Here is a 115,343-nt window from a genome sequence, read left to right on the forward strand (position 1 = left end):
GAATCTCACCTCAACTCTTCAAGGAAGCAACTGTGACTGTCTCCGCACATTCGCACCCGGAGGTCGACGCGGCTGTCGACGACTCCGAACTATCAACTGACTCCGCTGTGCCCCCAGCCCAGGGCGCGCTCTCGTCACGCGCGTGGTTCCCCGTTGCTGGCTCCATGGTCGCTGTGGCGTGGGGAGGCAATGAATTCACGCCCCTTCTCGTGATGTACCGCGAGACCTCCCACTTCTCTCAAGTGACCGTCAACGGCCTCCTCGCGGCATATGTTGTCGGCATTATTCCGGCGTTGCTCATCGGCGGGCCGCTCTCTGACCTTATTGGCCGCCGCCCGATGCTGCTTCCGGCCGCTCCGCTCTCTCTTGCTGGTTCTTTCCTTCTTTCTATCGCTCCCGAGGAACCTCTCATCATTGCCTTGGGCCGCGTTCTGTGCGGCATGGCGTTGGGCCTGGTCATGGCTGTGGGTTCAACGTGGATTACTGAGCTCATTACCCGTGCCGGTGGTGACCCGGCCTCCGGCGCACGCAAGGCATCACTGTGCTTGACCGCAGGTTTCCTCGTGGGCGCGGGCATCGCTTCTGTCTTGGCGCAGTGGGGTCCGTGGCCGACGCACACCGCATATATCCTCCATATGCTACTCACCGTTGTCACTGCTATCTGGATTCTTCACACACCGGAAACCCGCCAGCCCAGCCATGGCACCGTGAAGATGACCATCCTGGATCTCACCGTCCGCGAGATGCTCCAGATGCTCCACGTTCCGACGGCCGCTCACAAGCGTTTCGTGCGCGTCGTCATGCCTGTGGCTCCCTGGGTCTTCGGCTGCGCCGGTGCCGCTTATGCGCTGCTACCGCAATTGTTGTCCGACTCCGCCGGCAATGCCCCCATCGCATTCTCCGGTCTCATGACCGTCATCACCCTCGGCTGCGGCGTGGGCGTGCAAATGCTCGGCCGTATCGTGGATACCCACAAGTCTGCTCGTGCTTCCGCCATCGCCATGGCCGTTATCACCGTTGGAGCAATCTTCGCAGCGTTCGCCGCCCATACCTTGTCTTTGCCTCTGGGCATCACCGCAGCAGCCACGATGGGGGCTGGCTACGGTCTCGCACTCGTCGCGGGTCTCTCTGAAGTTCAGCGCATCGCGGGAGAACGGGAGCTTGCTGGCTTGACCGCCGTCTACTACTCCATCTCCTACACCGGCTTCTTCATCCCTATGGCCTTTAGTGCCTTGGCGCCGTACTTTGGGTTTACCAACCTCTTCATCATCGGTAGCGTCCTCGCTCTGCTGTGCCTCGTCAACGTCGTCATGGCGTGGCGCGCACACCTGCCAGGTGCTCGCCGTTAGCTCTGCGATTACCAGAAAAGCTCCACTCTCCCTACTGGGAGGTGGAGCTTTTCTCCTCGATATTTAGCGCATGGTCAGCTGCGCCCTGCTGTCCAAGCTCTAGGCCTTGGCCACGGTCGCGGTGACACCCTTGAGGACGTCATGCACCGTCTGGCCGCTATCGTTAGACAGAGTCTCCGTCGTCACGGTGAAGTCGACAGCGAGTACCTCCGCCGCGATGTGATCGCGGTGGCGGTTGGCCCACTCTTCCTTTTCTGCGGGAACGCAGAGGACCACCGTGATGCGGTCAGTCACCACGAAGTCCTCGGCCTTGCGAGCATCCTGGAGGCCGCGGATGACATCAGCAGCCCAGCCTTCGGCCTCGAGCTCTTCGGTGACCTCGGTATCCAGCACCACTAGGCCATCCACGCCGTCCACGCGCGCCGTAGACTCCGGGTTAGCCGCCTGCAGGCGCTCGGTGTACTCCTCTGGGCTCAGACGAATATCGCCGTCAACGACGACCTCGTCACCCTCGCGCTCGTAGTTACCAGCCTTGAGGTTTTTGATGGCACGCTGGACATCCTTACCCAAGCGCGGGCCCGCAACCTTGGCGTTGCACACCACGTCGAAGGTACCGACTTCGTCGACATCATCGGTAAGAACGACGTCTTTGACGTTGACCTCATCGCGGATGATGTCCTTGAAGTCCGCCAGGCGTGCCGAATCCGGCATCGCCACGGTCAGCTTCGGCAACGGCAAACGGTTGCGCAGCTTGTTGGACTTGCGCACCGACGACGCCGCCGAGGCCACCGCACGGGTAGCATCCATCGCTGCCACGAGGTCATGATCAGCCGGGTAATCCTCAGCCTTCGGGTAGGACGCCAAGTGCACGGAACGCTCACCGGTCAGGCCACGGTAGATGACCTCAGCAACGTGCGGCAGCAGCGGAGCCACCACGCGAGAGACGGTCTCCAGCACCGTGTAGAGGGTATTGAACGCCTCAACGTGAGTCTCCTCGCCTTCCCAGAAACGGTCACGAGAGCGGCGAACATACCAGTTAGTCAGCGCGTCCGCGAAGAGGCGAACCTCCTCAGTGGCCGAAGCGATGTCGGTATTCGCCAGCGCGTCATTCGTGTTCTTCACCAAGTCATGAGTCTTGGCCAAGATGTAGCGGTCCAGCACGTTGGTGGAGCTGACATCGAACTGCGCCTCCTGAGAAGCGTAGAGCTGTAGGAAGGTGTAGGCATTCCAGATCGGCAGGATGGCCTGGCGCACGCCCTCACGGATGCCTTGCTCGGTGACAATGAGGTTGCCACCGCGCAGGATCGGCGAGGACATGAGGAACCAGCGCATCGCATCCGAACCATCGCGGTCAAAGACCTCGTTGACGTTCGGGTAGTTGCCCTTGGACTTGGACATCTTCAGGCCGTCATTGCCTAAAACGATGCCGTGGGCCACAACCTTCTTGTAGGCCGGGCGGTCAAAGAGCGCGGTGGACAGCGCATGCATGACGTAGAACCAGCCGCGGGTCTGACCGGAGTACTCCACGATGAAGTCTGACGGCGAGTGGGTCTCAAACCACTCCTTGTTCTCAAACGGGTAGTGCTTCTGGGCAAACGGCATGGAACCAGACTCGAACCAGCAGTCCAACACGTCCGGCACGCGGCGCATCGTGGACTTGCCCGTCGGATCGTCCGGGTTCGGGCGAGTCAGCTCATCGATGTGTGGGCGGTGCAGACTGGTCGGGCGCACGCCGAAGTCACGCTCCAGCTCATCCAGGGAACCGTAGACATCCACGCGCGGGTACTCCGGATCATCGGAGATCCACGCCGGGATCGGAGCACCCCAGTAGCGGGTACGGGAGATGTTCCAATCACGAGCGCCTTCCAGCCACTTGCCGAACTGGCCATCGCGGATATGCTCCGGCAGCCACTCAATCTCGTTGTGGTTGAGCTCCACCATGCGGTCACGGAACTCGGTCACCTTGACAAACCATGCCGGCAGCGCCATGTAGATGAGCGGCTCGCCGGAGCGCCAGGAGTGCGGGTAGGAGTGCTCGATGGTCACGTGGCGTACCACACGGCCAGCGGCCTTGAGGTCCTTGATGATGGCCTTGTTAGCGTCGAAGACCAGCTGGCCCTCATACGGCGGTACCTGCGAGGTGAACTTTCCATCTTCATCCACCGGGATGACCAGGCCTACGCCGTACTTCTGGCAGGTGAGCATATCGTCCTCACCGAAGGCCGGAGCCTGGTGGACAACACCGGTGCCATCCTCGGTGGTGACGTAATCCGCGAGCAGTAACTGATACGCGTTCTCGACATCCGGGAAGAAATCGAAGATGGGCTGGTACTTAAAGCCCTCCAACTGCGCGCCCTTGAACGTCTTGAGGACCTCCGCCTCACCCAGCTCCTTCGCCAAAGTACCGGTGAGCGCTTCGGCCATGATGAAGGTGCGGCCAGCAAAGTCGCCCTCGGTGGCCTTAAACAGCACGTAGTCGACCTCCGGGTGGACCGCCAAAGCCAGGTTGGATGGCAGGGTCCAGGGGGTGGTGGTCCAGGCGAGGAAGGAGGCGTCGGCAAGCTCGGCGTGATCTGCCAACGTCTTCTCCGCAGCGCTTCCCTCGACCGCACCAGCCACTGGGAAAGTCACCGTCAGGGTCGGGTCCTGGCGCATCTTATAAGAATCATCCAGGCGTGTTTCCTGGTTGGACAGCGAGGTGTGCTCAGCCCAGGAATACGGCAGAACCCTAAAGCCCTGGTAGATCAGGCCCTTGTCATAGAGCTCCTTAAACGCCCACATGACAGACTCCATGTACTCCAAGTCCATGGTTTTGTAGCCGTTTTCAAAGTCCACCCAGCGAGCCTGGCGGTTAACATACTCTTCCCACTCATCGGTGTACTCCAGAACGGACTTGGCGCAGTATTCGTTGAACTTCTCTAGGCCCATGTCCTCGATCTGGGCCTTATCGGTGATTCCGAGCTGCTTTTCTGCCTCCAGCTCCGCCGGCAGGCCGTGGGTATCCCAGCCGAAGACGCGCGGGACGTGGTTGCCGGCCATGGTGCGGTAGCGCGGGACGATGTCTTTGACGTAACCGGTCAACAGGTGGCCATAGTGCGGCAGGCCATTGGCAAAGGGCGGGCCATCATAAAAGACGTACTCGGGGCAACCCTCTGTCTGCTCGAGGCTGGCTTTAAAAGTATCGTCGGCCGTCCAGTACTTCTGGACTTCCTGCTCCATGTCGGGGAAGCGGGAGGACCCAGCTGTCATATCGACTTTGGGATAAACGCTGCCGACGTTCGTAGGGTTGTTGCTCATCTGAAAATTCCTTCACTCGTTCGCTGTGACGGGGACGCGCCTTGCGGCTCGCGGTACCACCCCGCTTGGACGCCGAGGCGTCCCGCTTCGTTGTGTGAAGGAGATGACGGTCCCTACCCGCCCGGTTCTAATAATGCGGCGCTCGCGCGCCTCACGTTCTTCCGGAATGCTCCCCGGTGATAGCCGGCTCACTGCATGTAGCTCCAGAGTATAACCGAGGGGTCAAGTTTTCACAGCCACAGGTTCCCGAGATCCTGAAATAGAAACCCGTGTGTGCCCACGATGCTCAGGTGAAAAGGTTATTCACAGGAGCATTTTTTCTAGTGCGGGCTGATCACAGTGAGCCTTAGGCTTCAGAATCATGAACGCACTGCAGACTTTTCTTGACGCCCTGGCGCCCGGCATTGATGTCGTCGCCGGGTGCGAAGGCATGTCTGAAGCGGATCTCATTGCTGCCGGATCACCCGATAAAACGGCCAAGGAATTGGTGCGCTTGCACTCGAGCTTCTTTGGCACGACTGCAATGACTCGCATGCAACGCAACGCCGTAATTGCAGCCCGCCAGCGCGGCCATTCTCTGCCCACACTCAACGTCATTGACCGCTATGCACGCAAAGCTCGGACACTGGCCTTGGGGTGGCAGATGCGCCTAGAGCTGTGCCGCACGAGCGCTGATACGTTGGCGATGGAAGCTCTGGCCAAGAAGAAGCTCAAAGAGCTTTCGAAACCGCCGCAGCCCAAGGCAGGCGTCACGGTGTATCGCCGGCGAAACTCGCTGTGGACGATGGCGATTACAGCCCCTTCTCATGTCATCGCGGAGCTTAACGACGCCGTCGATGAGCACCGCCCCATCGAATCCATCCAGGAAGCCTTCTTCACAGGCGCGGCCCCACGCAAAGGACTGCAGACCAATATCCTTGTCCCCTTGGATGCGTTGACGCAGATTCTCAATGGTGATGGTGAGGAAGTTACGCTGCGTATGACCAATGGCGCGACAATGACGGGTGCGGAGTATGTCAACAAGGTGATCTCCGGTGAAATAGACCTTGACGGCACATTGGCGACGCTCTTTCACCCCGTCCGCGGACCTGTGAACCTCTATCGGCAGGAGCGGAGCGCTAGCATCAAACAGCGCATCATGGCTATGGCCGAGTTTCCGGTCTGTGCATGGAATGACTGTATGAAGCCCGCCGATGAGTGCCAAGTGCACCACATCATCGCGTGGAAGAACGGCGGCTATACCAATCCCGAGAACCTCGTGATGTTGTGTCCGTACCACAACGGAGTCAATCAAGATAACCCCAATGCTCCGCCAGGGCGTGGGCGGATGGCCCGGGTTGAAGGGACGGTAAAGCGCACCTTCGGTCCTCTCCCACCACCTTCGCCACGGCAGGCGGCCCCTAAAGCAATTGGACCGCCGGACAGCGGTGGCACCTAGATGTGGACCCAGGTAGCGGTGGCACCTAGATTCGGTCGGTGCCACTATCCGCGACAGTAGCCTTCCATCGCAGCAGCTCACCGCCTAGGAGCCCTCTACCTCAGGAACCCCTTGAGGCCGAGGGCTACTCGTCGTGCTTGCGGCGTATTTTCACCACTGTATCGACGATAAAGAGAATGATGCCGACGCCGGCAGAGATGAACAACAGGTACAGGGACCAGTCAGCGGCGGTGAGGATGTAGTTCACGAAAGCCAAGAAAGCCACGAACGCTAGAACCAATGCGCCAATGAGCATGTTCGCTCCCCTTCCACGAAAACTGGTCTTGTGTCTACCGGAGGCCCCGGTGGTCTACAGAAAAGAATAACGGCGTCCGGTGCCGGACGCCGTTAATTCAGTCATGAGCCAGAAATTAGTTGTTGGCCTTGCCAGCCTCACCGTTCGGAGCCGCGGTGCCGCGGGACTCCAGCTCCTCAAGCTGGGACTCGAGAAGCGTCTTGAGGCGGGTACGGTACTCGCGTTCAAAGGTGCGCAGCTCGGAGATACGGGCCTCGAGAGCAGTCTGCTGCTGCTTGACCGTGTTCATGACCTCGGTGTGCTTCTTCTCCGCGTCAGCCTGCAGGGCTGCTGCCTTCTCCTCAGCCTGGCGGATCTGAGCCTCAGCGCGGGAGGTGGCATCAGACTCAGTCTGCTTAGCCTTGGTCTCTGCGTCAGCGACGAGCTTCTTGGAACGATTGTCGGCATCCAGCAGCTGTGCGTCGTAACGCTTCTGGGCGTCAGCCAACTGAGCCTTGGAGTGAGAATCAGCCTCAGCAAGCTGCTTTTCTGCAGCCGTGCGGGCCTCGGCCAGCATGGACTCGGAGTCTGCCTTGGCCTCGTTGGTAAGGCGGTCCGCCATTTCCTGAGCCAAGCCCAGAACACGAGCGGCCTGCATGTGGGTCTCCGGAGTAGCCAGGCCATCCGCAGTCTTGGCAGCACCAGCGCCGGCAATGCCGGCGGCAGCGGTGGAGGCGCCGGAGTTCTTCTTGGCGGACTCCAGCTCCTTCTTGGTGTTCTCCAGCTCGCGCTTGGACGCTTCGAGCTCACGCTTCGCGGCGGCAGCTTCCTCACGGGCAGCCTTAAGCTCTGCGGAGTTATCCTGCTGCTGAGCAGCCGGAGCCTGGGAGGACTGCGCCTGAGCCTGAGCGGCCTTAGCCTGCTCTTGGGCCTTCTTGGTTTCTTCCTTGGCTTTGGCAACCTCGTTCTTCGAGTCAGCCAGCTTTGCCTCGTACTCAGCGCGCAGCTTGGACTCCACGTCCTTGCGCACGGCGGCCTCATCGACCTTGGTTGCAGCGGCACCGGCGCCAGCAGCGGCGCCGCCCTTGGACTGTGCCTTCAGGTCCTCAACCTGGGCCTGGAGGTCGTCGTTCTCATCCTGCAACTGAGCAAGAGCATCTTCGACGAGGTCGAGGAACTGATCGACCTCGTCCTCGTTGTAGCCACGCTTGCCAATAGGCGGCTTGCTGAAGGCGACGTTGTGTACATCAGCTGGTGACAGTGGCATTGACTTCTCTTCCCCTTACGAATCGGTCAAACCTCTAGTGGGTCCAGAGGCCGGGTACATATGCGGTTAATAATACGGATTGTGATAACTCATTGTATCCAAATCAACACATTATCTAACGCAGGCACGAGTCTCAACGTTAACAAAAGGGTTTAATACACCCGCAATTTAGACTGCGAGCCCGCCAGCACCAAAAAATACCCACACAATCAGTCGCGAGAGAATTGCCAAGAGCAGGAACAGTACGATAACCGAGACATCGAGAGCAATGCCGCCCAGCTGCAAGGGCGGGATAACCTTGCGCAGGGCCTTAACGGGCGGATCAGTAAGTACAAACAGCACTTCTGCCACCATCATGAACCACCGCGGCGGGTTGAATTGGCGCGAGAAGGACTGAATCATCTCGATGACGATGCGTGCGAGCAGAATCCACGAGTAGAGGCTCACAGCAAGAATGAGAATCGAACCTAAAGTATTCACATCGCCCGAGCCTATCTGAACCACCCCCGCAGGCGGTACTTCCCCGTCCGGCGGTTCGCAAGAAAACGCATGAAGCCGCCGTCTCCAGCCTCCTCCACAAGCCAACACGGGAGGGGCAGGATCGGCGGCCCTGAGGCGTCGAGTTTTAGCGCAAGTGCGCGGCGCGCTCCAGCTCAACGGTAGAGATGTCGGCGCCCTTCGGCACAATCGCGAAAACCTTGCGGCTGGTATCAACGCCCTTGGTGAGGTTCTTCATACGACCTTCCAGTGCGAAGCACAGGCCAGCAGCGAAGTCGACGAAGCGCTTGGCGGAGCCACGGTCGGCATCGGTGAGTTCAAAGACTACGGCGTCACCATCACGGAACGGGCCGCCAACCTTGGCGGCGTCATCGAAGGAGACGAGCGACAGGGCCACGATGGTCGGAACGAATTCTTCTTCCTGCTTGTCGTAGGACGGTGCTGCGTACGACGGAGCGTTGTAGGTGCGCTCGTCGGCGTAGTAGGCGTCGTCGGCGTCCATGTCCATCGGGCCCAGCCCGAAGAATTCCTTGGTCCTATCAATCAGTGACATTCTGGGTCTCCCTCTGACCTAGTTTTCTGTGAGATTAGTGTCTTTGAAATGCGCTTTTGCGATGCCACTTAAACTACTGGCCGCGGCCCCATAATTCCGGTTCCGACACGCACGATATCTGTTCCAGATTCAATTGCTTCCTGCAGGTCTGCACTCATTCCGGCAGAAAGCTTCAATGGGCGCCCGAGCTGCTTGGCCACGTCCCCCACAAGCCCCTTCACCCGGCTAAAAACCTCGCCCGGTTCACTCTCCAGAGGTGGGACAACCATAAAGCCCCGCAGCTCAAGATTGTCGAGCTCTTCAACGACGTCCACCAAGTCAGAAACCTGCTCGAGTGGGCAACCGCCACGGGCAGTATCGCCGTCGGCGGAGACCTGGATGAAAACTGGCAAGATACCGTCGCGTTGGCCTCGTTCTTGGGCTAAAGCCACGCCGCGGTCGAGGGCGCGGGCAAGCTTCTCAGAGTCGAGCGAATGCACGCTATGCGCCCAGCGCGCCACGTGGTTGGCCTTCTTGGTTTGAATCTGGCCGATCATGTGGAAGTGCATATGAGGCAGCGCTTCGGCCTTGGCGCGGGCTTCCTGTTCGCGGTTTTCGGCGACGTCGGTAATCCCCAGCTGTGCCAGCAGAGCAATGTCGTCTGCTGGGTGGAACTTGGTCACCGGCAACAGCTCGGGTGCTTCGCGCCCAGTTTCGTCGGCGAAACGTTGGATCTCAGCGCGGGTGCGCTCGAGTCCGGCGCGCAGTTCCTCGAGACGGTTCTGGTCAGTCATTGTTATCCCTCCAACCAAATCACGCCGGCTTGGCGTCCGGTGACGCCTTCACGGCGATAGGAAAAGAAATCTTGGTCTTCGATAGTGCACCGCGGATCGGACTCAATAGCGGTAATGCCCAGCTCCATGAGCTGACGCACGAGCCCGGCACGGACATCGACACCCCAGGTTCCCTTCGCGGTACGCGTTAACGACCCAGGAAGGTGTTTCTCAACATCCCTAGCCATCTCCTCGGGAACCTCATAGTTTCGACCTGAGGCGGCCGGCCCCATGAGAACCTGCATGGTCGACGGGGTTGCGCCGAGAACCATCATGGCGTTGACGGTGTTGCGGATGATGCCGTTGCGCGCGCCGAGGCGGCCTGCATGGACGGCGGCGATGACGCCAGCGGGAACGTCGACAAGCAGCACCGGCGTGCAATCGGCCACGAGCACGCCGAGGCCCAGACGTTTTTCGGTGGTGACCAGGGCATCAGTAGCCTCAACCGGCTCGGTCATACCGCGGCGCTCCGCACCTACCGTGGTGACGGTATTGGTATGTAACTGTTCCATCCACACGATGTCGTCGAGCCCTGTGGCGCGTAGAAGACGGGCGCGGTTAGCGGCCACGGCGGCGGGGTCATCGCCCACGTGATCACCTAAATTGAAAGAGTCATAGGGAGACGACGACGCCCCGCCAGCACGGCTGGTAAAGACCATGCGGACGGGGCGCTTCGATGGGTGTGCTTCCTCGTTTACTGGCATGCACTCCAGAGTAGCGGGCTGCGACTAGCGCATGAAGGAGGGCACGTCGAGATCGTCGTCGCCGTCATCATCGAAGCCACGGGGGCGGCGCTCGTCTGGGCGGGACAGGCGGTACTCGTCGCGATTCTCGCGCTCCTCACGGCGGAAGCGATCGGAGCTGGTGAACAGTCCGCTGGACGGAGCTGGCTCGGAGGGCTGCTCACGCTCGTAGGAGTGGCGCGGTGCGTACTCTTCACGCTCGCGGCGCTCGGTGCCCTGCGACTCAGCACGTGTGTACTCCTCACGTGGGGCTTCCGCGCTGGACGCGGCGGGGGATTCCGGTTGTGCCTCGGCACGGTTCTCAAAGAGGGAGCCTGGGCGAGCAGCCGGGGTGGCGTGCTGGCCCTGCGGTGCTGCCTGACCAGGCTGCACCGGCTGGGAGGTCATATTGGCCTGTGCATCAAAGCCGGTGGCGATGATGGTGACGCGGACTTCGTCGCCCAAGTTGTCATCGATGATGGTGCCGAAGATGATGTTGGCATCCTCGTCGGCACGCTCCTCCACCATGGAGGCAGCCGCGTTGACCTCGTGGAGGCCCAGATCGGAGCCGCCAGCGATGGAGAGTAGGACGCCCTTAGCGCCTTCCATCGTGGACTCCAGCAGCGGAGAGTTGATGGCCTGCTCGGCTGCGTTGAGCGCGCGGTTGTCGCCGCGGGCAAAACCGATCCCCATGAGCGCGGAGCCGGCATCGGACATGACGGAGCGCACGTCCGCAAAGTCGACGTTGATCATGCCCGGGATGGTGATGAGGTTGGTAATACCCTGAACACCGTTGTGCAGGACTTCATCGGCGGCGCGGAAGGCCTCAACGATGGACAATTCCTCGCCGCCCAGCTGCATGAGGCGGTCATTCGGAATAACGATGAGGGTATCGCAAACCTCGCGCAGCTCCTCGATACCGGCCATGGCCTGGCGGGTACGGCGAGCGCCTTCGAACTTAAACGGGCGGGTCACCACGCCGACGGTGAGCGCGCCCATCTTCTTCGCGATGGACGCCACGACGGGGGCCGCGCCGGTACCGGTTCCGCCGCCCTCGCCGGCCGTCACGAAGACCATGTCGGATCCTTGGAGCGCATCCTCGATTTCGGTCTTGTGGTCCTCAGCGGAGGTCTTGCCAACCTCTGGGTTGGCGCCAGCGCCGAGGCCGCGGGTGGCCTCGCGGCCGATGTCGAGCTTGGTGTCCGCGTCGGAGAAGATCAGCGCCTGAGAGTCAGTGTTGATGGCGACGAACTGAACACCTTTGAGGCCTTCTTCGATCATGCGGTTGACGGCGTTGACACCGCCGCCGCCGACGCCGACGACCTTGATGTCCGCGAGGTTGTTGCTAGATGAGATCATACGAGGGTCTCTTGCCTTTCAACTAAGGATTTTATGTAAACGAGGAGGCGCCTCTAAATACGAGAGGCGGTTACATCCATCTTTAACGACAAGAGGGTTATTTGGGCGCACATTTTGCCGCGTGTCGGTACCCTCAACCTCTACTTTAGGGTTGCTGACGTGCGGTTTTATTAACAGGCGTCCCACCCGCCCCACTGAGGACGCGCTTAGCGGCGAGTCACCAGGGAAGGGTTAGAAATATTCCAGGATTCGCCCTCCAACTGGAGCACATCCTCAAAGGCGATGGCCTTGTTGGCGTTGTCTTCGGCGGCTCCCCAGAAGATGGTTTTATCGTCATCCGTGACAAAGGTCAGCGAATAGGTGTCCTCGATATCGAGGGTCTTGACGCGCGTGCGTACATCGGCAGGAAGCGCGGATACCGCATCCACCGCCGCTTGCATCTCCGGCGAGCCCGATTCCGTACGCCCAGTCAACTGGATGGCTTCTTTAGGTGGGGTGTCCTCGACAAATTCCTTGCCTTTATCGTCCACCAGCACTGTGCGGCCCCCGTCCTCGACATAGGCCACGGCCTCATGTTCCACCACGCTGATATGCACAGTCGACGGGAAGGCGCGCGAGACCGTTGCCGATTCCACCCACGGCAGCGAAGCCACACCCTGAGCCGCCTCACGCGCATTGAGGCGCACCAGATTGGAGCCCGTTGCCACACCGCTCGCCTGCTCCGCGTCTTCGGCCGCCACGTGCTCATTGCCCTCAACTTCGAAGGAGGTCACCTTCATAATCGGAAACAGCCAGACGACGGCCGCAGCCACGAGCGCTACGAGGGCAACCGCGCCGACGGCAATCGCGCCCGATTTCTTAGACATCCTGGCCCTCGGCCTCACCTAGCTGTGCAGAATCCGCTGGTGGCTCTCCTTGTTCTAGCTGAGAGAGGATTTCCCCTGCCACATAGGTAATCGTTCCCGCACCGATGGTCAGCACGACATCACCTGGCTGGGCCAGAGAAATAACGTCGCCCGCAGCTTCGGAGAAATCCGGCTCAAAGATAACCGGCATGTCCTCCGGCATTTTATCCGTAATGATGCGGGAAGTAATGCCCTCAACTGGCTGCTCGCGGGCGCCGTAGATGTCGAGGACCACGGAGGCGTCGGCAAGCGCTAGTGCCTCTGCGAACTCCGCATCGAATTCCATGGTTCGGGAGTACAGGTGTGGCTGGAAACAGGCGATAACCCGCGCGCCCTCGCCTTCAGCATCGACCTTCGCGCGCGCAGCGGTGAGCACCGCGGACACCTCCGTCGGGTGGTGAGCATAATCGTCAAAGACGCGAATCCCTTTCGCGGAACCGCGGTACTCGAAACGGCGGCGCACACCGGTGAAATCGGTCAAACCCGCAGCAAGTTCTGCAGGATTTCCACCCGCCAGTGCACCGGCAAGGAGCGCCGCAGCAGAATTGAGCACCATGTGGTGGCCTGGGACGTGGAGGTCGTAGGTGAGGTCCTCCGGGGGGACGTCGGGAAGCGTGAGGTGCACTCGCACATGCGCGCCCTCCGCTGATACCGTCTCCTCCAATATCTCTACGCCATAGGGCAGCGAGGACTCGTTGTGCGCACCATATCCCAAGACCTGGATGCCGCGCTCGGCCGCGCGCTCGCCGGTTGCCACGGCCTGCGCATCTTCTAGGCACACCACGAGGCAGCCGCCATCTACGACGCGGTCAGCAAAATCGTCGAAGACCTTAAAGTAGCTTTCGCGGGTCTCAAAATAATCCAGGTGGTCCGGTTCGATGTTCGTCACCACCGCTACGGAAGGGCTATAGCGCAGCAGCGAAGCATCGGATTCGTCAGCCTCCGCGACAAACGCGTCACCGGTTCCTCCATGCGCATTTGTCCCCGCACGGTTGAGCTGGCCGCCAATGGCAAAGGACGGGTCCAGACCTGCCTGCTGCATCGCGCTCACCGTCATGGACGTGGTAGACGTCTTGCCGTGAGTTCCGGCCAAAAGCACCTGGCGGTGTCCCTCCATCAGCTCTGCTAGAAGGTCGGACCGGCGAATTACCGGGATTCCGGCTTCTCGTGCGGCAGCCAGCTCTGGGTTGTCCTGCGGAATCGCTGCGAAAGAGGTCACCACCACGGTGGGTTTTTCGCCCGCGAGCTCGAGGTTCTCGGCAGCGTGGCCGATGGCGATGTGAGCGCCCATCGTGCGCAGGACCTCCACCGCGGTGGACTTCTTCACATCCGAGCCCGTCACCACCGCGCCGCGGGTAGTAAGGATTCGGGCGAGGCCCGACATGCCCGAGCCGCCGATGCCCACGAGGTGAACGCGAGACAGGTCAATAGAAGCAGGAGTTGCAGTCATGGGGGATAATCCTTCGTTCGTGGTGAAGAGAACCTAGTTGCGAGCACTCGACGCGATGCGGTCAGCAATAACGGCAGCCACGTCACCAGCGGTGCTGGCATCCGCAGCGGTGCGCATGGTATCCAGCGTGGCGGGGTTGTCGAGGATTGCGCGCACCTCACGGATGAGGCGCTCGGGACTCAGTTCGGCATCGGGAATCTGGACAGCAGCACCCGCATCCACGAGCGCGCGGGAGTTCAGTGCTTGCTCGCCGTTTCCGTGCGGGAGGGGAACATAAATGGCGGGCAGACCAGCTGCGCTCACCTCCGCCACGGTCATGGCACCTGAGCGGCATACCATGAGATCCGCCACGGCGAGGGCGCCGGCCATGTCATCGATATAGGGCACGGGGGTGTAATTGTTGCGTTCTTCTGGCCTGTCGTTCTTTTTGCCATACGCGTGAAGAACTTGGAAGTCCTGCGTGAGATCGTCGATAGCACCGGCAAGGGCAGTATTGATGCTCGCCGCGCCCTGGGAACCACCCGTCACGACGATGGTGGGGCGCTCGTCACCTAGATTCCAGTTCTTACGCGCAGAAGTTGCCTTGGAACCATCTGGATCCTCTCCTAAGCCGGGACGTACCGGGATACCGAGGACCTCGCCTGCCATGCCGGAGCCTTCCTGCGCGTTAAAGCCGATTCCGCCCAGACGCACGCCCAGCTTGTTGGCCATGCCCGCCAACGCGTTAGTCTCCAGGACGAAGAAAGGAATGCCCAGCGACTTCGCCGCTAGGTACGCGGGGGCAGCAACGTAACCACCGGTACCGAAGACGGCGTCCGCAGCCACGTCTTGAAGGACCGCGCGGGTTTCCCGCACGGACTTTATGACGCGCCACGGCAGCTTGAACGCATCTGCATTGATCTTACGTGGCACCGGAACCGGTGTAATCATGCGCAAGTCCACGCCGCGCGCCGGAACAATATCTCCCTCCAGACCACGTGGGGTACCTAAAGCGGTCACTCGCGCACCGTGGCGCTGACGCAGCTCCTCCCCCACGGCAAGCGCTGGTTCGATATGTCCGGCAGTGCCGCCACCTGCGATGACGACGGAAATTGGCGTGGCATTCATGCCCTACAGGCTACCAGCGCAGCGCGTCCCTACCGGCGCTCGCCGCGCCGACGGTCCCCGGACGCCTCCTGGCGCGGAACACGGCGGCCGGTGACCGCGCGACCAAATCGTTCTTCGCGGCTGCGCTCCGTGTGACGCTGCGTCTGCGGGCGCTGACGGCGCTGGGCGCGTTCTCCACGACCGTCGCGCTCTCGGTCTGCGCGGTGCGCACCACCGCGACGCTCGTTGGGAGGAGTGGGCTCCGGAATCAGGAAAATACGGTCAAAGAGCGGGCGGCCAAAGTTCTGCATGGCGGAAACCTGCAGTGGCTCGTGGCGCGCAACGTTGCACAACAAGCCCATGGAGCCAATCGTAATAATCGCAGCAGTACCACCGGCAGAAATCATGGGCAGTTGAATACCCGTCACCGGCAGCACACCGATGACATAGCCGATGTTGATGAAGGCCTGGACCACCACGCCAACAGACAACGTCGCCGCGAGCAGAGACTGGAATTGGTTCTGCGCTCTTTTGGCAGTGCGCAGCCCGAAGTAGCCCAAAATGGCAAAGAGCCCGATGACCAAAGCGCCGCCCCACAGGCCGAGCTCCTCGCCAATGATGGCGAAGATGAAGTCATTCTTCGCTTCCGGCAGGTAGAACCACTTGGCGCGGGACTGGCCTAGGCCGACGCCCCAGAAGCCGCCGTCGGCGAGCGAGAGGAAGCCCTGGTACGCCTGGAAACCTGTACCTTGCGTGTCTTCGATGTTGCCGCGCAGGGCATCAAAGTAGGTGTGGAAGCGGTGGGAACGGAAGCCGCCCGCCAGGAAAACCGTAGCCATGCCGATGACGCCGAAGACACCGACGACCGTCGGCACACGCCAGTCCACACCAGCAAAGACGAGGGTAAAGACCACCACCAAGGCAAAGGACACACCCATGCCCAAGTCGCCCTGCGCCACGATGAGCACGAACATGATGCCGGAAATGATGGAGTACATCATGAACGGGTCAGTCAGGCGCATCGAGCGATGAGTCTTATCCGCCAAAGCGGACGCACCATACATCCCCACGGCCACACGTGCGAACTCGGAGGGTTGGAAGGCAACGCCGCCGGGCAGCATAATCCATGACTGCGAACCGACCTCGGCACGTCCTGTACCTACGCCGGGGATCAGAACCAGGATGAGCAGCACGATGGCCAGTCCCAGGAACCACGGCACCAGCGCTCGTAGCGTTCGCGGGGAGATCCGCAAACCAATCCAGAACACGATGAGACCAGCAGCCACGAGGATGCATTGGCGCAAAGCAGCCGACCAGGGGCTGTCACTTTCCGAAAGCGAGGTCGCCATCGACGAAGAAAAAGCCATGAGCACGCCGATACCGATGAGCGAGAAAATGGCGATGCGCAGCATCTGGTAATCCAGCCCGGGGTAGGCGCGCAGGCGCTCGCGGATATCGCGCGCGCGGTGGCCCAGCGTGCGGGGTGGCTTCTGGGTAGTGGTCACGGCGAATGCTCCTGGTTAGCGGGCGAGGCGGCGGGCGGCGGCGGCAAACATGTCGCCGCGCTGGCTCATTCCGGTGTACATATCCAACGATGCCGCAGCCGGTGCCAAAAGTACGGTATCGCCGGCGTCGGCGTGTTGCACCGCCGCTGCCACGGCCTCATCCATGGCAGCCTGGGGGTCGCGGCTTTCCACCAGCACGATGGGCACGTGTGGTGCGGCCTTGGTGAGGGCTTGGGCGAGCACGTGCTTATCGACGCCCACCAGAACCGCCGCCTTCATCCGGTCCGCGTGGGTGCGCAGCAGGTCACTCACGTCTGCGCCTTTGAGCTGACCGCCGGCGACCCACACCACAGAGTCGAGGCCGCGCATGGCGATTTCTGCCGCGTGCGGGTTGGTAGCTTTGGAATTGTCGATGTAGCTTACGCCTGCGTGCTCGTGCACGATTTCGCCGCGGTGCCCGGCAACGACGTACGACTGGAGTCCTTCCGTGATGGACGCCGGATGGGCCCCTGCCCGGGCAGCGACGGCCGCAGCTGCCGCGGCGTCGAGAACGCCAGCCAGACCCGCGGGTTGGAGAGTCGTCACATCATCGATGACGGTGACCGTGACTCCGGCGAGGTCGTTAATGAATAGCCCTCCGGCGCTCACACCGACTTGGCCTGGGGCAGGCTCGGTGTGGGTAAAACCGATGCGGGGCGACTCGGCGTGACCGTAGTGAGTGCTCACGTAGTCGTCATCCAGGCCGATCACGGCATGGTCACCGCCCAGGATTTTCGCTTTGTCCGCGGCATAGGCCTCAAAGGAGCCATGCCAGTCCAGGTGATCGTCAGCCAGGTTGAGAAGCGCACCCACCTCTGGGCGCAACTGGGAAGACCAGTGCAATTGGAAGGAGGACAGCTCTGCCACGAGGATGTCCACGCGGGGAGTTGCAGCAAGGGCATCGAAGGGAGACACACCGATGTTGCCTACTGCTTGGGACCGCAGGCCAGAGCGCTGCTCATCCGCAGCCATAATGGCCGCGAGCATGCCCGTGGTGGTGGTTTTACCGTTGGTTCCGGTGATAGCCAACCAGCGGCGAGGGGCGCCGAATACCTCGGCGCGGTCTAAACGGTAGGCCAGCTCGACATCGCCGATGACGTCAAGGCCACAGGACGCCGCGGCAGCGAGGAGTGGAGAATCGGGGCGCCAGCCTGGGGAGGTCACCACGAGGGAATAGTCCGCACAATCCACCGTGTCAGTGTCCACGGTAGCTACTCCCAATTCCGACTCGAGACGTGATCGAGAATCCGCATTACCGTCCGCGACGGTGATATCGACGCCGAGGCCAGCGAGTACTACGGCGCAGCCGCGACCAGATACACCTGCACCGGCGATGAGGACGCGGCCGTTGAGGAAATCAGGACGGGGGCTCATGCGCTTAAGCCAATGCCGCTGGCGGTGAGCCAGTCACCGTAGAAGATGGCCACACCAGCCATGGCAGCCATGGCTGCCAAGAGCCAGAAGCGAACCACCACTGCTGTCTCTGCCCAGCCGCCGTTTTCAAAGTGATGGTGGATTGGAGCCATGCGGAAAAAGCGCTTGCCGGTGGTGCGGAAGACAACAATCTGGATGACCACAGACACCGTCTCAATAACGAAGAGAGCACCGATGACAATCATCAGCAGCTCCGTGCGGCTGGCCACGGAAATACCAGCAACGAGGCCGCCCAGAGCCAAGGATCCGGTATCGCCCATGAAGATCTTGGCCGGTGCAGCGTTCCACCACAGGAAGCCCAAGCAGCCGCCAAGGCCGGCAGCGGCGAGGACCGCAAGGTCAAGCGGATCACGGACCTGGTAGCAGCCGGCGGTGAACTCGGAAGCACAGGAATAGCGGAACTGCCAGAAGGTCATGAGCGAATAGGAGCCCATCACAATGGCCGTCACACCCGCTGCAAGGCCGTCGAGGCCGTCAGTAAGATTCACCGCATTCGACCACGCCGCAATGAGGATGTACATGAAGACAAGGAACACGATGGTGCCCACAACTGCTCCCCCAACCGCGAGGTCGAAGGTCTTCAGGTCGCGGGTAAAGGACAGCTTGGTGGATCCTGGGGTGAGCCCTTCTTCATTAGGGAAGCGCAACACCAAGAAACCGAAAAGCAGGGCCAGCGCGAGTTGGCTGACAAGCTTGGCGGTCTTATTAAGGCCCAGGTTGCGCTTCTTAAACAGCTTGATGAAATCATCCGCAAAACCCACGGCACCCAGGCCCAAGGTAAGACCAAGGACGAGTACACCGGATGCGGTAAAGCCCACATGGCCGGTAAGCCTGCCGTAGAACCCCACAACGAGGTAAGCCACCAGGATGCCGGCCAGAATAGCGAGGCCGCCCATGGTAGGGGTTCCGCGTTTGCGCAGGTGCGATTTAGGTCCGTCCTCGCGGATTTCCTGCCCGCGGCCGGCGTCAGAGAAGTACCGGATAAGCAGCGGGGTGGTAAAGATCGCCACGAGGAAGCTGACCACACCAGCGATGATGATCTGAGTCACGTGCTTGAAGTCCTTTCTAGCGGCTAGCTGTGGTTCAGCTCTTCCGCGACCAACCAGAGCCGCTGGGCATTAGATGCCTTCACCAAGACCACGTCCTTGACAGTGCGGTTGGCCCAGTCTTCGACCCCTCTCGGGGCCGCGCGCAGGATACCCTCGACCGCTTTCGCTGCCGCAGCGGCATCGGCGCACACCATTGTATTTATACCCTGCTCGGCCGCAGCCTCCGTCATCGCCCGGCAGTTCGCGCTTTCTCCCACTGCGATGAGGTGACCAACGTGGTATTTCGCCAGAACCTCACCTAGTTGGCGGTGCGCTGCCTCAGCGTCACTGCCGAGCTCGCCCATCTCACCCAATACGGCGATGGCACGGGCATCTGGGCGCGCGGCGGCCGTATAGGCCAGAGCAGCGATGGCAGCACGCATGGAATCTGGGTTGGCGTTATAGGAATCATCAATGATGGTGACACCATCCCGGCGGGTACGCACGTCCATGCGGTGTTCCGAGGCGTTGCGATGCCCAGACAGCGCATTGGCCACTGTCTGCGCAGACAGCCCCAGCTCAATCGCCGCGGCCGCTGCCGCTAGCGCATTGGAGACTTGGTGGGAGCCGAACACTTGGAGCTTGACGTCCACTGGTTGGGCGCCGGGGCTATGCAGGGTGAAGGAAGGGCGGGCGACGTCGTCAAGCACAATGTCCGTGGCATAGTACTGCGCCGCCGGAGCACCACCACGGCGAGTCTCCGTGGAGTAGTACACCACCTTGGCGTTTGTGCGGGGTGCCATAGCGGCAACGAAGGGGTCATCGGCATTGAGAACGGCGACGCCGCCCTCGGCTGCGGTGGGCAATGCCTCGATAAGCTCGCCTTTGGCTTTCGCGATGTTGTCTCGAGAGCCGAACTCTCCCAGATGGGCAGAGCCAACGTTGAGAACCACGCCGATGCGCGGGGCGGTGATGTCGGTGAGGTGGCGAATGTGGCCAATTCCGCGAGCCGACATCTCGGCGACAAGGTACTGGGTATGCTCATCACAGCGCAATGCCGTGTAGGGCAAACCGATCTCATTATTGAAGGAACCTGGTGGTGCCACGGTCTCCCCTACCGAGCGAAAAATCGTGGCGATAAGGTCCTTGGTCGAGGTCTTGCCGGCAGAACCTGTCACGCCCACAATGTTGAGCTCGTACTGCGTCAAACGCTGGGTGACCGCCCGGGCCAAAGCGGACAGCGCGTGGACGACCGCCGCCGCGGAGCCGTCCTCATCGTTGGCATAGATATCCGCATTGGCCCCATCACCTTCGACGCGCCCACGAGGCTCCACAATGACGGCTGGAACGCCGACCGGGCGTGCTGCTAGGACAGCAACCGCGCCTTTCTCGATAGCAGTCGCGGCAAAGTCGTGTCCGTCGACGCGCGCACCCGGCAGCGCGACGAAAAGGCCACCCGGGGTAACTTTGCGGGAATCGAATTCGACGAAGCCGGTGACCTGGGCATCCGGATTCTCAACGTGATCGAGACGGCCGCCGGTGATCTGAGCGATCTCGCTGAGGCTTAAGGCGATCATGCGTCCTCCTTGGACTGAGAATCATCGTCGCTGTCACGGTACCCCGCTAAGTCCTGATTCGCGCTGTGACGAAGAACTTCGTCGAGGGCTCGCGACAATTCTTCGCGGTCGTCGAAGTGGTGCATCGTCTTACCAATGAGCTGGCCCACTTCGTGGCCTTTGCCTACGACGATGACGGCGTCACCGGGCCGTGCCCACGCAACGACTTCGTCGATAGCTGCGGCGCGGGAGTCTGCTTCGCGAATATCGCCATCGGGGTTCGCTTCACGGGCGCCTTTAATGACGGCCGCGCGGATAGTGGCGGGGTCTTCGGTGCGAGGGTTGTCGTCGGTTACAACGGTTAGGTCGGCACGTTTCGCGGCCGCGGCTCCCATCAGCGGGCGCTTGGAAGAATCGCGGTCACCGCCAGCACCGACGACGATGCCTATACGGCCAGGCGTTCCCTCCAGCTGTCCGCGCAGGGTATCGAGTACCGCGGCGATGGCGGCTGGTTTGTGTGCATAGTCCACGACTGCTACGAAGTCCTGGCCGCGGTCAATGCGTTCCATGCGTCCAGGCACGGCGACTTTTTCCACGCCATCGAGGAAGGTCTGCGGGTCGAGTCCAATGGCTGCGGCCATGCCCGTCGCCAGGGCGGCATTAGCGATATTAAATTCACCTGGCATAGGAAGACGGAAGTCATAGGTCGTACCGCTGGCGGCAATCGTCATTTCCACCTGCTGGGCACCAGTGGCCTCGGTGCTGAGTTGGCGTGCCGTGATATCAGCCTCGCCCTGTGTTGCAACGCGTGTAAGCGGTAGTGCTGCCGCACGTTTCGCCATGCGCTTGCCCCAGTCATCATCGACGCAGATGACGGCGCGTTCGGCGGCCTGGGGGCCGTCGAAAAGCGCGGCTTTGGCTTCGAAGTAGTCTTCCATCGTGGGATGGAAATCCAAGTGGTCCTGGCTCAGATTGCTAAAGCCACCGACGTCGAAGCGCGTGCCCCGAACACGCCCCAGCTCCAAGGCATGGGAAGAGACCTCCATGACCACGTGGGTCACGCCCTCAGACAGCATGCGGGCGAACAGCTCTTGAAGGGTCGGGGCCTCTGGGGTGGTCAAGGACGTCGGCACCGGCTCGCGATTGATGCGGGTACCAGTCGTTCCGATGAGGCCCACCGAATAGCCAGCGTGAAGGAGACCGGCCTCGAGGAGGTAACTCGTCGTGGTCTTACCCGACGTGCCCGTTACGCCGAGAACGGTGAGCTTTTCGGTGGGGTGTCCATAAATCTCCGCGGCTACGAGACCGAGGATGGCGCGAATATCCTCCACCACGAGGATGGGACGAGACTCCCCTACCTCTAAAAGAAGGGCCTGTCCGTCCTCATCAGTGAGAATGGCTGCCGCCGGGGTATCCGCGGCATAACGCGCACCATGCACGCGAGTACCAGGCAGCGCCGCGAAGAGCCCGCCCGGTGCCAGCGTGGCGGAGTTAAGGCCGCACGAGTCAACGGTGACCGAGGCGTCCCCGATCACGCGGCCGCCGGCAATGTCCGCTAGGTGCTCGAGGCTGATACTGCTTGTCACTGTGTCTCCTCTGTGTTGTTCTTCTTTTTCTATCGTTTACTGACTCAATAAGGTCTACTCGGCACGCAATGTCAGCGGCGGGGCCGGTGGTGACGGTGGAATGTTGTCGCGGTTGAGCAGCCATGCGGCGATGTCGCTGAAGACTGGTGCAGCCGACTGGCCGCCAGAACCATCGTCGTTCACGCCGGACTCTGGCTCGTCAAGCATGACGGCGACGACGAAACGGGGGTCGTCGGCAGGCGCGATGCCCGCAAACGTGATCCAGTACTTGGAATTGGAGTAGGCACCGGTCTCTTCATCTACCTTCTGTGCCGTACCTGTTTTACCGGACAGCTGGTATCCCTCAATCTTTGCGTTACCGGCGGTGCCGTTATTGATGCCCTGCTCATCGGATTGGAAAACAGCGCGGAACATATCCACCACGGTGCGTGCCGTTTCGGGGCTCACCACTTGTGTCTTTTCTGGCTCCTCAAGCTCTTCCTTAGTTCCATCTGGCCCGGTGATGGAATCAATAATGCGCGGTTCAATGCGCTCACCGTCATTGGCCAGGGTCTGGTAAATCGAAGCGAGCTGCAGCGAAGTCCACGCTTGTCCCTGGCCGATGGGCAAGTTGGCAAAAGTACCGCCGGACCACTGCGACAGCGCAGGAACGAGGCCAGGTGACTCGTTGGGCAGCTCAATGCCCGAGGTTTGGCCGAGACCAAACTTCTTGAGATAGTCGGCGTATTTTTCCTGTCCCAGGCGCTCGGCCAACATGAGAGTGCCCACATTCGACGACTTACCAAAGACACCCGTGGTCGTATACGGCTCGACGCCGTGTGGCCACGCATCGCTCACGGTCACGCCGGCCATATCAATAGAACCTGGCACTTGGTGGACCTCATCAGGATCGGTCAAACCTTCTTCAATCGTTGCCGCTGCGGTAATAATCTTGGCTACCGACCCCGGCTCGAAAGGATGGGAAATACTGAGGTTATCGAAGGTTTTATCCTTGTCCAGCTGCTTCTCAATGTCCTTGTTCGGATCGATAGTGTCCGTGTTCGCCATAGCGAGGACTTGTCCGGTGGCGGCATCAAGAACCACTGCTTCAGCACTCTTAGCCTTGGAATTTGCCTTCGCCTTCTCCAGCTTCTGCTGGACGTAGGTCTGCAGGTCAAGGTCCAGGGTCAAGGTAACGTTCTTGCCGTCGGTAGTCGGCACCTGGTCGCGGAGGGTGCCCGGGATAACCTGACCACTGGCGGAGACATCCTCGGTGGAGCTACCGTCAATACCAGTCAATGTCGTGTCTCCCGATGCTTCAAAGCCGAACTGGCCCTGCCCATCCATGGACACCTTGCCGATAACGTTTTCCGCGATCGATCCGTTGGGGTACTGGCGAATCTGCTGTTCATCGGCAGCAAGACCGTGGAACCGCTCCGAAATTTCCACTGCGACATCTGGGTCCACGTTACGAACGAGCACCTCGTACTGCGTATCAGCGCGGAGCTTGTCCATAATCTGGTCGGAGTCCACATCTCCAGCATCGATACCCGCGTCCTTGAGCATCGACGGGATACCCTCCGCCATCTCGGTGAGGCGGTCTTTGACTTTGTTATCGAGGAAAGACTCCTGGGCATCGGGTGCAAGGCCGGCGTACTCAGCGGTGTTGACGGCCTCGAGCTTTTCTTGCTGGCGCAATTCATCGCGCAGACGCGTTGGCGATACTGTCAGCGAACGCGCGCGCATGGTGTAAGCGAGGCGCTGTCCATCGCGGTCAAGAATCTCACCACGGCCAGCGGTGTCGATATAGACGCGGGTTCGCTGAGCGGCCGCCTTCGCTGCGAGGTCTGGCCCCCACACGATTTGTACCCAGGCAAGACGCCCCATCCACGCCAACATGACGACAAGCAGCAGTGAAGCGACAACATGCACACGGCGGCGCATCGTCTTCTGCTGGCTGACAGCCGGTTTTCCAGTCCGCGGATGCTTGTCTCGCGTCGCGGGGATAACCCTATCGGCCTCATATCGCTGCCGGGGCTGGTGCGCTGTGCCACGTGGTTGGGAAGCACGGGCCGTGGAAGGGCGCCTCGGGCGCCGACCACCGTTGTGTGGTGGAGTCACACGTCACCTTTCTTTCTGCAGCAGATGGGCCTGGTTTGCCGCCGCGAGCGGCGGGCCTACTTACCCCCGAATTGTGCCCTATGATCACCGCGTGCCCGCGCAGGCACGCGCGGGCAGGGGTCGGAATCTAACCGCGAGCTGCGTAGGGCGCCTGTGCCGGAATATCCGGAAGCTCCACGCCGCCTTCAGCCGGAGCAGATTCCTCCCCGTGGTCCTCATGCTCCGCAGACGCATCGCGCTCTGCATTGTCTCGGTGTGGCTGGCCAGTGTGGAGGTTCGGACGGACATTAAGGTTGTCAGACATATTGGCCGTTGCGTTGGGATCACTCGACGCTCGGCCCGGGCGAACTGGCTCGCCGTTGACGTCCACGACGGATTCCATCTCAGGAGTCGCTTCACGCTTCTCTTCAGGTTTTCCCTCGCCATTTACTTCAACGATGCCCGGCTGTACTGGGATTCCCAAGTTGGCTTCGTGCGCACGGCGGGCAACATCCGAGGCTGAACGAACATTCTCCAAATCCCGGTTGAGGGTCTCCAGCTGATTATCAAGCGTTGATTCATGTGCCGTGAGCTGTTGAATCTTGAATGTTTGCGAGGTCGACAGACCCGATAGCCACATCGCTCCTATCACACCAGTGATAAGCAACGTGATGGCGATGACTGACAGCCGTGCAAAGCGTCCATTGTTCTTGGGCTTCTGAACAACGCGGCGCCCGCGGTTGCTTACAACCTGCTTCGAGCCGAGACGGCCTCCACGCAGCCCCTCTCTCTTGCGGCGAGTAGGTACGGTGCCGCGGTGCGGGGAACGGCTGGGCAGCGGAGTCGTGCGGCGGCTGCGCTCAAGCAGCGCAGTTGACTGACCAGCGTAGTCGGATCCAGTGGTGAAATCGCGGCTTGCTCCCATGGTAGGGGTCCTCTCGTGGTGGCGGGAAAGGGCTGTGCGGTCTCGAAGCGTCATGATGTTCCTCCCGGGTCATGGAACGATGGGGTTCCATCCACTCGTTCCAAGGCGCGAACGCGTACTGACGCGGCCCGCGAGTTTTCAGCAATCTCTTCCTCGCTAGCCTTTTCCGCACCACGCGTCACAATGGAATAGTGGGCGGCAGTTCCAGGAAGATCCATCGGCAAACCTGCCGGAGTGGTGGAAGTGCTGAGCTCTTTGAAGGCCTGCTTCACAATGCGGTCCTCGAGGGACTGGTAGCTCATGAACACCGCACGCCCGCCGACGGAAAGCGCATCCGTAATGACGGGAATAACCTGCTCGATGGCCTCAAGTTCCCGGTTAACCTCCACGCGCAGCGCCTGAAAAGTACGTTTTGCCGGGTGGCCGCCGGTGCGGCGAGTGGCTGCCGGAATAACGTCATACAGTAACTCGACGAGACGGGCAGACGTGGTAAACGGTTCCTTATCCCGTTCTTTGAGCACTGCGGAGGCAATCTTGCCAGCAAAGCGCTCATCGCCATAAGTTTTCAGCACGCGAGCGAGGTCCCCGTGGCTGTAGGTATTGAGTACATCTGCAGCCGTTATCCCCTGGCTCGGGTCCATGCGCATATCCAGCGGCGCATCCGTTTTGTACGCAAAGCCACGGTCAACCTGGTCGAGCTGCATGGAGGACACGCCAAGATCAAACAGCGCCCCGGCAATGCCATGTTCCCGGGCGATGGCAAAGATTTCACCCTCACCGTTTGCAATGGCGCCACCAACCTCATCGAAACGGGCATTAACTCCAACGAAGCGCTCTGGGAAGGCAGAGAGACGCTGCGAAGCATTACTTAATGATTGCCCATCCCTATCCACGCCAATGATGCGCACGGAAGGGAACTTTTGGAGGAAGTACTCGCTGTGACCACCCGCCCCCAGAGTGCCATCCACGATGACGGCATTCTCTCCTGCGGCCTCAACTGCGGGTGCCAGCAACTGCGCCATGCGCTCACGCATGACGGGTACGTGACCGTGATTATCGTTCACGTCGTAGGTGATGGTCTCATCCTGTGCCACAGCCCGCTGTCCCCCTTCCTCAAGGCGCCTGAGTTCGCTGTCTGGTTTGTTCGATAAAGATTGAGTGCGTATAGGGCCCTGTCCGAGGAAGGCTTCTGATGTCGGGGAAGTACACCAGATCATCTTCCTCGGGCAGAGTCCGTACACGCACTCTCGTTGTCCCGGCCCTTACAAGAGGCCGGCAAGCACGTCGTCGGCATCTGCTGCCGAATAAGCGTCTTCAGTTTGCGCCTGGTACTCAGCCCACGCAGCTGCGTCCCAGATTTCGAGGAAATCAACTGAGCCAACAACTACGCATTCCTTGGTGAGGTTTGCGTATTCGCGATGACCCGCGGACAACGTGATACGCCCATGCCCGTCAGGACGTTGCTCGTCCGCACTCGCAGCCAAGTTACGGATAAACGCACGCGCGTCCGGGTTGGTACGTGACACAGCCGCCGCTTTCCTAGCTCGTGCCGCGAACTCCTCCCGCGGATACACCGCGAGCGAATGATCCTGCCCCTTGGTGACCATGAGGCCACCGGCCAGTTCTTCACGAAACTTCGCCGGAAGCGTGAGCCGCCCTTTGTCGTCGAGCTTGGGAGTGTAGGTACCGAGAAACATCCCGGGTCCACCTTCCTGTCACTCGAAAACTCCGGATTCCTCTCGCGACAGGAGATCAACTCTCCTCCGCTACGCCCCACTCTACCCCACTTTCCCCCACCTTCCACACCTTGAAGGCAAAGTACACGCGCGTGTCTCACTATAATCGCAGATAAATAGCCTGTTTTTCGGTGGGGGAAATTCCCCAAAACCCTCTTGACACGTCCCCCAGATAACCCCACCTAACACTTTAGAATCACATGTAACTTAAGTAGCTTTACCCACTCTTCCCCCTACAGCTCTCTCCTTTCCTGCAGAATCACCCACAAGTTAACCCCCAAGCACCCGCCAAACACGCGCTTCAGCACCCCCAGTATCACCCTGGTGGGGCAAAGTGGGGAATGTGGGGCAAAGTGGGGCACCCCAACAAAACACAAAAGCGCCGCACCACTCTGCATGCGATGACTAACGTCATCACCGCAAAGTAGTACGGCGCTAGAAAGCTAGTGAGAGCTCTTAACGCTCCTCAAAACGACGGCGGAAGTTATCTTCCAAACGATCGCCCATACCACCATGTCGTTTCTTCGACTGCTGGGGACGGGACGAAGAGGCAGTGGAAACAGACACCAAGGAGTCTCCAGAGTTTCCACGCAGCATCCAGACACCTGCACCAAACATCACAAGGAAGCCGAGAATGGAGAGTGCGATAAACCATAGCGACTGCTGCGCGAGAGCGATACCGCCCACCATCATGCACAGGCCGACGACAACGAGTGCCACTCCACGGAGGGTAATGGCACCGGATCCCCCGCCAAAGGAGGAATCACCAGTTACAGACGCACCAAAGTCGGGGTCATTGGCCAGCAGCGACTGCTCAATTTCACGCAGTGCTTGCTGTTCTTGCTCAGAAAGGGCCACAGCGTCCTCCGTAGTGAGATTCGGGTAAATGATGTCTTTTTAGGGAATGTCTACCTCTATAACGTCAAGAGTAGCGAGATAGTTCCCGCAAAGACAGTCCGTCTCCCTGCGCCCGGCTACTACGTCACCACGATCACAAAAATAACTGCCAACTGCAGCTAATCCCACTACGCAGCCAAGCCACCGAAACCGAGTTCAGATTCGGTCGCGTCGACATATCGCGCAGCCAGCGCCAAATACTCATAGACAGCATCCTCATGAGGAACTGGATCCATTCCCGACGCCACACGAGAACGCACCCGCGAGTACTCCTTAAACTCTGCCGCCCACTGAGCGTCCGCCGGACCTACGAGGGCAACCTGCTCCCATGCAGAAGTAGGCAGACGGCGACGCCGAGACACCGACGATGCTGCTACCCGCGCCCCGGCTGCACGCAGCGACGCACGATAAGCCATCTCTAGAGCGTCTTCAAAGCGACCCTGCGCGGCACTTGAGCGGGCATCCGCCAGCAAATCAAGGGCCTGAGTTAGAAAGCGATCGCGCCGGACACTTTGCATTGACTCTCGCCTACGCCCCCGCGCTGCCGCTGTTGCTGAAATTACCTGTGCCATGACCACTCCTCCTTGTTTGCCATAACCGCACCTACTGACTGTGTGCCCGAGACACTCACCTGTGACGTTTCCCTAAGCTTCTGCGAATCACTGTAGGACCGCCTCCGTACATCCACCCCTAACATTAGTTCACGTGTTCGACTCTTGCAACGGTTTAAGTAAATTATTCCTCGTTTTTCGAACGCTAACGCGACGACTCCAACCTTCATTTTTCGGTTCCACTTTCGCCGGCTGTACGGATCTGTTGTTATTAGAACTGTGAGTTATACGCTGCGCCGTTTGAGCCCCCAAGAGTTCGCGATTGCCCTTCCACAGTTGGTAGACATCTATATCGAGGCCATGGGCTACTCAGAGGCCATGCGTGACAACTCGATCGCGCGCTGGAAGTCAGACCTCATGCGGCCAGGTTTTTCCTGCGTGGTCGCCACCACCGAGTACGGAATCTCCGGCTTTGCCTACGGTTTCTTAGGCTCCCCTGATACGTGGTGGGATAGGCAGCTCCGCCGTGCATTGATGACTATTGGCGGCCCCAGCCCGGAACAGGAGGACATCCTCCATAACTATTTTGAGCTCGCAGAAATCCACGTCCGCCCAGCAGAACAGGGCCACGGGCTTGGCCGCAGCATTCTCGAAGCCCTCGCTTGGAATCTGCCGGCGCGCTACATCCTCTTATCCACGCCCGAGCATCCAGGCGAAGCCAACTCCGCCTTCCGCTTATATCGCCGCATGGGCTTTACAGATTTCCTGCGCCAGCTCTACTACCCTGCCGATTCACGGCCTTTCGCTATCCTGCAGTCCTCCGTACCGCTCACGCCCGTCGACACCACCCAACCTGGCGCTTAACCTGCTCGCCCCTGCCAGGTATCGTGACAAGTGTGACTGAACCGAAGATTCCTACCCTGGACGATATCCCCGCTGCCGTGCGCGCTGAGCTTGCCTTCTTCCTCGACGGACAGCGCGACTCCATCGCCGCTATTGGCCAGCCGGTAACCCACGCCATCTCCTACTTGGAATCCTTTGTTCTTAATGGTGGAAAACGCATCCGCCCGCTCTATGCCTGGGCCGGCTTCGTGGGCGCACATGGTCTGGAGGGATCGGAATCGCCGGAGGCAATGCTGCGCGCTGCCTCCTCACTCGAGTTCATTCAAGCGTGCGCGCTTATCCACGATGACATTGTGGATGCCTCCGATACCCGGCGCGGGAACCCCACCGTTCACCGAGGAGTCGCTGCCCGCCATCGCGAATTGGAATTGAATGGAGACGCAGATTTCTTCGGCCAATCTCTCGCCATCCTCATCGGCGATATGGCACTGGTCTGGGCAGAAGACATGCTCCAGGATTCAGGTCTGAGCCCTGAGGCACTTGCTCGCGTGCGCGAGCCTTGGCGCGGTATGCGCCGCGAGGTTATCGGGGGCCAGATGCTGGATATCTCACTCGAGGCTGAGGGCTCCGAGGATGCCTCCTTGGCGGATTCCGTGAACCGATTTAAGACGGCCGCCTACACCATCGAACGCCCACTCCACCTTGGTGCGGCTGTGGCAGGGGCATCGGAGGAGCTCATCGCTGCCTTCCGCGGCTACGGCCGCGATATTGGTATCGCCTTTCAGCTTCGTGATGACCTTCTCGGAGTTTTTGGTGACCCCGCTATTACCGGTAAACCTGCCGGTGACGATCTCCGCGAGGGCAAGCGCACCGTGTTGCTCTCCCTCGCGCTGCAGCGCACGGATGCCACTGACCCCGTCGCCGCGGCAGAGCTTCGTCGCCTCATTGGCCAAACCGAAGACCCCGATGAGATTTCGCGTATGGCTGAGATTATCGCTGAGTCGGGAGCGCCGGACGTCGTCGAGCAGCGCATCACCGAACTGACACAGTCGGGCCTGTCGCACTTGTACGACGCCCACGTCTCTCCAGATGTGACTGCAACGCTGGAGGATCTTGCCCGCAAATCCACCGCCCGCCGGATGTAGCATGGCTGCCCGCACATCCACGCGTATTGCCCTACGCATCCCCAACCCGCTTCCCTTGGGCATTGTCGCCAGCATCATTCTGGCGTTGGCGTCCTTCTCCGGCGGCGCTACCCGCAACCGGGGCGGCGTCTTGGAGGCGCTCAATATTGGCTTCCTTGCTTACGGACACGGCCGCAACATCGGCATGGTCCTGTATTGGATTGGCCTCTTCGGTCTTGTCGGCGCGTGGGTCCTGGCTGGGCGTCACGTCATTGCCCCGCAGCTCAAGGATCCAAAACCGGAGGGCGGTCTGCGCGACATCCAACGTATGTTGCTCAGCTGGATTGCTCCCTTGCTCATAGCCGCACCACTCGCGTCCCGGGATGTCTATTCCTATCTCATGCAGGGAGCCATGGTGCGTGACGGCTTCGATCCCTACACCGAAGGTGCCGCGGTCAACCCCGGGCCATTCCTCTTGGAAGTGTCCCACGACTGGCGCAACACCACCACGCCCTATGGGCCGCTGCATTTGTGGATGGGCAAGGGCGTCACACAGCTGGTTGGTGATCACGTTGCCGCCGGCATCATCGTCTACAAGATCGTTTCCGTCATCGGCTTCGCTGCCATCGCTTGGTCCATCCCGCGTCTAGCCCGCGCTATCGGCGGGGATCCCGCATTGGCGTTGTGGCTGGGTGTGGCCAACCCCGTCATGATTCTGCATCTGATCGGCGGCATGCACAACGAATCCGTCATGGTCGGCTTGGTCTCGCTTGGGCTTCTCGCGGCGGTCCACCACAAGTTTCATGCCAGCCTCCTGCTCGTGGGCATTGCAGTTTCGCTCAAAGCGACGGCCGTGTTCGCCGCGCCGTTCATCGTGTGGCTCATGGTTCACCACTGGGCACCGGAAGGGACGAAGGCGCTCAAACGAGTCGGTATTTTCCTTCTGTCCGGAATCATTGCCGTGGCTGAGGTCGCGTCAGCGGTTGCGGTGATCACGTGGGCGTCGGGAAGCTCGTGGGGCTGGCTCTCACAGATCAGCGGCAACTCCAAGGTGATCAACCCGTTGGCGGGGCCGACGCTGCTTGCCGACGTCCTCGTGCCCCTCATCCAATTCTTCTCACCCGAGACGACCTACAACGGCGTGCTCGGGGTATTGCGTTCTGCCGGCATGGTGCTCATGCTGCTCGGGCTCGTCCTCGTGTGGTGGTGGGGTCGCACCGGCGTGCGCCGCGCCATCGCCGCCACGGCTGCGGCCTACCAAGTGGCATTCGTCTTCAACTCCGTCACGCTGCCCTGGTACTACGCCTCAGTGTCGACGCTGATGGGCACGTTCCGCCCGCCGCTGCCCATCCTCAAGCTCGCTACGGGCGCCACCTTCTTCATCGGAGTTGCCTTTGCTGGTGACGGAAACCACCAGCTCTACAACTGGTTCTGGGTCATCGGCATGGTAGTCGTGGCATGGAGCGCCACGCAGTGGATCTTTGCTGGTGTTCCTGCAAGGTCGGCGTCTAAGACGCCGACGGTTAAAAGGCCGAGGCCTGCGCGCGCCGAATAACCTCGCGCGCGAGGTGACCATGCAGTCCATCAATGGGACGCCCCGGCAAAGAGTCATCCTCGGTAAACAGGTGCGCCAAGATTTCGTTATCGTGCCACCCGTTGTCCGAAAGCACAGTAATCACGCCCGAGACGTACTTGGAAATGGCGCCCTTTGAGTTAAAGAAGGACGCGGGGACTAGGCGGTTTCCCTCTGGGTCACGCCAAGCAATGAACTTGCGGGCATTGAGCAAGTCAAAGACGCGGGTGATAGGAAGATCCAACTTTTCAGCCACGTCTTTGAGCGTCAGCAGCTCCTCGCCGGCGAGCAACTCGACCAGTTCGGGATGGGAATTCTCTTCAGGTTTCGCAGAATTAGTCACAGACACAACTGTAGCGGGATCACACTTTGAGGAGAGGATCGACCATACTGGAATCCATGACAAGGCTGAACGTGGGCGACATTCTTGAGGGACGCTATCGTATCGACCAGCCGATCGCCCGCGGCGGCATGTCCACTGTGTACCGCTGCGTGGATATGCGTTTGGGCCGCGCCGTCGCCGCCAAGGTCATGGATGAGCGCTATCACGATGACCCCGTTTTCGTCACTCGTTTCGAGCGCGAGGCCCGCGCCATGGCGCAACTGAGCCACCCCAACCTCGTCGGGGTCCATGACTTCTCCGCGGACGGACTGCCTATTTATCTCATTATGGAGCTCATCACCGGCGGCACCTTACGCGAGCTTCTCGCGGAGCGTGGCCCCATGCCGCCGCATGCCGCCGCTGGTGTCATGCATTCGGTCTTGGCGGGACTCAGCGAAGTCCACGACGCCGGGCTCGTACACCGCGATATCAAGCCGGATAATGTGCTCATCACGAACACGCACCGCGTCAAAGTAGGTGACTTCGGTCTCGTGCGCTCAACGCGCGCGGATCACGATAGTTCCGGCCAGATTGTCGGCACCGTCAGCTACCTCTCCCCGGAGCAGGTCACCGGCGCGGAGATTTCACCGGCTTCCGACGTCTATTCGGCGGGAATTGTGCTCTTCGAGCTGCTCACAGGCACCGTTCCCTTCAGTGGTGAAACTCCGCTGGCCCATGCCACCGCCCGCGTTCACGCGGATGTCCCCGCGCCTTCCTCACGTATCGAAGGCGTGCCGATGCTTTTCGACGCCCTCGTGGCCACCGCCACCGCACGCCACCCTGGCGAGCGTTTCGCCGATGCAGGCGAGTTCCTCGATGCTTTGGACGATGTCTCCCGCGAGCTTCAGCTGCCGGCCTTTACAGTCCCCATCCCCCATAATTCGGCCGCTGCCCGCACCGCCGCGGTACCCACGGATTTTGCCGGCACTGGCAATACCCGAGTCTTCGAAGCAACCTCTGCGCTCAACACTCCGCGGTCTGACGCGCCCCAGCCAGTTGCACCAGACTTCGAGACACGCGTCGAACCGCCCGTGGCTCCCCCTCTGGCTGAGCCGCCGGTGCCGGTCGAGGAGTCCTACGCTCCTGCCGGTGCTGAAGAAGAACCCGAGGAACGCCCCTTGACCAACCGCAGCGCGGTCTCCCTTTTCGGGTTTCTTATCCTCGTTAGCCTCGCCACGCTCGCCGTTGCGGTGGCGGCGTGGTGGTTTGGCTCCGGAGAATACGGCACGTGGCCGATTCTCTGGAGACCGTACTAGCTTCTAGTTGCGCAGCATTTCCGCGATGAGGAAGGACAGCTCCAGCGATTGCTGGGTGTTCAAGCGCGGGTCCACGGCAGATTCGTAGCGGCCCGGCAGGTCTACGTCGGTGATATCCTCAGCGCCACCGAGGCACTCGGTCACGTCCTCACCGGTGAACTCGAGATGCACGCCGCCTGGGTGGGTCCCCAGCTCGCGGTGAACCTCGAAGAATCCCTGAACCTCATCGACAATTTTGTCGAAGTGGCGGGTCTTGTAGCCGTTGGACGCAGTGAAGGTGTTGCCGTGCATCGGGTCGGACTGCCAGACCACCTTGTGGCCGGATTCCTCCACTGCCTTGATAATCGGGGGCAGTACGGAGCGCACCTTGTCGTGGCCCATACGAGCAATCATGGTGAGGCGGCCCGGCTCACGGTTCGGGTCAAGCTTTTCCGCGTACTCCACTGCCTGCTCCGGAGTCACGCCAGGGCCCAGCTTGATGCCCACTGGATTGCCAATGATGGACGCAAACGCCACGTGGAAGTCCTCGATGCCGCGGGTACGCTCGCCGATCCACAACTGGTGAGCGGACAAATCATAGAGCTTGGTTTCCCCATTGAAATCTGTGCCGAGTCGCAGCATGGAGCGCTCGTAATCCTTCAGCAGGGCTTCGTGAGAGCAGTAAATCTCCGCCGAGCGCAGGGTTTCATCGGACACGCCACAAGCATTCATGAACGCCAGGCCGTTTTCAATCTCGTTGGCCAGAGCCTGGTAACGGGCACCCGCCGGCGAGTTCGCCACGAATTCGCGGTTCCATTCATGCAGGCGGTACAGGTCCGCGGTGCCGGAGTGCGTGAGGGAGCGAACCAGGTTCATTGCAGCCGACGAGTTTGCATAAGCACGAATCATGCGGGCGGGGTCGTGGCGGCGAGACTCCTCGTTGGCTTCAACGCCGTTGACGATGTCGCCGCGGTAGTTGTACAGGCCGTTCGCATCGAGATCAGAGGAACGCGGCTTCGCGTACTGGCCGGCAATTCGCCCCAGCTTCACTACCGGGGTAGACGCGCCATAGGTCAAGACCACAGCCATCTGCAGCAGGGTCTTGATGTTGCCGCGAATGTGCGGCTCAGTGTTGGATTCAAAAGTCTCTGCGCAATCGCCGCCCTGGAGGAGGAAGGCTTTGCCCAAGGCGACGTCGGCAAGCTTGCGCTTGAGCTCCTCAATTTCCGGGGCCACGACGATGGGCGGGACCGATTCCAGAATCTTGCGCACGTTATCTGCTTGCAGCTGGTCCCAGCTAGGCTGTTGCTTGGCCTCACGTGCAATAACGTCCTGGAACTTCTCGTTGATGCCCTCCGGCAGCGGCGGCAGATCAGGAAGCACTTCTTTGGGAATATCTACTGTCCAACTCACACCCAGTATTAAACCATCTCGCGCCTATAGTGCGTTAGTTAATCCCCCGATTGCCCCACCTTATAGATTCACGCGGTTGCCGCGGCTCAACGGCAGGTGTTGCTCGCAGGTGCGGAACTTGGCGAGGTTATGGCGGGCGTCGACAAGCGCATCGTGGTTCCCATTCGGCACGGGCGGCAGCGTGGGGCGGCCGGCAAACTCCCAATACTGCTTCAGCTCACGCGTGTAGCGCGGCAGCCCCTTGGGCAGCCCAGCCATGTCGCCCCAGAGCTGAGCCAAGACCACATGGTCGTAGGCGCCGACCCATGCCCACAGCTCAATGGGGCTGGAATGGCCGCCCATAAACTCGAGGAGTTCCTCACGGATAGTGGCGCGGGACTTCCACACCTCGTTGCCGGGACTCGGCAGTTTGTCTAGGACGTTCTCACGTACCCAGGCATTCGCCTTGGAGGGGTCGAAATCGGTGGACACGGCATAGTATTCGCTACCGTCTTCGCCCACGATGCCGATGGAGACCAACTCGATGGTCGATCCGTCCTCGATAAACTCGGTGTCGTAGAAGTAGCGCACGGTTTCGTATCCTAGCCTCTCTTCCATTCCCCATTGTCACCGGGGCCCATACTCAGCACCGATACTTCCCCTGCCGTAAACCTATCCGCTTTGTGCTGCGCTGCTCGTCGCCGCGGCATCTTGGTTCTCCAGCGGCTCGATGGGCTCTGCTTGGCGGCGACCCAACGCCGGCGGCTTCAGTGACCAGCCCAGCACCGGAATTTTGCCCAAGGCCCACAGCGCGAGCGAGGCCAGCCCCGCGTAGACCATGCACATACTCAGCCAGAACCACGTATTGTCCAACGGCCACTGCCCCGCCAGTGAGATTTCTCGTGGGTACAGCGCCATGGGGAAGCCATACAAGACAGTCAAACCAATTGGGTGTCCCAGATAGATCGGGAGCGTGTGTGCGCCGATGAATCTAAGCCCCATCGACACGGCCGGAATATAGGACACGGCCACCGCCACGGCGATACCCACGGGAACTTCACAGAACTGCTCCACCATGCGCACCAGAATGTGAAGATCATGGTCAGCCAACACCTCAGCGCCAGGAAACGGCCACGCCATCTCCATAGGTTCGGCACGCTGATCCCAGGCGCGACGGACAGAGAAACCAACGGCGTAGGCCACCATCATGCCCGAATAAGCCCACAACGTGCGCTGTTCCCAGCGTCCTTGAAATGGCGCCTCGAGGGCATCAGCAAAGGCCGTAATCACGTCACGAAAATACGCCGCTGCCACGAACACCGGCAGGAACATGACCGCCTTCGCAATGGAGTGAAACTCCGCTTGCCACGCCATGAAGAGGATCGGAAGAAAGCTCAATAGCAGACCCAGCCACCCCGGGAGCGTGCGCACGCACCACAAAAAGACATTGAAAAGAATGAGGGCATAGAGGAACCACGCCATGGAGTGGCCCACGAGAAGGCTGGCCACCATCTGGCTCGGATCAAAAATGGGATCCCCAAAGACCCAGTGATACTCCACGCGTTTTGTCTGCTGCTCAATGAGCATCCACACCACATAGGGCACAAAGAAAAACCACAGACGCCGCGTAACCAGTTCGGCAAAGCTAAAGCGAAAAACCTTCTGAGAAAAATAGCCACTGACAAGGAAGAACAAAGGCAGGCGCAGAGGATCTATCCACACGTTAAAGGCAGCCAGCCACGTATCTTGGGCCTCTGGTACGGCTAAAGTGACGTGGAGCAACACCACGCCAAGGATGGATAATCCTTTCGCTACATCAGGCCAGGCAAGGCGATGAGAGAGAGAAGAGCTCACAGATTACTGCGCCTCCGAACCGGGCTCGGCCCCTTCCGGGTAGCCGTGTCCAGCTTGCAGGGATGCTTTGACATCAGAGGCGTAAACATCCACATATGGCTGCCCGGTCAGCTCCGCCAGCTGCTTCATCACATAGTCCGTGAGAGCGCGGGCAGTGTCGTGATCTTCTGGATCAAGGCCGCGTTCTGCTGCCCACGCGGTGGGATCAATAGGCTCGCCCACGCGCATGCCGACGCGCACCGGACGCGGAATCCACGAGCCAATAGGGTTGGCTTTTCGGGTATTGATCATGGCAATCGGCAGCACCTTTTCCCCTGTGGTGAGCGCAATGCGGGCCATGCCGGTGCGCCCCTTGTAGATGCGGCCATCCGGCGAACGCGTGCCTTCGGGGTAAATGCCAAACAGATCGCCGCGCCCCATGATGCGCTGCGCGCTGGCCAACATGGCATCGCTAGCGTTCTTATCCACACGGTCAATCGGCACCTGGCCCACGGAGCTAAAGAACCACTTCTGCACTCGCCCCACCAGTCCAGGGGTGGTGAAGTATTCGCTCTTAGCCAGGAAGGTGATCTGCCGCGGGCACAACAGCGGAAAATAGAAAGAATCCATGACCGCTTGATGCGAAGACGCCAAGATAGCCGGGCCCGACTCTGGAATGCGTTCCATACCCTCAGACCATGGGCGGTTCCATACCCGCAAGGCAGGCCCAAAGAAGATGTGCTTAAAAGCCCAATACCACTTGTTTCGCATCGCTTATAGTCCTATCTCTGGTTGTGCCGGCCCCGCGGATGACTCCACGAAGGGCAAGTATACGGTGTTAACCTCGGCGCTCCTGACGGGCGAGATCTGCGACACCGATCATACCTGCCGCCGAGCCCAACTCGGCGGTCGCAACGCGCGCCACGGGGCGGTGACCGGCACCGACAATCTGTTGTGCCATGCGCTCACGGGCTACATCGAGGAACAAATCTGCGTCCTGCGAGACGCCTCCACCGATGATAATGAGCTCTGGATCGAGCACGTCCGCCACCATGGACAGACCCTGGCCGAGCCACTGCCCGAAGTCCTCCATGACGGCTGTGGCCAGCGGATCTCCTTGACGAGCCGCAGCCGTGATGTCTTCACCGGAGGGCTTGTTAGGAAGCGCGGTCTCATACTTCCCACGCAATTCTGCGAAGGTGTCCGGCAGCGCCGTGCCGGACGCGTAGCGCTCCAGGCAGCCGCGCTTGCCACAGGAGCATAAGCGTCCGCCGGGGTTGACAACAAGGTGCCCGAACTCGGGGGCAGTTCCGAAGGCACCGCGGTAAATGCGGCCCTCGGTAAACAACGTAGCTCCGATGCCAGTGCCCACGGCAAAGAAGACCCACTCCTTGGCACCGCGGCCGGCACCGAAACGCCACTCGCCCCATGCAGCCGAATTAGCATCGTGCTCCAAGCGAACCGGTACATCTACTCGTTTGCTCAACGTCTCGCGCACAGCGGCGTCACGCCACGGCAGGTGCGGAGCAAAACGCACCACTTCGCAGTCAGGATCCAGGAACCCGGCGAGGGCGAGTCCTACCGCAGTGATGTCATGTCGAGCTGAAAGTTCCTCTACGCACCGAACGATGTCATCTTCCAGCTGGCCAGCATCGGTGGCTGTGGGCACGCTTGTGGAATCTACAATCTCTCCAGCTGCATCGATGACTGCAGCACGAAGGTTGGTGCCGCCGATATCGAAACCAATGGTGAGGCCAGCGTCGTCGCCTTCGACAGAGGGAGAGTGTTCAAGCATGACTAGTAGGATATACCTCCGACTTAGCTCCGGTCACATTCAAGAACCTCGCGCAGACGCGCTCCCATAATTTCCCACGTCCAGTGCTCCTCCACGTGGCGGCGTCCGGAGGTTGCCATGTGGTGCCTCAGGGGGACGTCGCCAAGCAGCAGCTCCACCGCTTCCTCCACCTCCGCGAGGACCGACCCCCTGACGACAACGCCTGACTCTGGGGTGATGGTCTCTGGAGCGCCACCGGAATCCCCCGCGATGACCGGCAATCCCGCCGCCTGCGCCTCTAGATAAACAATCCCCAGCCCTTCGACATCGAGCCCTCCCCCACGGGTGCGGGCTGGCATGGCAAAAATATCGGCCGCATGCAGTGCCATGAGCAGCTCGTCGGTGTCCCGCGCCTCTTTAAGCACTGCATCAGGACAGTACTCCTGCGCAAGTACCCGCAGTGTGGACTCATAGCTTCCACGGCCGATAATAAGCAGCTGGGCATCCGGATACGCCTGCCGTACTCGCGGCATGGCGCGCAAAAGTTGATCTTGGCCTTTGCGGGGCACCCATCGTGAGATACACACGATGACCGGCCCCTCACCCAAACCAAAATGCTGGCGCGCTTCCGCCTTCTGCGCCTCCGTTGCGGGCACAAAGTCCTCGAGGCTCACCGCCGACGGCATATGTACCCACCGCGGGTGCGGGCCAAACGCCCGTGTCAGTCGACGGCGAGTGTACTCCGAAATATAGGTAACAACATCAGATGTGTCTCCAATCCGGCGCAGTGCTTGTCGGGCCCCAGGCAGCATGGACCAGCCCACCTCGTGACCGTGCGTCGTCGCCACGATGTGGCGCGCCCCAGCTTTCCGTGCCGCTGATGCCATCAGCGCAAGAGGCGCTGCTGCACCAAACCACACGGTCTCAATACCGTACTCACGGATGAGGCGCTGCATCTCACGGGCCGTAGCCGGGGTCGGCAGCATCACCTTACGCGGCCACCGCACCACCGTATAGTCCACCGACTTGTCATATTCAGCAGCGGCATCCACATCCTGTGTTGAGGCAAAAACGACGACGTCCTGCGGGGCGAGAGTGCGGAGGAAATCTCGCAGGTAGGACTGAATTCCCCCAATGGTAGGCGGGAAATCATTCGTGACCAGGAGCGTCCGTGCCATGCGCTAGTACCGGACAGCGCCCTGAACCGGCATCGAATTCAGCGGAACCACAGCAACCGGGACACCATACGTCGATGCATGAACGACCTGCCCGTCGCCGATATACATGCCCACGTGGGTAATGCCCGGGTAGTAGCCCACAATGTCACCAGGCTGCAGCTGATCCAGCGGCACCGGCGTGCCACCAGCGATCTGCGCCTGCGACGTGCGCGGAATACTCTTGCCCATTTGCTGGTAGCTCCACACCATCAGACCAGAGCAATCGAAAGTGTCCGGCCCTGCAGAACCCCAACCATACGGTGCGCCCAGACGCGTCATCGCGGCTTGCACGGCAGCAGAGCCGGAACCATCAGCGAGTGCAGCAAGGTCAATATCGGAGGAGCCGCCAAAGTGCTCAACCCATGCTTGACGTGCCTCAGGGCTTAAAGCATCAATTTTTTCTTCCAGCTCCTGTTGCTGCTCTTCGAGCTCCGATTGCTCATCCATGAGCGTCTCTCGCTGGCGCTCCAGTTCATCACGGCTACGGCGTGCCTCTTCAGCGGCATCGACTGCTTCCTGGTGGGCAGCATCAGCCGCTGCGGAAGCAGCCACCATAGCGTCTTCTTCACGCTTCGCTGCCTTTGACAAAGCGCCAAGGTACCCCATGCGTTCCACTGCACTAGCGACATCCTCAGCGTCGAGCGCCGCTGCGATTGGTGACGCCGCATCACGCCGATAGCGCTTTTGCGCCAACGCATCAATTCGCTTCTGTTGTTCGGCCAACGCTGCGGACGCCTCGTCAGCGTTGCGCTGAGCCCCGGCTGCCTGCTCATCGAGTTCGCCGATTCGCTTCTCGGTCTTCTCGATCTCATCCTCGAGGCCCTTGACCTCCTCCCCCTTGGCAGACACGCGCTGGGCGACGTCCGCCATACGCTCGATGAGTCCAGCGAGATCCTCCGGCGCGTCCTCCTGCCCGACCTCTTGAGCAACAACCGAAGGCGCGACAACGGTTGGTGGAACTGCCGCCACCGCACACGCAGTGATAACGGAAGCAAGACGGCGACGCGACATGGACACCCCAGAATCCTAAGAGAATGGCAATAGTTGACTGAAGTATAGCCTCAGTCAAGGGAAACTAAAATACTTCCGTTTAACAATAGCGGAACCCCTCCCCCACACTCATCTTCAACGCGACGAGAGTGGCGGAAGGGGTCAAAATTATCATCTGAGACGCCTCTTAGAAGCGAACAGCAGAGTGGATCGGCATGTAGTTCAGGGAACGCTCGCCCACCGGGGTGCCGGTGTTCAGCGCGTCAATGATGGTGCCGTGACCGGTGTAGATACCAACGTGGGATGCGCCGGAGTAGTAGACAATGATGTCACCCGGCTGCAGAGCATCCAGGGACACCTGGGTGCCGGCAGATGCCTGTGCCTGAGAGGTGCGCGGAATCTCCACGCCGGCCTGGCGGTAAGCCCAAGAGGTCAGACCAGAGCAGTCAAAAGCGCTCGGGCCGTTGGCGCCGTATACGTACGGGGAGCCAACTGCGGAACGAGCAGCCTCGAGGACCTTCTCGCCAACAGTCTTAGCCGGGGCAGGTGCCGGAGCCTCCTGGGCTACCGGTGCCTCAACGGAGGCAGCGTAGCCGGAGCCCTGGTTGGACTTCAAGGACGGGACGTACTTCTCAACGTTCGGAACCTGCTTGATGTTCGGAACGTTCTCCAAGCCAGCAACCTCGAAGCGAACGTCCGTGTTCGGGACGACGACCTCGGCGGCATTGGCGGCAGCAGGTACGGTAACGGCTGCGGTTGCTGCGACAGCAGCGGTGGTTGCAATACGACGGGTGTTCAGGTTGCCCTGACGACGGTGCTTAGCCACGAATTTAAACTCCAAATCTTCCAGCGCGCCTACCTTCGATGCTTGATGAGAGAACCTTGATCTCTCGGTACACAACGAAAGCTCTAACCCATGGGCGGGCCTAGCGTTCGATGGTGGCCCGTTCCTGTAGGACCACCTCCGCTCGGCCCCCGAATTTTAGGAGGGGCCAGACGCGGCGCATAAATCTTCAGTTCGTATTGAGCACCAGTGCTTGGTACACCGTGTCGGTAACTCAATGTCTCGAATAGGTTACGAAACCATCACAAGCGATGTCGAGTTAGAAACACGATTCGCACTCCGTTACCGTCCTGTTACCAAACGTCAACCCTAAAGAGACCAACGCACACTTTCAGGAACCAATAGCCAAGGAACACCGAATCTCACACACCCTCACCTGCAGCGACGCGACAACAATAGGTTCGCTGAAAACTGGACCATTACAAGCCCCTTCACATAGAGACGGTAAGAAAAATTTAGACTGTGAGCTTCGTCACCCCACTGTAGTGCGGAGTATCAGAAGCCCCATATAACCCTTTCAGCACAGGTTTCCCACGAGGAAAAGTGCTGTCTTCCAGCGGTTTTCCTGTCGCCCACGTCACCCCGCTCAGAGATCTGGCCCTCAAAAATTCAAGCCCGCACACTCACATCGCAAAGGTAATGCGCAGGTAAACAAAAGGTTACGCGGTTCTTCCAAGGAATTTACCTCTTTCCCACTGGCAGCACTCAAGCATAAACACGTCAAATGACGCCCTACGGACGCCTAGCAGCTCTGCACCATGGCCAGCCGCCACACCCAGGAAGGCACGGCGAGCTGGAAGGAGACGGCGCCAAACGCTGCGCGTCTCGAGAACGCAAAAGCCCGCTCCCCTCCTCTGATGAGGAAGGAAACGGGCTCGGTGAGCGTGTTTCAGAGGCAGGCGCTAAATGCGGCCGTTCTCTTCGTCGTCGCGACGGTTTGCCTCGTTGAGCTGACGGAACATCTCCGCCTCCTCAGCGTGGTTCTCCTCGCGGATTTCCTGTGCGCGGGACATGATGCCAGCGTCATCCGGGGAGAAGATGCCCTGGGTCTCGGCGTCAGCCAAACCAAGCTGGTTAAGCTGCTTCGGAACCTGAGCACCGGCGTACTCGAGCGGAATCGGGTGGCCGTGATCATCGACGGGTCCAAGCGGCTGGTGAACCTCGATGAAGGCACCATTCGGCAGCTGCTTGATAACACCAGTTTCGATACCGTGCTCCAGGACCTCACGGTCAGAGCGCTGCAGACCAACGCAAATACGGTAGGTCATGAAGTACGCAATCGGAGGCAGAACGATAAGACCGATACGGCCGACCCAGGTCATCGCGTTCAGCGAAATCTGGAAGAAGTTTGCCACGTGGTCGTTACCACCAGACAGCGTTACCAGCAGGAAGAAGACGATGGCAGCTGCACCGATAGCGGAGCGAACCGGAACGTCTCGTGGGCGCTGCAGAAGGTTGTGGTGGGCGTCGTCTCCAGTCAGCTTCTTCTCAATGAAGGGGTAGGCGAAGAGCAGGATAACCATAAGGCCACAGAGCAGCGCGACCCAGAATGCGGACGGGATGGTGTAGTTGCCGATGTAGAGCTCCCATGCCGGCATGACACGAGCAACACCGTCAGTCCACAGCATGTAGATATCCGGCTGGGAACCGGCGGAGACCTGGGACGGGTTGTACGGTCCAAGGTTCCAAATGGCGTTAATGGTCATAAGACCAGAGATGAGAGCAAGAACGCCAGCAACCATCATGCCCATACCAATTGCCTTGGTGGCAAAGACCGGCATAATGCGGACACCGACAACGTTGTTCTCAGCGCGACCCGGTCCAGGGAACTGGGTGTGCTTCTGGAACCAGACCATGATGAGGTGAGCTGCGATAAGGCCCAGGATGATGCCCGGGATAACCAGCACGTGCAGGATGTAGAAGCGGTCCAGCATCAGGTCGGACGGGAAGTCGCCGCCGAAGATGGCCCAGTGCAGCCAGGTGCCGATAATCGGCAGACCAAGGATGATGGCGGACATAATTCGCAGACCAACACCGGAGAGCAGGTCATCCGGGAGGGAGTAGCCGAGGAAGCCCTCGATCATGCCCAGCAGGATAAGTGCACAACCGATAATCCAGTTAGCCTCACGCGGGCGGCGGAACGCACCGGTGAAGAAGATGCGCAGCATGTGGGCAATCATGGACATCATGAACATGAGTGCTGCCCAGTGGTGCATCTGGCGGATGAAGAGACCACCACGCACCTCAAAGGAAATGTCCAGTGCGGTTGCGTAGGCGCGAGACATCTCGACGCCATTCAACGGGGTATATGCACCGTCGTAGATGACCTTCGTAATGGAAGGGTCAAAGAACAGTGCCAGGTAGATACCGGTCAGCAGCAGGATGATGAAGCTGTACAGCGCCATCTCACCAAGCATGAAGGACCAGTGAGTCGGAAAGACTTTGTTGAGCTGGGTACGCAGGACGCCGGCGGCTGAATAGCGCTCGTCCATGTTGTTGCCCATCTTGGCAAGTTTGTTACTCATTATGACTTACGCTCCCAGAATGCAGGTCCGACGGGCTCAACGAAGTTGCCCTTGGCAACCATGTAGCCTTCGTCGTCCACCTCGATCGGCAGCTGGGGCAGTGCACGGGCAGCCGGGCCGAAGACCGGCTTACCGTAGTGCAGTGCGTCGAACTGCGACTGGTGGCACGGGCAAAGAATGCGGTTGGTCTGTGCCTCGTACAGCGAGGTCGGGCAACCAATATGGGTACAGATCTTGGAGTAGGCGTAGTAATCGCCGTAGTGGAAGTCCTCTTGGCCCTTACGCTCGATGGCTTTCTTAGCGTCATCGTTGCGCAGGCGAATGAGCATCACAGCGTTGCGGTTTCCGTGAATGGAGTGCATGTGATTCTCGTAGACGTCCTTTTCCTCGGACCACTCAGCGCCATCGTTGACGTCCTCCGCTGCGAGCGGGAAGACGGTCTCCATGCCGCCAGCGGCAAGGTCCTCCGGACGAACACGCACTAGGCGTGCAAGGCCGCGGGTGGTGTAGTGCTCACCAGACTCGCCCACGTGCTTCTCAGCGATGGTACCGGTGTCACGAGCGAGGTAGAGCTTTACGCCCTTCTCATGCATGGTCCAACCGGAGGTCCACAGGGTGCCGTCGCCGGTGTAATCCAAGTCGTGGCGCTTCTTCCACGGGTTGTTGATAGCACCGCAAAGCGGAGCGATAACCGCCAGGCCGAAGAGGACGCCGGCGCCGCCGAGCAGACCCTTGATGGTCTTACGGCGACCCAGAGTCGACGTGTTCCACGAGTCATTCAGCAAAGCAGTGAGGGTACGGCGGTCAACCTCGTCGGAAGGACCGTCGTGACGACGCTGCACGGAAATCTCTTCCGGCAGAATCTTCTTCACGTACTGAACGATGGCGAAGCCAAGACCCAGAATGCACAGACCGGAGGTCAGACCGAGAAGCGGGGTGTACAGAGTGTGCCACCACAGGCCGTCCTCACCCAGCATCTTGTAGTTCCACGGCCAGAACAGGTAGACGCCGAGGAAGGCGATGCCCATCAGCACGGAGATAACGAGCCAGATGGTGATGCTGGTAGCGGCGCGCTTCTCAGCCGGGTCGCCGTCCACCGGGAAGCGCTCCTTACGGAACGCAACGGTGACGTCATCAAGCTCGGTACCGAGAGCGGCGAGCTCGTCGTTGCTCATAGCATCGAGCTCTTTACGAGAGTAATTCTTCTTTACGTTGCTCATGAGCGAGATCCAATCCACATAGCGGCAACGCACAGAAGGCTGATGCCGATAATCCACATTGCCAGGCCCTCAGCCACCGGACCGAGACCGCCAAGGTCCCAACCTGCCGGAGACGGGGTTTCCTTCGCAGACTTGAGGTAGGCGATGATGTCCTTCTTCTCATCTGCAGTCAGCTGACGGTCAGAGAACTTCGGCATGTTCTGCGGGCCGGTCAGCATTGCCTGGTAGATCTCCTGCTCATTAGCCGGTGCTAGCGGCGGAGCAAACTTACCGGAGGACAGCGCACCGCCCTGACCGGTGAAGTTGTGGCAAGACGCGCAGTTCATGCGGAAGAGCTCCGAGCCCTTGGCAACGTCCTCAGCCTGAATCTGACCGTTGTAGTTGGTACCGCGCAGGGACTCCTGGGCGATGGAGCCATCGTCGTTGTAGACAATGTCGGGGCCGCCACCGTTGGCAGCGACATAAGCCGCGAGAGCCAGAGTCTGCTGCTCGGTGTAGCGCGGGGTCTTACGCTCAGCCTGTGCGTCGTTGGACATCATCGGCATACGGCCGGAGTGCACCTGGAAGTACACAGAGCCGGCGCCGACACCGGCGAGGGAAGGACCGCGATCCTCGATGCCCTGAAGGTTCGCACCGTGGCAAGTAATACAAGCGACTTCGTAGATGTCCTTACCCTCTTGAACGAGAGCTTGGTCATCCTTGGCAGCGGTAGCCACCTGAGCGTCCGGAGTCAGGGCGGAAGCCAAGACACCGGCGCCGGTGAGACCGATGCTCAGAGCGAAGACGCCAGCAAGCGTGCGCTTCGCCTTACGGCGACGGCGGGTCTTCTTAGCCGCGGCAGTGGTCTCCTCCACTGCGGCGGGCTGCTGGATGTTATCCATCATTTTCCTTTAGATAACTCGTACATGGAAGTGAATGGCTGTAGGCCGGAAGGTCCGGCGCTTACGGCCTACTGAACTAGGTAGATGACTACGAAAACGCCAATCCACACAACGTCAACGAAGTGCCAGTAGTAAGACACTGCCATCGCTGCGGTTGCCTGTGCCGGCGTGAACTTGGAGCGGGCAATACGCGCCAAGATGATTCCGAAGGAAATCAGACCTGCAGTCACGTGGGCCGCGTGGAAACCGGTGAGGATGTAGAAGACCGAACCAAACACGGAGGACTGGACAGTCACACCTGCCATGATCAACTCTGTCCACTCGAATGCCATGATGCCCAAGAAGACAACACCCAACGCGAGGGTCACCGAGTACCAGAGTCGGAGCTTGTATACGTCACCCCTTTCTGCTGCGAACACGCCGAACTGAGAGGTCACGGAGGAGAGAACCAGAACAGTCGTGATGACAAAGCCCATCGGCACGTTGATGTGCGCGGTGTGCTCAGCCCAGTCACCCTCCTGGCCGTTCGCACGCGAGGTGAACCACATCGCGAACAGTCCAGCAAAGAACATCAATTCCTGAGACAGGAACACGATGGTGCCGACGCTGACCATGTTGGGTCGGTTCAGCGCGGCAACACGTGGTGCTGCCATACCTTGGTTAGAAACTACGCTCGTCACGCATAACAGTATGGCCGGTTGAGACGCATAAGTCATCTCAATTCCCCCCGATTTTTTGAGGCAACGAACTAGACCTTCCCAGCCTTCGCGCACCTGCCCCACATTTATTCGGTACATAAAGATGCGGGAACTTTGTGCCACGCTTTCCGACGTCCTATTGATGCAGGTAGCGCGACCCCTCGCCTATCGACCATCACACACGCCCCTCGAAATAGTGCAGTGCCAACTCGATTCGCAAGCACTTAGCGCGATTCCTTCAATGAGATAAATCACAAGGGCGAAAGCGGCATCAGTGCAGGTTTGCAACTTTCGGTTGACCCCCGAAGAAAATAGGCTTTTACGTGCTAAAAGTGGCATTGAGAAGGTGCAGTTCCACGAAAGACACTAGGCACATCTACCCCAATGGAGAAAATTTTACGGAACCGAGGGAACTTTCTTGCGCTTTATCCGACTCCGCGATCGACAAAGCCCCCGCCCGGTTGATATCGGGCGAGGGCTAGAGAAGTCGTGGCGCTTATCTGCGCGGCAGAAGAAACCTCTTAGTGCTTTTCCTTCGGCAGGCCGTACTGCAGGGACAAGCCGGTGACAGAGGCAACCAGCAGGACTGCGCCTAGGGCGATCAGCCACAGATACATGAAGATGATGCCAAGGCCGAGAACTGCAATAGAACCGGTCATGGCCAGCGGCCAGATGGAGTTCGGGGAGAAGAAGCCGAGAATACCGGCCTTATCCTCGGTCTCTGCCTCTTCCCAGTCTTCCGGAGCCAAGTCGACCCGGTTATCGGTGAAGTGCAGGTAGCCGCCGAGCATGAGGCACAGGAGCATGGCAAGGACCATGCCCACGATGCCGACCCACTCAGGGCCATAGAGGTAGCCGTCATCCTTGACGTAGTTCACACCGATGACGTAGACGATGAGCGACACGAAGAGGTAGGTCGCAATAGCGTAAAAGACCTTAGATGTTGCACGCATTGTGTATCAGTTCCTTTTCTTATGCCGCTTCGGCGGTGTCGACGAAGTTGTCGGCATCGCGGGTATCGCGCAGGGAGTTGAACGGTGCCGTGGTCACAGCGTAAGGCTCTTCACCGATGTGCTCAAGAGCTTCAGCGTTGGTAGCCTCCGGGTTCTCTTCGCGGAACTTGAGGTACTCATTGAAGTCAGCGCGGTCAACGACACGCAACTCGAAGTTCATCATGGCGTGGTAGGTACCACACATCTCGGCACAGCGGCCGACGAAAGCGCCCTTCTCCTCAATCTTCTCTACCTGGAAGCGACGCTCCTGAGCGTTAACCTCCGGGTGAGCGTAGACGTCACGCTTGAACAGGAATTCCGGAACCCAGAAGGAGTGGGAAACGTCACCGGATGCAAGACGGAACTCAATCGGGGTATCGACCGGGAGAACCAGGACCGGAACTTCCTCGGTGGAACCTACGGTCTCAATCTTGTTGAAATTGAGGTAGGAGATGTCACCGGTGGACTTGCCGTGAATCGGGTTCGGGTTCGGGGTGCCCTCCGGGTCGGTGGCGGATTCTTCCGCGAGCTTCTGACGCTCAGCGTCAGCACCGTCGTAGTTCTCGCCGTCTACCTTGTTCTCGGCGTAACCAAACTTCCAGTTCCACTGGTACGCAGTGACGTCAACGGTAACCTCTGGATTCTTATCCAGTGCGGTGACCTTCTGCTGAGCCTGAACGGTGAAGAAGAACAGGCCCATGATGATGAGAATCGGCATGATGGTCAGCGCCAGCTCGAGCGGCACGTTGTACTGCAGCTGCTTCGGGAACTCGCCCTTGCCAGCCTTTTCTGCCTTCTTCGCGTTCCAGCGGAAGATGGCGGTGAGGAAGAGACCCCACATGATGAAACCGACAATCCAGGCTGCAACCCAGACCCAGATCCAGAAGTTGTACATCGATTCAGCCTCAGGGGTAATACCCTTCGGCCAGCCGAAACCGAGGAGGTTCTCCACGGCGGTCGGCGCTGCGACATCACAACCCGCCAGAGCGAGGCCGCCCATGGCGATGACGCCTGCTAGACCAGCCTTGCGGGCGAGATTGCGTTCTTTACGCTGTCCCACGTGTGTTCTGCCTTTCTGTGCACACAAACTTCTCGAATACTCATAGAGCATTCCTACCCAATTAGGATAGAGCATCACGCTCGAGTTTCAGACCTTTTCACTGGCCTGATGAGGAGATGATTCCGCTCCATAAATAGTGAACGAACGGGATGTTACAGGCCCACCTGCACAAGATCACTCCCGCTCCCCCACCCTCCCCCTGCCCCTTATGACTCAATTCACAAGGTTTACTCTGCCCCATCATCCGAAAGTTCGCACCCTAACGGGGAGCGCGGCGCGGGGTTCGCAGATCCTCAACACACGGCCGTAAAGTGTGTCGCAGATGAACCTTCATATATAAGGAGAAACACGTTTATGTGCGGACTCTGCACGCTGCTTAGCGCCGATCGCAACGCCGCCGAGCATCTCGAAGCCCTCGAACAGTCCCTGCAGTGCATGCGCCACCGCGGCCCCGATGCCGCCGGCACCTGGCACGACGAGGATGCCGCTTTCGGCTTCAACCGCCTGTCCATCATCGACTTGGAGCACTCCGACCAGCCTTTGCGCTGGGGCCCAGAAGATAATCCTGAGCGCTACGCCCTGACTTTCAACGGCGAAATCTACAACTACGTCGAACTTCGTGAAGAGCTCACCGCCGCAGGTTATTCCTTTAATACCCAAGGCGATGGTGAGCCCATCGTCGTGGGGTACCACCACTGGGGCAAGGACGTTGTCGAGCATTTGCGCGGCATGTTCGGCTTCGTTATTTGGGATACCGAAACCCGCACCATGTTTGCTGCGCGCGACCAGTTCGGCATCAAGCCGCTCTATTACGCGACGACGAACAAGGGCACCGTATTTGCCTCCGAGATGAAGTGCATCCTGAGCATGGCAGATTCGTTGGGTCTAGACCTGAACCTTGATAAGCGCGCCATCGAGCACTACGTTGACTTGCAATACGTTCCAGAACCGGAGTCTCTGCATGCCAACATTCGCCGAGTAGAGTCCGGTTGCACCGTCACGCTACGCCCGGGCGAAGAAGTAGTGGCTGAGCGCTACTTCTCACCCCGCTTCCCCATCCAGCCTGTTAAACAGGGCGAGGAGCAGCAGTTCTTCGATAAGATTGTGCGGGCGTTGGAGGATAGCGTCGAGAAGCACATGCGTGCCGATGTGACCGTGGGCTCCTTCCTCTCTGGAGGCATTGACTCCACCGCCATCGCTGCTTTGGCCAAGCGCCACAACCCGGACTTGCTCACCTTCACCACGGGTTTCGAGCGTGAGGGCTATTCCGAGGTGGACGTCGCTGCCGAGTCCGCTGCCGCCATCGGCGTGGAGCACATCGTCAAGATCGTTTCCCCGGAGGAATACGCCGACGCGGTGCCAAAGATCATGTGGTATCTGGACAACCCGGTGGCAGATCCGTCTCTAGTCCCCCTCTACTTCGTGGCCCAGGAGGCCCGAAAGCACGTCAAGGTGGTGCTCTCGGGCGAGGGCGCCGATGAGCTTTTTGGCGGTTACACCATTTACAAGGAGCCGCTGTCCCTCGCACCGTTTGAGAAGATCCCCTCCCCTCTTCGACAAGGCCTGGGCAAGCTTTCGCAGGTGCTTCCCGACGGCATGAAGGGCAAGTCCCTACTCAACCGCGGCTCCATGACAATGGAGGAGCGCTACTACGGCAACGCGCGTTCCTTTAACTTTGAACAACTGCAGCGCGTTCTCCCTTGGGCCAAGCGCGAGTGGGACCACCGCGAGGTCACCGCACCGATTTATGCCCAGTCCCAGGACTTCGACCCGGTAGCCCGTATGCAGCACCTAGACCTTTTCACCTGGATGCGCGGCGATATCTTGATCAAGGCCGACAAGATGAACATGGCCAACTCCCTTGAGCTGCGCGTTCCTTTCTTGGACAAGGAGGTCTTCAAGGTAGCGGAGACAATTCCACACGACCTGAAGATTTCCCACGGCACCACCAAGTACGCGCTGCGCAAGGCCATGGAGCAGATTGTTCCGCCGCACGTACTACACCGCAAGAAGCTCGGCTTCCCCGTGCCCATGCGCCACTGGCTAGCTGGCGACGAGCTCTACGGCTGGGCACAGGATCAGATTACGCAGTCCCAGACCGAGGACATCTTCAATAAGAAGGAGGTCCTCGAGATGCTCAAGGAGCACCGCGATGGCATCTCCGATCACTCCCGCCGCCTGTGGACCGTGCTGTCCTTCATGATCTGGCACGGCATCTTTGTGGAGGATCGCATCGATCCCCAGATTGAACAGCGCGATTACCCAGTGAAGCTCTAAAACACAGGAAAGCCCTCGCCACTGAATAAACTGGCGAGGGCTTTGCTGATCCCTACAGCATTGATGTCTACTAAGAATCAGTTGAAGGAATCACCACAGGCACAGGAGCCTCCGGCGTTCGGGTTATCAATGGTGAACCCCTGAGCCTCAATGGTGTCAGAGAAGTCGATCTTGGCACCGGTGAGGTATGGGATGGACATCTTGTCCACGACGAGATTGACGCCACCGATGGTGTCGACCTTGTCGCCATCGAGGGTACGGTCATCGAAATACAGCTGGTAACGCAGGCCAGCGCAACCGCCCGGCTGGACGGCGATGCGCAGGGACAGGTCGTCACGGCCTTCCTGCTCAAGCAGGGACTTTGCCTTGGCGGCAGCGGCGTCGGTCAGGATAACTCCGGTTGCAGACGCGGGAGCAGTCATGGTTTCTCCTCTTAATATGTACGGAATTTTCTGGAGCCCACCCTACCCCCTCACGCGGAAGGAATAAAGGATGTCTCGCTAGCACTGGTGTCGTGTCACTTAACCCAACAACAATGAGGGCGGGCCTATTCCCAGAATGTCGTGACAACCTTGTACGCTTAACAACGTGAAACTTCCGTGGCAAAAAGACGATCAGACCCCTTCCCCGGCCGAGCAGACCCCGGCGCCTGAGGAGAAGGCCGCCGCCGAGAAAAAGTACCCCAAGGGCTACACGCCGCCGAAGGGCCGTCCTACTCCTAAGCGCGATGCGCAGGAAATTGCGCGCGGCGTCAAGCGCGATCCCGCGGGCATGTCTGAGGCCCAGCGCCATCAGCACCGCAAGGAGCTCAAGGCCTCCATGTCCAAAGAGGAGTGGAAGGACTACAAGCGCAAGGAACGCCAAGAGTCCCGTGCGCGCAACAAGGAAGCCCAGGAGCGCATGGCTGCCGGCGATGAGCGCTACCTCCTTGCCCGCGATAAAGGTGAGGTCCGCCGCTACGTGCGTGACTGGGTAGACTCGCGCCGCTTCCTCAACGAGTGGGTTATGCCCTTCGCCATCGTGCTCTTTGTGCTTTTGTTCGTCAGCAGCAGGAATCCGAACCTGGCCAACATCATCTCCATTGGTTCCATGGCGGTCATCGCGGTCTTCGCTGTCGAAGGTATCTGGCTGTCGCGCAAGTGCAACAATGCTGTGCGTCTGAAGTTCCCGGGCACCACCGAAGCTGGCTTCGGCTTGGGATTCTACGCGTATTCCCGCGCTTCCCAGCCGCGCAAGTGGCGCACCCCGCGCCCGCAGGTCGAGCGCGGAGCCGCCGTCTAGTTCGGAGGACTCATGCCTGATTTCACCGCCGTTCCGCAGCTGCGCAGCATGCCCCCTCAACAAGCCCCTCAACACACAGGGAGTCTTGCGGAAATCGCCGCGTGGCTTGCTGCCGCGCAGGATTCTGAGAAGGCCCAGCCTCTCACTCACGTACGTGCGATCATCTTTGCTGGCGCGCACGGTATTGCCGAGCGCACTATCGACGGCGTCGGAATCGGGCCATGGAGCAGTGCTGACGAAGAGTCTTGGCGCGAGGATCTCACCACCGCAGCTCACCGCGCGGAAGCCAGCGTGGAGTTCATTGAGTGCGCGGAAGCAGCGGCTATCGACTCCGCCCCTGCTATGTCTGCTGAAGAACTCGAGCGTCACGTTGAGCTCGGCAAGAAGTCAGCGGATCGTGAAGTGGATTCCGGTTCAGATCTCCTTCTTACCTCCGATTTCGGCATTGGTGGCGAGACCGTCGCCGCTGCGGTCATGGGCCGCATTACTCGCACAGAGCCGGTAGCCATTCTGGGCACGCGCACCAGTGGCAGCGTGACCGATCAGATGTGGAAGACCCGCGTCACGATTGTGCGCGATGCTATGTTCCGCGCCCGCAATCTTGAAGGCTGGGAGGTCGTGCAGACCATTGGTTCCCCGAGCCTCGCAGCATTGGTGGGCTTCATCGCGCAGGCCACAGCGCGGCGAACGCCCGTGCTTATCGACGGCCCCCTGGCCGCCACCGCAGCCGTCCTCGCCGAGCGCAGCGCCCCCGGTGTCAAAGGGTGGCTGGGTGCGGGAAGCACGTCCCTCGAACCAGCCCAGGCCCTCGCGTTCAAGGAGCTGAGCCTTAGCCCACTCCTCGACCTCAAGCTGAGCGCCGGATACCCCCTAGGCGCGCTCGCGGCGCTACCGCTCGTGCAGCTGGCCGCTGAGCTTGGCTAGACAGCGACGTTATTTCGCTTTCACGAGCGTGTGCAGCCAGCCGTGGGTATCCTCCACGGCGCCGCGCTGAATCCCGGTGAGACGCTCACGCAAGGCCATGGTGGTCGCACCGGCCTCATCATTGTTAATGCGGAAGTCCACATCATCACCCATCACATGTCCCACCGGGGTAATGACGGCGGCGGTACCGCACGCAAAGGTTTCCTTCATCGCACCGGAAGCAACATCGTCGGCCCATTCCTTGTAGGTAATGCGGCGCTCTTCGACCTTCAGCCCCATATCCTCGGCCACCTGCAGCAGGGATTTGCGGGTAATACCCGGCAGCAGCGAACCCGACAGTGCCGGAGTAACCAGGGTCTGATCGCCCTCTTCACCGTAGATGAAAGCTAGGTTCATGCCGCCCATTTCCTCGATGTAGGTGCGGTCGATGGCATCCAGCCAGACCACTTGGTCGCAGCCCTTCTCCGCTGCCTGAGCTTGCGCCAGGAGGGACGCGGCGTAGTTGCCAGCGAATTTGGCAGCACCGGTGCCACCCGGGGCGGCACGGACGTAGTCGGTGGATAGCCAGACAGATACCGGCTTGATGCCGCCGGAGAAGTACGCACCTGCAGGCGAAGCGATCACGACGTAGCGGTAGGAGTTCGCCGGATGCACGCCCAGGGATACATCTGTAGCGATCATGAAAGGTCGGAAGTACAGGGCTGCCTCTCCGCCGGCTTCGGGGACCCAGGCCTGGTCGACGTCGACAAGCTGGCGCAGGGACTCCACAAACTCCTCCTCCGGGAGCTGCGGCATAGCCATGCGCTCAGCAGAGGACTGCAGACGCTGCGCATTCTGTTCCGGGCGGAAAGTAGCGATGCTGCCATCCGGCTGACGGTAGGCCTTGATGCCCTCGAAGATGGCCTGGCCATAGTGGAATACGGTGGACGCCGGTTCCATGCTGAACGGTTCATAGGGGCGCACCTGTGCATCGTGCCAGCCCTTGTCCTCAGTCCAATCGATGGTCACCATGTGGTCGGTGAAGTACGTGCCAAAGCCCGGGTTCGCCAGAATCTCCTGCAGACGCTCCGGGGAGGTGGGGGTATCAGTTCGCGTCACGGTGTAATTCAACATGCCACACAGCGTACTCCCTACTTGCCTATTGAGGTACAGAAATACAAGAGATTCGCCCCTGAGCGGCACCAGCCACTACCACGGGTAGGGTGTGAGGAGTATCCCATTGTCAGTTTTCTCAAGGAGGACATCGTGGCTTCTTCCACGTTCGAACTGCCCGCACGCGGCGCTTTCCCCACCGTTGAGTTGGCCAAGAAGGCCCCCAAGCAAGCAGACGCCCTGCTGATCGCTACTTTTGCTGGCGAAGAGGGCCTCGAGGTTCCCGGCACATCCCTGCTCGGTTCATCTGCGTTGCGCTCGACGTATGAGGCTCTCGCCGCTGTGGGCGCGACCGGCAAGGCCGGGGAGATCGTGAAGGTCCCCGCCCCGCAGAAGGCCGGTGCTGCACAGGTCATCGCACTGGGCCTGGGCGATGTTGAAGCGCTCGACGATGAAGCTCTGCGCCGCGCCGCCGGCAGCGCTGCCCGCGCCACCACAGGCGTAGGCACGATTGTGACGACTGTGGTGGACTTCGGCGTATCCGCTGCAGTTGAGGGCCTCATCCTCGGTGGCTACTCCTACCGCGGCATCCGTTCCACCGAGCTCAAGGACGAAGAGCAGCCGGCCACCTTCGTCGTCGTGGCCGATAAATCCACCGCCGAGGAGTTCGAGGCTGCCCGCACCGTGGCAGAGTCCGTCCTGTTGGCCCGCGACCTGGTCAATACTCCGGCCAACGAGCTTTACCCGGAGTCCTACGCCGCCTTCCTGTCTGCCCAGGCGAAAGATGCGGGCCTCGATGTCGAGGTGCTCGATGAGAAGCAGCTGGAGAAGCAGGGGTTCGGCGGCATCCTCGCCGTGGGCAAAGGCTCTGCCCGCCCGCCGCGCCTAGTTCGCCTGAGCTGGAAGCCGAAGAAGGCCGCGAAGCACGTGGCTCTCGTGGGCAAGGGCATTACCTTCGATACCGGCGGCATTTCTCTGAAGCCGGGCAACGGCATGTGGGACATGATCTCTGACATGGGTGGCTCCGCTGCGATGGCGGCAACCATCATCGCAGCGGCGAAGCTGAAGCTGCCGGTCCAGATCACCGCTACTCTGCCACTGGCAGAAAATATGCCGAGCGCGAACGCTACTCGCCCGGGAGATGTGATTACCCACTACGGCGGCCTGACCTCCGAGGTCCTCAATACCGACGCTGAGGGCCGCCTCGTACTCTCGGACGCGATTGCCCGCGCCAGCGAGGACAAGCCGGATTACCTCATCGAAACCGCTACCCTCACCGGCGCGCAGATTGTGGCGCTGGGCGCGCGCACCTCGGGCATCATGGGCTCCGAGGTCTTCCGCGATCGCCTCGCCGAAATCGGCCGCGAGGTCGGCGAGAACGCCTGGGCCATGCCACTGCTGGAGGAGCACGACGAGGAGATCAAGTCCCAGGCCGCGGACATCCGCAACATCAACGCCAAGCGCGAAGGCGGTATGGAGTTCGCCGGTACCTACCTCAAGCAGTTCGTGGGCGAGGGCATCGAGTGGGCTCATATCGACATCGCCGGCCCGTCCTGGAACGGTTCTGCTCCCCGCGGTTACACCCCGAAGCGCGCCACCGGTGTTCCGGTGCGCACCGTGGTGACTGCACTGCGCGAGATTGCAGAAGCCTAGAGTGATTCGCCGGCGATGACGTAGTCCTCCTTATCCGCCAGCGGCAGGACCGTACCGTCGGACATGGCGCGGTCGGTGACGAGCCCGTTGTCATCGACCAGCGCCACCTCGTTGCCGCCCTCCCGCAAGCGGCGCAGGCCCTCCTTGAGCATGCGGCGGCCCACCGTGTGGAGGCCGGAGACCTGCGAGAAATCAAGCGCGAGGCGCTTACCGGAGAACTGACGCTCCTCCAGCTCGTAGAGAATAGCTTCGGTGGCGGTGAAGTTGATGTGACCTTGAAGGCGGATAATCGCGGTCTCGTCGTCCTCGTCCACGCTGCGCACTGGGTGCACACCAAAGCGGTTATCAGTAGACATCAGGTGCAATCCCATGTCCGAGGACAGCTTCTGGAAAATAGCGGTGCCCCGCACGCTATTGCCCTGCTCGTCCAAGCGTGGGGAAAGCGTGGCCACGCCGAGCTGGCCAGGCAGGGTACCGATAAGTCCACCGGCCACACCAGATTTAGCGGGGATACCAACCTCCGCCATCCAGCGACCAGCGCCGTCATACATGCCGCACGAGCTCATCACTGCCAGCGTGAGACGGCAGACGTCGGCATCAAGAATCTTCTCCCCCGTCACCGGCTGGCGCCCGCCATTGGCTAGCGTGGCGGACATGACGGCCAAGTCGCGGACATCGACAGAAAGTGCACACTGCGAGGTGTAAGACAGCACAGCGTCGTGCGCATCATCCTGGATGATCCCGTAGGAGCGCAGCATATGGGCAATCGAGAGGTTGCGCTCGGCATGTTCGAGTTCGGAATCACACAGGCGCTTATCGACGTTCACCTCACGCCCCGCCAACTTCGAGACATAGCTGCGGATGCGCTCCACGCGGTCTTCTACGGAGGAGTCCACGCCGTTGATCAGCTGGTTGACCACGATGGCGCCGGCATTAATCATCGGGTTGACGGGGCGGTGGTCCTTGGCCAAGGAGAGCTCGTTAAAGGCCTGGCCCGAAGGCTCCAGTCCCACCACCTCACGGACCTCACTGAGGCCGAGCTCCTGCAGGGCAAGCGCATAAATGAAGGGCTTGGAAATCGACTGGATAGTAAAGCGGTTCTCCGCATCACCGGCGCTGTACAGGTGGCCGGTGACGGAGCACAGGGCGACGCCGAGTTGGTTCGGGTTGGCGTCGGCAAGCTGCGGAATATAGTCCGCTACTTCACCGCTGTCTTCGTCGCGTACGGAGTTTAGGATCTTCTCTAAATAAAAAGGAATCGGAGTTTTCATCCAGACCCAGCGTATAGAATTGTCATGCATGAAGCCCGCACTCATCATCGTCGACGTCCAACACGACTTCTGCCCAGGCGGTGCTCTCGCCACTGGCGAGGGCAACGACGTAGCTGATCGCATTGGCGCTCTCCAGCCCAGCTATGACACCGTGGTAGCTACCCAAGATTGGCACATTGACCCAGGTTCACACTTTTCGGAGAACCCGGACTTTATCGATTCTTGGCCCCCGCACTGCGTGGCCAGTTCCTTCGGCGCGGCTATGCATGAATCCATCGGCTCCGTGCAGGCCTACTTCCGGAAAGGCGAATACACCGCGGCGTACTCCGGTTTCGAAGGCGCGGCAGATGGTGTTTCATTAGCGGACTGGCTGCGCGAGCATGACATCACCGACGTAGACATCGTCGGAATCGCCACGGATCACTGTGTCCGCGCCACGGCTGCTGACGCTGTGGCGGGCGCAACCATTGTGAGGGGATAGCCCCCGTTAACCCTCGTTCTGCTGGCGGCGCTGCTCGAAACGCTCGCGGCGTTCACGCTGTTCTTCCCTTTTGCGCAAGATGCGCTCACGTTCGATGCGCTCCCGCATACGCTGTGGATAGCCGGTTTCCTCCACGTCGTAGATATCGCAGCGCAATAGCTTCGCTACTGCATCTATGCCCTTCGGGCCACCAATGCGGCGCCGGATGAAGGCACCGTTCTCATCGACGACAACCACGGACATCTCGTTGACCACGGTTTCGGGCTCCACAAAGGCCTCGATATACGCGCGGCCTTGTGCCCAGCGCTGAAGCTCCTGGGCGTCCTCCGCGCGAATGGTCTCCCCCGGTGCGCGGGGCGGGCGCAATTGAGATCGGGAACTGTTGCGTCGGAAGGGGTTGAACATGACTCCCCAGCCTACCCCGTGGTGAGGGTGCCCCAATTCACCCCACCCATGCGCACTGTCTGCGGGCACGCTGTAGAATCGAGCATTAGCGTTTCACTACTTTCAACTTTCGAGGAGTCTTATAACTTATGGCACACTCCGTTGTGATGCCCGAACTGGGCGAATCCGTTACCGAAGGCACGATTACCCAGTGGCTTAAGTCCGTTGGTGACACCGTTGAGGCTGACGAGCCTTTGCTCGAGGTTTCCACCGACAAGGTCGATACCGAAGTCCCCTCCCCGGTCTCCGGCACCATCCTCGAAATCAAGGCTGATGAGGATGACACCGTCGATGTAGGCGAGGTCATCGCCATCATTGGTGACGAAGGCGAGTCCGCTCCGGCCGCTGACGAGTCTGACTCCGCGGATTCTTCCGAGAAGGCTGAGGAGACCCCGGATAAGCCTGCTGAGGACGCAGAGTCTGAAGCTGCTCCGTCGGGCGATGCTACCGACGTGGAGATGCCGGAGCTTGGCGAGTCCGTTACCGAGGGCACCATTACCCAGTGGCTGAAGTCCGTCGGCGACACCGTCGAGGTCGACGAGCCACTGCTCGAGGTCTCCACCGACAAGGTCGACACCGAAATCCCCTCCCCAGTCGCCGGCACCCTCCTTGAGATCCTCGCCGATGAAGACGACACCGTCGACGTCGGTGCCGTCATCGCCCGCGTTGGCGACGGCTCCGCAGCAGCCTCCGAGAAGCCAGCCGCTAAGGAAGAACCCAAGGCAGAGGAGCCGAAGACAGAGGCCAAGGAAGAGAAGACCCAGGACAAGCCGGCTGCTTCCGGTGATGCTACCGACGTGGAGATGCCGGAGCTCGGCGAGTCCGTCACTGAAGGCACCATTACCCAGTGGCTGAAGTCCGTCGGCGACACCGTCGAGGTCGACGAGCCACTGCTCGAGGTCTCCACCGACAAGGTCGACACCGAAATCCCCTCCCCAGTCGCCGGCACCCTCCTTGAGATCCTCGCCGATGAAGACGACACCGTCGACGTCGGCGCCGTCATCGCCCGCGTCGGCGACGGCTCCGCAGCAGCCTCCGAGAAGCCAGCCGCTAAGGAAGAGCCGAAGGCAGAAGAAAAGAAGGAAGAGCCCAAGGCTGACGAGAAGGCAGAGGAGAAGAAGCCTGCCGCTTCCTCCCAGTCCTCCGAGCCGAAGGCATCCGAGACCTCCACCAAGGTCAACAACGGTGACAACGTCCCGTACGTCACCCCGCTGGTACGCAAGCTGGCTGAGAAGCACAGCGTGGACCTGTCCACCGTGTCCGGTACTGGTGTGGGTGGCCGCATCCGTAAGCAGGATGTTCTGGCTGCCGCTGGCGAGGGCGAGGCTCCGGCATCCTCCACTGGCACCGGTTCCTCCAACCCGCGTGCTCGCTGGTCCACCAAGTCTGTGGATCCGGAGAAGCAGGAGCTCATCGGCACCACCCAGAAGGTCAACCGTATCCGTGAGATCACCGCCTCCAAGATGGTTGAGGCTCTCCAGATCTCCGCTCAGCTGACCCACGTCCAGGAAGTCGATATGACCGCCATCTGGGACCTGCGCAAGCAGTCCAAGCAGGCGTTCATTGATAAGTACGAGGCCAACCTCTCCTTCCTGCCGTTCATCGTAAAGGCCACCGTTGAGGCACTGGTGTCCCACCCGAACGTCAACGCCTCCTACAACCCGGAGACCAAGGAGATGACCTACCACGCTGACGTGAACGTGGCCATCGCCGTGGACACCCCGAAGGGCCTTCTGACCCCGGTCATCCACAAGGCTCAGGAGCTCACCCTCCCGGAGATTGCACAGCAGATTGCGGAGCTGGCTGACAAGGCCCGCAACAACAAGCTCAAGCCGAACGACCTGACCGGTGCCACCTTCACGGTGACCAACATCGGTTCCGAGGGTGCCCTGCTGGACACCCCGATCCTGGTTCCACCGCAGGCCGGCATCCTGGGCACCGCAGCTATCACCAAGCGTGCAGTTGTGGTGACCGAGGACGGCCAGGACGCCATCGCTATCCGTCAGATGTGCTACCTGCCATTCACCTACGACCACCAGGTGGTCGACGGTGCCGACGCTGGTCGCTTCATTACGACCATCAAGGACCGCCTTGAGACTGCAGACTTTGACGCAGACCTCAACCTCTAAGCCCTTGGGCAAACCCTAAAGGCAGCTCCCCCGCCATTGCGACGGGGGAGCTTCGTCGTTTTGTCTACTTTTCTCCCCGCGGCACTGCGCAGGCTTCCTGCAGTACCGCACAGCAGTGCTGTTCCCACCCTCGCCGATAGGCACGAGCGCTAGCACCCCGCCGATCTGCCAAAAGTCGGCACCGATCCTGCAGGCGAATGAGGAATCTTTGTCAGTTTTGCGCCTACCGTACGCACCTGACTCCGTCATTAAGGCACTGCGCTGTGATTCAGCACACTAGACTGGTCTGCATGATTTCTCAGAAGTGGTTCCGAGTAGCCCTCGGCATGTTTCTTGTTGCCTGCGGCGCCAACCTCTTCGCACCCATGGTGGTGGTTTACCAAGTCACCACCGACTTAGGAGTTCTGCACACAACCTTCCTCTTCGGCATCTATGCCCTCGGCATCATGGTGGCGCTCTTTCTCGGCGGCCCCTTGTCTGATTCGCTGGGCAGGCGCGCCATCATGCGCCCAGCCGTTCTAACCACCACGGCGGGCTCACTTATTTTTCTGCTGGGTTTTGAAGGCGCTTTCCTCCCCCTGCTGATTGGCCGCCTGTGCGCTGGAATGGCTGTTGGACTCGCCATGTCCTCCGGTGCCGCCTGGATCAAAGAGCTGAGCACTCGTCTTACCGTCGGCGCCAAGCGCTCCTCCATCGCCTTGTCTGCCGGCTTCGCTCTTGCCCCGGGTGTTGGCGGCATATGCGCACAGTTTCTGCCGTGGCCCACAGTCGTGCCCTACCTCTTTCACATTGGCTTAGCGCTCGTAATTGTTCCTCTTGTGTGGACGGTTCCGGAGCACAAGAATGCTCCTTCCACCCGCCGCGCCTTGTTTCCGCGCAGTGTGCTCACGCCGCGCTATCTTCGCGTCGCCACCTATGCGCCCTGGGTCTTTGGAACGCCCACCACCGCTTTTGTGTTTCTACCAGCTCAGTTAAGCGAACATCTTCACCGGCCGATCCTGGTGGCCGGCCTGCTTGCCATGCTGACGATGGGAAGCGGAGTCATTATCCAGCAATTCGCCGGACGGGTGACTCTTACTCCCGTGCACGGAATGTTCCTGGCTGCCTGCGGTATGGCCTTGTGCCTTGTCATCGTGGCAACTGCGCAGCACCGATGGGCCGTGTATCTCCTTCCCTTGACTGGCATCGTGATGGGGTGTTCCTACGGAATTGGAATGCTCAGTGGCCTTGCCGAGACCCAAGCAATCGCTGACCCTGATGAGCTTGGCGCGGCAACGGGGGTGTTCTATTCTCTGACCTACCTTGGGTTCTTTGCTCCCTTCATCCTCTCCCTTTTGGGCCCTGCCGTGGGCAATGCCACCGCTTTTGTGATTGGTCTGAGCGTCGCCATTCTCACCGCCGCGTGGCTTCATCTCTCAGCCAGGGGTAGTCAGAATTAATGCCATAGGCCACGCTTTATACTTGAGGACGGTTTAGGCCACACTGACTAACGCCACGAAGGAGTTCAAACACATGGATTTCATCTCTCGCCACCTCGGACCTGATGAGGCCGAGCGCGCGACGATGCTCAAGGCCGTGGGCTACGACAGCGTTGAGGCGCTTGTCGATGCCGCCCTCCCCACCCCCATCCGCGCCACCGGGGCCCTCCATCTCCCGGATGCGTTGAGTGAGGACGATGCCCAGGCCAAGCTGCGCGAGTACGCTTCTCAGAATGTCGTACTGAAGTCTTTCTACGGCCAGGGATATTCCGATACTCTGACCCCGGCGGTCATCCGCCGCGGTCTGTTGGAAGACGCTGGCTGGTACACCGCGTACACGCCCTACCAGCCGGAGATTTCCCAGGGGCGCCTGGAGGCTTTGCTCAATTTCCAGACGATGATTGAGTCCCTCACCGGCCTGCCCATCGCAAACGCCTCGCTTCTCGACGAAGCCTCTGCCACCGCCGAAGCCGTCGGCCTCATGGCGCGTGCGGTGAAGAAGGGCCGGCGCGTTCTGTTGGATTCCCGCCTGCATCCACAGGTCCTTGCCGTGGCTGCTGAACGCGCCCGCGCCATCGAGCTCGAGGTCGAGATCGCCGATGTTCGCGACGGCATCGTGGGCGAAGACCTCGTTGGAGCCATCCTCGCCTACACCGGTACCGAAGGTGACATCGTGGATCCGCGCGCGGCCATTGAAGAGCTGCATACCCGCGGCGCCCTGGCGGCCGTTGTAGCGGACCCGCTCTCCCTGCTTCTGCTCGAGGCCCCGGGTGAGATGGGCGCGGACGTTGTCCTCGGCTCCTCCCAGCGCTTCGGTGTGCCCCTCTTCTTCGGCGGTCCGCATGCCGCCTTCATGGCAGTGACGGAGAAGCTCAAGCGCCAGATGCCAGGTCGCATCGTGGGCGTGTCCAAGGACGCCGCCGGACGCCCGGCCTACCGGCTCGCACTCCAAACGCGCGAGCAGCACATTCGCCGCGAGCGCGCGACCTCCAACATCTGTACTGCACAGGCCCTGTTGGCCAACGTAGCCTCCATGTACGCCGTCTACCACGGACCGGAAGGCCTCAAAGCCATTGCGCAGCGCGTGCATGACCGCGCTTCTGCTTTCGCCGCTGCAGTAAGCAGCGCCGGTAAGGAGATTGTCTCGCGCGACTTCTTCGATACCGTCACCGTCACCGGTGTCGATGCCGCCGTCATCAAGTCCCAGCTGCAGGAGCAGGGCTACCTGGTTCGCGCAATTGGTTCGGACAAGGTAGCGGTCTCTTTCGGCGAGTCCGCCACCAGCGAGGACGTGACGACCCTTGCCGCCGCCTTCGGCTCCGCTGCGTCCGAGCCAGCCTCGTCTGGCTCCGCCGCCTCCTTCGAGATTCCGGCCTCCGTCCAGCGTGCCGAGGCCCCGCTGAAGCACGAGATCTTCAACTCCATCCACTCCGAGACCCAGATGCTGCGCTACCTGCGCACCTTGGCAGACAAGGATCTGTCCTTGGACCGCACGATGATCCCGCTGGGCTCGTGCACGATGAAACTCAACCCCACCTCCGCCATGGAGCCCATCTCCTGGCCGGAGTTCGCTGGCATCCACCCCTTTGCCCCGGAGGAGACCACCGCGGGTTGGCGCGCGCTCATTGAGGAGCTGGAGGCGTGGCTGTCGGAAATCACCGGCTACGCTCAGGTGTCTATCCAGCCCAATGCTGGCTCCCAGGGTGAGTTGGCAGGCCTGCTCGCCATCCGCCGCTACCACGTGGCCAACGGCGATCACGGCCGAGATGTCATCCTCATCCCGGCTTCTGCGCACGGCACTAACGCCGCTTCGGCGACGTTGGCCAACCTACGCGTCGTCGTGGTCAAGACCGCTGACGACGGCTCCATTGACGTCGCCGACCTTGACGCCAAGATTGAGCAGCACGGCGAGCACATCGCCGGCATCATGATTACTTACCCCTCCACTCACGGCGTCTTTGACCCGGAGGTACGCGAGGTCTGCGATAAGGTTCACGCGGCCGGCGGCCAGGTGTACATCGACGGCGCGAACATGAACGCGCTGGCCGGTTGGGCCCGTCCGGGTGCTTTCGGTGGCGATGTGTCCCACCTCAATCTGCACAAGACCTTCACCATCCCGCATGGTGGAGGTGGCCCGGGTGTGGGCCCGGTGGGCGTCGCCAAGCACTTGGTGCCCTTCCTTCCTACCGACGCCAACGATCCGGAACTTGACCCGTCCCAGCCCGCGCAGGATGGCACCGGCGTGCCGTCCACGGCTACGCGCTACGGCTCCGCCGGTGTGCTGCCGATTTCTTGGTCCTACCTGGCCATGATTGGTGCCCAAGGGCTGCAGGAGGCCACGAGCCACGCCATCCTCGGCGCGAACTACCTGGCACAGAGCCTTAAGGATTCCTTCCCGGTGCTCTACACGGGCAACGCTGGCCTGGTGGCGCACGAATGCATCTTTGACCTGCGCGCGCTTACCGACGCCTCCGGTGTCACCGCCGCCGACGTGGCCAAGCGTCTGGTGGACTACGGCTTCCATGCACCGACCCTGTCCTTCCCGGTGGCCGGCACCCTCATGGTGGAGCCCACCGAGTCCGAGGACCTAGGTGAGCTGGACCGCTTCATCGAGGCCATGCGCTCCATCCGCGCTGAAATCCAGGAGATCATCGACGGCCAAGTAACTTACGAGGATTCCGTCATCCACCACGCCCCGTTCACGGCCGAAGCCGTTGCGGACGATGAATGGGAGTTCACCTTCACCCGCCAGCAGGCGGCCTACCCGGTGGCTTCCCTGCGCCGCGGCAAGTACTTCCCGCCGGTGCGCCGCATCGACGAGGCTTACGGTGACCGCAACCTCGTCTGCTCCTGCCCGCCGCCGGAGGCTTTCGACTACACCGACAACCAGGAGGATTAATCAATGACTGAGTACCTGCACTCCCCGCTGCATGCTGAGCACGAGAAGCTCGGCGCCACCTTCACGCCTTTCGGGCCGTGGGAAATGCCACTCAAGTACGCCAACGAGCTGGAGGAGCACCGCGCGGTACGTAATGCTGCCGGCCTCTTTGATCTGTCCCACATGGGTGAAATCTGGGTCAACGGCCCGGATGCAGCCGAGTTCCTGTCCTACTGCTTCATCTCCAACCTGGTCCCTCTCAAGGAGGGCAAGGCGAAGTACTCCATGATCTGCGCCGAGGACGGCGGCATCATGGATGACCTCATCACCTACCGCCTAGAGGAGACAAAGTTCCTCGTCGTGCCGAACGCCGGCAACGCCGACACCGTGTGGGAGGCACTCAACGAGCGCGCTGAGGGCTTCGACGTGGACCTCAAGAACGAGTCCCGCGACGTGGCCATGATTGCTGTCCAAGGTCCGAAGGCGCTAGAGATTCTCGTCCCGCTGGTGGAGGACACCAAGCAGCAGGCCGTCATGGACCTGCCCTACTACGCCGCGATGACCGGCAAGGTTGCGCGCAAGTACGCCTTCATTTGCCGCACCGGTTACACCGGTGAGGACGGCTTCGAGCTCATCGTCTATAACTCCGATGCCCCGGAACTGTGGGAAGAGCTGCTCAAGGCCGGCGAAGAATACGGCATTAAGCCCTGCGGCCTGGCAGCGCGCGACTCCCTGCGCCTAGAGGCCGGTATGCCGCTCTACGGCAACGAGCTCACCCGCGACATCACTCCGGTCGAGGCCGGTATGGCCCGCGCCTTTGCCAAGAAGGAACAGGACTTCGTGGGCGCTGAGGTGCTGCGCCAGCGCGCCGAGGAGGGGCCCAAGGCTGTTGTTACCGGCCTGGTGTCCTCCCAGCGCCGCGCGGCCCGTGCCGGCTCCGAGGTATATGTGGGCGAGCAGAAGGTGGGCACGGTCACCTCCGGCCAGCCCTCCCCCACTCTGGGACACCCGGTAGCACTCGCGCTCATCGACACCGCCGCTGGTCTCGAGCCGGGAGCTGACGTCGAGGTAGATATTCGTGGCAAGCGCTACCCCTTCGAGGTTTCCGCTCTCCCCTTCTACAAGCGTGAGAAGTAAACTCTACTACTGAATTCAACTACCGAAAGGACATCCTTCACATGGCTAATCTTCCTTCCGATTTCTCCTACTCCGAGGACCACGAGTGGGTCAACGCCACCGCTGATTCCGTCGCCGGTTCCACCGTTCGCATCGGCATCACCTCCGTTGCTGCTGACCGCCTAGGCGAGGTTGTCTTCGCCGAGCTGCCGGCCGTCGGTGACACCGTTGAGCACGGCGAGACCTGCGGCGAGGTGGAGTCCACCAAGTCCGTGTCTGACCTGTACTCCCCGGTCACCGGCACCGTCACCGCAGTCAACGAGGACGTGCACGATGACTACGCCGTCATCAACAACGACCCCTTCGGCGAAGGCTGGCTCTTCGAGGTTGAGGTCACCGAAGTTGGCGAGCTCATGACTGCAGAGGAGTACGCCTCCGCTAACGGAGTCGCTTAAAAGTTCTAGCTTCGCGGGGACTACCATGGGTTGCCATGACTGCTCCCCGCGAACCGTTTTTCCCCGCTGATCGCTCCATCCGCGCCTCTGCCGAGCCACTGGAGATCCGCCGCCTGGGCCGCATGGGCTACCAGGAAACCTGGGATCTCCAGGCTGAGCTCGCTGCGGCCCGGGCAGCGGGCACGCAGGGAGATGTCATCCTCGTGGTGGAGCACCCCAATGTTTATACCGCCGGCAAGCGCACGCAGCCGGAAGATCTGCCAGACAATGGCCTGCCCGTCATCGACGTCGACCGCGGCGGCCGCATCACCTGGCATGGCGAAGGTCAGCTGGTGGTCTACCCCATCATTAAGCTCGCAGAACCTGTTGACGTGGTGGATTACGTCCGCCGCCTCGAGGAAGCCATCATCCAGGCCGTGCGCCAGTTGGGTGTGACCACTGCCGGGCGTATCGACGGCCGCTCCGGTGTGTGGGTTCCCTCCACCACCCAGGCTGCCGACCCAGCCGCCCCGAAGCGCGACCGCAAGCTCGGTGCCTTGGGTATTCGCATCACCCGTGGGGTGACCATGCATGGCTTGGCGCTCAACTGCACCAATACCTTGGAGTACTACGAGCACATCGTCGCCTGCGGCATCGACGACGCCGACGTCTCCACGCTCTCGTTGGAGCTGGGCCGCGAGGTCACCATGGAGGAGGCGGAAGCCCCGCTTCTCGACGCCCTCCTCAAAGCCCTCTCCGGTGAGCTCACCGTGGCTGATCACACCTTCGCTTCGGCTCCCGATCCCATCAAGGTGGCCAACGAAAAGGCACGTCAGGCTCGCCGCGCTCAGCAAGGTTCTACCCCGGTGGAATAAAGCTTCGAGCGGCTTTGATTGTATTAGGAAGAGCACTAACCGACGCGTAAAGTGAGTTTTTGTGACTGTAAAGCCTGAAGGACGCAAGATGCTCCGCATTGAGAAGAAGAATGCGGAGTCGCCCATCGAACAGAAGCCACGTTGGATCCGCAACCAAGTCCGCACCGGACCGGGCTACGAAGACATGAAGTCCCGCGTTTCCGGCGCTTCCCTGCACACCGTGTGCCAGGAAGCCGGCTGCCCCAATATCCACGAGTGCTGGGAATCCCGCGAGGCCACCTTCCTCATCGGCGGTGACAAGTGCACCCGCCGCTGCGATTTCTGTGACATCGCCACCGGCAAGCCGGAGGAGCTGGACCGTGACGAGCCGCGCCGAGTTGCAGAGAACATCCAGGAGATGGACCTCAACTACACCACCATCACCGGCGTGACCCGTGATGATTTGCCGGACGAGGGTGCCTGGCTCTACGCCGAGGTGGTCCGCAAAATCCACGAGCTTAACCCACACACCGGTGTAGAAAACCTCACCCCGGACTTCTCTGGAAAACCGGACCTGCTCCAGGAAGTCTTCGAGGCCCGACCCGAGGTCTTTGCCCACAACCTTGAAACCGTGCCCCGCATTTTCAAGCGCATCCGCCCGGCCTTCCGCTACGAGCGCTCCCTCGACGTCATCCGTCAGGCCCACGAGTTTGGTCTTATCACTAAATCCAACCTCATCTTGGGCATGGGCGAGACCGCTGCGGAAATCGAAGAAGCTCTACGGGACCTGCGCGAGGTCGGCTGCGACATCATCACGATTACGCAGTACCTGCGCCCGGGCCCGCGCTTCCACCCGATTGAGCGTTGGGTTCGCCCGGAAGAATTCGTCGAGCACTCCAAACTGGCTAAGGAACTCGGCTTCGGCGGCGTCATGTCCGGTCCGCTAGTCCGCTCCTCTTACCGTGCTGGTCGCCTCTATGTTCAGGCTATGGAGGCCCGCGGCCTCGAGCTGCCGGAGAATCTCAAGCACTTGGCTGAAACCTCCCAGGGCGCTACTGCGCAAGAGGCCTCCACCCTGCTGGAGAAGTACGGCCCGTCTGAGGAGACCCCGGTGACCACCCGCATGGTCAAGACCCCGGCTGGTGCAGCGAACCCGAACTCCGCGGCCTCCACCATTCGCTAGTTCGATTCTCTTTTTCACCCTCTGACCTTTAAAGTAGGAGCCATGGCTAACGACGACAAGGCATCGCTGAAGGAAGCGAAGAAGCAGGAGCGCGCGGCGAAGCGCGCTCAGCGCAAGCAGAACTGGTCACAGATGTGGCAAGCGTTCAACATGCAGCGCAAGCAGGACAAGGCGCTCATTCCCATCATGCTGGCCGCCTTCCTGGGCATGGGCTTGCTCTTCTTCCTCATCGGCAAGCTCTTCAACGGCCAGTGGTTCATGCTCATCCTGGGTCTGGGCATCGGCGCCATCTTGGCCATGTTCCTGTTCACTCGCCGCCTCGAGCGCGATATGTACAAGAAGGTCGAGGACCAACCAGGCGCTGCCGGCTGGGCACTGGAGCAGCAGCTGCGCAACACCGTGGGCGTGGTATGGAAGGTCAAGACTGGTGTGGCAGCTACCCGCCAGCAGGATCTCATCCACCGTGTCATCGGTAACTCGGGCGTCATCTTCGTCGTCGAGGGCGACCGCAAGCGCGTAGGCCCCACCCTCAACCGTTTGAAGAAGCGCGTGGACCGCTTGGCTGGCGGAGTGCCGGTGTACGAGGTCTTCGTTGGCAACGGCGAGGACGAGGTTCCAGTTTCCAAGCTGCGCAGCCACATCATGAAGCTGCCGCGGAACTACAACAAGAACGAGACTTACGACAACATCCGCCGCATTGAGGCAATGGATGATTTGCCCGGCACCACCCCTGGTTTGCCGAAGGGCCCGATGCCGCGCCAGGCTCAGAACATGTCCGGCATGAACCGCCGTATGCGTCGTATGCAAGAGCGCAAGGGCGGCAAGTAAGCTAAGCTCCCTGCGCTAACCCGCTCACGTTCAAGGGTCTCTTCCGACAAGCTCGGAAGAGACCCTTTCTCATTGCAGATTCTCTGCCCTCAAACAAACCTTTTCACTAGAACCATCTGCGGTGCCCTTTAAGAGGCCACCATACTGAGCAGCTGAGGTTGTCACCTAAGCCATGATGACGGCGGTGCCCGTTGCACGGTCGTGGAGGCCGCGGCCATCCGCGTCAACCATCGCGGCGGGGAACAGCACGCCGGTGAGTAACGTGCGAACGGCGGCGCGCCAGAAGCCCACGGGTTTGCCCGGCTCATCGAGGCGCGCTACACCCATACCCAGAACGAGCATGCCCGGTGTGCGGGCAAAGAGCCAGCCACAGACAATGCCCATGACGGCCCACACCGCATAACCCAAGAACGCAGGTCCGCCGAGCGCGCTGGTGTAGAGCTCGAGGAGATTGGCAATGAGCATGGCTAGTAGCCAATCAATAAGAACTCCCCCGGTGCGGCGCATCACTGAAGCGAGTGAGCCGGAACCCTCCTTCGGGAGACCAAGTTTCTGCCCGGGCCACTCCCCCGGCCCAAAGCCATCTTTGTTGTCTGCCATGCCCACCAATCTAGCGCCCCTACACTGCAGCAAGAAATTTCGATCTGACTCCCCCGCCTTCGACGGTGGTGGAGTCAATACCTGTAAACTAGTCGAGAGTAATACAGGTCAACCAACAGGAGACTACCGTGTCCTTCGAGACAATCCAGGACGTCGTCAAGTACATCAAGGAAGAGGACGTCAAGTTCGTTGACATCCGCTTCACGGACGTTCCCGGCACCGAGCACCACTTTTCAATCCCAGCCGATGAGTTCACTGAGGAAGCGGCCGCTGAGGGCCTCGCTTTCGACGGCTCCTCTATCCGCGGCTTCACCACCATTGATGAGTCGGATATGACCCTCCTGCCGGACCCGTCTACCGCGTTCGTAGATCCCTTCCGCACCGCGAAGACCTTGAACATCAAGTTCTTCGTGCACGATCCGTTTACGCTTGAGCCGTTCAGCCGCGATCCGCGCAACATCGCCCGCAAGGCTGAGGAGTACCTGACCTCCACCGGCATCGCTGACACCTGTTACTTCGGCGCTGAGGCTGAGTTCTACATCTTCGACTCCGTTCGCTACGGCACCGAGGTGCACAACGGCTTCTACGAGGTCGATACCGATGAGGGCTGGTGGAACCGTGGGTCCGAGACCAACTTCGATGGCACTCCGAACATTGGTTTCAAGACTCGTGTGAAGGGCGGCTATTTCCCGACTGCCCCCGTGGACAAGCACGGCGAGGTCCGTGATGCCATGGTCGAGCAGCTGCAGAAAGCTGGCTATGTCATCGAGCGCTTCCACCACGAGGTAGGCAGCGGTCAGAACGAGATCAACTACCGCTTCGATTCTCTACTCCACGCGGCGGATGATATCCAGACCTTCAAGTACATCATCAAAAACACCGCTGCCGAGTACGGCAAGAGCGTGACCTTCATGCCGAAGCCGCTGGCTGGTGACAATGGTTCCGGTATGCACGCCCACATGTCTCTCTGGCAGGACGGCAAGCCACTTTTCCACGATGAGGCTGGCTATGCAGGTCTGTCCGATATGGCTCGCTACTACATTGGTGGCATTCTGGCCCACGCACCGGCCGTGCTGGCGTTTACGAACCCGACCTTGAACTCCTACCACCGTCTGGTTCCGGGCTTTGAGGCTCCGATTAACCTCGTGTACTCGCAGCGCAACCGCTCTGCTGCTATCCGTATTCCGATTACCGGTTCCAACCCGAAGGCCAAGCGCATCGAGTTCCGTGCACCGGATCCGTCAGGCAACCCGTACTTCGGTTTCGCTGCCATGTTGATGGCTGGTCTGGACGGCATCAAGAACCGCATCGAGCCGCACGCCCCGGTAGACAAGGATCTCTACGAGCTTCCGCCGGCAGAAGCTGCTTCCATCCCGCAGGCACCGACCTCCCTGGAGGCTTCCCTTGCTGCGCTGGAAGAGGACAACGACTTCCTGACCGAGGGCGATGTCTTCTCCGAGGACCTCATCGAGACCTACATCGAGTACAAGCGCGACAACGAGATTACGCCGTCGCGTCTGCGTCCGACTCCGCTCGAGTTTGAGATGTACTACGACTGCTAAGAATCGAAGCAGCACACTCCGGCCCCTCTCCGCTTCTACGGTGGTGATGGGCCGGTTTCATTTTCAACGGGTTTCTCCGAAAGGGGACGCCGGTCACGCTTGTCCCCTCTAAGCCGCGCCCCACACACGGCATTGTGCCCTCAACAACTGCGCCCAACAATTCAGTGAAAACTCACCACGTTTTCGCTCTTCAGGATGAGGCATGCGCAATCGAAAGAAACTACCATGCCATCTGTGTCTGATAGATTCCGCCAATTGCCGCCGCCTGGCCCCGCATGGGGAGGCAGTCTCATGGGTACCTCGATCGTATCCCGCCTCCTTGTCGAAGACGGTTTGATGATTGGCTCCGCCGTGTTCGCTGGCATTGCCTGTGTCATCTTCCTGGTGCTTACCATCGGCTTTGCGCGCTACCGCCAGCCCAGCTTTGCACGCACCACCATGGCGGAATGGTCGATGTACTTCATCGGAATCTTGGCGCTCGGCGCAGCGCTCTCTGGTCTAACGGGCATACCTGCCTTCCGACTCGTCGCATTTTGGATCGGCGCACCCGTTACTGTCATCACGTGGGCTATTCAGCTCACCCGTTTCGACGGCCAGCCACGGTTCACCTGGGGTTTGCCACTGGTGGGCCCCATGATTTCCTCCTCCGTCGCTGGGTTCTGCGCCCGCGATTACGGCCAGTTCTATCACTTGTTGGGCACGGGCTTTTTCGCCATGTCGATTCTCACGGCCGTCCCAACCTTTATCCGCGTGTACTGGGCAGCGTGGCACGGCAAAGTGGATCTCAGTGGCCCGAACTCCGCCACCGCCTGGGTGCCGCTGGGTGTGGTGGGACAGTCCACCACTGCCATGCAGATCCTCTACCCAGGTAAGTTCTCCGTGTACTACGGTCTCACCGCGATGATTATCGCTATCCCCCTTGCCCTGTGGGCGATGGCGAAGTTCTACCCCAACGTCGTACGGTGGGCGGAGTACACACCGGCCTGGTGGGCGTGCACGTTCCCTCCGGGAACGGTAAGCATGGGAGGCCACCAAGTTGCTCTCGTCAACGGCTCTGAACTTTTAGATCTCATCTCCCTGAGCCTGCCTATCTTGCTCATTGTTCACTGGACAGCCTGTTCCAGCCGCTTTGTCAGCTGGGCAATCGAGGGCCGCCGAATTGCTGAACGCGCAAAAGAAAGTGGCCAGCCCGTTGCGGGCTAGCCACCGTGCAGCGCAGTTTGTTTACTTTATTTACTCCGCAGCTTTGACGAACTGAATGACCTGTCCCTGGGTGACGAAGGCAATGGTCGAATCGTCGATGGCGTAGACGTGTGGCTTGGCGTAGACAAGATCGGTGAATGCCTTAGCATCCTCCATCACGGACTTTTCGCAGCCCTTTTTCGTGGTCATCACGTCCTTCAATTCCACGGTGCCGTTCTTTTCGTCGACCGCATAGGTGCCGCTGCCGCCATTGCAGCCGTCATCAACGGCAACGGTGCCGTCTTCTTGGAAGCCGATGGTGATGTTCTTGTTCTTCTTGGCTTCAAACGGGCCGTCAAGGAGAACCTTGTTGGCCTCATCGGCGGAGAGTGGTGCCTTCAGGCCCTCGACGTCATCGATCTTTTCGACAACGCCGGAGCCCTTCTCATCATCTTGGCCGCCAAAGATCTTGGAGCTCAGCTGTGCGAACTGGCTGGAGCTGGAGGCGAAGGGGTTGGTGGGGGCAGATTCCACAGCACCAGCAACGCCGGTGCCAAGGGCGCCGCAGGTCAGTGCTGCGAACGCGGTTGCAATGGTCGCTTTCTTGAATGTGTGCGTCAACATGGTTTCACCCTAAAAAGCATCACGCTACAAACACAAGGCTTTTCATGGGTTTGTACTACAGCTTTATACTTTCTCCAAGGAAACCATTTGTCTCACAGCTTTGACACACACCGGCAAGCTTCTACTTGTCTTCAGACTTGACGAACTGAATGACAATACCCTGGGCACCCAGAGCGTAGGTGGAATCGTCGATAGGGAAGACGGCAGGCTTCATGTCCAGAATCGACTTGAAACCCTGGGCATCAGTCATCACCGGCTTATCGCATGCCATCCTGGTCTCAGCGAGATTATCAATGACAATCGCATCAGTCTGGTCGAAGTGGTAGGTACCCGTACCGTGGTTGCAGCCATCGTTGAATGTCAGGGTGCCGCCCTCCTTGAAGGTGATAGATACGGCATTGTTCTTCTTAGCCGTGAAAGTGCCGACAATCGCCTTCTTCGCTTCATCGGCAGGAAGCTTGTCCTTGAAGCCGTCGACCTCCTCATACTTCTCGATGAGGCCGGAGCCCTCCTCGTTATCCTTGCCGCCATCGTTGTTGCCGTCCTTGTCCCCCTTGTCACCAAGGAACTTCGAGCTCAACTGCTCGAGCTGGCTGGAGCTGGAGGCGAAGGGGTTGCCGGAGGTCGGTTCCGCAGCACCAGCAACGCCGGTGCCGAAGGCGCCGCAGGACAGTGCTGCGAGTGAAGTTGCAATGGTCGCTTTCTTGAGTGTGTGTGACATCATGGTCCCGAAGCTATCGGGCACCACCGCCTACATCAACCCATTTCATGCGTTTCCGATGATATTTTGAGACAACTCTACAACTCCCCCATCCCCCTTACAGTCCGCGGACTAAAACACAGAAAGTGGCCGACCTCCTGCTGGGGTTGGCCACTGATAAGGAATGGTTAGTTACTTCTCTTCAGGGGTATCGACCTTGACGAACTGAATTGCCTTCCCATCTTTGACCAATGCGATGGTGGTGTCATCGATGGAATAGACCTGTGGCTTCTTCGGAACGATGACGTTGAAATCGCGAACATCGACCATCACACCTGGCTCGCAAGCCCTCATAATGGTTACGACGTCGTTAATCTCTAGGACACCAGTGTCTTCCGCGACAGTCCAGGTACCCTTACCGGGGTTACAACCATCAGAAACTCCTACGGTTCCATCCGGCTGGAAGGAAAGTCCGATTTTATCGTTCTTCTTCGCAACGAAGCTGCCGTTGAGAACCTCCTTGGCTTGTTCTGCCGTCAGCGGTTCCGTGAGGCCCTCGATGTCCCCTACCTTTTCAATCAGGTCAGAACCTTCCGGCGCTTCTGGGTCTTCCGGGTTTTCCGGAGCAGGCTTCGAGCTACCAAACAGTGTGGAGCTCATATGTGCCAGCTCACCGGAGCTGGAGCCGAAGGAGATTCCGGAGGAAGGTTCTGCTGCGGAGGCAACCCCGGTTCCGAGTGCCGTGCCGGCGAGTGCGGCGAAAGTTGTGGCGATGGTTACTTTCTTGAATCTGAGTGACAACATGGTCCTGAAGCTATGTAGGATAGTTTCAGATAGCAATGTTTTTCATGCATTTCCCATGATATGGACATATTCTCCCAATGTCGCCGGGGGCCAGCTTTCCCGCTTGCCACAGCCAGGCTGGCAGCAGAAAACACCTGGTTGAAGCACTAAAACCAGATCAAGACGTGCGCTTGACGCATCCCATCCGCGGGCAGAACATGATGAGAAGGGCGATCGAGCCCCACAAGGTGGCGGGCACGCTCACAGGTTTTGGTGCAGTCATCTAGCGCCGCGGTTACAACTGGGTTAGCTCAAATTCCACTTGCTCGCCTTCGCGGCCGTTAATCACCAAACTTAAGGCCTGCGTACCCGGATAGTAGGTGCGTGTGCTGGTGACCCGAAACGGGTGCGTCTTGGTCACCACTCGGGTTTCGCCCGGATCAAGCGTATATTTGCCGAGGCGAAACACACTGGGCTTCCGGGTTCCGTTCTTCTTAAGGAAGTGCACGCGATACTCTGCAAGCACATGTGCGGGCGCATCGCCGGTGTTGGTGAGTGTCGTTGAAAGAGTCGCCTTTTCACCAATGGCCACAGTGTGGGGGAACTCGGGGCGGGTGGCGGTGACGGCGGTGGACGGAGAAAAGCCAACAAGCTCTAGGGCCTCCCTCTTGCCGCGCTTAATCAACCCGCGCAACCCCTGTTCCACCACCCACGCTGCGCGCGACGATCCGCTGTCTGCCCATCGCGAGGCGGTAGCAAGAGCCAACTCGGGGTGCGTACGGCCTATGTCGTTGAGGTTGTTGGCTACGGACTTGCGCACGAACAGCGACGCATCGTCGTACAGCCGGTGCAGGACCGGAAGGATCGGCGAGGGGTCCGCCACAAACGGCGCGTGCACCTTCGCCCACGGCAGACGCGGACGGATGCCCTCGGAAGCCAGGCGGCGCACGTTGTGGCTGCCCGAACCAGCCCACTCATGCACCCGGGCCATGGTCAGCTCTGGGTAGCGCTCTAAGAAGGGACGCACCGCAAACTCACCGGTGAACACCCTGGTGAGCGCCTCAATTGCATCTAAAGAAACCTCCGGCTCATCTATCCCGTATAGCTCGATGAAACGGCTCACCGGCCACAGGTGGAATGCATGGTTGAAGTAACCTTCCCCCTCCGCAAGCTCGGGCCCAAGCTTATCGACGATTCCGCCAATCACCCTGACATAGTCCCCGCCGAGCTGCTCCCGAAGCCCTTGTGCAAACACGGTCACGCGGTCCAAGATCTCTAAATCCTCGACTCGCGGTGCTACCCACGCGGCGTATTCTTCGCCGTCAATTCCAAGCTGTGCACCGAGTTTTTGCGCCGTGTCAGCGTTGAAGTAGTCCTTCATTTTGGGAGCCATAGCTGTGCATGTTACCGGCGCGGAGATACTTTGTCGCAGCAGGATTGAGGGCTGGCGCATCGATCCGCCACTTAGATCCAGTGCCCTCACGTCGATGTCCAAAGAGAAAGCCTGATTAAGACGAACGCTTGACGTAGCCCATGCGGGGCCGGAAGCCCTGCGGGTGCTTCATCTGCGCCACAGCATCGCCGATAACCATGCGGTGGCGGGCGCTGACGGACGTCGGCATCTGCGCCACGGAGAACCACTGGGCATCCAGGTTTTCCTCGTCAGAAACGACGGGTTCAGCATCGTCCGGAACAGACACGCGGAGGGTGGTGTCCATAAACATGCACTGATCCCCATTGGGGAAGGTAACGGGGCCGACCTGACCCACGCCAAGGAGAGCCTCAATGCGCCCATCGAGGCCGATTTCTTCCTTGACTTCGCGCAGCGCTGTGGTGGTGATTTCCTCACCCGGCTCGCAGATTCCAGAGACCGGAGCCCAGGCACCATTATCGGCACGCTGCGCCAACAGCACCGAAGGCAGCTCCCAGATAGCGGAGCCGGTAGGCACCGCGCGCACAATTACCGCGGTAACAGCGGGAAGAAAGAGCTGGTCGTGGCCGATTTTCTCACGCAAGGACACAATATACTCAGGAGTGGGCATGGCCCTTATCCTACTGGTTTAGAGGGGGTCCAGAATCTTCGGGAGGACGGCATTGATATCGGCTGCCACGGTAAAGGACATTTCCGCGCCGGCATCCTGCGCGCACTCGGCACCGTCGATCGCCTTATCCGTCGTACCGGAGAGCACGCCCACGATGACCCCTTCCTGCGGAGTGCCCGGTGCGCCATACACCGGCGCGCCGGAGTCGCCGCGGGCCGAGCAGGCCTGCGCCCGCGCGGACATCGTATCCACCGTGCGCTCGTCATACGTGAGCTTGCCAGGGCCCGCGCGGTGTGTAAGCTCCCCGCACGTCTCTCCTGTGATGCGCCCCAGCTTGCACACCTGGTCAGGCAAGGTACTCTCCCCCGCTGCGGCGACGGAGGTCAGCATGTCCTGCGGTGTGTAAAAGTCAACGTCGCGGGTAATCTCCACCAACGCGAAGTCGAGCTCGTGCGTCTCCGGCGCCGACAGATCGGAATAGATGATGGTGCCCACAGGCTCCGCCGGGTACGTGAATTCCCCTTCGGCGTTGCCGGCCCACACGGTATCCCCAGGCTCACCGCAATGGGAGGCGGTGACGGCGATCGTGCGGCCGTCGCCAAGCACAAAGCTCCATGCCACCGTGCACAAGTTGAAGTCGAAATTCTCCCCTGGAACGGGCTCACCGGAGCTGACGTCCAGGGCGGCACCTGGCGGCACCGGGGATGCCTCCGGTGTTGTTGCCTGTGGTGGTGCGGCCACCACGGTCGAATACGGCGCGCTGCCTGCCGCAGAGAGGGGTTCCTCCGCAGGTATGCAGGAGGCCGTAGCGAGTCCCACGGCGAACAGGAGGCCGGGGAGGATGCGCCTAGTCATCCTGCTCGGGGCTAGCCTCTTCCGTGTTCTTGGCCTTTTCTTTTTCCATCTCCGCGACCTGTTTCATGTCACGGATGAACTTCTCTGGATCAAACTCGGTGTAGTATTCCGGTCCTGAGAACTGTTCCTGTGCCATGGTTTAGACCTCCGTTGTGCTAATCGACGCCATAATGTAGTCCTTCACCGCCGCCGCATCATTCGGCAGGTCCTTGACGTGGCGCTCAGCGTCGAGGATGCCTTGGAAGCGCTCAGGAACCTCCGGTTCTTCACCGATGGCTTCCACGATGGTCTCGGAGAACTTCACCGGCAAGGCTGTCTCCAGACACACAATGGGGCTTTCCACCCCGTATTCTTCCTTCACCGCACGGGCTACCTTGATGCCGTCCGCGGTGTGCGGGTCCACGAGGACATCGTACTTCTCGAGCACATCCTTGATGGTGGCCAGGCGGTCGGCGTGCGTCGAGGCCCCAGACAGGAACCCATAGTCCGCGTGAGCAGCGTCGAGCACGTGCTTCTCGACGCTAAACCCGCCTTCCTTCACCTTGACCCCAAAGAGCTCGTCCACCTGTGCAGCATCGCGGCCGAGCAGGTCGAAGACGAATCGCTCGAAGTTGGAGGCGCGGGAAATATCCATCGACGGCGAGGAGGTCTTGTGCGTCTGCGCCGAGGAACGCGGACGGTAGTTGCCCGTGCGGAAAAACTCATCCAAGACGTCGTTCTCATTCGTGGCCACGATGAGACGGTCAATCGGCAGACCCATCTGGCGGGCAATGTGCCCGGCACAAATATCACCAAAGTTTCCGGTAGGGACACTGAAGGAGACCTTCTCGGTGTTTTCCACGGTGACCTTGAGGTAGCAGTTGATGTAGTAGACAACCTGCGCCATGAGTCGGGCCCAGTTGATGGAATTCACCGCACCAATGCGGTAGTTAGCCTTGAAGTTAGCGTCGGCGGACACAGCCTTGACCACGTCCTGGCAATCATCAAAAACACCATCGAGGGCGATGTTGAAGATGTTGGGGTCATCGAGGCCAAACATCTGAGCCTGCTGGAACGGAGTCATGCGCCCGGCAGGGGTCAGCATAAACACGCGAATGCCCGAGCGACCGCGCATGGCGTACTCGGCGGAGGACCCCGTATCACCCGAGGTAGCGCCCAGAATATTGAGGCTTTCACCCCGGCGCGCCAGCTCGTACTCGAAGAGCTCCCCGAGCATCTGCATCGCCATATCCTTGAACGCAGCGGTGGGCCCCTCAGAGAGGTGACCGATGTACAGGCCCTCTCCCAGCTCGCTGACCGGGACGATCTCCTCGTTGGCGAACTTCGGGAAGGTGTAGGCGCGCTGCGCGATTGCCTCAAGATCCGTGTCCGGAATATCATCCACAAAGAGCTTCAGTACCTCCGCAGCCAGCGCTGCGTACCCGCCCTCTGCGAGCGTCTGGCGCCACGCAGTCAGAGTGGCATCGTCGATGCGCGGGTAGGATTCCGGCAGGTACAGGCCTCCATCAGGAGCCAAGCCTCCCAGGAGGATATCCGTAAAGGAAGCCGGCTGGCGGTCGGTGTCTCGGGTCGAAATGTACTTCACTCCCTGCATCTTAGTGGGTTGGGCGTAAAGTATCAGCCATGTCGGCTCCTCATCCCCGCGAAGTCATCACCACCAAAGCCCTATCTGTGTGGGTTGCCGCAATGCTCGTGTACATCGTGGCGATGACTGGCCGAACCTCCTTTGGTGTGGCCGGGTTGGAAGCTATCGACCGCTTTGAGGTGGACGCCTCCCGCATCGCGGTTTTTACCTCGGTTCAGCTGGGCGTTTATGCTCTCGCGCAGATTCCTACTGGGTTGCTCATTGATAAGTTTGGGCCTCGGCGCTTGCTCGTCATCGGCTCCGTCATTATGGGTATCGGCCAAGTGGTATTGGGTTTTACCGCCAACTATTGGGTTGCCATCGCCGCGCGCATTTTAATCGGCTTAGGTGATGCCACCGCCTTCCTCTCGGTGATGCGCATCCTTCCGTATTGGTTTCCGCTACACCGAACTCCTATGTTCACTCAGGTGACCTCATCACTGGGTCAGCTGGGGCAATTTATGTCCGCCATCCCGTTCTCCCTCGTGCTGGGGTGGGCTGGGTGGACCACGGCCTTTGTCACCCTGGGCGCGGTGGGCATCCTTATCGCTGTGGCCGCTGCGGTAGCGGTGGCTGATTCCCCCGAAACCCTGGGGATTGTGTCCGCCCCGAAGGAGCGCCCCAATGCCCAGCCACACCGCCTGGGTACTCTGCTGGCCACGGTGTTGCGCTCCCCGGTGGCCTGGCAGGCTTTCTTTATCCACTGGGTCGGGCTCGTCGCCACCAATGTGTTCGTCATGCTGTGGGGAATGCCGATGATGACCGCGGGCCTCAATTTTTCCAAGACGGCGGCGGGATGGGTGCTTACCTGGTTTAGCGTGTGCATGGTCCTCGTCGGCCCTCTCCACGGCAAACTTTCCTCCCGCGCCAGCGGCTATCGCCCGTGGCTCACGCTTGGGTTCGTCGCGGTTAATATCACTGTCTGGGTTGTCTTTTTCCTGGCAGGCGGCAGTTACCTGTCTTTGTTTATTCTCATCAGCCTGGTGGCGTTGTGCACGCCCGTGGCGAATTATGGCTTCGATATCGTGCGGGAAAACCTTGATCGCACCGTAGTGGCCACCGCGACTGGCCTGGGAAATATGGGCGGGTTCATCTCTTCCATGCTCGGCGCACAGCTGTTTGGCGTGGCGCTCGACCACTTGGGCCATGGCCCGGACTATCCCATGGCGGACTTCCGCCTCGCTGCATTCGCAGTGCTAGGAGTGTGGTGCGTGGGAATCGTGGGCGTTATCATTACCCATTTCTTGCGTGGCAAGGACTCCGGCCCACGCGCCACCATCGTGCAGGTGGGTTAACCTGCGGGCAAAGCGCTTATCGACGCCTCCAAGGGCACCCCATTAGCCACCGCGAACATTCCCAGTCCCCCGCCGATAGGAACGAGGATAGCGAGGCTTACGCCGCACACGGTTCGCAGGAACTCTCGCAGTTGTCGCCGTTTCTCCACGTCAACGCACCAACCTTTATCGTTTCGTTATCTGTGCGTTTGAGAATAAGGCGCCCTCCTGCCAGTAGCGTGCCGGGTCTCTGCCGACTACCTGCCAGAAGCTGGGGGTTTACTGCGCCGGGTTAGATTCGGCGACGATGGGCCCCACCGCAGGGGTGACGAGGCCGGCGTCGAAAGCAGCGAGCGTACCCGCGGCATCCTCCTTGGTTATTTTGTTGTTGGCCACGGCTTTATCCAGCTCAGCTTTGAGAATTTGGCGGGAGCGGTACACATCTGAGGACACCGAGAGGATTCCGCGCGGTACTGATTCCGCAGGGATGCCGAGCGCTTCTGCCAACGCCACGATGCGGTCTTGCTCCGCGGGATCTACGTACGCGTTAAGCGATTGGTCTTGGGGCACTCCACCATCGACGACGTCCTTGACGGTGAGGGTGCCGTCCGGGGTTTGCTGACGCTCCGTCACCCACCAGCCGGTGACGATAGCGGCGATGATCGCCAGCACCACCGCGATCCACACAGCGATGATCTGCTTGGACTTCACGCCCATCAGTCTAGTTCTCTTTCATCCGCACGGTTTAATCCGTGTCGGGACCAAAGGATCCAAAGGAGCCACCACGTGGTGGATACGGCGGGTCAAGACGCTCGGAGAGGGCATCAATGATGGAACGGATGGTGTGTTCCGCGACGGGACGGTCGACGTGTGAGCGCTGGCGTGCTCCCGTCTGCGGTTCAACGGGGCGCACGCGTGGGTTATCGACGTCCACCCGCATCACCGTTCCGTCCACAATGAGGGCTGCGTGCGGATCACTATCGGCTGCTCGCGCTGCGGCAAGAAATGCTTCGAGGTCGGCGAGGGTGGCATCTTTCAGGTCAAGGGAAAGGTTAAGGCTCATGATGTAGTGTTCCTTCTCGGCGGATTGTATGGGGAGAGGTCTGTGGTTCTGTGGGTCTCTGGTTTTGCACGGAGGGAAAGTCTTTTCCTAGTACTAAGGATATAGATTTTTAGCGACTCGGTTTAGTCATGTTCAAAGGACTCCGCTTCTCCCCAGAACACCTCATCCACCACTTTGCGGGCATGGCGCGTGACTTTGAGATAGTGCTCGAGGAAATCTTGGTTATTCTCTGGCGCCCATCCAGCAGCACCGGCGACCTGTGCCAATTGCGGCCCTGGTGCCGGTAGTTGGTCCACGCGTTTGCCGCGGACAAGGACTAAAGCATTACGGGCATCGGTGGCCAATAGCCAGGCTTCACGCAGGTCCTGGACTTGCTGCACCGGAATAACTTCATGTTCCTCCAGCGCATCCAGCACGCGGAGCGTAGAAGGATCATGTAACTCCGGTACCTCGTGTGCATGCATCATTTGCAGCAGCTGCACGGTCCACTCGATATCGGTCAGACCACCTCGCCCCAGCTTGGTGTGGGTATTGCGGTCAGCACCGCGCGGCAGGCGCTCATTATCTACGCGAGCCTTCATTCGGCGAATATCGCGCAGCGTTTTCTCGCTCGCTCCTTTGTCTGGATAGCGGAACTCATCAATCATGGTCATAAACCGCTCTCCTACGCCCTCATCGCCGGCAACGAACGCGGCGCGCAACAGCGCCTGCATCTCCCAGGATTCACCCCAACGCGAGTAGTAGCGCTCGTAGGATTCAATCGAGCGGGCTACTGCACCTGACCTTCCTTCAGGCCGCAGGCCCAAATCGACCTCTAGCGGTGGGTCTCCGGAGGGCTTAGCCAGGCGGCGACGCAGTTTGTCGATCATGCTAATGGCCCACGCCATAGCCTCTGATTCTTCGTTTCCTTCTTCGGGCTCAGCAACGACGATGACGTCAGCGTCCGAACCAAAGCCCAGCTCCATTCCGCCTAGACGCCCCATACCGATGACCGCGATGCGTGCAGGAGGTTCCGCGTCCTCGTTGTCTATCCGCCACGCGCGAACTTCAGCCCTCAGTGCAGCCTCGAGGACGGCATTCCAGATCGTGGAAAGCTCGTGGCACACCTGTTGCACTGGCAGGAATCCGAGGAGGTCAGCTGATGCAATGCGGGCAAGCTCCACGCGGCGCAATGACCTGGCCACTGCCACGGCCTTATCCGGATTGGCATGGCGTTTGGTCGAATTAATGAGTGCCTTCGACACCTGCTCCGGCTTAGTCTCCAACAGCTTTGGCCCGGCTGCGCCATCAGAAAGCTGCTTGACCACATCCGGCGCCTTGATGATGAGCTCCGACGTAAACGGCGAGGTGCCCAAAATCTTCATTAGGCGTTGACCCACGACGCCTTCATCACGCAGCATGCGCAGGAACCAGTTTCGGTCATAGGCCGCTTCCGAAAGTTTGCGGTAGTTCAGCAGCCCCATGTCAGGGTCTGCAGTAGAGGAGAGCCATTCCATCAGCGTGGGCAGCAAAATGGCTTGGATACGGGCCTTGCGTGAGCTGCCCGCCGCCAAGGAGGTAAGATGCTCGAAAGCACGCTCTGGGTGCCGGTATCCCAATGCTGCCAGCTGCAGGAGTGCGGCTTCTCGGGAAAGTTTGAGCTCATCCGCGGACATCGACGCCACAGAGTTGAGAAGCGGGCGATAGAACAGGCGCGAGTGCAGTTCCGAAATGAGCAGGCGGACTTTGCGCAGATGCTCATTCATCCTGTCCGCGGCTGACTGTTGGCCATGGGAATGGAAGCCTGCATTAATAGCAAGCCACTTCAGCGCAGCGGCATCATCGTTGGCCGGCATCGTGTGTGTACGACGGAATCGCTCCAGCTGCAGGCGGTGCTCCAGCAACCGCAAGAACTCATAGGCTTCGATGAGCTGCGTGCCGTCTTCGCGGCCCACATAACCCGCGCGTACAAGTGCTGCGAGTGCATCGACCGTGGCCAACGAACGTAGCGTTTCATCAGAGCGCCCATGCACCAACTGAAGCAATTGCACTGCGAACTCAACATCACGCAAGCCACCTTCGCCGAGTTTGAGCTCACGCTGGCGCATATCCTCTGGCACGTTCTCGAGGACGCGACGACGCATGGCTTGGACATCTTCAACAAAGGACTCTCGCTGGGAGGCTGTCCAGACCATGGGGCCGATTTCTTTGAGGTAGTCCTCCCCGAGCGGGAGATACCCGGTCTGCGGACGTGCCTTGAGCTGTGCCTGGAACTCCCATGTTTCTGCCCATCGCTTGTAATAAGCAACGTGCGAATCCAGGGTTCGTACTAGTGCTCCAGACTTTCCCTCAGGCCGTAGGTTCGCGTCGACTTCGAAGAAGCAGGCCGAACCGATGCGGTTGAACTCTGATGCCAGGCGCGTCACCCGGGGCGCGGCGTCCGAACCGACAAAGATGACGTCAACGTCTGAGATGAAGTTGAGCTCCCCCGCTCCACACTTACCCATTGCCAGAACGGCCAGTTGCGCATCGAGTGGTTCATCACCATAGACAGCGCGAACTGCGCAGGCCAGGGCAGCTGTTAGTGCGGCGTCTGCCAGCGCCGTCGTAAGCCGCGTTACCTCGCGGAAACCGACGCGGGGTTGCGGTCGCGACTGCCCCTTTCGCGAGTGAAAAGTACCGGCGAGGTCGTGCGCGGCAATGCGCATCATCAGGGTGCGATATACCGTTTTCAGCTGCGCCTTATGGTCCCCTGGCTGGGCGCGATAGGTTCCCGGAGTCGTCAAGTCTTCGCTCGCGGTATCGGGACGCTCTGGTGCATCAACGAAGGTTGCGGGTTCTGCTCCCACCGTGGTGAGAAGGGTGTGAAGCATCTCAGTAGGCGTAGGCAACGCTCGCTGCAGTTCCTTCCACGTCTCCGGGTGCGCTGCAAGATGGTCACCAAAGGCCGATGAACCGCCAAGTAGTGCGATAAGACGAACTCGAAAGGTTTCATCTTCCCGCATTGCGGTAACGACCTCTGGCGCTCCGTCAACGACCCGCATGAGAGTATTGAGCGCCATGTCTGGATCGCCTGCTGCAGCCAAAGTCCACAGCAGATCGAGTGACTCGGCGTTATCCCACCCCAAGTGAGCAAGGTCTTCAGCAGCGGTCGGTCTCGTCAGACCAAGAGTTGCTGGTGACGGTACAGATGCAGGGCGCATGCTTCTCCTAGAAGTTCAGGTTGTGGCGAAGTTCAAAGGCCGTAATCTGCTGCTGATACTCGTGCCATTCATCCCACTTAGCGCGCAGAAAGTACTCGAAGACATGCTCACCTAAGACTTCCGCCATAAACTCAGAGCGCTCAAACTCACGAAGTGCCTGATCCAAGCTGGTTGGCAAATCCTTGTAGCCCATTGCAAGGCGTTCCCGGCGCGTCAGCTGGTGGACATCGTCTTCTGCTGGATCTCCGAGCTCGTAGCCTTCCTTAATCCCGCGAAGACCTGCGGCGAGCAGCACCGCGTAACCCAAGTAGGGATTCATTGCCGAATCCAGCGAACGGATCTCTACTCGGCGCGACATTTCCTTGGACAGTCGGTAGGTGGGAACACGCACAAGTGCAGAGCGGTTTGAAACACCCCAGGTCACTGACCCCGGTGCTTCGCTGCCGAACATGAGGCGCTTGTAGGAGTTCGTCCACTGGTTGGTGATTGCAGTCATTTCGACGGCATGCTCGAGAATTCCCGCAATAAACTGCTTTGCCGTTTCCGACAGAGAAATTTCGTCATCCGGATCGTGGAAGGCATTCGAGTCACCTTCAAAGAGACTCAAGTGCGTATGCATACCGGAGCCCGAACGATGCTCAAAAGGTTTGGGCATAAAGGTGGCATGCACGCCTTGCTGGGAGGCCACCTCCTTGATGACGTATCGGAACGTCATAATGTGGTCTGCCATCGTCAGTACATCCGCATGGCGGAGGTCAATTTCCTGCTGCCCTGGGGCGGTTTCATGGTGGCTAAATTCCGTAGCGATCCCCATGGACTCCAATGCATACATGGAGCGACGACGAAAGCTTGGCGCGTTGTCATGAGTAGCTTGGTCGAAGTACCCGCCATTGTCAGTTGCAACGAGGTTATTGATATCGCGGGCATCTTCGAGAAGATAAAACTCAACTTCTGGCGAGGCCATGCAGGTGAAGCCCTCGTTGGCAGCCTCAGTGACCTGACGGCGCAGAATATGGCGTGGATCCACCATCGAGGGTTGGCCATCAGGCTGGGCAATATCGCAGAACATGCGCGCCGACGAGAGCTCTGGTTCGCCCTTATCGAAGGGCATGATCTGGAATGTCGACGGGTCCGGCATCGCGATGGTGTCTGCCTCAGAGATACGCGAGAACCCCTCGACCGATGAGCCATCGAAGCCAACACCTTCCTCAAACGCAGATTCCAGTTCCGAGGGGCTCATCACCACGGATTTCAAGGCGCCCAGGATGTCGGTGAACCACAGACGGATGAAGCGGATATCGCGTTCTTCAACCGTGCGGAGGACGAATTCGTGTTGGCTGTTCATGATTTAAACCCTACCGGCGGGTGCTGCACTCCAGCCGTAAGTTGCCGTGATTGCCCCCGCGCCGCCAAACGTTCTTCCTGTTCGCAAGAGTAACTCGGGGGCAAAGCTTTTCGAACCAACAAACGCTAATCCAAACAGCATGCTTGAATGGCACCACATCACGAACACATGTACCAAAAAGAAGGGCAATCATGAACTCTTACCACTCAGCTCTCAGCGACCGAGCTATCGAACTCGTCATTAACGCCGCTCAACGGGGCTGGTCTCCCAAGGACCTCCTCCATGTACTTGGAAACTACTGCTACCCCACTATCTACCGCGCCGCTGGACGGATACCGGCCCACATTACGTCTACGGTTCTCCGCAAAGAGTGGCTAACCCTTGAACCCCCGACATCCATGAGTATGAGCACTCAAGAGGTGGAAACACTCGTTGAAGAGGTAACGAGGCTTCCTTGGTTGCGTGACGTCGACGTTCTCGCGGAAGAGACCACTTCGAGACCTTCACGCGATAGCAAAGAAGAGAAGATACGAGCCAAAATCATCAACCTCCTTAAGAAGGCAGAGTCGACTCCGTACGAGCAAGAAGCCAGTGCGCTTATCGCCAAAGCTCAAAGCCTTCAGCAACAGCACCGCCTCAACGGACTGTGCGGCGATTCCCCTCTGAAATTCGCCTCCAAACGAATTCACATCAGCGCGCCATACATTAACCATCAAGCGACGCTGCTCAGCGTCATCGCTGACAGGAATGGTTGCTCCGCTTTACAACTTCACCCTAAAGGGATCATCACGATCTTCGGCGCTGAGGATGACCTCGACCATGTCATTGATCTCTTCATGTCACTTCAGCGCCAATGTGATTGGCATATGCGCCACGGTGAGCACGCCGAGATTGCGCAGCAGTTAGGAAATCTTGCTTCATACCGCCGAAGCTTTATTTTGTCCTACGCTTCCCGTATTGGAGAGCTGCTCGATGAAGCAAACCAGTCTTTTACGGCCCAGAACTCTGATGAAACTTGCGCAGGAAGGGCTGCCGAGGAAGATGAACAGGCAACTTTGGCTCTGACACGTCGCACCCTTAACGCTCTGGATCAGCGAAGACTCGACGCAGAGGCAATCCGTGACCGCTACTTCCCGCACGCGCGGACTATATCTTTGGCTGTGGGAAGCCGTGCAGGCATGTCCGCGGGGGCGTCTGCAGCTGAAAAATCTCATCTCAGCGGTGATTCCGCAGGGGTGAAGGGGCGCCGGCAGCTAACACGCTAGGCAAGAGGAAGGACACACAAATGAGTCCCGTACCCAGGTAAACTAGGTGCATAAGACAGGGCCATTTCCGCCCGACAATAAACAATCCATTCTGCCGACGAAGGTGTGTGTATGTCTCCGAAGACGTTCTTAGAAGTCGAAGCCAAGTTCGCCGTGGACGAATCCACCCCGGTACCTGATCTCACTCAGCTCGAAGAGGTCGCACGAGTCGCGGAAACTCGCCATCACTCAATGTCCGCGATTTACTACGACACCGAGGATCTCCGTCTTACTCATGCGAAGATCACGTTGCGTCGCCGTACAGGCGGCAATGATGATGGCTGGCACATCAAGATTCCAAGCGATGCGGGACGCACTGAGATTCGTGCCGAATTGGGCGAACCGGTTGATGGGCGCTACGAGGTTCCGGCTGAGCTCATCCACGAAGTCCGCTCTGTGATCCGTAATCACCCTCTGGCGCCCATCGCGCAGGTAGACAACAACCGTACGGAGTTGTTGTTGGTCGACGAGGCTGACCAGCCTGTCGCGGAGTTCTGCGATGACCACGTCACCGGTTTCTCCTTCCTTCCCGGCGGCGTGCAGTGCGCGTGGCGCGAATGGGAAGTTGAACTCGCGGGAGAACTTCCTGCTACTAAGAAGGGCGGATCGCTCTTGCGTCACGCTACTTCGTTACTTATTGGCTCTGGAGCCCGCGTGTCATCTTCCCCGTCGAAGCTGAAATCAGCTTTGGGTGACTCCATCAATAATGTTGAGCTGCCGCCGGCTCTCGCTGTGTCGAATCTCGATCCGGACTCCCCCGCTGCTGCTGTTGTAAACGCCCTGAAGGCTAACCGTGACAAGCTCGTGGAGTACGACCCACGTGTTCGCCGCGACGAGTGGGATTCCGTCCACCAGATGCGCGTTGCTACTCGTGAGCTTCGCAGCCACCTCCAAACGTTCCACGGAATCGTTGTCGGTCCGGAAATTGAACGACTGGAGTCGGATCTCAAGCAGCTGGCCAGCATGTTGGGCGTAGCCCGCGATGCAGAAGTCGTCGAAGAACGTTGGCAGAGCCTGCTCGCATCTGAGGATTCGGATGTACTAGATGCGGCCACTCGTGAGCACATCGCGCATGACATGGGCCGTGACTACCGCCGAGCCCACCGTCGCGTCATTGCCGCTCTAGATTCCGACCAGTACCTTGATCTCCTCGATGCTCTCGATGCGTTCCTGGCCAACCCGCCAGTCGCGGGTGAGGACACCGAGCTCGAGGACAACGCAATCGATTCTGAGGCGGAGTCTGCAGCATCCGAATCGACAGAAAAGAATGAGACTCAAGAGCAGAAGGAGCAGCCGAAGGAATCCAAGCCGAAGCATGCTAAGAGCGAGGACGCGGAGCACCATGACCTCGATACGGTTATGGCGCTGCACCTCAACCAGGCGTATGACAAGTTGGTGAAGCGCCACAAGAAGGCGGTTAAGAACTGGGATAACACTGAGTTGACCTTGCATGAGCGTGAGGAGTACTTCCACGACATGCGTAAGGCTGCCAAGAAGCTGCGTTACGCCGCTGAGGCTGCGGGCTCTGCAACCAATCTCAAGACTAAGGGCCTCTACAAGGCGTGCAAGAACATGCAGTCGGTCTTGGGTGACTTCCAGGATTCCGTCACGTCCCGAGACAAGCTCATTGAGCTTGCAGAAACGGCACGTCGCCGCGGCGAAGACACCTTTGGTTATGGTCTGCTCTACCAGCGTGAGCGCGCCATCGGCTTGGAAGCACTCGACGCCTACGCAGAGAGCTTCAAGGCGATTAAGTCGGCCTTTAAGCCGCTGCGTAAGAAGCTGGATAAGTAACTCTGCTTAGTCGAACGGTGTAGAACGACACTGACCCCGCTGTTTCCCCTATCACCCAATGCACAAGGCACACGGTGGATGGGAATCAGCGGGATCTGTTCTTTGTCAGCAGTTGTGCTCAAAGGCGCTGCTTTAGTAGTCGTCTTCGGCTGCGTCCTCGGCATCGGCCGCGGCAGTGCGGGCGTTGGCAATCTCGATGGCCTGCTCGGCTTCCTCACGGGAGTCATAGGGGCCCATACGGTTTTCCCAGCCGGAAACCTTGCCCTGGGATACCTCACCGGTAGAGGGATCGTAGAACCACTTCTTGTCAGCGTCAGCCATTGTCTTCTCCATTCTGGGATGCTCATCCCTCATTCAGTGAACCGCGGGAACTGGCTTACTTCTCTGGCACGGTGGCCAGAAAGGTGAGCTTTCGGTTCTCGGTGCACCCCACACTACAGACCGGCAGCGCATCGTGCGGCTAGAATAGACAGGTCACTCTCTTCTGCCCCAGCGCAGAGAACCTATCGCCACCTGCAAAGGAGTACCTCCCCGATGCCCCAGTGGACTGCCCCTTCAACACCGGTCGTCGACCGCGCACGCACCGCTCACCGCGACGCTATCGGTACCGAACCAACGCACATCGCGAGCGCCCCGGCCACGTGGTCGCTCATCGGCGAGCACATCGACCACTTCGGCGGCATCGCCATCATGGGCCTGGCAGATCTGCGCGCTGCAGTTGCCGTCAGCCCCCGAGACGATGGCACCGTGTCCGTTTGCTGCCTGTCTGCTGATGGCAGCACCACCAAGGATTTCATCGCCTTGGAGAAGGTGTCTGCTCTTGCCGCCGAACAGCAGCCCAGCGTTGACTCTGAGGGCCAGCCGATTGCGCCCCCTGCGCCGAAAGGTGGCCTCGCAGCCCGCCTGGGCGGAGTTGTCTACACGATGATCAACCGCCAGTTGCTCTCCCGCGAGACTGCCGGTGCAGATATCACGGTAGTCACGGACATCCCCGACAATGCCGGACTGGGCGCTGCCGCAGCCATCGATACTGCGACCGCTCTTGCATTGCTGGGCGGGGCTGATGAACCGTTCGATGCACCTTTGCGCGCACGTCTGGCTGAGGTCTGCTCACAGGCCGTAGGAACCTTCGCGCGCTTCCCTGCCTTGCGTGCCCGCCACTCCGCCGCACTGCGCGGAACGGGTGAGTCCGTCACCATCATCGACTATGCCGATGGCTCCGTCACCCAGGCACCACACGCGGTGAACCAAGACCTCGTAGCCTATGCGCTTGCTGTCCCAGGCGACTTTGACTGCGAGGAGACGATCAGTGATATTCGTGCCCGCGAGCGTTTCATCGATGATGCCTGCCATGCCTTCGGCACGGAATCGCTGCGTCTCTTGCCGGATGCGCCGCAGCGCGTCCTTGATTGGTTGGCAGCCGTCCACAAAATTCATGGTCCTGACAACCAGCCCACCATTGCCCAGGCCACGGCGTGGTTGACGTTCTACGCGGAGGAAACCCAGCGTGCCCAAGGCGTGGCCCGTGCACTGCGCTCACGCCGCGGGACAGAGCTTTTCCCGCTGCTGACACAGTCGCAGTCCGCCCTGGCTACGGTTTATGGTTTTGATTCTGCAGAGAAGCTCGCGCAGTTGGCAACCGCCCGCGGTGCTGCTGCCGCACGCTCAGCGCATGCCGGTACGTCAACGGCGGTCATCGCATATGTCCCGAGCACCAAGGCCACCAACTTCGCCGCGGATTTAGCGGAGGATGGCTTGCTCGTAGTTCCGCTGAATGCCGGCGCACCAGCGGCGACCGACAGCTAGTCGGCGGGCCAGGCAAAGAGCACGTCGCGCTCAGCGACGTCAGCCTTGACCAGCGAGACGGTGGTCTCACTACCCGTGGGAGGCTGGCCCACAGCCTCCCCTATCACCGGCGGCTCAAGGATAAACAGGCGTGCCTTGTCGCGCTTGTCGCCGCCATCGACCACGACTGAGTCGAAGTTGGTGCCCACCCAGGGAGCGAGCACGGTGGCCTCAGTGAGCTTGAGGCAGGCTCGGTCCACCTGGGAAGCCAACTGTGAGGTGGAGCGCATCGTGGAGATGACATCCCCGGCGCGGTTGCGCACCCACTCCGGGACCTCGTAGCCGCCACTCAACGCGAGGCAAACCTCGGTGGCGAAGCGATCAACGAGCCGGCGCAACGGTGCTGTGACGTGGGCATAATAGCCGCCGATGCCCGCATGAACGTCGGCTGAGGACTCTTCGAGCCACACATAATCTGCGCCGCGCAGCAGGCGCTGCGCCTCGCGCATGACGGCCATGCCGCGGGGAGAATCAGCATCAACTGAATGCAAGAACTCTGAGATTGATTGTCCTTCCAACGAGAAACCCAGTGCTTGGGCTTCGGAACGGAACTCAGCCTCAGCTTCCGGGGTAGCAGCTGCCAAGGTGCGCAAGAATCCAATGCCATGGGATTCCATGAGGCGGCCAGCGCACATGCCGGTAAGCAGCGAAATTTCCGAGTTATAGTCCATAACTTCGTAGCGCGGCTCCATCACGAGCTCGTAGTGGCCCTCACTCCCATCACTGCTCTCTGATACGCGCTGCGAAGGAATGCGCAGGTTAATGGCATCTCGGCGCAAGGAGGAGGCTTGACGTAGCTTGCCTACCTCCGGCAGCAGAGCAATGGAGGAATGCAGGGAGCCATTCTCCAAATCCTCGTGGACCTGGTCATAGTCCAGCCGTGCGCGGTTGCGCACGAGCGCGCGCTCCACCGAGAAGTCCTGCACCTCACCGGCTGAGTCGAGGTCGAAGGTCCACAGGACGGCGGGACGGTCGACGTCGGCAAGCAGCGAGGCTCTATCTTCTGACAGCTCTGCCGGGTGCAGCCGCGCTGGCTCATCCGGAAGATAGATGGTCTGGCCGCGCTTGAGGGACTCCTCTTCGAGGACAGAACCGGGTTCGATGAAGGCAGCAACGTCAGCGATGGCATACAGCACGCGGTAGCCACCATCGCGGGCTTCGATGAAAACTGCCTGGTCCAAGTCCATAGAACCCACCGGGTCGATGGAGACGAGGGGGATATCGCGGGCATCGCGGCGCTGATCCGCGTAGCGGTCCTGCGCCGAGGCGGCCTGGGCAGTGACCTCTTCCGGGAAGGTGGTCGGGACGGAGAATTCCTCCGCGATGGGACGGAAATCCAGGGGTGCGGCATACAACTTCATGCCGCCCCATTGTTCCAAAAAATAAGAATGTGGGTGCGAATGAGCCAACCTATAAGCCGGATTCTGTACCGCGCGCCAAGGCGCGGTGGTAAACATCCATCCAGGCCAACCGTTGCCGGGTGGCTCAAGCAGCTACCTTCAGGCTTCGGCGAGCAGCCTACTGACGCCTGATCGGGCCCGCTGTCGAGCGGGCCGTGATGCCTTGCTCCCAGTGGGGTTTACCCAGCCACCGCCATCACTGACGATGCTGGTGCGCTCTTACCGCACCCTTTCACCCTTACCGCTCCACCTCGCCGCGCCGAAGCGTAGCGGAGTGCGCGGCGGTTTACTTTCTGTTGCACTTGCCCGCGGGTCACCCCGGGTTGCTGTTAGCAACCACCGTGCTCTGTGGAGTCCGGACTTTCCTCGGCCCGCGCCTAGCCCCAGGAAGAGGCCGGTTCGACGGAACGCGTTTACCCGGTCGGCTCATTCGCGCCTGTTAGTTTATCGCAGCGCGCCCAGATGCCCCACATCGTTAAATCGGTGCAGGGTGCTACCGCCATCGAAGAACTCAACTTCGCTCAACGAAGCCAGCTCCAGGAACAGGTGGTTAGGGGTCTGCGGGCCGGAATCGAGCGCCTGGCGCACGAAGGACTTAATCGGGTTGACGTGGGAGACCACGAGCACAGTTTTGCCTTCGTAGCGCTTTTGCAGGTCACGCCGAGCAGCACTGACGCGGCGGTGAACCGCGCGTAGGGACTCACCACCGGGGCAGGACACGGAGGTATCCTGCAGCCAGCGCGCGTGGAGCTCAGGGTCGGCGGCGTCGGCTTCGGCGAAGGTTTTGCCTTCCCAGCGGCCAAAGTCCACCTCGATGAGCCCCTCTACGGTCTCCACCTGCAGGTCCCGGCCCTCCACTACCGCGGCGGCGGTCTGCTGGCAGCGGCGCAACGGGGAGCACACCACGGCGTCGATGTGGGTATCCGCCAAGGCCTGGGCGGCAGCGAGTGCCTGCTTCTTTCCCAATTCGGTGAGCTCCGGGTTCGCGCGTCCGGAATACTGTTTGGCAGCAGACATAGCGGTTTGTCCGTGGCGCAGCAGGATAAAGCGCGTCACGGGGCCGGTCTCGAGGCGCCAATCGGAGGCCTTCCAGGAATCGGTTGCGGTTTCGGCAGGCGCAGTGCTTGGCGACGTCTCCCCCGCCTCCCCACTACCCATATCGAGGATGCCAACGGGCTCGCCCTTCGCGGCGGCGTCCATGGCGACGTTGGAGAGTTCATCGGCCACCGAGTTCTGGGCGCGTGGGACCCACTCGAGGGTGTAGCTGCCAATCTGGTTGAGTAGGCCACGAGCCTCAAGGGCGAGTTTTTGCATGTCGGGGTGCTTGATTTTCCAGCGACCGTTCATCTGTTCCACCACGAGTTTGGAGTCCATATAGAACTCCACCTCATCCGCTCCCAGCTCCACGGCGGCTTCAAGGCCACGGAGGAGCCCATGGTATTCGGCCACGTTGTTGGTGGATTTCTGGCCTACGACGTAAGCGATTTCCTTCAGCAGCTGCGAGCGGTCTTCGTTGTAGACCGCGGTACCGGAGCCGGCAATGCCGGGGTTGCCGCGAGAGCCGCCATCAGCGAAGATGACGAGTTTCATGATGCCGGGCGCACCAGGTAGGAACCGCAGTCGCCGCACTGCGGGAGGACGTCGGCAGCCGCGTTGCGCACCGCGTTCTGCTCAGCCGGCGGCAACACAATGAAGCAACCGCCGCAGGCACGGCCGGTAAACGCCGCTGCACCGACGCCGTTTTCTTCACGCACGGTCTCATACTCGTCGAGGACATCCGCCGGCAGCTGTTCGCGCAGCTCGTTGATGCGCACCTGCGGGTCCGGCTGGTTCGCTGCGGCTTCCTGAGCAGCTTCCGCCGCACGTTTGAGCACCTCGAGCTTGCGCTCAGAATCAGACAACTTCGCGCCATGCACATCCAAGTTGGCGCGCAGAGCGTGAATTTCGTTGTGGGCTTCCTGCAGCTCGCTCATCAGGTCTGCAATGCGGGACTTGGCTGCATAGAGATCGTGCTCAAGATCCTTGCGCTGCTCTGGGTCGGTAGCGGCGCCGAGCTGGGCTTTGTCGTCGCGCTCGCGCTGGCGCAGCTTGCGCTCATCGGCCTGGATGCGCAGGATTTCCAGTTCCATGTCGTCGACGGCGAGTTGGGCGGAACCGGAGGCGTCGACAAGCCGGGCGTGTGCGGCCTGGGCCTTCTCGTATTCCTCTTGTTCAGGAATGGTGGCGGTACCACCCAGTGCCTGGGTGCGCTCCAACGTGGCCAGTTCAAGCAAGGTCTGCTGCAGGTCCTGTGACAGCTTCATTTAGTTCTCCTTCTGCGCAGAAATCGTCCAAGGGTCGGTGCGGATATCAATAATCTCCGTCTTCACGCGCACTACGCTCTCCACAATATCGCGCGCCTGGGCGGTCCAGGGAAATTCGCTGGCCCAGTGCGCGGTATCCACCACCGCCGGGCCTTCCGGCTCCATGAGGTGGGCAGCGCGCAGGTGCTCATCCACCGGGTGGTGGCGCAGGTCAGACGTGACATAGACGTCCACGCCCAATGCAGCTGCCTTATCGAGGAAGGAGTCTCCCGAACCGCTAGAGACCGCCACGCGCTTGACCATCCGCTCCGGATCACCGGCCGCACGCACGCCCCACTCGGTCTTCGGAAGGGCCTCGGCCACGCGCTGAGTGAACTCCCGCAGAGTGATGGCTTCCGGCAGCTCTCCAATGCGACCGAGCCCGAGGGCTTCATCAAGGTTGTCATACGGCTCCACCGGCACGATGGGGCGGCCGGGTTTAATTCCCACAAGTTCCGCCAGCTTGTCATTAACGCCGGGGCGAGCCTTGTCCGCATTGGTGTGCGCGGAGAGCAACGCCACCCCATTGCGGATGAGAGTGTGGATGACCTTGCCCTTCGGAGTATCCGCCGCGACTGAGGTCACGCCGCGCATGAGCAGCGGGTGGTGCACGATGAGCATCTGCGCGCCGAGTTCCACGGCCTTATCCGCCACCTCTTGCGTGCAATCAAGAGCAAAGGCCACGGTGCTGACGTCATCCTGCGGGTCCCCACAGACCAAGCCCACCGCGTCCCATGATTCGGCCAATTCTGGTGGGTAGGCCTCATGGATCACGCGGCGAATTTCGCCGACAGTCGTGCGTTCTGCCATCTCGTATGCTCCTTAGTTGAAGGTGGGTTTCACGTCAGTCGCGTTGCTGCTATATCCTAGCTTTCGTTCGCCAGCGCACCCTCGAATTTGTAAGGAGTCCCCTTCCATGACGCCTCCGGAGAACGACAATCAGCTCCACATCGTCTTTGTGTGCACTGGCAATATTTGCCGCTCACCAATGGCGGAAATCATCACCCACGATGCCATGGAGACCGACATGCTCGATCTTCTGGCGCGTGTTTCCTCGTGCGGCCTCGGCGGCTGGCACGTGGGCCAGGGAGCCGATGAGCGCGCTGTGGCTGAGCTACGCCGTGGCGGCCACGATGGTGCCCACCACCGCGCCAGCCAGCTCGGTGAAGAGCACATGGACGCCGATCTCTTCGTGGCCATGGATACTGGCCACCGCGATGCCCTTCTTGAGCGCGGCATTCCTGAGGAGAAGGTGCGCCTCATGCGCAGCTTCGATCCGAACTCCCCGGAGGATGCCAGCGTAGAGGATCCCTTCTACGGCACCGAGGAGGACTTTGAGCGCACCCGCAAAGAGATTGACGCGTCCGTGCCGGGCCTGCTCGATTGGATTCGCCAGCAGCGCGACTAGACTGGGCCCCATGCTCAAGACGTTCCTCAAGCCTGGGTGGGTACTCCTGCTCATCTTTGTCGTCGCTTTTAGCTATCTCACCTTCACGGTGCTCGCGCCGTGGCAGCTGGGCAAAGACGACCAGATTGTGGAACGCAACCACCTCATTGAGGAAGCCTACGACTCCGATCCGCAGCCGATTGAGGAAGTCTTCTCTGCCGACGGCACTCTCAACAAGGAGTGGACGCGAGCTGAGCTGACCGGCCACTACCTCCCCGACCAAGAGGTGTTGCTGCGCCTGCGCCCGGTGGGGTCGAGTCCCGCGTTCCAATCGCTCGTGCCTTTTGAGACCACCTCGGGCATGACGCTGTTGGTCAACCGTGGATGGGTACCCACGGACGAGGGCAACGCCGTGCCCCACATCGACAAGGCCCCGAGCGCGGAGGTCACTATCGAGGCAATGGCCCGCGCCAATGAGCCCCAGCACTCCTCCGCCCCGACTGAGCAGCAAGGCTACATGCAGGTCTACTCCATCCATACGGAACAGATCGCGGAGCTTACCGACGTCCCCCTCGCCCACGACTACCTCCAACTCACTCCCGATCAGCCCGGTGAGCTCAATACCCTCCCGATCCCGAAGCTGGACCGCGGCAACCACCTGTCCTATGGCTACCAGTGGATTGCCTTCGGCATCATGGCGCCGCTGGGCTTCGCATATTTCGTCTGGTCTGAAATCAGGGAACGCCGCCGCGCCCGCGAGGAGGAAGCTGCACTTGCTGCGGCTGCCGCTGCCGTCGATGGCCCCACCACCGACGAGACTGACCCTTCCGTGACAGAGTCCTCGCAGTCTCCTGCACCACAGCAGGACGAGCCCGACACCACAGCGCCCTCCACCGAAGCTGCTCCGGCCTCCTCGCGGCGCACCCGCTCGCGGTACGGCGGCTCTAAGCCGGACTTCTACGAGAAAATCCGCGAGCGCGGCCACGAACGCTTCTAGCCTCGGCCCTTAAAACGCAGAGAAGGCAAGGACAAGGCCCCTTGTCATGAGCTGAACAGGTCAACAAGACAAAACGTACCTGTTGACCTGTTCATATTCCGGACGCCTGTTATACACCGCACTAACAGTGCTAGTCCCGGTCATCCAATTGGCTAAAGCAGGATCGACACTCCCCACTAGAGCAAAAGCATCTTTCACCCAAGCGCAAAGGCTTCCTTCTCATTCACGCCCGACGCTACTAAATATGGGTCAATGCGGATACCGATGCATCTTCCTGTGCTCGAACCAGGCCCAAATCAAAGAAGCCAAGAACAACAGTGGCGTAACCCACGCCAGACGATGCCACCAATGTGCTCCAAAGTATGATTCATCAGCACTTAGTCCTGCTAGATAATTGATTACAAGCGTTGCGATGAACAGCACTACAACGACAGTAACGCTCCACCAGTAGGCTGCGCTTTTCTGTTTACGCATCAATGCCATCCTCTTCAATACATGTTTGCTGTTTTAGCGCGGGTTTGTGTGGTTAGTCGTCTCCCCCACCCAGATTACATCGTTCGGCTATAAACCTACGACTAATGAAAAATGCAGTCAATAACCATTTGCTAACAATGATTATTCATCTGCATAAACGGCCCCAGCCTTCACCCTAGAGCACCCGCCCTCCGAGCACGACGAAACCCCTCTCCGACTTAACGGAAAGGGGTTTCATTTGGTGCGGCCTGAGGGGATCGAACCCCCGACCTACTGGGTGTAAACCAGTTGCTCTTCCAGCTGAGCTAAAGCCGCAGTGCACTTGGTGCGCTCGCACAAGATTAGCCTATAGGCACCCGCAGCAACAAATCAGGGTCCCTCTTGTTGCTACGAATACCACCTGAGCAGGGTTTTCTTCTTAACCCTTAAGGCTTCTTGGTGTAGCCGCGAGCAACGAGGCAGGAGCCCTGCCACTCGCCGAGGCGCTCAGCCTTGGTCTGCACGAGGCCAGCCAGCTGAGCGGATTCAGAAATCTCGCCCGGCTCCAAGTTGCCTGGCTTTCCAGCGCCCGGAGTCATCAGCCAGATACGGCCCGAGTCCCCGAGGGGACGGGTAGCGTCTACAAGGCCATCAACCAAGTCGCCATCTTCAGCGCGCCACCACAGCAGCACAACGTCACACAGCTCGTCGGTTTCCTCGTCAAGGAAGTCATCTCCCAGTACGTCCTCAATGGACTCGGAAATCGTGGAATCGCAGTCCTCGTCCCACCCGAGCTCGAGGGCAATCTGTCCCTCTTTGATGCCGAGCTTGGCTGCCGATCCGGTCACGTGTTGAGTTCCTTCCGATGGAGTTGTCGTTGTCATGCAGAGTATTTTAACGTCTGCGGTGCACTTTTTCGCGTCGAACCTCCCCCGAATCTGCCTAGAAGTGGACATTTTCCCCCGTAAAACCACCCGTGGGGGCCTCGACGTGTCTCCCCAAAAAGAGGCGCGTATCCTTGTGACAGATCTTTGTACCACGAACCAGGAGGATTCCATGGCCGACTTGGACGCCAAAAACGGCGACTCCAACTTCCCCATCGTTCGCGATGGCGTAGCCGCGTACCTGCACGATAACGACCCGGAAGAGACCCGTGAGTGGATGGAATCCCTCGACGGTCTGTTGGATTCTTCCGATCCGGAACGCGCCCGCTACCTCATGCTGCGCCTGCTTGAGCGCGCCACGGCAAAACGCGTACCGCTGCCGTCCCTGACGTCCACAGACTTTGTGAACACCATCCCCACCTCTCTCGAGCCGGAGTTCCCGGGCGATGAGGAGTTGGAGAAGCGCTACCGCCGCTGGATCCGCTGGAACGCAGCCATCATGGTGCACCGCGCACAGCGCCCAGGCATTGGCGTGGGCGGCCACATCTCCACCTACGCTGGCGCTGCCCCGCTCTACGAAGTGGGCCTGAACCACTTCTTCAAGGGCAAGGACGATCCGTCCGGCGGTGACCAGATCTTCTTCCAGGGTCACGCTTCCCCGGGTGTATATGCCCGCGCCTTCATGGAAGGTCGCCTAACCGAGGAAGATATGGACAGCTTCCGCCAGGAGCACTCCCGTGGCGAAGACAAGGGTCTGCCCTCCTACCCACACCCGCGCCTTATGCCGGATTTCTGGGAGTTCCCGACTGTATCTATGGGTCTCGGCCCGATTAACGCTATCTACCAGGCTCGCTTCAACAAGTACCTGGAGACCCGCGGCATCAAGGACACCTCGAAGCAGCACGTCTGGGCCTTCCTGGGTGACGGCGAGATGGATGAGCCGGAGTCCCGCGGTCTGCTACAGATGGCGTCCCTCTACGAGTTAGACAACCTCACCTTCGTGGTGAACTGTAATCTGCAGCGCCTCGATGGCCCTGTGCGCGGTAATACCCAGATCATCCAGGAGCTGGAGTCCTTCTTCCGCGGCGCTGGCTGGTCCGTCATCAAGGTCGTGTGGGGCCGTGGCTGGGACAAGCTTCTCGACGCCGACAAGGAAGGCGCCCTGGTCAACATCATGAACACCACGTCGGATGGTGACTACCAGACCTTCAAGGCCAACGACGGCGCCTACGTGCGCGAGCACTTCTTCGGCCGCGATGAGCGCACGCTCAAGCTGGTCGAGGACATGACTGACGATGAGATTTGGGCACTGCGCCGCGGTGGTCACGACTACCGCAAGATCTACGCCGCGTATGACAAGGCTCTGAGTTACGCCGGCACCGGCCGCCCGACCGTTATTCTGGCCCACACCATTAAGGGCTACGGCCTGGGCCACAACTTCGAGGGCCGCAACGCTACCCACCAGATGAAGAAGCTGACCCTGGAGGACCTCAAGCTCTTCCGCGATAAGCAGGGTATCCCGATTACGGACGAACAGCTGGAGGCAGATCCGTACCTGCCGCCGTACTACCACCCGGGTCCGGAGACTCCGGAAATCAAGTACATGCTGGAGCGTCGTAAAGAGCTCGGCGGCTTCCTTCCGGAGCGCCGTGAGAACTTCACTCCGCTGACTACCCCGGATTTGTCTAAGCTGCGTTCGGTGCGCAAGGGTTCTGGCAAGCAGGATGTGGCTACCACCATGGCGCTGGTCCGTACCTTCAAGGAGCTCATGCGCGATAAGGAACTGGGCAAGCGCGTGGTGCCGATCATCCCGGATGAGGCCCGTACCTTCGGTATGGACTCCTGGTTCCCGACGTTGAAGATCTGGAACCCGCGCGGCCAGAACTACGTGCCGGTGGACCACGACCTCATGCTCTCCTACCGTGAGGCCACGGATGGCCAGATCCTCCACGAGGGTATTTCTGAGGCCGGCGCTGCCGCCTCCTTTACTGCGGCAGCAACGTCCTACGCCACGCAGGGCGAGGCCATGATTCCGCTGTACATCTTCTACTCGATGTTCGGCTTCCAGCGCACTGGCGATGCCTTCTGGGCCGCCGCCGACCAGCTGGGCCGCGGCTTCATCATCGGTGCTACCGCCGGCCGCACCACCCTGACCGGTGAGGGCCTGCAGCACATGGATGGCCACTCCCCTATTTTGGCGTCGACCAACCCGGCCGTCGAGGTCTACGATCCTGCCTTCGGTTACGAGATTGCTCACCTCGTTCCGCGCGGTATTGAGCGCATGTACGGCGAGGACCACGAGCCTGTCATGTACTACCTCACCGTGTACAACGAGCCGGTGAAGCAGCCGGCTGAGCCGGAGAACCTCGACGTTGAAGGCCTGCACAAGGGTATCTACCATTACAACACCGCTGAGTCAGGCTCCATCCCGGCCAACATCCTGGCTTCCGGTGTCGGTATGTATGAGGCACTGCGTGCCCAGGAGATTCTGGCTGAGCAGTTCGACGTCAAGGCGGCTCTGTTCTCCGTCACCTCCTGGGTCAACCTGGCCCGCGATGGTGCTGCCCGCAACCAGGAGGCCCTGCGCAAGGGTGAAGCCCCGACCGAGGCCTTCGCCACCACTCAGCTTAAGGGCTTCGAGGGACCGTTCATCGGTGTCTCCGACTTCGCCACGGACTTGCAGGAGCAGATTCGCCCCTACGTCCCGGGCGAGTACATCGTCTTGGGCACAGATGGCTTCGGCTTCTCCGATACGCGCGAAGGCGCTCGCCGCTTCTTCAACAACGATGCCGAGTCCATCGTCGTCGCTGTCCTCGAGGGCCTGGCTCGCGAGGGCAAGGTCGAGCGCAGTGTCGTGCAGCAGGCTGCTCGCGACCTGAAGCTCGATGACCCGACTGCCACTACCTCCAGGTCCTCCGATGAGGACTAAGGCTTAGGGCTTCAAAGCTTCTAGCCCTCCAGCCCCTTCTGCCCCGCTTCGGGCAGAAGGGGCATTCTCATGCTCAAAGCCATAAGGGCAACTGCCCTAGGTGACAATTTTGGCTCCAGAAATCGAGTCAGAGGCGATAACTTTGGCAGATCGGGCAGTTCGGTCACCGCGCGTGGCTCGGCGCCACAAGCAAAAGGGTCGGCGCCATCAGCAACGGGCACGACCGACATCAGCAAACGGGCTCAGCCACGGTCAACCAAGGTCTCAGCCAATATCAGCGGGAACTAGCGAGCACACGGTCGAGGACCCGGCCCAAAGCTTTGGAGACCTCGCTAGGTTCTTCCAAGATGACCATATGCCCAGCACCATCGATAGCGGTGAGGTTGGCGGAAGGCCAGTGGCGGGCAATGACCTCAGATTGGCGGTGTGGGGTGACAATGTCTTGCTTGCCCACCACAATTTCGCCCGGGATATCGCGCAGACGAGCGGCGGCACCGAATTCGGAGTGCCTCACGAGGTCATCGAAGAAGCCAGAGTAGCTCGACATCGGGGTATCGAGAAGCATGGACACGTGGAACTGTAGCTTGTCCATCTGGGGAAAGCCTTGCAAAAGCGCCGCAAAGGCTGGGGCCACCACGGCGGCTATCTCAAAGCGCGCGTTGTTTGCGCGTTCTGGAAGCCGCAAGCAAGTCCGGTACACCGCTTTCATAAACTGTGTTTCGAGGATTCGCGCAACCCCCTCTGCGGCAAAGCGCTGCATGGAGGTCGACACCAGCACCATGCCGTCAATGCGCTGGGCCACCTGTCGAGGTGCGCGCCGAAGGAGATTGAGGGCAATCATCCCGCCCATGGAATGGCCCAGCACGACGAGAGGTCCGGAAGCGGCACGCTCAGCAATCACGGCTAGCACGTCGTCGGCTGCGCCCCGAACCGTGCACTCGGAGGGGGTGACGTGGGTGGTGAGACCGTGGCCGCGGACGTCGACAAGCAAGCAGCGCACCGAGGGGTAATTCGCGCGGACGTCCTCGACTTGGGAGTAGAAGCTCCCCGCAGACAAGCAGTATCCGTGAATAAAAACAGCGGTCACCGCGGCATCGGAAGGCCCGACTTCATACCAGGCCACGCGCACGCCATCGTTGTCCACGAAGCCGTGGTCACTGACCTGCGTCAGCCCTGGTTCCGTGGTGAGATCGTGCAATTGCGAATAGACAGTATGCTCGACGCGACGCATTTGTGGGCGGACCCGGCGGGTCCAGCTGCGGGCGATTGCGGAGGAGCGTGCTCGATAAACCATGACATTTCAATACTAGACTGATGCACATGGCTAACGACCTTTCCGCACAACTCGCAGCCCGCTTCGGCTCAGCACCGGCCGAGAACACCGATTCGGCACCTGCCGGCGACACGTACGGCGAACTCACTCGCCTCATCACGAAAGTCACGGGCATCGAGGAAGGCTTGGAGCGCGATGCCCTCTTGGAAGACCTTGGGGTGGAGTCACTGGAGCGCATTGAGCTGGCCGTTCGCCTCGAAGAGGCCTGTGGGGTGCGCCTTGATGAAGAAACCATGCTCTCCGTGACCACGGTGGGCGACCTTGCTGATTATCTGGAGGAACACTCGTGATTTCTTATCTCTCTGACATGGACGGCGTCCTCATCAAGGAAGGTGAAATGATTCCCGGCGCGGACGCCTTCATCCAGACGCTGAAAGATAATGACATCGAGTACATGGTGCTGACTAATAACTCGATGTCGACGCCGCGCGATCTCTCCGCACGCCTGAAGAACACCGGCCTGGATATCCCGGCGGAGCGCATCTGGACTTCGGCGACGGCTACCGCGGCGTTCCTGTCGAATCAGGCGGGGCTGTCCACTGCCTACGTCGTAGGCGAATCTGGCCTCACCACTGCCCTGCATGAGGCGGGCTGGATTCTCAATGACACTGACGCGGATTTCGTGGTCTTGGGTGAGACGCGCACCTATTCTTTTGAGGCCATCACCACGGCTATCAATCTCATTCGCAACGGTGCACGTTTCATCGCCACCAATCCGGATGTCACCGGTCCGGCACCCCAGGGCGTACTGCCGGCTACCGGAGCGGTGGCCGCGCTCATTACTGCGGCAACGAACCGCGAGCCCTACTACGTGGGCAAGCCGAACCCGGTCATGATGCGCAGTGCGCTGAACAACATCGGCGCACACTCGGAGAACACAGTCATGATTGGTGACCGCATGGATACCGACGTCAAGTCTGGCTTGGAAGCCGGTATGCGCAGCATCCTCGTACGCTCTGGAATCAGTGATGACCGTGAGATTGAACGCTACCCCTTCCGCCCGACACGCATCATCAATTCCGTAGCAGATCTCCCTGAGCGCATCTTCGATCCTTTCGAGGATTAGGGTTCAGGCGGCGCGCTTGACGACGGCCCGAAAACCATACTCCCCTGCCAGCATCTCCACCGCACGACCTAGGGCCTCCAGCTCGCTGGGCGTGCCGGTGAGTACCTGACGGCAGCCGATACCTACGCCGCACGCAGCGCCGCCCAGCGTCTTCCCGCTGACGGGGTCCCAGTCGGCATCGCGGCACCAGCGCGTACACCACTGCGCGGTGAGGGGATCATCGCCAGGCACGATGAATTCGCTTTCGCTGCGAATGCAGCGCGCCATAGCCCGCTCGATGGCTGGGCGCAGGCAGCGGGGCATGCCTGAAATCTGCAGCACGGCTGTGCAGACCTCACCGCTGACCCGATTGGGCCAGCTTTGTGCTGCATGAGCAAGCGAGTCACCGACTGGGCTCGCTGACGAGGCTGACGCCGACGCATCAGCCTGTTGCGGGTGAACGCGTAGATTCACTCCTGTGTCTCCTTTGACGTCCGTGTGATGGCACGCCGACTCAAGCCGACGCAAGACGAGCTTCGTCTTCCCCTACGAACTTGTCTGCATCACGGTGCGGTGCGTCTGAAGTGTGACCACAATTTTCCCCCTGCCACTCGCGCCCCATCAACCCTCAACCTGCACTTAAACCCCCGCAGCCTCAAGTTAAGCTTGAGACTTCCCCCTCGAAAATCGCCTCATGAATCACTGAAGCCACAAACGTTTACATTAGCCACGTAGATGCGCCGCAGCCACAGCACCCCCACTACCCCCGTGCGGACCAGCTTCACCAACCGCGTGAAGCTTTCCCAGCGCGGCTAGCGGGACTGGCATTCCTCCCAGATGGCCGTGTTGGTTTCTGCCCACAGGGGCTTGCACCAGTCTCCGAAGTCACGGTCAGTCAACGCCACCATGGCCCACTCGCCGGCCACCCAGAGGAAGGTGCCGCTCATGCCGAAGTGGCCAACAGCATCGGAAGGCAAGCTCCCCATCCACTGGTCTTTCTCACCATGAATCTCAAAGCCCAGACCCCACGTGCAGTCTTTGAAGCTGCCATAGCCCGGAACAATACCGCGCAGACCAGGGAATTGGACGCGTGTCATCTCAGCCACCGTCGAGGGATCCAGCAACTGTGACGACTGCACCTCACGGGCAAAAGCGACAAGGTCCTCCACCGTAGACGTCAGACCATGCCCAGCAGAGCCCTCAAGCGTGGTGGCGGACATGCCCAAGGGAGCATAGACACCCTCAGCGAGGTACTCAGGGAAAGGAATCTCGGTGGCCTTCTCCACTACCTCTGCGGCCCACTCATAGCCCGCCGAGGAATAGATGCGCCGCTGCCCCACGGGTTTTTGCGGTTCGCGGGAATCAAAACCCACGCCGGAGGTATGCGCCAAAAGGTGGCGCAACGTGGAGCCTTCAGGACCAGCTGGTTGGTCCAGCTCCACCGCACCTTCTTCCACGGCCACCATCACCCCATATGCGGCCACCAGCTTGGTCACTGACGCGACGGGGAAGCGGCGGGAGGTATCACCCACCTGCTCCACTACCTCGCCGCGGTGCAGCAGCGCACCGGCAACGGTATCGACAGGCCAGGACTCGATGGAAGAAAAAGCGCTCATGCGCTCTAGCTTAACGAGGATCGCGCTCGCAGCCTACGCCATCACCATCGCGGTCAAACTTGGACTGGAAACCCGGGTCGCTCGGGTAGATGGGACGGCCCAGTGCGTTCCACACATCAAGGCAGCGACCGTAGGTAGCAGGAGCCGGACGCGGTGCCGGGGCAGGTGCAGGTTTCGGAGCCGGCTTCGGCGCAGGAGCTGGCTGAGGCGCAGGCTTAGGGGCCGGAGCAGGCTCGGGCTTCGGCGCAGGTGCCGGGGCGGGAGCAGGTGCCGGAGCAGGTGCCGGTGCAGGTGCCGGTGCCGGCGGCGAAGGAATGACGCCCGGCAGCGGGTTCGGGATGATGCGCTGCTGTACGGCCCAGTACACGCCACCAGCGACGGCGGCGAGAACAGCAGCGGTGATGCCCACGCCCAAGGCAATCTTTTCGCCCTGGGAGGACTGCTGGCCTTCAGCATCGCCGGCTTCTTCCTTGCTGGACGATTCAACGTTCAGGTCAGACGAGAGGTCACCGCCAAAATCAGGCATGGAGGATTCAGAAACCGAAGCCTCCGAGGCGGCCGGCTCTACGGCAGGAGCCTCCACCTCTGCGTGTGCGGGGACGACGGACAAGGACAGGGATACGGACAAGGATGCGGCGAGAACCGCGCGAGAGAACTTCTTCATAAAAATAAGTTATAGCCATAAACCTCCGCTTCTGGAAATCCTTCCACCCCTAGGGGTAAAGCCTTCGTAACATGCGGGAAAACGGTTCTTAACCAGCGAGCGAATTCTCACGCCTCAAGTTGCGCTTATGCTTCAGTGGAGAAACCGTAAAGGCATGCGCCGTTCCTTCTCTCGTCGCCGCCTCCTTCACGCCTCCGGCCTGGCCACCGCCACGGCCGCTTCCCTCGCCGCCTCTTCTGCCTCCGCCGCCGATCCGAATTCCACCGCTTCGCTCGGCCTAGTGGAACCGCCGCAAGGCGAATTGCCTTTCCTCCATGGCGTGGCCTCGGGAGATCCGATTCCAGATTCGGTTATCTTGTGGACGCGCGTAACCCCCACGGATGAGGCGCTGCCGGGCAGCGGACTCGGCCCAACGGTCACCGTGGAGTGGGAGGTGGCCCGGGATGGGGAGATGGGGGACGTCGTCAAGCGCGGGCGCACCCTAGCCACTGCGGAGCATGACCATACGGTGCACGTGGATCCGCATGGTCTGGAGCCGGACACGGTATATTTTTATCGTTTCCTGGTGGACGGGGTCTCCTCCCCCATCGGCCGCACCAAGACGGCACCGGCGGCAAGTGCGTCACCGGAGAAGCTCACCTTCGGTGTGGCGTCGTGCGCGAACTGGGAGTCGGGGTTCTTCAGCGCCTACCGTGACATCGCGCAGCGCGCTCATGCAGATCAGCTCGATTACATGGTCTTTTTGGGCGATTACATATATGAATACCGGTCCGGCGCCTATTCCGGTTTCGGCCCGGTGCGCCTGCACCACCCGGCACACGAGATCACGACGCTGGCGGATTACCGTACGCGCTACGGCCGCTACCGTACCGACCTTGACCTGCAGGCCGCGCACGGCGCGCTGCCGTGGGTAGTGGTGTGGGATGACCACGAGATTGCGAACGATAGCTGGTCCGGCGGCGCAGAAAACCACGACCCGGCTACGGAAGGGCCCTGGGCCACGCGTCAGTCGGCGGCTATGCGTGCTTACTTCGAGTGGATGCCGGTGCGCGCCACTGCGCCGTCCGAGGCGGGGCATCTCTACCGCTCGCTGACTTTTGGTGATCTGGTGGAGCTGACCATGATGGACCTGCGCACCTACCGCGATGAGCAGGTCTCCTGGAACCCCGTGGCGTTCACTAAGGAAGGCCGCTCGATGCTGGGTTCGGAGCAGTACACCTGGCTGCTGAGCAAGATTGAGACCTCTCACGCTCGGTGGAAGCTGCTGGGCAATTCCGTCATGTTTGCCCCGCTCAACCTAGTAACACTGCAGGAGAATTCCGTGACTGCGCAGGTGGCCCGGGCCCTGACGAGCAACATCACGAGCATCCCCGTCAACGGTGATCAGTGGGATGGGTATTCAGCCGAGCGCCGTGCGCTTATCGACGCCCTCCCGGACCACACCATCTTCCTCACCGGGGACATCCACACCGAATGGGCCCACACCATCTCCAAGGGCGACCGCATCGTGGGCGCGGAAATGGTGTGCGCCTCCATTTCTGCGCCCAACATCAACGAGGCGCTCAACATGCGCCCGGGCAATGCCATCTCCCACACCGCACAGCAGGTGCTGCGCGCGGCCAACCCACACTGTAAGCACGTTGACTTGGATAGCCACGGCTATAGCTTCGTCACCGTCACTCGCGAGGAAGCCCACATGCGGTGGCTGCGCGTTGACGATCTGCTGAGGCCGGATTCCCCGGTTCACGAAGCCGTGTCGATGACCTTTAAGCCGGGCGTGGGATTTATCAATTAATTCCTCCAAGCCAGTAACGAAGGGGCCAAGAGGACCGATAAACCAGATGTAACGCTTCGCCGCGTTGCATCCCTATCACTCATCTGTCTCATGCGCTCTCTCCCGAGCGTCTCCCACGGTGAGCCTCCCGTTAGTTCGCGGTAGAAGGCTCGGTGGCGTCGGCGGTCGCCACCGCTGTCTCCGGCACGTGGGATTCCTCGCTACCCGTGGCGGTCTCCGTGGCACCCTCGATGCTCGAACCGCCACCTTCTACTGCTTCAGGACTATCCACCGGGGCTGGTGCAAGGGAGGTCTCGTCCTGCGGGGCATCCTCCGTCGCCTCGTCCGTCACCTCTGCGGTGGGTTCTTGGCCTGTGCTTGCCGGCGTCTCCTGCTCACTCGGCGCAGGTTCCGGCGTAGCGGACTCCGTGGATGGGACTGCTGACTCAGCAATCTCACTCATCCAGCGCGACGGGGACAGCCACCCAGCATCCACACCATCCGGGTTCGCGGAGGCCAGCCACAATGCGCCAACCACGCAGAGGCCTGCCAGGAGGCCGGTTGTCGACGCCCTCACGCGCCCGCCAACCGTCCAAAAATAGGCCCACTTGTTCTTCGGCTTATCCGCACGCCAGATGCCTCGCCCGTACTCGTCCGGTTCTTCGTCTTTGTCGTTGTCCGAATACGCCGGGCGGCCCGGCCCATTGTCATTGCTCGTGTCCGTCTTGGCCACGGCCCCCGACACCGCCTGCGACGCTTCCTGCGACTCTGCAGCTGATCCTGCAGCCTTGTTTGCTGCCTGCGTCTTCGTTGCCGACATGACCGTCGTGGGCGCCTCGTTCAAGTCCACAGGGAGTTCATCCGGGATAGCTTCCGAGTTCGGCAGCTTATACAGGTCCCAGAAGGAGGCAAGCAAGGCCGAACGAATGGCGCGTTCCACTGCCCACTGGCGCGCAGGGTTGACCTGTACGAGCACGCGGTACTTCACCTGCCACGGCTGGCCGGCGACGGTCGGCGCCACGATTCCGGTCGCGGGGAGAACATCCAGCTCGCCGGCCACATCTGCGCGAATATCCGGGGAATGGATGGCATGTTCCGAAATCTTCTCCACGCGCGCGGTAATGTCCGGCAGGTTATCGCCCTCATGAACCGGGATAGCGATATCCACCACTGCACGCGACCACTCTTGCGAGAAGTTCGTCACCACGCCCGCCGAGCCGTTAGGCACCATGACTACCTCGCCTGTAGGGGTGCGCACGGTCGTTGTACGCAGGGTCAAGGACACCACGGTGCCCTCCACGCCCGTCACGCCGTCGAAGCTCACGTAATCGCCCACACCGAACTGCTTCTCCGACAGAATGAAGAACCCCGCGAGGAAATCACCAATAATGCTCTGCGCGCCGAAACCAACGGCAGCTGACACGACCGTTGCGGGGATGGCCGCTCCCAGGGGTGGCACGCCGAGGTTGGCCAATGCTGCGACGATAAGAAGGAAATACGCCACCGCTTGGGCCACGTACACCAGTGCGCCGGCCAGCGCTAGGCGCGCCTTGGTTGACTCCTCGTTCTCATCAAGCCGAGACTCGATTACGCGCACGGCCAAACGGCCGATGCGAGGAATGAGAATCGCCGTGAGCAGCATGCCCAGGAGTGGCAGACCGTGGTCGACGACTGCCTGCCAGATGGCGAACATGTAAAACTTCAGCATTGCACCAAGAGTAGACCGCTATGCTGCCAGAAGCCTTGGAGAACCAGACTGCCTTAGCGCTCAGCGCGGTGAATGAGATAGTAATTGGGCGTTGGCTTCCACGTGTATCCTGCCGGAACAATATCCTTGCCATAGGCGCCCAAGGACTTCGACGTCCACAGCGGAATCGCCGGCATCGCCGTCACCAGCAGGTCCTGGGCCTCGGCATAGTACTTGTGGGCTTCGTCCTTGGTGCGCGCCTTGCCAGCCTTCGCCAGCAATTTATCGAACTCCCGATTATCAAACCCAGACTCATTTGCCGCCGAGTAGGAGGCAAACAGCGGTGCTAGGAAGGACGACTCGTCTGGGTACTCCGCCTGCCAAGACGTACGGAATGCACCAGTGATGTGGCGGGCAGTGACCTGTTGACGCAGCTCCTTGAAGGTATCGATGGGACGGCCTTCCACCGGCACACCGAGGGTATCAGTCATCTGCTTCGCCACTGCATCGACCCATTTCTTATGGCTGCCGTCAACGTTGTAGGCAATGCTGAAGGTCCCATCGAAGGGATCCAACTTCTCTGCTTTGGCCCATAGCTCGCGGGCCTTATTTGGTTGGTAGGTCAGCGCCTCCGCATCTTGCGGTGCTGGGGGCATCACCCCGTGTAGCGGCGCGATAAAACCATTCGCTGGAGTCACTGTGTCATAGAAGAGCTCTGTGGCCAGCTTCTCGCGGTCCACGGCCATCGACAACGCTCGGCGGCGCAGACGTCCTGCCTCGCCAGTGAAGTTGGAATCATTGGCCGGGATGGTTATTGCTAATAGGGAACCCACTGGTCTGCTAAAAGCTTGCGGACCCAACTCTTCTTCAAAGGTTCCGAGCTTCTCCGCCGGAATGTGGACGAGCACGTCCAGGTCTCCCGATACTAGGTCCTTATAGGCCTGCCCTTCGGAGGGGTAAATCACGAACTTGATGCCCTCATTCTGCGGAGTGCGCGGGCCCGTATAGTGCGGGTTGGGCACTAGGGTCAACGCTTTGTCGTGTTCCCACGAGACCAAGACGTAGGGACCGTTGCCAATAGGATCGGTACCGCGTTCGGCGAGTTCATCCTGATCCTCAGAACGCATGGGAAAGAAAACCGAGTAGCCTAGGCGCTCAAGGAAGCCGCTGGTGGGGCGGGAAAGCTCAATGCGGAAGGACTTCTCCCCTGTCACCTTCAGCCCGCGCATGTTCTTCTGTCCTTCATGGAATCCCAGAATCGGCTCGAAATGATGGGCCGAGAGCAGGGACTGGCGCACAGCGGTATTCCACGTATCCACGAAGTCCTTGGCATCGACATCGGAGCCATCAGCAAAGACAGCGTCGTCCCGGATGACCACGTCATAGGTCCTATCGTTGACCTGGGTCACGGATTCCGCCATGTCGTAGTGCGGCTTGCCAGATTTGTCGAGGTACATCAGGCCGGAGTACACCAGATTGATAATGGTGTGCCCGCAAACATCATTGGAGTCTGCTGGGATGAGTGAATTTTGCGGTTCTGCAATATCGGTGGTGATAAGGTCTAGGCCTTCAGTGTCCACGGGTGCTGTGTCCGCAGTACACCCAGTAGACACAGCTGCCGCAGCACACACTACGGTCAGCGCTGCCACCATGCCACGCCTCAGCCGAACAATTCTCACCTTGACTCCTCTCGCACCCACTTACCTTAACGTATTTATTAGCTTCTAATCATCTCTTTTCTCATAGCGCCGCATAAGTTTTTCAACCAACTCATCGGTGAGCTTGTCATCAGACAAAATGCGGTCCAAAAGCTCACGGGGCGTGGGACCATCAGTGCTCTGAGCTTCATACGAGTCGCCAGAAAGGTCTACGCCAAAGTCCGAGTCGGTATCCGCGGATGCCGCCGCCATCTCCGCGGACATCTCGGCGACCTCTTCGTTGAAGGAATCGAGGAACTCGGAGGCGTCGATAGTCGCGTCGGCCCTGCGCTTTCCTTCCCGCACCTCACGTTCAATGCGGCGCTGCAGGGCCTTTTCCATCTGGTTGTGACGCCATGCGCGCAGCTTGGTCGGCTCCAGGCGGCGGCCAACAGCACGGCCTTTATTCTCCGCCTTGCGCGCCAAAACCATGACATAGGCCGCGGTGTCATTCACCGGCGCCCACTCCTGCCGAGCAGGCACGCGCCAGCCCGCCCAAATGCCCAGCATGGTCAAGACAAAAGAGACGATTGGGCCAATAATGACGCCCCACGCCAAGTGCCCCGTGGAGTTTGCACCTAGCACTACCAGCGCACACGCCACTGCCGGAATCACGGTGGGGGTGTTATCACCAAACACTGCCGGCTCACGGCCCATGGCGATATCACGAATCATGGAGCCACCCGTCGCCGTAAACACGCCCATCATGATGCAAGGAATGAAGGGCAGGCCGTAGGCGATGGCCTTGAGCGCGCCTGTCGACGCCCACAGGGCCGACACCACCGCATCACCATGCGACTGCACGTAGTCCCATGTCTTGCCCTTGAAGTAGACGAAACGGGCGATGATAGCACCGGTGAACGCCAAGTAAAGATACTCCGGCTGGCTCATCGCGGCGACTGTGCCTCGATTGATGAGCACATCGCGGATCATGCCTCCGCCGAGGGATGAAAACATCGCGATGAAGAAGAAGCCCACGATGTCATAGCCGCGCTGGCGGGCCATCGTTCCGCCAATCATGCCCATGAGAAGGACGCCGATAATGTCGGACCAGTAATACAGCGACTCGATTAACGGGTCCATCTCAACACTCATGTGGGTCATCGTATCGGGTAGCGCGCGGATTCTCGCATTAAGGGCAAGCTGACCCGCACTTTAGTGCTGCAGCGAGAATGAAAGCAGTGTCGTGCTAGTGCGAGTACAACTTGCCATACGTGTTCTCTATCCAGATTACGTAGAACACTTCCCTGTCTTTCCAGCCTACGAACGGCAAGTTTCCCTTGTGGCGGTAGACCCTAAACCGCGATACGTCTTGAAAAGGCCGTGGAATGTCAGGCTTAATGGCAGTAGCAGGGATGAATTCAGAGCCCAGCCCATGTTTTGGGTGCCGCGTCAATTCTTTCCATGTGAGGACAGACCGCCTGTGCCATTTTTCTAGGAACTCCGCTCGCATAGAATCATCCATTTCTTCAAAGCCCCACCTCTTTTGAAGAAACCTAGTGGATAACAGCGGGTATTCCTCTCGAGTTCTGCCTAGAGCATCAATAACACCTTTCTCTGGTGCGCTTCGTGCTGCGTGAACTGGACGGGTCCCCCTTCGTTTATTCTTGCCCACGGCTAGCAGAAATAGTTCTTAAGATCGGCATCGGTGATTTCGCGGCCGCGCTCGCCTTCTACAAAGTTTCTTTGCCAAGGAGATTCCGTGTGCGTTTTATTGCGCAGCGCCCACGCAGAAAAAGGGCCGTACTTATCCCAGACCTCAATCAGATCCTGTTCAACGTCACGATAGTCATCCCAGTTGAAATCCCCTGAGACAAAGTCGTCTGGGTCAATCGGAAGCTTTCCGTAGTGTTTTAGCTGGTGATAGATATCCACGACTACAGGGCCGTGCGCCCAAGCTTCCATTCGTTCAGGGAATAGTGGAACCCCCGAAGAGGACCGCATATACAGCCCTTTTGCATAATACAGAAGCTTCTGAAGCTTAAGCTGCGTTATCTCAGCGTCGTCGGTCTCATCCGCCCACGCGACGAACCATTCGGCAATTTGCCGCGCCGTATGTTGTTCCATGACAGTCCTCCCTTCCTTCACCGTCAGAGTACAACAAGGCTTGGACCTTCATCTGGCGCAACGTTGGGTTGTCATGCCTAAGGCACTTCGTCCCAAGGAAAAGAGGCTGCCTACTGTGGGGCCACCGGGGCTCGAACCCGGGACCAACGGATTATGAGTCCGTAGCTCTAACCGACTGAGCTATAGCCCCGCGTATTCCCTGTCTGCATTCCGCACCAGCGCTGAGACAGCACTCACGCACACAGTGAATCCGCTCCCAGCAACATTAATCGGCAGGCCCAGAAAACGGCAATTTAGGTCCCGTCCTGGCCCAGATTTTCCGGACTTGAACTCTGCGTCGGGTTCTGAGCAACGGCCTTCCGGCCTTTCACCGCCACAACAACGCCAACGATGTAGGACACAATCACCCCAAGGACACAGGGCCAAAACAGTATCACGGACAGATCTAAAGCCCACCTCCCCACAATCTGGGAGAAGGCGGATTTCCCGCTCTCATCTGTATCGCCGCCATCGACCATAAAGAAGCCGGCGAGGAAGAGAAACACCGTGACCACGATGAAGGCCCAAGATTCGGGCCACCCGAGGGCCTTATACGTTCCGGATCCCGCGTCCTCCTTCACGATGCGCACGGGGATAAACCACAAGCCAAGAAGCGCAACGGCCATGATTCCCCCAGCCGGAATGGAGAAGAGTGCGAGCCATCCGCCAACGCCAAAAATCACCCGCCCCACAGCAAAGAACGCCGCGCCTACAAGGCTCATGACAAGCGCCGCGACGGAGCTAATGTGAACGTTCCGATACTTCATACCAGAAAGCCTAGCGTGCACCAACGCTATTTTCTCCAACAAAACTGATACAGCACTCGGCTACGGAAGCACAGCGGACCCTGGACGCTGGGTCAGCTGCCAGACCTATTCTTTCGTCTTCTTTTTCCAGGCTTGCCTGCGATCGCGCCTTCGAGCACGTTTTGCTTTGCGGATGTCCACGACCCAACGCGGAACAAAAGGCCACGGAAGCGGAATCCCGAACGCACCCGTAAAACCAATCGCTCCGATGACGAAAGCAGCCACGAGTGGAATAACTAGCACCGTTTCGACGGGCTCTGGAAGGTTCATGCTTCCGACCAACCCGGCGGCACCAGCAGCACCCAACAGTAGTGTGCCGTAGGGATAAATAAAGAGCAGGCCATCACTTTCTGCGCCTACCACATCGGCTGAGTCGTACCACTCTTCCGATGCGGGAATCCTTCGCACGCGCAGGATGTAGAAGGTCCAGTAGAGCACCATGACAACCACTAACCCGAGACATACGAGCAAACCAGTAATATCCCCGTCCATAGGATGTGGCCTCCTGTGGTCGCTTTTGCGGTGTGTACTAAAACGCTACCAGCGTCCGCTGAGGTCAGGCTTTGGGCCAAAACAAAATCTGTGTGCGCAAGCACCCGGACCTGGGACCGGTTTAGATGATCACGCATGTGTGAGCTTGTAGTCTTGCGAGCATGAGGCTCCTTTCCTTCAGCGTGTCGAACTACCGCAGCATCCGTGCAACACAAACGCTGTCGTTTTATCACGACTGGACCCACTCCACGCCGCCCGAAGAAGGCTGGGATTCGGTAAGCCAGCCCATCACCGTGCTGGTGGGTCCGACGGCGTCGGGTAAAAGCAGCGTGCTCGATGCGCTGAACTTCGCGCTGCGAGCTATTTCCTTATCTGCCACACAGTGGCTCGATGATGCCCCGCCCAACCAGTTGCCCCACGCTCCGTTTCGTCTTAACCCCACCACGCAGCGCCGCCCCAGCACCTTTGAGCTGGAGTTTGCAGTCGATGGTGTGCGCTACCTCTACGGTTTCCAGTGGAGCTACACCGGTGTGCATACCGAATGGCTCAGCCGCGTCCCGGCAAATCGCTGGACTCCCTGCTTTGTGCGCAGTCGCGGGGAGGAGACACAGTGGACGCGGACGTTTATGGATAAAGGGGACGTCGCCAAGCTTGGCAACGTTGAGGACACCGAGCTGATCCTGTCTGTCGGTTTGCGCGA

General features: G+C 60.1%; 103 protein-coding genes, 2 tRNA genes and 1 other RNA gene (2 of these 106 only partly in view). 33 read left to right on the forward strand and 73 right to left on the reverse strand.

All coding sequences use genetic code 11. From position 1 onward, the window contains the following. Together I6J26_RS02135 and I6J26_RS02140 are read left to right on the forward strand one after the other, a co-directional pair. Positions 1-36, forward strand: partial view of a GntR family transcriptional regulator gene (locus tag I6J26_RS02135; protein WP_115022866.1) — the 3' portion only. The gene continues 606 nt to the left of window position 1, outside the view; only the last 36 of its 642 coding nucleotides appear in the window; the start codon falls outside the window, past its left edge; it ends in the stop codon at positions 34-36. 128 nt (positions 37-164) lie between these two features. Next, positions 165-1,349: an MFS transporter gene (locus I6J26_RS02140; RefSeq protein WP_181815462.1), complete on the forward strand. Its 1,185-nt coding sequence runs from the start codon at positions 165-167 to the stop codon at positions 1,347-1,349. Positions 1,350-1,448: 99 nt separating this feature from the next. Here I6J26_RS02140 and ileS read toward each other — a convergent pair whose 3' ends face one another. Further along, the gene (ileS, locus tag I6J26_RS02145; RefSeq protein ID WP_115022870.1) at positions 1,449-4,646 is read right to left on the reverse strand and encodes an isoleucine--tRNA ligase; all 3,198 of its coding nucleotides are present in this window, start codon (positions 4,644-4,646) and stop codon (positions 1,449-1,451) included. Positions 4,647-5,007: 361 nt separating this feature from the next. Here ileS and I6J26_RS02150 point away from each other — a divergent pair, with 361 nt between their 5' ends. Next, the gene (locus tag I6J26_RS02150; RefSeq protein WP_115022872.1) at positions 5,008-6,084 is read left to right on the forward strand and encodes an HNH endonuclease signature motif containing protein; all 1,077 of its coding nucleotides are present in this window, start codon (positions 5,008-5,010) and stop codon (positions 6,082-6,084) included. 124 nt (positions 6,085-6,208) lie between these two features. Here the strand turns inward: I6J26_RS02150 and I6J26_RS02155 are convergent, their stop codons facing one another. The 21 genes from I6J26_RS02155 to I6J26_RS02255 form a co-directional block, all read right to left on the reverse strand. Then, the gene (locus I6J26_RS02155) at positions 6,209-6,379 is read right to left on the reverse strand and encodes a hypothetical protein (protein WP_181815382.1); all 171 of its coding nucleotides are present in this window, start codon (positions 6,377-6,379) and stop codon (positions 6,209-6,211) included. A 115-nt stretch (positions 6,380-6,494) separates the two neighbouring features. Next, positions 6,495-7,625, reverse strand: a complete 1,131-nt coding sequence (locus tag I6J26_RS02160) for a DivIVA domain-containing protein (protein WP_115022874.1) — start codon at positions 7,623-7,625, stop codon at positions 6,495-6,497. 168 nt (positions 7,626-7,793) lie between these two features. Then, positions 7,794-8,105: a YggT family protein gene (locus tag I6J26_RS02165; protein ID WP_115022876.1), complete on the reverse strand. Its 312-nt coding sequence runs from the start codon at positions 8,103-8,105 to the stop codon at positions 7,794-7,796. A gap of 145 nt (positions 8,106-8,250) precedes the next feature. After that, entirely contained in the window at positions 8,251-8,676 is a 426-nt protein-coding gene (locus I6J26_RS02170; RefSeq protein WP_039676080.1) for a cell division protein SepF, read from the reverse strand. A gap of 68 nt (positions 8,677-8,744) precedes the next feature. Further along, entirely contained in the window at positions 8,745-9,449 is a 705-nt protein-coding gene (locus I6J26_RS02175; RefSeq protein WP_115022878.1) for a YggS family pyridoxal phosphate-dependent enzyme, read from the reverse strand. A 2-nt stretch (positions 9,450-9,451) separates the two neighbouring features. After that, positions 9,452-10,192 (reverse strand): peptidoglycan editing factor PgeF, encoded by a 741-nt coding sequence (pgeF, locus tag I6J26_RS02180; RefSeq protein WP_115022880.1) that lies wholly within the window; start codon positions 10,190-10,192, stop codon positions 9,452-9,454. 24 nt (positions 10,193-10,216) lie between these two features. Beyond that, a complete protein-coding gene (gene ftsZ, locus I6J26_RS02185) occupies positions 10,217-11,569 on the reverse strand; it encodes a cell division protein FtsZ (RefSeq protein WP_070669917.1) in 1,353 nt (450 codons plus the stop codon). A gap of 206 nt (positions 11,570-11,775) precedes the next feature. Continuing rightward, positions 11,776-12,435 (reverse strand): cell division protein FtsQ/DivIB, encoded by a 660-nt coding sequence (locus tag I6J26_RS02190; protein ID WP_115022882.1) that lies wholly within the window; start codon positions 12,433-12,435, stop codon positions 11,776-11,778. Continuing rightward, positions 12,428-13,924 (reverse strand): UDP-N-acetylmuramate--L-alanine ligase, encoded by a 1,497-nt coding sequence (gene murC, locus I6J26_RS02195; RefSeq protein WP_115022884.1) that lies wholly within the window; start codon positions 13,922-13,924, stop codon positions 12,428-12,430. Before murC ends, I6J26_RS02190 begins: the two co-directional genes overlap by 8 nt. Positions 13,925-13,957: 33 nt before the next feature. After that, the gene (gene murG, locus I6J26_RS02200) at positions 13,958-15,031 is read right to left on the reverse strand and encodes an undecaprenyldiphospho-muramoylpentapeptide beta-N-acetylglucosaminyltransferase (RefSeq protein WP_115022886.1); all 1,074 of its coding nucleotides are present in this window, start codon (positions 15,029-15,031) and stop codon (positions 13,958-13,960) included. A 29-nt stretch (positions 15,032-15,060) separates the two neighbouring features. Further along, on the reverse strand, positions 15,061-16,515 hold the full coding sequence (locus I6J26_RS02205; protein WP_115022888.1) for an FtsW/RodA/SpoVE family cell cycle protein: 1,455 nt from the start codon (positions 16,513-16,515) through the stop codon (positions 15,061-15,063). Positions 16,516-16,530: 15 nt separating this feature from the next. Next, entirely contained in the window at positions 16,531-17,928 is a 1,398-nt protein-coding gene (murD, locus tag I6J26_RS02210) for a UDP-N-acetylmuramoyl-L-alanine--D-glutamate ligase (protein WP_115022890.1), read from the reverse strand. Beyond that, a complete protein-coding gene (mraY, locus tag I6J26_RS02215) occupies positions 17,925-19,037 on the reverse strand; it encodes a phospho-N-acetylmuramoyl-pentapeptide-transferase (RefSeq protein ID WP_115022892.1) in 1,113 nt (370 codons plus the stop codon). The genes murD and mraY overlap by 4 nt, the downstream gene beginning before the upstream one ends. Positions 19,038-19,060: 23 nt before the next feature. Then, complete coding sequence (locus I6J26_RS02220) at positions 19,061-20,593, reverse strand: UDP-N-acetylmuramoyl-tripeptide--D-alanyl-D-alanine ligase (RefSeq protein ID WP_115022895.1); 1,533 nt, start codon at positions 20,591-20,593, stop codon at positions 19,061-19,063. After that, complete coding sequence (locus I6J26_RS02225; protein ID WP_115022896.1) at positions 20,590-22,158, reverse strand: UDP-N-acetylmuramoyl-L-alanyl-D-glutamate--2,6-diaminopimelate ligase; 1,569 nt, start codon at positions 22,156-22,158, stop codon at positions 20,590-20,592. Before I6J26_RS02225 ends, I6J26_RS02220 begins: the two co-directional genes overlap by 4 nt. 54 nt (positions 22,159-22,212) lie before the next feature. Continuing rightward, positions 22,213-24,081, reverse strand: a complete 1,869-nt coding sequence (locus tag I6J26_RS02230; protein ID WP_115022898.1) for a peptidoglycan D,D-transpeptidase FtsI family protein — start codon at positions 24,079-24,081, stop codon at positions 22,213-22,215. 304 nt (positions 24,082-24,385) lie between these two features. Next, positions 24,386-25,162: a hypothetical protein gene (locus I6J26_RS02235; RefSeq protein WP_239121808.1), complete on the reverse strand. Its 777-nt coding sequence runs from the start codon at positions 25,160-25,162 to the stop codon at positions 24,386-24,388. A gap of 50 nt (positions 25,163-25,212) precedes the next feature. Then, positions 25,213-26,256, reverse strand: coding sequence for a 16S rRNA (cytosine(1402)-N(4))-methyltransferase RsmH (gene rsmH, locus I6J26_RS02240; protein ID WP_115022902.1), 1,044 nt, complete (start codon positions 26,254-26,256; stop codon positions 25,213-25,215). 168 nt (positions 26,257-26,424) lie between these two features. Beyond that, the gene (gene mraZ, locus I6J26_RS02245) at positions 26,425-26,859 is read right to left on the reverse strand and encodes a division/cell wall cluster transcriptional repressor MraZ (protein WP_010190539.1); all 435 of its coding nucleotides are present in this window, start codon (positions 26,857-26,859) and stop codon (positions 26,425-26,427) included. Between the two features lie 495 nt (positions 26,860-27,354). Beyond that, positions 27,355-27,756: a DUF3040 domain-containing protein gene (locus I6J26_RS02250; RefSeq protein ID WP_070669927.1), complete on the reverse strand. Its 402-nt coding sequence runs from the start codon at positions 27,754-27,756 to the stop codon at positions 27,355-27,357. A gap of 167 nt (positions 27,757-27,923) precedes the next feature. Beyond that, on the reverse strand, positions 27,924-28,313 hold the full coding sequence (locus I6J26_RS02255) for an SAV_6107 family HEPN domain-containing protein (protein WP_239121809.1): 390 nt from the start codon (positions 28,311-28,313) through the stop codon (positions 27,924-27,926). A 312-nt stretch (positions 28,314-28,625) separates the two neighbouring features. On the opposite strand from I6J26_RS02255, the gene I6J26_RS02260 reads away from it, so the two are divergent. The 3 genes from I6J26_RS02260 to I6J26_RS02270 are packed head-to-tail and all read left to right on the forward strand — an operon-like array spanning position 28,626 to position 31,868. Beyond that, complete coding sequence (locus I6J26_RS02260) at positions 28,626-29,210, forward strand: GNAT family N-acetyltransferase (RefSeq protein ID WP_070669929.1); 585 nt, start codon at positions 28,626-28,628, stop codon at positions 29,208-29,210. 32 nt (positions 29,211-29,242) lie between these two features. Continuing rightward, positions 29,243-30,334 carry a polyprenyl synthetase family protein gene (locus I6J26_RS02265; protein WP_115022907.1) on the forward strand — a complete coding sequence of 364 codons (1,092 nt, stop codon included), beginning with the start codon at positions 29,243-29,245 and terminating at the stop codon, positions 30,332-30,334. A gap of 1 nt (position 30,335) precedes the next feature. Next, positions 30,336-31,868, forward strand: coding sequence for an alpha-(1->6)-mannopyranosyltransferase A (locus I6J26_RS02270; protein ID WP_115022909.1), 1,533 nt, complete (start codon positions 30,336-30,338; stop codon positions 31,866-31,868). Here the strand turns inward: I6J26_RS02270 and I6J26_RS02275 are convergent. Then, positions 31,837-32,235, reverse strand: a complete 399-nt coding sequence (locus I6J26_RS02275) for an Rv2175c family DNA-binding protein (protein ID WP_115022911.1) — start codon at positions 32,233-32,235, stop codon at positions 31,837-31,839. The genes I6J26_RS02270 and I6J26_RS02275 overlap by 32 nt on opposite strands. Before the next feature lie 50 nt (positions 32,236-32,285). Here I6J26_RS02275 and I6J26_RS02280 point away from each other — a divergent pair, with 50 nt between their 5' ends. Next, positions 32,286-33,524 carry a protein kinase domain-containing protein gene (locus tag I6J26_RS02280; protein WP_115022913.1) on the forward strand — a complete coding sequence of 413 codons (1,239 nt, stop codon included), beginning with the start codon at positions 32,286-32,288 and terminating at the stop codon, positions 33,522-33,524. A gap of 3 nt (positions 33,525-33,527) precedes the next feature. Here I6J26_RS02280 and I6J26_RS02285 read toward each other — a convergent pair whose 3' ends face one another. The 14 genes from I6J26_RS02285 to ctaC all read right to left on the reverse strand — a co-directional run bounded on the left by I6J26_RS02285 (position 33,528) and on the right by ctaC (position 48,929). Beyond that, positions 33,528-34,916, reverse strand: a complete 1,389-nt coding sequence (locus tag I6J26_RS02285) for a class II 3-deoxy-7-phosphoheptulonate synthase (RefSeq protein ID WP_039676119.1) — start codon at positions 34,914-34,916, stop codon at positions 33,528-33,530. Positions 34,917-34,976: 60 nt separating this feature from the next. Then, positions 34,977-35,486, reverse strand: coding sequence for a polyadenylate-specific 3'-exoribonuclease AS (locus I6J26_RS02290; RefSeq protein WP_115022915.1), 510 nt, complete (start codon positions 35,484-35,486; stop codon positions 34,977-34,979). An 81-nt stretch (positions 35,487-35,567) separates the two neighbouring features. Further along, positions 35,568-36,749, reverse strand: a complete 1,182-nt coding sequence (locus I6J26_RS02295; RefSeq protein ID WP_115022917.1) for an acyltransferase family protein — start codon at positions 36,747-36,749, stop codon at positions 35,568-35,570. A 3-nt stretch (positions 36,750-36,752) separates the two neighbouring features. Further along, positions 36,753-37,499, reverse strand: a complete 747-nt coding sequence (locus tag I6J26_RS02300; RefSeq protein WP_115022920.1) for a lysophospholipid acyltransferase family protein — start codon at positions 37,497-37,499, stop codon at positions 36,753-36,755. 67 nt (positions 37,500-37,566) lie between these two features. Beyond that, on the reverse strand, positions 37,567-38,523 hold the full coding sequence (locus I6J26_RS02305; protein WP_115022922.1) for an ROK family protein: 957 nt from the start codon (positions 38,521-38,523) through the stop codon (positions 37,567-37,569). Positions 38,524-38,546: 23 nt separating this feature from the next. After that, complete coding sequence (locus I6J26_RS02310) at positions 38,547-39,680, reverse strand: glycosyltransferase family 4 protein (protein ID WP_115022924.1); 1,134 nt, start codon at positions 39,678-39,680, stop codon at positions 38,547-38,549. A gap of 3 nt (positions 39,681-39,683) precedes the next feature. Continuing rightward, positions 39,684-40,730 carry an NlpC/P60 family protein gene (locus I6J26_RS02315; RefSeq protein WP_115024405.1) on the reverse strand — a complete coding sequence of 349 codons (1,047 nt, stop codon included), beginning with the start codon at positions 40,728-40,730 and terminating at the stop codon, positions 39,684-39,686. Between the two features lie 166 nt (positions 40,731-40,896). Further along, positions 40,897-41,535 carry a C40 family peptidase gene (locus I6J26_RS02320; protein WP_115022926.1) on the reverse strand — a complete coding sequence of 213 codons (639 nt, stop codon included), beginning with the start codon at positions 41,533-41,535 and terminating at the stop codon, positions 40,897-40,899. A 920-nt stretch (positions 41,536-42,455) separates the two neighbouring features. Further along, complete coding sequence (gene qcrB / locus I6J26_RS02325; RefSeq protein ID WP_115022928.1) at positions 42,456-44,078, reverse strand: cytochrome bc1 complex cytochrome b subunit; 1,623 nt, start codon at positions 44,076-44,078, stop codon at positions 42,456-42,458. Next, positions 44,078-45,298, reverse strand: coding sequence for a cytochrome bc1 complex Rieske iron-sulfur subunit (gene qcrA, locus I6J26_RS02330; protein ID WP_115022930.1), 1,221 nt, complete (start codon positions 45,296-45,298; stop codon positions 44,078-44,080). The genes qcrB and qcrA overlap by 1 nt, the downstream gene beginning before the upstream one ends. Continuing rightward, entirely contained in the window at positions 45,295-46,182 is an 888-nt protein-coding gene (gene qcrC / locus I6J26_RS02335; RefSeq protein WP_039676130.1) for a cytochrome bc1 complex diheme cytochrome c subunit, read from the reverse strand. The genes qcrA and qcrC overlap by 4 nt, the downstream gene beginning before the upstream one ends. A 65-nt stretch (positions 46,183-46,247) precedes the next feature. After that, a complete protein-coding gene (gene ctaE, locus I6J26_RS02340) occupies positions 46,248-46,859 on the reverse strand; it encodes an aa3-type cytochrome oxidase subunit III (RefSeq protein ID WP_428829328.1) in 612 nt (203 codons plus the stop codon). A 539-nt stretch (positions 46,860-47,398) separates the two neighbouring features. Next, the gene (gene ctaF, locus I6J26_RS02345; RefSeq protein ID WP_115022932.1) at positions 47,399-47,830 is read right to left on the reverse strand and encodes an aa3-type cytochrome oxidase subunit IV; all 432 of its coding nucleotides are present in this window, start codon (positions 47,828-47,830) and stop codon (positions 47,399-47,401) included. 19 nt (positions 47,831-47,849) lie between these two features. Further along, positions 47,850-48,929, reverse strand: coding sequence for an aa3-type cytochrome oxidase subunit II (gene ctaC, locus I6J26_RS02350; RefSeq protein ID WP_115022934.1), 1,080 nt, complete (start codon positions 48,927-48,929; stop codon positions 47,850-47,852). 354 nt (positions 48,930-49,283) lie between these two features. Here ctaC and asnB point away from each other — a divergent pair, with 354 nt between their 5' ends. After that, positions 49,284-51,206, forward strand: coding sequence for an asparagine synthase (glutamine-hydrolyzing) (asnB, locus tag I6J26_RS02355; protein ID WP_204084468.1), 1,923 nt, complete (start codon positions 49,284-49,286; stop codon positions 51,204-51,206). A 77-nt stretch (positions 51,207-51,283) separates the two neighbouring features. On the opposite strand, the gene I6J26_RS02360 is transcribed toward asnB, so the two are convergent. Beyond that, complete coding sequence (locus I6J26_RS02360; protein WP_039676139.1) at positions 51,284-51,628, reverse strand: HesB/IscA family protein; 345 nt, start codon at positions 51,626-51,628, stop codon at positions 51,284-51,286. A gap of 166 nt (positions 51,629-51,794) precedes the next feature. On the opposite strand from I6J26_RS02360, the gene I6J26_RS02365 reads away from it, so the two are divergent. Both I6J26_RS02365 and I6J26_RS02370 read left to right on the forward strand, forming a co-directional pair. Beyond that, entirely contained in the window at positions 51,795-52,487 is a 693-nt protein-coding gene (locus I6J26_RS02365; protein WP_115022938.1) for a DUF3043 domain-containing protein, read from the forward strand. A 12-nt stretch (positions 52,488-52,499) separates the two neighbouring features. Further along, positions 52,500-53,411, forward strand: a complete 912-nt coding sequence (locus I6J26_RS02370; RefSeq protein WP_115022940.1) for a nicotinate-nucleotide--dimethylbenzimidazole phosphoribosyltransferase — start codon at positions 52,500-52,502, stop codon at positions 53,409-53,411. Positions 53,412-53,420: 9 nt separating this feature from the next. Here I6J26_RS02370 and I6J26_RS02375 read toward each other — a convergent pair whose 3' ends face one another. Beyond that, a complete protein-coding gene (locus tag I6J26_RS02375) occupies positions 53,421-54,524 on the reverse strand; it encodes a branched-chain amino acid aminotransferase (RefSeq protein WP_115022951.1) in 1,104 nt (367 codons plus the stop codon). A gap of 132 nt (positions 54,525-54,656) precedes the next feature. On the opposite strand from I6J26_RS02375, the gene I6J26_RS02380 reads away from it, so the two are divergent. Further along, positions 54,657-56,156 (forward strand): leucyl aminopeptidase, encoded by a 1,500-nt coding sequence (locus tag I6J26_RS02380; protein WP_115022953.1) that lies wholly within the window; start codon positions 54,657-54,659, stop codon positions 56,154-56,156. Here I6J26_RS02380 and I6J26_RS02385 read toward each other — a convergent pair. After that, a complete protein-coding gene (locus I6J26_RS02385) occupies positions 56,153-57,427 on the reverse strand; it encodes a glutaminase (protein ID WP_115024407.1) in 1,275 nt (424 codons plus the stop codon). The two genes, I6J26_RS02380 and I6J26_RS02385, sit on opposite strands and share 4 nt — an antisense overlap. 28 nt (positions 57,428-57,455) lie before the next feature. On the opposite strand from I6J26_RS02385, the gene I6J26_RS02390 reads away from it, so the two are divergent. Continuing rightward, positions 57,456-57,908 carry an isochorismatase family protein gene (locus I6J26_RS02390; protein WP_115022955.1) on the forward strand — a complete coding sequence of 151 codons (453 nt, stop codon included), beginning with the start codon at positions 57,456-57,458 and terminating at the stop codon, positions 57,906-57,908. A gap of 6 nt (positions 57,909-57,914) precedes the next feature. Here the strand turns inward: I6J26_RS02390 and I6J26_RS02395 are convergent, their stop codons facing one another. Then, a complete protein-coding gene (locus tag I6J26_RS02395; RefSeq protein ID WP_070672703.1) occupies positions 57,915-58,313 on the reverse strand; it encodes an oxidoreductase in 399 nt (132 codons plus the stop codon). A gap of 128 nt (positions 58,314-58,441) precedes the next feature. Between I6J26_RS02395 and sucB the strand changes: the two genes are divergently transcribed. From sucB to I6J26_RS02435, 8 genes are all read left to right on the forward strand, one after another. After that, positions 58,442-60,481: a 2-oxoglutarate dehydrogenase, E2 component, dihydrolipoamide succinyltransferase gene (sucB, locus tag I6J26_RS02400; RefSeq protein ID WP_115022957.1), complete on the forward strand. Its 2,040-nt coding sequence runs from the start codon at positions 58,442-58,444 to the stop codon at positions 60,479-60,481. Between the two features lie 290 nt (positions 60,482-60,771). Next, on the forward strand, positions 60,772-61,920 hold the full coding sequence (locus I6J26_RS02405; protein WP_115022959.1) for an MFS transporter: 1,149 nt from the start codon (positions 60,772-60,774) through the stop codon (positions 61,918-61,920). Positions 61,921-61,993: 73 nt separating this feature from the next. Continuing rightward, positions 61,994-64,858: an aminomethyl-transferring glycine dehydrogenase gene (gcvP, locus tag I6J26_RS02410; protein ID WP_115022961.1), complete on the forward strand. Its 2,865-nt coding sequence runs from the start codon at positions 61,994-61,996 to the stop codon at positions 64,856-64,858. Between the two features lie 3 nt (positions 64,859-64,861). Continuing rightward, complete coding sequence (gene gcvT / locus I6J26_RS02415) at positions 64,862-65,974, forward strand: glycine cleavage system aminomethyltransferase GcvT (protein WP_115022962.1); 1,113 nt, start codon at positions 64,862-64,864, stop codon at positions 65,972-65,974. A 41-nt stretch (positions 65,975-66,015) separates the two neighbouring features. After that, positions 66,016-66,408, forward strand: a complete 393-nt coding sequence (gene gcvH / locus I6J26_RS02420; RefSeq protein ID WP_039676160.1) for a glycine cleavage system protein GcvH — start codon at positions 66,016-66,018, stop codon at positions 66,406-66,408. Positions 66,409-66,443: 35 nt separating this feature from the next. After that, positions 66,444-67,262, forward strand: a complete 819-nt coding sequence (gene lipB / locus I6J26_RS02425; RefSeq protein WP_115022964.1) for a lipoyl(octanoyl) transferase LipB — start codon at positions 66,444-66,446, stop codon at positions 67,260-67,262. 88 nt (positions 67,263-67,350) lie between these two features. Next, positions 67,351-68,424: a lipoyl synthase gene (gene lipA / locus I6J26_RS02430; RefSeq protein WP_115022966.1), complete on the forward strand. Its 1,074-nt coding sequence runs from the start codon at positions 67,351-67,353 to the stop codon at positions 68,422-68,424. 42 nt (positions 68,425-68,466) lie between these two features. After that, positions 68,467-69,252 (forward strand): DUF4191 domain-containing protein, encoded by a 786-nt coding sequence (locus tag I6J26_RS02435; protein WP_115022968.1) that lies wholly within the window; start codon positions 68,467-68,469, stop codon positions 69,250-69,252. 165 nt (positions 69,253-69,417) lie between these two features. On the opposite strand, the gene I6J26_RS02440 is transcribed toward I6J26_RS02435, so the two are convergent. Further along, entirely contained in the window at positions 69,418-69,852 is a 435-nt protein-coding gene (locus tag I6J26_RS02440) for an RDD family protein (protein ID WP_115022970.1), read from the reverse strand. Between the two features lie 128 nt (positions 69,853-69,980). On the opposite strand from I6J26_RS02440, the gene glnA reads away from it, so the two are divergent. Together glnA and I6J26_RS02450 are read left to right on the forward strand one after the other, a co-directional pair. Further along, complete coding sequence (gene glnA / locus I6J26_RS02445) at positions 69,981-71,414, forward strand: type I glutamate--ammonia ligase (RefSeq protein ID WP_115022972.1); 1,434 nt, start codon at positions 69,981-69,983, stop codon at positions 71,412-71,414. 225 nt (positions 71,415-71,639) lie between these two features. Then, entirely contained in the window at positions 71,640-72,617 is a 978-nt protein-coding gene (locus tag I6J26_RS02450) for a hypothetical protein (protein ID WP_115022973.1), read from the forward strand. Positions 72,618-72,647: 30 nt separating this feature from the next. Here the strand turns inward: I6J26_RS02450 and I6J26_RS02455 are convergent, their stop codons facing one another. The 8 genes from I6J26_RS02455 to thrC all read right to left on the reverse strand — a co-directional run bounded on the left by I6J26_RS02455 (position 72,648) and on the right by thrC (position 79,185). Further along, positions 72,648-73,220, reverse strand: a complete 573-nt coding sequence (locus I6J26_RS02455; RefSeq protein ID WP_115022975.1) for an META domain-containing protein — start codon at positions 73,218-73,220, stop codon at positions 72,648-72,650. A 121-nt stretch (positions 73,221-73,341) separates the two neighbouring features. Continuing rightward, on the reverse strand, positions 73,342-73,944 hold the full coding sequence (locus I6J26_RS02460; protein ID WP_239121810.1) for an META domain-containing protein: 603 nt from the start codon (positions 73,942-73,944) through the stop codon (positions 73,342-73,344). Positions 73,945-74,112: 168 nt separating this feature from the next. Next, positions 74,113-74,724, reverse strand: coding sequence for an META domain-containing protein (locus tag I6J26_RS02465; RefSeq protein ID WP_115022977.1), 612 nt, complete (start codon positions 74,722-74,724; stop codon positions 74,113-74,115). 274 nt (positions 74,725-74,998) lie between these two features. Further along, positions 74,999-76,096 (reverse strand): DNA alkylation repair protein, encoded by a 1,098-nt coding sequence (locus I6J26_RS02470; protein ID WP_147279340.1) that lies wholly within the window; start codon positions 76,094-76,096, stop codon positions 74,999-75,001. Positions 76,097-76,211: 115 nt separating this feature from the next. After that, a complete protein-coding gene (locus I6J26_RS02475; RefSeq protein ID WP_115022982.1) occupies positions 76,212-76,745 on the reverse strand; it encodes an NUDIX hydrolase in 534 nt (177 codons plus the stop codon). A gap of 18 nt (positions 76,746-76,763) precedes the next feature. Next, positions 76,764-77,600: a S1 family peptidase gene (locus I6J26_RS02480; protein WP_115022983.1), complete on the reverse strand. Its 837-nt coding sequence runs from the start codon at positions 77,598-77,600 to the stop codon at positions 76,764-76,766. Beyond that, entirely contained in the window at positions 77,593-77,736 is a 144-nt protein-coding gene (locus tag I6J26_RS02485) for a hypothetical protein (protein ID WP_168165561.1), read from the reverse strand. The genes I6J26_RS02480 and I6J26_RS02485 overlap by 8 nt, the downstream gene beginning before the upstream one ends. 3 nt (positions 77,737-77,739) lie before the next feature. Next, positions 77,740-79,185 carry a threonine synthase gene (thrC, locus tag I6J26_RS02490; RefSeq protein WP_115022985.1) on the reverse strand — a complete coding sequence of 482 codons (1,446 nt, stop codon included), beginning with the start codon at positions 79,183-79,185 and terminating at the stop codon, positions 77,740-77,742. A 38-nt stretch (positions 79,186-79,223) separates the two neighbouring features. On the opposite strand from thrC, the gene I6J26_RS02495 reads away from it, so the two are divergent. Next, positions 79,224-80,519, forward strand: a complete 1,296-nt coding sequence (locus I6J26_RS02495; RefSeq protein ID WP_181815384.1) for an MFS transporter — start codon at positions 79,224-79,226, stop codon at positions 80,517-80,519. Between the two features lie 258 nt (positions 80,520-80,777). Here I6J26_RS02495 and I6J26_RS02500 read toward each other — a convergent pair whose 3' ends face one another. The 4 genes from I6J26_RS02500 to I6J26_RS02515 all read right to left on the reverse strand — a co-directional run bounded on the left by I6J26_RS02500 (position 80,778) and on the right by I6J26_RS02515 (position 86,088). Then, the gene (locus I6J26_RS02500) at positions 80,778-81,215 is read right to left on the reverse strand and encodes a hypothetical protein (protein ID WP_039676181.1); all 438 of its coding nucleotides are present in this window, start codon (positions 81,213-81,215) and stop codon (positions 80,778-80,780) included. 28 nt (positions 81,216-81,243) lie between these two features. Further along, complete coding sequence (locus I6J26_RS02505) at positions 81,244-81,561, reverse strand: hypothetical protein (protein ID WP_115022987.1); 318 nt, start codon at positions 81,559-81,561, stop codon at positions 81,244-81,246. Between the two features lie 122 nt (positions 81,562-81,683). Further along, positions 81,684-84,743 (reverse strand): bifunctional [glutamine synthetase] adenylyltransferase/[glutamine synthetase]-adenylyl-L-tyrosine phosphorylase, encoded by a 3,060-nt coding sequence (locus tag I6J26_RS02510; RefSeq protein ID WP_115022989.1) that lies wholly within the window; start codon positions 84,741-84,743, stop codon positions 81,684-81,686. Between the two features lie 7 nt (positions 84,744-84,750). Continuing rightward, entirely contained in the window at positions 84,751-86,088 is a 1,338-nt protein-coding gene (locus I6J26_RS02515; RefSeq protein ID WP_115022991.1) for a glutamine synthetase family protein, read from the reverse strand. Between the two features lie 404 nt (positions 86,089-86,492). On the opposite strand from I6J26_RS02515, the gene I6J26_RS02520 reads away from it, so the two are divergent. Further along, positions 86,493-87,353, forward strand: a complete 861-nt coding sequence (locus tag I6J26_RS02520) for a DUF2786 domain-containing protein (protein ID WP_239121811.1) — start codon at positions 86,493-86,495, stop codon at positions 87,351-87,353. Positions 87,354-87,464: 111 nt separating this feature from the next. Next, positions 87,465-89,186, forward strand: coding sequence for a CYTH and CHAD domain-containing protein (locus I6J26_RS02525; protein ID WP_115022995.1), 1,722 nt, complete (start codon positions 87,465-87,467; stop codon positions 89,184-89,186). A gap of 132 nt (positions 89,187-89,318) precedes the next feature. Here the strand turns inward: I6J26_RS02525 and I6J26_RS02530 are convergent, their stop codons facing one another. Next, positions 89,319-89,507 carry a hypothetical protein gene (locus tag I6J26_RS02530; protein WP_115022997.1) on the reverse strand — a complete coding sequence of 63 codons (189 nt, stop codon included), beginning with the start codon at positions 89,505-89,507 and terminating at the stop codon, positions 89,319-89,321. Between the two features lie 213 nt (positions 89,508-89,720). Between I6J26_RS02530 and I6J26_RS02535 the strand changes: the two genes are divergently transcribed. Further along, on the forward strand, positions 89,721-90,992 hold the full coding sequence (locus I6J26_RS02535) for a galactokinase family protein (RefSeq protein ID WP_115022999.1): 1,272 nt from the start codon (positions 89,721-89,723) through the stop codon (positions 90,990-90,992). Here I6J26_RS02535 and I6J26_RS02540 read toward each other — a convergent pair. The 5 genes from I6J26_RS02540 to I6J26_RS02560 all read right to left on the reverse strand — a co-directional run bounded on the left by I6J26_RS02540 (position 90,989) and on the right by I6J26_RS02560 (position 95,583). Continuing rightward, a complete protein-coding gene (locus tag I6J26_RS02540) occupies positions 90,989-92,392 on the reverse strand; it encodes a ribonuclease catalytic domain-containing protein (RefSeq protein ID WP_115023000.1) in 1,404 nt (467 codons plus the stop codon). The two genes, I6J26_RS02535 and I6J26_RS02540, sit on opposite strands and share 4 nt — an antisense overlap. 36 nt (positions 92,393-92,428) lie before the next feature. Further along, positions 92,429-92,860: RNase P RNA component class A (rnpB, locus tag I6J26_RS02545), an RNA gene on the reverse strand. A gap of 15 nt (positions 92,861-92,875) precedes the next feature. Continuing rightward, positions 92,876-94,021: a bifunctional RNase H/acid phosphatase gene (locus I6J26_RS02550; RefSeq protein WP_115023002.1), complete on the reverse strand. Its 1,146-nt coding sequence runs from the start codon at positions 94,019-94,021 to the stop codon at positions 92,876-92,878. Beyond that, a complete protein-coding gene (locus I6J26_RS02555) occupies positions 94,018-94,734 on the reverse strand; it encodes a zinc ribbon domain-containing protein (RefSeq protein WP_115023004.1) in 717 nt (238 codons plus the stop codon). Before I6J26_RS02555 ends, I6J26_RS02550 begins: the two co-directional genes overlap by 4 nt. Continuing rightward, positions 94,735-95,583: a Nif3-like dinuclear metal center hexameric protein gene (locus tag I6J26_RS02560; RefSeq protein WP_115023006.1), complete on the reverse strand. Its 849-nt coding sequence runs from the start codon at positions 95,581-95,583 to the stop codon at positions 94,735-94,737. It abuts the gene before it with no gap. A gap of 106 nt (positions 95,584-95,689) precedes the next feature. Between I6J26_RS02560 and I6J26_RS02565 the strand changes: the two genes are divergently transcribed. Both I6J26_RS02565 and I6J26_RS02570 read left to right on the forward strand, forming a co-directional pair. Beyond that, on the forward strand, positions 95,690-96,181 hold the full coding sequence (locus I6J26_RS02565) for a low molecular weight protein-tyrosine-phosphatase (protein WP_115023008.1): 492 nt from the start codon (positions 95,690-95,692) through the stop codon (positions 96,179-96,181). 10 nt (positions 96,182-96,191) lie between these two features. Next, complete coding sequence (locus I6J26_RS02570; RefSeq protein WP_115023010.1) at positions 96,192-97,157, forward strand: SURF1 family cytochrome oxidase biogenesis protein; 966 nt, start codon at positions 96,192-96,194, stop codon at positions 97,155-97,157. 713 nt (positions 97,158-97,870) lie between these two features. Here I6J26_RS02570 and I6J26_RS02575 read toward each other — a convergent pair. Both I6J26_RS02575 and I6J26_RS02580 read right to left on the reverse strand, forming a co-directional pair. After that, positions 97,871-97,946 (reverse strand) — tRNA-Val (locus I6J26_RS02575). A 110-nt stretch (positions 97,947-98,056) separates the two neighbouring features. Next, the gene (locus I6J26_RS02580; protein ID WP_052319738.1) at positions 98,057-98,494 is read right to left on the reverse strand and encodes a DUF3052 domain-containing protein; all 438 of its coding nucleotides are present in this window, start codon (positions 98,492-98,494) and stop codon (positions 98,057-98,059) included. Positions 98,495-98,666: 172 nt separating this feature from the next. On the opposite strand from I6J26_RS02580, the gene aceE reads away from it, so the two are divergent. After that, complete coding sequence (aceE, locus tag I6J26_RS02585; protein WP_115023013.1) at positions 98,667-101,423, forward strand: pyruvate dehydrogenase (acetyl-transferring), homodimeric type; 2,757 nt, start codon at positions 98,667-98,669, stop codon at positions 101,421-101,423. A gap of 274 nt (positions 101,424-101,697) precedes the next feature. Here aceE and I6J26_RS02590 read toward each other — a convergent pair whose 3' ends face one another. Next, positions 101,698-102,717 carry an alpha/beta fold hydrolase gene (locus I6J26_RS02590; protein WP_115023015.1) on the reverse strand — a complete coding sequence of 340 codons (1,020 nt, stop codon included), beginning with the start codon at positions 102,715-102,717 and terminating at the stop codon, positions 101,698-101,700. Positions 102,718-102,743: 26 nt separating this feature from the next. Between I6J26_RS02590 and I6J26_RS02595 the strand changes: the two genes are divergently transcribed. After that, complete coding sequence (locus I6J26_RS02595) at positions 102,744-103,046, forward strand: acyl carrier protein (protein WP_115023018.1); 303 nt, start codon at positions 102,744-102,746, stop codon at positions 103,044-103,046. After that, positions 103,043-103,822: an HAD-IIA family hydrolase gene (locus tag I6J26_RS02600; RefSeq protein WP_115023021.1), complete on the forward strand. Its 780-nt coding sequence runs from the start codon at positions 103,043-103,045 to the stop codon at positions 103,820-103,822. The genes I6J26_RS02595 and I6J26_RS02600 overlap by 4 nt, the downstream gene beginning before the upstream one ends. Positions 103,823-103,825: 3 nt before the next feature. Here I6J26_RS02600 and I6J26_RS02605 read toward each other — a convergent pair whose 3' ends face one another. The 3 genes from I6J26_RS02605 to I6J26_RS02615 form a co-directional block, all read right to left on the reverse strand. Then, entirely contained in the window at positions 103,826-104,275 is a 450-nt protein-coding gene (locus I6J26_RS02605) for a hypothetical protein (RefSeq protein WP_115023023.1), read from the reverse strand. Positions 104,276-104,613: 338 nt separating this feature from the next. Continuing rightward, positions 104,614-105,417 (reverse strand): serine hydrolase domain-containing protein, encoded by an 804-nt coding sequence (locus I6J26_RS02610; RefSeq protein ID WP_115023024.1) that lies wholly within the window; start codon positions 105,415-105,417, stop codon positions 104,614-104,616. Between the two features lie 10 nt (positions 105,418-105,427). Then, positions 105,428-106,081, reverse strand: coding sequence for an excalibur calcium-binding domain-containing protein (locus I6J26_RS02615; RefSeq protein ID WP_115023026.1), 654 nt, complete (start codon positions 106,079-106,081; stop codon positions 105,428-105,430). Between the two features lie 127 nt (positions 106,082-106,208). Between I6J26_RS02615 and I6J26_RS02620 the strand changes: the two genes are divergently transcribed. Continuing rightward, positions 106,209-107,876, forward strand: coding sequence for an alkaline phosphatase D family protein (locus I6J26_RS02620; protein ID WP_239121812.1), 1,668 nt, complete (start codon positions 106,209-106,211; stop codon positions 107,874-107,876). A gap of 130 nt (positions 107,877-108,006) precedes the next feature. On the opposite strand, the gene I6J26_RS02625 is transcribed toward I6J26_RS02620, so the two are convergent. The 7 genes from I6J26_RS02625 to I6J26_RS02655 form a co-directional block, all read right to left on the reverse strand. Then, on the reverse strand, positions 108,007-109,563 hold the full coding sequence (locus I6J26_RS02625) for a mechanosensitive ion channel family protein (RefSeq protein WP_115023032.1): 1,557 nt from the start codon (positions 109,561-109,563) through the stop codon (positions 108,007-108,009). 53 nt (positions 109,564-109,616) lie between these two features. Continuing rightward, positions 109,617-111,221: an ABC transporter substrate-binding protein gene (locus I6J26_RS02630; protein ID WP_239121813.1), complete on the reverse strand. Its 1,605-nt coding sequence runs from the start codon at positions 111,219-111,221 to the stop codon at positions 109,617-109,619. A gap of 45 nt (positions 111,222-111,266) precedes the next feature. Beyond that, positions 111,267-112,343 (reverse strand): trimeric intracellular cation channel family protein, encoded by a 1,077-nt coding sequence (locus I6J26_RS02635; protein ID WP_370552152.1) that lies wholly within the window; start codon positions 112,341-112,343, stop codon positions 111,267-111,269. Positions 112,344-112,856: 513 nt separating this feature from the next. Continuing rightward, positions 112,857-113,306: a Panacea domain-containing protein gene (locus I6J26_RS02640; RefSeq protein ID WP_115023040.1), complete on the reverse strand. Its 450-nt coding sequence runs from the start codon at positions 113,304-113,306 to the stop codon at positions 112,857-112,859. Between the two features lie 116 nt (positions 113,307-113,422). Beyond that, positions 113,423-113,496 (reverse strand) — tRNA-Ile (locus I6J26_RS02645). A gap of 103 nt (positions 113,497-113,599) precedes the next feature. Continuing rightward, entirely contained in the window at positions 113,600-114,112 is a 513-nt protein-coding gene (locus I6J26_RS02650) for a hypothetical protein (RefSeq protein ID WP_115023042.1), read from the reverse strand. A 105-nt stretch (positions 114,113-114,217) separates the two neighbouring features. Then, complete coding sequence (locus tag I6J26_RS02655) at positions 114,218-114,643, reverse strand: hypothetical protein (protein WP_115023045.1); 426 nt, start codon at positions 114,641-114,643, stop codon at positions 114,218-114,220. Positions 114,644-114,804: 161 nt separating this feature from the next. Between I6J26_RS02655 and I6J26_RS02660 the strand changes: the two genes are divergently transcribed. After that, positions 114,805-115,343: the 5' end (the start) of an AAA family ATPase gene (locus tag I6J26_RS02660; RefSeq protein WP_115023047.1), read on the forward strand. It continues 790 nt past the right edge of the window; the window shows 539 of its 1,329 coding nt (coding positions 1-539); its start codon is at positions 114,805-114,807; its stop codon lies off the right edge, out of view.

This window comes from Corynebacterium minutissimum, assembly GCF_016889765.1.
In the GTDB taxonomy this organism is placed as follows: Bacteria; Actinomycetota; Actinomycetes; order Mycobacteriales; family Mycobacteriaceae; genus Corynebacterium; species Corynebacterium minutissimum_B.

Excerpts from the sequence above, each read along its gene's own strand:
- I6J26_RS02140 (WP_181815462.1), top strand. The coding sequence starts at position 165 with ATGGTCGCTGTGGCGTGGGGAGGCAATGAATTCACGCCCCTTCTCGTG.
- ileS (WP_115022870.1), bottom strand. The coding sequence starts at position 4,646 with ATGAGCAACAACCCTACGAACGTCGGCAGCGTTTATCCCAAAGTCGAT.
- I6J26_RS02150 (WP_115022872.1), top strand. The coding sequence starts at position 5,008 with ATGAACGCACTGCAGACTTTTCTTGACGCCCTGGCGCCCGGCATTGAT.
- I6J26_RS02155 (WP_181815382.1), bottom strand. The coding sequence starts at position 6,379 with ATGCTCATTGGCGCATTGGTTCTAGCGTTCGTGGCTTTCTTGGCTTTC.
- I6J26_RS02160 (WP_115022874.1), bottom strand. The coding sequence starts at position 7,625 with ATGCCACTGTCACCAGCTGATGTACACAACGTCGCCTTCAGCAAGCCG.
- I6J26_RS02170 (WP_039676080.1), bottom strand. The coding sequence starts at position 8,676 with ATGTCACTGATTGATAGGACCAAGGAATTCTTCGGGCTGGGCCCGATG.
- I6J26_RS02175 (WP_115022878.1), bottom strand. The coding sequence starts at position 9,449 with ATGACTGACCAGAACCGTCTCGAGGAACTGCGCGCCGGACTCGAGCGC.
- pgeF (WP_115022880.1), bottom strand. The coding sequence starts at position 10,192 with ATGCCAGTAAACGAGGAAGCACACCCATCGAAGCGCCCCGTCCGCATG.
- ftsZ (WP_070669917.1), bottom strand. The coding sequence starts at position 11,569 with ATGATCTCATCTAGCAACAACCTCGCGGACATCAAGGTCGTCGGCGTC.
- I6J26_RS02190 (WP_115022882.1), bottom strand. The coding sequence starts at position 12,435 with ATGTCTAAGAAATCGGGCGCGATTGCCGTCGGCGCGGTTGCCCTCGTA.
- murC (WP_115022884.1), bottom strand. The coding sequence starts at position 13,924 with ATGACTGCAACTCCTGCTTCTATTGACCTGTCTCGCGTTCACCTCGTG.
- murG (WP_115022886.1), bottom strand. The coding sequence starts at position 15,031 with ATGAATGCCACGCCAATTTCCGTCGTCATCGCAGGTGGCGGCACTGCC.
- murD (WP_115022890.1), bottom strand. The coding sequence starts at position 17,928 with ATGAGCCCCCGTCCTGATTTCCTCAACGGCCGCGTCCTCATCGCCGGT.
- I6J26_RS02220 (WP_115022895.1), bottom strand. The coding sequence starts at position 20,593 with ATGATCGCCTTAAGCCTCAGCGAGATCGCTCAGATCACCGGCGGCCGT.
- I6J26_RS02230 (WP_115022898.1), bottom strand. The coding sequence starts at position 24,081 with ATGCGCCGCCGTGTGCATGTTGTCGCTTCACTGCTGCTTGTCGTCATG.
- I6J26_RS02235 (WP_239121808.1), bottom strand. The coding sequence starts at position 25,162 with ATGGGAGCAAGCCGCGATTTCACCACTGGATCCGACTACGCTGGTCAG.
- mraZ (WP_010190539.1), bottom strand. The coding sequence starts at position 26,859 with ATGTTTCTCGGTACCTACACTCCCAAGCTCGACGACAAAGGGCGGCTC.
- I6J26_RS02255 (WP_239121809.1), bottom strand. The coding sequence starts at position 28,313 with ATGCAAAGTGTCCGGCGCGATCGCTTTCTAACTCAGGCCCTTGATTTG.
- I6J26_RS02270 (WP_115022909.1), top strand. The coding sequence starts at position 30,336 with ATGGCTGCCCGCACATCCACGCGTATTGCCCTACGCATCCCCAACCCG.
- I6J26_RS02280 (WP_115022913.1), top strand. The coding sequence starts at position 32,286 with ATGACAAGGCTGAACGTGGGCGACATTCTTGAGGGACGCTATCGTATC.
- I6J26_RS02300 (WP_115022920.1), bottom strand. The coding sequence starts at position 37,499 with ATGCGAAACAAGTGGTATTGGGCTTTTAAGCACATCTTCTTTGGGCCT.
- I6J26_RS02305 (WP_115022922.1), bottom strand. The coding sequence starts at position 38,523 with ATGCTTGAACACTCTCCCTCTGTCGAAGGCGACGACGCTGGCCTCACC.
- I6J26_RS02310 (WP_115022924.1), bottom strand. The coding sequence starts at position 39,680 with ATGGCACGGACGCTCCTGGTCACGAATGATTTCCCGCCTACCATTGGG.
- I6J26_RS02315 (WP_115024405.1), bottom strand. The coding sequence starts at position 40,730 with ATGTCGCGTCGCCGTCTTGCTTCCGTTATCACTGCGTGTGCGGTGGCG.
- qcrB (WP_115022928.1), bottom strand. The coding sequence starts at position 44,078 with ATGAGTAACAAACTTGCCAAGATGGGCAACAACATGGACGAGCGCTAT.
- qcrA (WP_115022930.1), bottom strand. The coding sequence starts at position 45,298 with ATGAGCAACGTAAAGAAGAATTACTCTCGTAAAGAGCTCGATGCTATG.
- qcrC (WP_039676130.1), bottom strand. The coding sequence starts at position 46,182 with ATGATGGATAACATCCAGCAGCCCGCCGCAGTGGAGGAGACCACTGCC.
- ctaF (WP_115022932.1), bottom strand. The coding sequence starts at position 47,830 with ATGCGTGCAACATCTAAGGTCTTTTACGCTATTGCGACCTACCTCTTC.
- asnB (WP_204084468.1), top strand. The coding sequence starts at position 49,284 with ATGTGCGGACTCTGCACGCTGCTTAGCGCCGATCGCAACGCCGCCGAG.
- I6J26_RS02360 (WP_039676139.1), bottom strand. The coding sequence starts at position 51,628 with ATGACTGCTCCCGCGTCTGCAACCGGAGTTATCCTGACCGACGCCGCT.
- I6J26_RS02370 (WP_115022940.1), top strand. The coding sequence starts at position 52,500 with ATGCCTGATTTCACCGCCGTTCCGCAGCTGCGCAGCATGCCCCCTCAA.
- I6J26_RS02375 (WP_115022951.1), bottom strand. The coding sequence starts at position 54,524 with ATGTTGAATTACACCGTGACGCGAACTGATACCCCCACCTCCCCGGAG.
- I6J26_RS02385 (WP_115024407.1), bottom strand. The coding sequence starts at position 57,427 with ATGAAAACTCCGATTCCTTTTTATTTAGAGAAGATCCTAAACTCCGTA.
- I6J26_RS02390 (WP_115022955.1), top strand. The coding sequence starts at position 57,456 with ATGAAGCCCGCACTCATCATCGTCGACGTCCAACACGACTTCTGCCCA.
- I6J26_RS02395 (WP_070672703.1), bottom strand. The coding sequence starts at position 58,313 with ATGTTCAACCCCTTCCGACGCAACAGTTCCCGATCTCAATTGCGCCCG.
- sucB (WP_115022957.1), top strand. The coding sequence starts at position 58,442 with ATGGCACACTCCGTTGTGATGCCCGAACTGGGCGAATCCGTTACCGAA.
- I6J26_RS02405 (WP_115022959.1), top strand. The coding sequence starts at position 60,772 with ATGATTTCTCAGAAGTGGTTCCGAGTAGCCCTCGGCATGTTTCTTGTT.
- gcvP (WP_115022961.1), top strand. The coding sequence starts at position 61,994 with ATGGATTTCATCTCTCGCCACCTCGGACCTGATGAGGCCGAGCGCGCG.
- gcvT (WP_115022962.1), top strand. The coding sequence starts at position 64,862 with ATGACTGAGTACCTGCACTCCCCGCTGCATGCTGAGCACGAGAAGCTC.
- gcvH (WP_039676160.1), top strand. The coding sequence starts at position 66,016 with ATGGCTAATCTTCCTTCCGATTTCTCCTACTCCGAGGACCACGAGTGG.
- lipB (WP_115022964.1), top strand. The coding sequence starts at position 66,444 with ATGACTGCTCCCCGCGAACCGTTTTTCCCCGCTGATCGCTCCATCCGC.
- lipA (WP_115022966.1), top strand. The coding sequence starts at position 67,351 with ATGCTCCGCATTGAGAAGAAGAATGCGGAGTCGCCCATCGAACAGAAG.
- I6J26_RS02435 (WP_115022968.1), top strand. The coding sequence starts at position 68,467 with ATGGCTAACGACGACAAGGCATCGCTGAAGGAAGCGAAGAAGCAGGAG.
- I6J26_RS02440 (WP_115022970.1), bottom strand. The coding sequence starts at position 69,852 with ATGGCAGACAACAAAGATGGCTTTGGGCCGGGGGAGTGGCCCGGGCAG.
- I6J26_RS02450 (WP_115022973.1), top strand. The coding sequence starts at position 71,640 with ATGCCATCTGTGTCTGATAGATTCCGCCAATTGCCGCCGCCTGGCCCC.
- I6J26_RS02455 (WP_115022975.1), bottom strand. The coding sequence starts at position 73,220 with ATGTTGACGCACACATTCAAGAAAGCGACCATTGCAACCGCGTTCGCA.
- I6J26_RS02460 (WP_239121810.1), bottom strand. The coding sequence starts at position 73,944 with ATGATGTCACACACACTCAAGAAAGCGACCATTGCAACTTCACTCGCA.
- I6J26_RS02465 (WP_115022977.1), bottom strand. The coding sequence starts at position 74,724 with ATGTTGTCACTCAGATTCAAGAAAGTAACCATCGCCACAACTTTCGCC.
- I6J26_RS02470 (WP_147279340.1), bottom strand. The coding sequence starts at position 76,096 with ATGGCTCCCAAAATGAAGGACTACTTCAACGCTGACACGGCGCAAAAA.
- I6J26_RS02475 (WP_115022982.1), bottom strand. The coding sequence starts at position 76,745 with ATGCCCACTCCTGAGTATATTGTGTCCTTGCGTGAGAAAATCGGCCAC.
- I6J26_RS02480 (WP_115022983.1), bottom strand. The coding sequence starts at position 77,600 with ATGACTAGGCGCATCCTCCCCGGCCTCCTGTTCGCCGTGGGACTCGCT.
- I6J26_RS02485 (WP_168165561.1), bottom strand. The coding sequence starts at position 77,736 with ATGGCACAGGAACAGTTCTCAGGACCGGAATACTACACCGAGTTTGAT.
- I6J26_RS02495 (WP_181815384.1), top strand. The coding sequence starts at position 79,224 with ATGTCGGCTCCTCATCCCCGCGAAGTCATCACCACCAAAGCCCTATCT.
- I6J26_RS02500 (WP_039676181.1), bottom strand. The coding sequence starts at position 81,215 with ATGGGCGTGAAGTCCAAGCAGATCATCGCTGTGTGGATCGCGGTGGTG.
- I6J26_RS02505 (WP_115022987.1), bottom strand. The coding sequence starts at position 81,561 with ATGAGCCTTAACCTTTCCCTTGACCTGAAAGATGCCACCCTCGCCGAC.
- I6J26_RS02510 (WP_115022989.1), bottom strand. The coding sequence starts at position 84,743 with ATGCGCCCTGCATCTGTACCGTCACCAGCAACTCTTGGTCTGACGAGA.
- I6J26_RS02515 (WP_115022991.1), bottom strand. The coding sequence starts at position 86,088 with ATGAACAGCCAACACGAATTCGTCCTCCGCACGGTTGAAGAACGCGAT.
- I6J26_RS02520 (WP_239121811.1), top strand. The coding sequence starts at position 86,493 with ATGAGCACTCAAGAGGTGGAAACACTCGTTGAAGAGGTAACGAGGCTT.
- I6J26_RS02525 (WP_115022995.1), top strand. The coding sequence starts at position 87,465 with ATGTCTCCGAAGACGTTCTTAGAAGTCGAAGCCAAGTTCGCCGTGGAC.
- I6J26_RS02530 (WP_115022997.1), bottom strand. The coding sequence starts at position 89,507 with ATGGCTGACGCTGACAAGAAGTGGTTCTACGATCCCTCTACCGGTGAG.
- I6J26_RS02535 (WP_115022999.1), top strand. The coding sequence starts at position 89,721 with ATGCCCCAGTGGACTGCCCCTTCAACACCGGTCGTCGACCGCGCACGC.
- I6J26_RS02540 (WP_115023000.1), bottom strand. The coding sequence starts at position 92,392 with ATGAAGTTGTATGCCGCACCCCTGGATTTCCGTCCCATCGCGGAGGAA.
- I6J26_RS02550 (WP_115023002.1), bottom strand. The coding sequence starts at position 94,021 with ATGAAACTCGTCATCTTCGCTGATGGCGGCTCTCGCGGCAACCCCGGC.
- I6J26_RS02555 (WP_115023004.1), bottom strand. The coding sequence starts at position 94,734 with ATGAAGCTGTCACAGGACCTGCAGCAGACCTTGCTTGAACTGGCCACG.
- I6J26_RS02560 (WP_115023006.1), bottom strand. The coding sequence starts at position 95,583 with ATGGCAGAACGCACGACTGTCGGCGAAATTCGCCGCGTGATCCATGAG.
- I6J26_RS02565 (WP_115023008.1), top strand. The coding sequence starts at position 95,690 with ATGACGCCTCCGGAGAACGACAATCAGCTCCACATCGTCTTTGTGTGC.
- I6J26_RS02570 (WP_115023010.1), top strand. The coding sequence starts at position 96,192 with ATGCTCAAGACGTTCCTCAAGCCTGGGTGGGTACTCCTGCTCATCTTT.
- I6J26_RS02580 (WP_052319738.1), bottom strand. The coding sequence starts at position 98,494 with ATGACAACGACAACTCCATCGGAAGGAACTCAACACGTGACCGGATCG.
- aceE (WP_115023013.1), top strand. The coding sequence starts at position 98,667 with ATGGCCGACTTGGACGCCAAAAACGGCGACTCCAACTTCCCCATCGTT.
- I6J26_RS02590 (WP_115023015.1), bottom strand. The coding sequence starts at position 102,717 with ATGGTTTATCGAGCACGCTCCTCCGCAATCGCCCGCAGCTGGACCCGC.
- I6J26_RS02595 (WP_115023018.1), top strand. The coding sequence starts at position 102,744 with ATGGCTAACGACCTTTCCGCACAACTCGCAGCCCGCTTCGGCTCAGCA.
- I6J26_RS02610 (WP_115023024.1), bottom strand. The coding sequence starts at position 105,417 with ATGAGCGCTTTTTCTTCCATCGAGTCCTGGCCTGTCGATACCGTTGCC.
- I6J26_RS02615 (WP_115023026.1), bottom strand. The coding sequence starts at position 106,081 with ATGAAGAAGTTCTCTCGCGCGGTTCTCGCCGCATCCTTGTCCGTATCC.
- I6J26_RS02620 (WP_239121812.1), top strand. The coding sequence starts at position 106,209 with ATGCTTCAGTGGAGAAACCGTAAAGGCATGCGCCGTTCCTTCTCTCGT.
- I6J26_RS02625 (WP_115023032.1), bottom strand. The coding sequence starts at position 109,563 with ATGCTGAAGTTTTACATGTTCGCCATCTGGCAGGCAGTCGTCGACCAC.
- I6J26_RS02635 (WP_370552152.1), bottom strand. The coding sequence starts at position 112,343 with ATGACCCACATGAGTGTTGAGATGGACCCGTTAATCGAGTCGCTGTAT.
- I6J26_RS02640 (WP_115023040.1), bottom strand. The coding sequence starts at position 113,306 with ATGGAACAACATACGGCGCGGCAAATTGCCGAATGGTTCGTCGCGTGG.
- I6J26_RS02650 (WP_115023042.1), bottom strand. The coding sequence starts at position 114,112 with ATGAAGTATCGGAACGTTCACATTAGCTCCGTCGCGGCGCTTGTCATG.
- I6J26_RS02655 (WP_115023045.1), bottom strand. The coding sequence starts at position 114,643 with ATGGACGGGGATATTACTGGTTTGCTCGTATGTCTCGGGTTAGTGGTT.